General features: G+C 64.6%; 108 protein-coding genes, 4 tRNA genes and 2 riboswitches (1 of these 114 only partly in view). Of the genes, 53 read left to right on the top strand and 59 right to left on the bottom strand.

The features are described 5' to 3' along the window. Both V2I30_RS08810 and V2I30_RS08805 read right to left on the bottom strand, forming a co-directional pair. Nucleotides 1-454: the 5' portion of a DUF1109 domain-containing protein gene (locus V2I30_RS08810; RefSeq protein WP_330661765.1), read on the bottom strand. 227 nt of this gene lie to the left of the window's left edge; the window shows 454 of its 681 coding nt (coding positions 1-454); its start codon is at nt 452-454; its stop codon lies off the left edge, out of view. Then, nucleotides 451-981, bottom strand: a complete 531-nt coding sequence (locus V2I30_RS08805; RefSeq protein WP_330661764.1) for a sigma-70 family RNA polymerase sigma factor — start codon at nt 979-981, stop codon at nt 451-453. The genes V2I30_RS08810 and V2I30_RS08805 overlap by 4 nt, the downstream gene beginning before the upstream one ends. 227 nt (nt 982-1,208) lie before the next feature. Between V2I30_RS08805 and V2I30_RS08800 the strand changes: the two genes are divergently transcribed. Both V2I30_RS08800 and V2I30_RS08795 read left to right on the top strand, forming a co-directional pair. After that, nucleotides 1,209-2,147, top strand: a complete 939-nt coding sequence (locus V2I30_RS08800) for an alpha/beta hydrolase (protein WP_330661763.1) — start codon at nt 1,209-1,211, stop codon at nt 2,145-2,147. A 26-nt stretch (nt 2,148-2,173) separates the two neighbouring features. Continuing rightward, nucleotides 2,174-3,277, top strand: a complete 1,104-nt coding sequence (locus V2I30_RS08795) for an isoaspartyl peptidase/L-asparaginase family protein (protein WP_330661762.1) — start codon at nt 2,174-2,176, stop codon at nt 3,275-3,277. A gap of 115 nt (nt 3,278-3,392) precedes the next feature. On the opposite strand, the gene bla is transcribed toward V2I30_RS08795, so the two are convergent. Together bla and V2I30_RS08785 are read right to left on the bottom strand one after the other, a co-directional pair. Beyond that, complete coding sequence (gene bla / locus V2I30_RS08790; protein ID WP_330661761.1) at nt 3,393-4,367, bottom strand: class A beta-lactamase; 975 nt, start codon at nt 4,365-4,367, stop codon at nt 3,393-3,395. Then, nucleotides 4,360-5,265, bottom strand: a complete 906-nt coding sequence (locus V2I30_RS08785) for a prephenate dehydratase (RefSeq protein ID WP_330661760.1) — start codon at nt 5,263-5,265, stop codon at nt 4,360-4,362. Before V2I30_RS08785 ends, bla begins: the two co-directional genes overlap by 8 nt. A gap of 133 nt (nt 5,266-5,398) precedes the next feature. On the opposite strand from V2I30_RS08785, the gene V2I30_RS08780 reads away from it, so the two are divergent. Then, nucleotides 5,399-6,094: a c-type cytochrome gene (locus V2I30_RS08780; RefSeq protein WP_330661759.1), complete on the top strand. Its 696-nt coding sequence runs from the start codon at nt 5,399-5,401 to the stop codon at nt 6,092-6,094. Between the two features lie 22 nt (nt 6,095-6,116). Here the strand turns inward: V2I30_RS08780 and V2I30_RS08775 are convergent, their stop codons facing one another. After that, a complete protein-coding gene (locus V2I30_RS08775) occupies nt 6,117-6,782 on the bottom strand; it encodes an RlmE family RNA methyltransferase (protein ID WP_330661758.1) in 666 nt (221 codons plus the stop codon). Nucleotides 6,783-6,785: 3 nt separating this feature from the next. Next, nucleotides 6,786-8,126 (bottom strand): Ppx/GppA phosphatase family protein, encoded by a 1,341-nt coding sequence (locus tag V2I30_RS08770; protein ID WP_330661757.1) that lies wholly within the window; start codon nt 8,124-8,126, stop codon nt 6,786-6,788. 186 nt (nt 8,127-8,312) lie between these two features. On the opposite strand from V2I30_RS08770, the gene V2I30_RS08765 reads away from it, so the two are divergent. Next, nucleotides 8,313-8,386 (top strand) — tRNA-Gln (locus V2I30_RS08765). Nucleotides 8,387-8,413: 27 nt separating this feature from the next. On the opposite strand, the gene V2I30_RS08760 is transcribed toward V2I30_RS08765, so the two are convergent. Beyond that, on the bottom strand, nt 8,414-9,745 hold the full coding sequence (locus tag V2I30_RS08760) for an alkaline phosphatase PhoX (protein ID WP_330661926.1): 1,332 nt from the start codon (nt 9,743-9,745) through the stop codon (nt 8,414-8,416). A 297-nt stretch (nt 9,746-10,042) separates the two neighbouring features. Between V2I30_RS08760 and V2I30_RS08755 the strand changes: the two genes are divergently transcribed. Both V2I30_RS08755 and V2I30_RS08750 read left to right on the top strand, forming a co-directional pair. Continuing rightward, nucleotides 10,043-12,145 carry an HWE histidine kinase domain-containing protein gene (locus V2I30_RS08755; protein WP_330661756.1) on the top strand — a complete coding sequence of 701 codons (2,103 nt, stop codon included), beginning with the start codon at nt 10,043-10,045 and terminating at the stop codon, nt 12,143-12,145. 93 nt (nt 12,146-12,238) lie between these two features. Next, a complete protein-coding gene (locus tag V2I30_RS08750) occupies nt 12,239-13,123 on the top strand; it encodes an LOG family protein (protein WP_330661755.1) in 885 nt (294 codons plus the stop codon). Here the strand turns inward: V2I30_RS08750 and thiD are convergent. Both thiD and glmM read right to left on the bottom strand, forming a co-directional pair. Then, nucleotides 13,120-13,929, bottom strand: coding sequence for a bifunctional hydroxymethylpyrimidine kinase/phosphomethylpyrimidine kinase (gene thiD / locus V2I30_RS08745; RefSeq protein ID WP_330661754.1), 810 nt, complete (start codon nt 13,927-13,929; stop codon nt 13,120-13,122). The genes V2I30_RS08750 and thiD overlap by 4 nt on opposite strands. Nucleotides 13,930-13,937: 8 nt before the next feature. Next, on the bottom strand, nt 13,938-15,275 hold the full coding sequence (gene glmM, locus V2I30_RS08740) for a phosphoglucosamine mutase (RefSeq protein WP_330661753.1): 1,338 nt from the start codon (nt 15,273-15,275) through the stop codon (nt 13,938-13,940). Between the two features lie 143 nt (nt 15,276-15,418). Between glmM and V2I30_RS08735 the strand changes: the two genes are divergently transcribed. Further along, the gene (locus V2I30_RS08735) at nt 15,419-16,774 is read left to right on the top strand and encodes a dicarboxylate/amino acid:cation symporter (RefSeq protein ID WP_330661752.1); all 1,356 of its coding nucleotides are present in this window, start codon (nt 15,419-15,421) and stop codon (nt 16,772-16,774) included. Here V2I30_RS08735 and V2I30_RS08730 read toward each other — a convergent pair. The 6 genes from V2I30_RS08730 to V2I30_RS08705 all read right to left on the bottom strand — a co-directional run bounded on the left by V2I30_RS08730 (nt 16,762) and on the right by V2I30_RS08705 (nt 22,134). After that, nucleotides 16,762-17,997 (bottom strand): AI-2E family transporter, encoded by a 1,236-nt coding sequence (locus tag V2I30_RS08730; protein ID WP_330661751.1) that lies wholly within the window; start codon nt 17,995-17,997, stop codon nt 16,762-16,764. The two genes, V2I30_RS08735 and V2I30_RS08730, sit on opposite strands and share 13 nt — an antisense overlap. A gap of 86 nt (nt 17,998-18,083) precedes the next feature. Continuing rightward, on the bottom strand, nt 18,084-18,716 hold the full coding sequence (locus V2I30_RS08725) for a sigma-70 family RNA polymerase sigma factor (RefSeq protein WP_330661750.1): 633 nt from the start codon (nt 18,714-18,716) through the stop codon (nt 18,084-18,086). Further along, complete coding sequence (locus V2I30_RS08720; RefSeq protein ID WP_330661748.1) at nt 18,716-18,946, bottom strand: NepR family anti-sigma factor; 231 nt, start codon at nt 18,944-18,946, stop codon at nt 18,716-18,718. The genes V2I30_RS08725 and V2I30_RS08720 overlap by 1 nt, the downstream gene beginning before the upstream one ends. A 300-nt stretch (nt 18,947-19,246) precedes the next feature. Continuing rightward, nucleotides 19,247-20,038: a response regulator gene (locus V2I30_RS08715; protein ID WP_330661747.1), complete on the bottom strand. Its 792-nt coding sequence runs from the start codon at nt 20,036-20,038 to the stop codon at nt 19,247-19,249. A 442-nt stretch (nt 20,039-20,480) separates the two neighbouring features. Then, a complete protein-coding gene (locus tag V2I30_RS08710) occupies nt 20,481-20,912 on the bottom strand; it encodes a response regulator (RefSeq protein WP_330661746.1) in 432 nt (143 codons plus the stop codon). 25 nt (nt 20,913-20,937) lie between these two features. Beyond that, nucleotides 20,938-22,134 carry an N-acetyltransferase gene (locus V2I30_RS08705; RefSeq protein ID WP_330661745.1) on the bottom strand — a complete coding sequence of 399 codons (1,197 nt, stop codon included), beginning with the start codon at nt 22,132-22,134 and terminating at the stop codon, nt 20,938-20,940. A gap of 150 nt (nt 22,135-22,284) precedes the next feature. Here V2I30_RS08705 and V2I30_RS08700 point away from each other — a divergent pair, with 150 nt between their 5' ends. Continuing rightward, nucleotides 22,285-23,379 carry a fatty acid desaturase family protein gene (locus tag V2I30_RS08700; protein ID WP_330661744.1) on the top strand — a complete coding sequence of 365 codons (1,095 nt, stop codon included), beginning with the start codon at nt 22,285-22,287 and terminating at the stop codon, nt 23,377-23,379. Nucleotides 23,380-23,389: 10 nt separating this feature from the next. Here the strand turns inward: V2I30_RS08700 and V2I30_RS08695 are convergent, their stop codons facing one another. From V2I30_RS08695 to V2I30_RS08665, 7 genes are all read right to left on the bottom strand, one after another. Further along, nucleotides 23,390-23,908 carry a GNAT family N-acetyltransferase gene (locus V2I30_RS08695; RefSeq protein WP_330661743.1) on the bottom strand — a complete coding sequence of 173 codons (519 nt, stop codon included), beginning with the start codon at nt 23,906-23,908 and terminating at the stop codon, nt 23,390-23,392. Next, nucleotides 23,905-25,002 (bottom strand): LPS export ABC transporter permease LptG, encoded by a 1,098-nt coding sequence (lptG, locus tag V2I30_RS08690; RefSeq protein ID WP_330661742.1) that lies wholly within the window; start codon nt 25,000-25,002, stop codon nt 23,905-23,907. Before lptG ends, V2I30_RS08695 begins: the two co-directional genes overlap by 4 nt. A gap of 21 nt (nt 25,003-25,023) precedes the next feature. Further along, nucleotides 25,024-26,271: an LptF/LptG family permease gene (locus V2I30_RS08685; protein WP_330661925.1), complete on the bottom strand. Its 1,248-nt coding sequence runs from the start codon at nt 26,269-26,271 to the stop codon at nt 25,024-25,026. Between the two features lie 137 nt (nt 26,272-26,408). Further along, the gene (locus V2I30_RS08680; RefSeq protein WP_330661741.1) at nt 26,409-26,918 is read right to left on the bottom strand and encodes a DUF427 domain-containing protein; all 510 of its coding nucleotides are present in this window, start codon (nt 26,916-26,918) and stop codon (nt 26,409-26,411) included. After that, on the bottom strand, nt 26,915-27,331 hold the full coding sequence (gene clpS / locus V2I30_RS08675; protein WP_330661740.1) for an ATP-dependent Clp protease adapter ClpS: 417 nt from the start codon (nt 27,329-27,331) through the stop codon (nt 26,915-26,917). Before clpS ends, V2I30_RS08680 begins: the two co-directional genes overlap by 4 nt. Nucleotides 27,332-27,587: 256 nt before the next feature. After that, nucleotides 27,588-28,448 carry a phasin family protein gene (gene phaP, locus V2I30_RS08670; RefSeq protein WP_330661738.1) on the bottom strand — a complete coding sequence of 287 codons (861 nt, stop codon included), beginning with the start codon at nt 28,446-28,448 and terminating at the stop codon, nt 27,588-27,590. Nucleotides 28,449-28,601: 153 nt separating this feature from the next. Further along, a complete protein-coding gene (locus V2I30_RS08665; protein ID WP_330661736.1) occupies nt 28,602-30,569 on the bottom strand; it encodes a PHA/PHB synthase family protein in 1,968 nt (655 codons plus the stop codon). A 230-nt stretch (nt 30,570-30,799) separates the two neighbouring features. On the opposite strand from V2I30_RS08665, the gene V2I30_RS08660 reads away from it, so the two are divergent. From V2I30_RS08660 to V2I30_RS08630, 7 genes are all read left to right on the top strand, one after another. Then, nucleotides 30,800-31,999, top strand: coding sequence for an LL-diaminopimelate aminotransferase (locus tag V2I30_RS08660; protein WP_330661735.1), 1,200 nt, complete (start codon nt 30,800-30,802; stop codon nt 31,997-31,999). A 114-nt stretch (nt 32,000-32,113) separates the two neighbouring features. Continuing rightward, nucleotides 32,114-32,719 (top strand): hypothetical protein, encoded by a 606-nt coding sequence (locus V2I30_RS08655; protein ID WP_330661734.1) that lies wholly within the window; start codon nt 32,114-32,116, stop codon nt 32,717-32,719. A 28-nt stretch (nt 32,720-32,747) separates the two neighbouring features. Beyond that, nucleotides 32,748-33,095 carry a hypothetical protein gene (locus tag V2I30_RS08650; RefSeq protein WP_330661733.1) on the top strand — a complete coding sequence of 116 codons (348 nt, stop codon included), beginning with the start codon at nt 32,748-32,750 and terminating at the stop codon, nt 33,093-33,095. A 13-nt stretch (nt 33,096-33,108) separates the two neighbouring features. After that, on the top strand, nt 33,109-33,681 hold the full coding sequence (locus V2I30_RS08645) for a hypothetical protein (RefSeq protein WP_330661732.1): 573 nt from the start codon (nt 33,109-33,111) through the stop codon (nt 33,679-33,681). Beyond that, nucleotides 33,678-34,103 (top strand): JAB domain-containing protein, encoded by a 426-nt coding sequence (locus V2I30_RS08640; protein WP_330661731.1) that lies wholly within the window; start codon nt 33,678-33,680, stop codon nt 34,101-34,103. Before V2I30_RS08645 ends, V2I30_RS08640 begins: the two co-directional genes overlap by 4 nt. Then, a complete protein-coding gene (locus V2I30_RS08635; protein WP_330661730.1) occupies nt 34,100-34,486 on the top strand; it encodes a hypothetical protein in 387 nt (128 codons plus the stop codon). The genes V2I30_RS08640 and V2I30_RS08635 overlap by 4 nt, the downstream gene beginning before the upstream one ends. A gap of 239 nt (nt 34,487-34,725) precedes the next feature. Then, a complete protein-coding gene (locus V2I30_RS08630; RefSeq protein ID WP_442896921.1) occupies nt 34,726-35,463 on the top strand; it encodes a crotonase/enoyl-CoA hydratase family protein in 738 nt (245 codons plus the stop codon). Nucleotides 35,464-35,507: 44 nt separating this feature from the next. On the opposite strand, the gene V2I30_RS08625 is transcribed toward V2I30_RS08630, so the two are convergent. Beyond that, nucleotides 35,508-36,287, bottom strand: a complete 780-nt coding sequence (locus V2I30_RS08625) for an acyl-CoA thioesterase (RefSeq protein ID WP_330661728.1) — start codon at nt 36,285-36,287, stop codon at nt 35,508-35,510. Nucleotides 36,288-36,468: 181 nt separating this feature from the next. On the opposite strand from V2I30_RS08625, the gene V2I30_RS08620 reads away from it, so the two are divergent. Then, nucleotides 36,469-36,542, top strand: a tRNA-Cys gene (locus V2I30_RS08620). A gap of 36 nt (nt 36,543-36,578) precedes the next feature. Further along, nucleotides 36,579-36,654, top strand: a tRNA-Thr gene (locus V2I30_RS08615). On the opposite strand, the gene V2I30_RS08610 is transcribed toward V2I30_RS08615, so the two are convergent. Continuing rightward, nucleotides 36,638-36,856, bottom strand: a complete 219-nt coding sequence (locus V2I30_RS08610) for a hypothetical protein (RefSeq protein ID WP_330661727.1) — start codon at nt 36,854-36,856, stop codon at nt 36,638-36,640. The genes V2I30_RS08615 and V2I30_RS08610 overlap by 17 nt on opposite strands. A gap of 180 nt (nt 36,857-37,036) precedes the next feature. Between V2I30_RS08610 and V2I30_RS08605 the strand changes: the two genes are divergently transcribed. The 3 genes from V2I30_RS08605 (at nt 37,037) to V2I30_RS08595 (ending at nt 40,620) form a co-directional block, all read left to right on the top strand. Beyond that, nucleotides 37,037-38,797 carry an ABC transporter ATP-binding protein gene (locus tag V2I30_RS08605; protein WP_330661726.1) on the top strand — a complete coding sequence of 587 codons (1,761 nt, stop codon included), beginning with the start codon at nt 37,037-37,039 and terminating at the stop codon, nt 38,795-38,797. A gap of 106 nt (nt 38,798-38,903) precedes the next feature. After that, nucleotides 38,904-39,629, top strand: a complete 726-nt coding sequence (locus V2I30_RS08600) for a hypothetical protein (RefSeq protein ID WP_330661724.1) — start codon at nt 38,904-38,906, stop codon at nt 39,627-39,629. A gap of 31 nt (nt 39,630-39,660) precedes the next feature. Continuing rightward, nucleotides 39,661-40,620, top strand: a complete 960-nt coding sequence (locus V2I30_RS08595) for a glycosyltransferase family 2 protein (RefSeq protein ID WP_330661723.1) — start codon at nt 39,661-39,663, stop codon at nt 40,618-40,620. 86 nt (nt 40,621-40,706) lie between these two features. Here the strand turns inward: V2I30_RS08595 and V2I30_RS08590 are convergent, their stop codons facing one another. Next, entirely contained in the window at nt 40,707-41,663 is a 957-nt protein-coding gene (locus tag V2I30_RS08590; protein WP_330661722.1) for a glutathione S-transferase family protein, read from the bottom strand. A 142-nt stretch (nt 41,664-41,805) separates the two neighbouring features. On the opposite strand from V2I30_RS08590, the gene V2I30_RS08585 reads away from it, so the two are divergent. The 18 genes from V2I30_RS08585 to gcvPB all read left to right on the top strand — a co-directional run bounded on the left by V2I30_RS08585 (nt 41,806) and on the right by gcvPB (nt 65,333). Beyond that, the gene (locus V2I30_RS08585) at nt 41,806-42,756 is read left to right on the top strand and encodes an NAD(P)H-binding protein (protein WP_330661721.1); all 951 of its coding nucleotides are present in this window, start codon (nt 41,806-41,808) and stop codon (nt 42,754-42,756) included. A 123-nt stretch (nt 42,757-42,879) separates the two neighbouring features. Further along, nucleotides 42,880-43,875, top strand: coding sequence for an ArsR/SmtB family transcription factor (locus V2I30_RS08580; RefSeq protein WP_330661924.1), 996 nt, complete (start codon nt 42,880-42,882; stop codon nt 43,873-43,875). Then, on the top strand, nt 43,872-44,807 hold the full coding sequence (gene metF, locus V2I30_RS08575) for a methylenetetrahydrofolate reductase [NAD(P)H] (protein WP_330661720.1): 936 nt from the start codon (nt 43,872-43,874) through the stop codon (nt 44,805-44,807). The genes V2I30_RS08580 and metF overlap by 4 nt, the downstream gene beginning before the upstream one ends. Further along, nucleotides 44,804-45,850, top strand: a complete 1,047-nt coding sequence (locus V2I30_RS08570) for a homocysteine S-methyltransferase family protein (RefSeq protein WP_330661719.1) — start codon at nt 44,804-44,806, stop codon at nt 45,848-45,850. The genes metF and V2I30_RS08570 overlap by 4 nt, the downstream gene beginning before the upstream one ends. Before the next feature lie 46 nt (nt 45,851-45,896). Further along, a complete protein-coding gene (metH, locus tag V2I30_RS08565) occupies nt 45,897-48,539 on the top strand; it encodes a methionine synthase (RefSeq protein ID WP_330661718.1) in 2,643 nt (880 codons plus the stop codon). A 234-nt stretch (nt 48,540-48,773) separates the two neighbouring features. Beyond that, nucleotides 48,774-49,196 (top strand): curli assembly protein CsgF, encoded by a 423-nt coding sequence (locus tag V2I30_RS08560; RefSeq protein WP_330661717.1) that lies wholly within the window; start codon nt 48,774-48,776, stop codon nt 49,194-49,196. Next, entirely contained in the window at nt 49,196-50,164 is a 969-nt protein-coding gene (locus tag V2I30_RS08555) for a CsgG/HfaB family protein (protein WP_330661715.1), read from the top strand. Before V2I30_RS08560 ends, V2I30_RS08555 begins: the two co-directional genes overlap by 1 nt. A gap of 199 nt (nt 50,165-50,363) precedes the next feature. Beyond that, nucleotides 50,364-52,733, top strand: coding sequence for a hypothetical protein (locus V2I30_RS08550; RefSeq protein ID WP_330661713.1), 2,370 nt, complete (start codon nt 50,364-50,366; stop codon nt 52,731-52,733). A gap of 143 nt (nt 52,734-52,876) precedes the next feature. After that, entirely contained in the window at nt 52,877-54,007 is a 1,131-nt protein-coding gene (locus V2I30_RS08545; RefSeq protein ID WP_330661712.1) for a hypothetical protein, read from the top strand. Between the two features lie 127 nt (nt 54,008-54,134). Beyond that, nucleotides 54,135-55,781 (top strand): Curlin associated protein, encoded by a 1,647-nt coding sequence (locus V2I30_RS08540; protein ID WP_330661710.1) that lies wholly within the window; start codon nt 54,135-54,137, stop codon nt 55,779-55,781. A gap of 78 nt (nt 55,782-55,859) precedes the next feature. Further along, entirely contained in the window at nt 55,860-58,322 is a 2,463-nt protein-coding gene (locus V2I30_RS08535) for a beta strand repeat-containing protein (RefSeq protein WP_330661709.1), read from the top strand. Nucleotides 58,323-58,391: 69 nt separating this feature from the next. After that, entirely contained in the window at nt 58,392-59,204 is an 813-nt protein-coding gene (locus V2I30_RS08530; RefSeq protein ID WP_330661708.1) for a hypothetical protein, read from the top strand. Nucleotides 59,205-59,307: 103 nt separating this feature from the next. Next, entirely contained in the window at nt 59,308-60,036 is a 729-nt protein-coding gene (locus V2I30_RS08525) for a hypothetical protein (protein WP_330661707.1), read from the top strand. Further along, the gene (gene csgH, locus V2I30_RS08520) at nt 60,033-60,413 is read left to right on the top strand and encodes a curli-like amyloid fiber formation chaperone CsgH (RefSeq protein WP_330661705.1); all 381 of its coding nucleotides are present in this window, start codon (nt 60,033-60,035) and stop codon (nt 60,411-60,413) included. Before V2I30_RS08525 ends, csgH begins: the two co-directional genes overlap by 4 nt. A gap of 128 nt (nt 60,414-60,541) precedes the next feature. Next, a riboswitch (glycine riboswitch) is annotated at nt 60,542-60,651 on the top strand. Then, nucleotides 60,652-60,759, top strand: a riboswitch (glycine riboswitch). A 50-nt stretch (nt 60,760-60,809) separates the two neighbouring features. Next, nucleotides 60,810-61,985, top strand: a complete 1,176-nt coding sequence (gene gcvT, locus V2I30_RS08515; protein WP_330661704.1) for a glycine cleavage system aminomethyltransferase GcvT — start codon at nt 60,810-60,812, stop codon at nt 61,983-61,985. Nucleotides 61,986-61,988: 3 nt separating this feature from the next. Continuing rightward, entirely contained in the window at nt 61,989-62,360 is a 372-nt protein-coding gene (gene gcvH / locus V2I30_RS08510) for a glycine cleavage system protein GcvH (RefSeq protein ID WP_330661702.1), read from the top strand. A gap of 19 nt (nt 62,361-62,379) precedes the next feature. Then, nucleotides 62,380-63,756 (top strand): aminomethyl-transferring glycine dehydrogenase subunit GcvPA, encoded by a 1,377-nt coding sequence (gene gcvPA, locus V2I30_RS08505; RefSeq protein ID WP_330661701.1) that lies wholly within the window; start codon nt 62,380-62,382, stop codon nt 63,754-63,756. Continuing rightward, nucleotides 63,753-65,333 (top strand): aminomethyl-transferring glycine dehydrogenase subunit GcvPB, encoded by a 1,581-nt coding sequence (gene gcvPB, locus V2I30_RS08500; protein ID WP_330661700.1) that lies wholly within the window; start codon nt 63,753-63,755, stop codon nt 65,331-65,333. The genes gcvPA and gcvPB overlap by 4 nt, the downstream gene beginning before the upstream one ends. Here gcvPB and V2I30_RS08495 read toward each other — a convergent pair whose 3' ends face one another. Next, complete coding sequence (locus V2I30_RS08495; protein ID WP_330661698.1) at nt 65,334-66,659, bottom strand: lipopolysaccharide biosynthesis protein; 1,326 nt, start codon at nt 66,657-66,659, stop codon at nt 65,334-65,336. A 114-nt stretch (nt 66,660-66,773) separates the two neighbouring features. On the opposite strand from V2I30_RS08495, the gene V2I30_RS08490 reads away from it, so the two are divergent. Further along, entirely contained in the window at nt 66,774-67,499 is a 726-nt protein-coding gene (locus V2I30_RS08490) for a hypothetical protein (RefSeq protein ID WP_330661697.1), read from the top strand. On the opposite strand, the gene mmsB is transcribed toward V2I30_RS08490, so the two are convergent. The 5 genes from mmsB to V2I30_RS08465 form a co-directional block, all read right to left on the bottom strand. Next, nucleotides 67,486-68,355 (bottom strand): 3-hydroxyisobutyrate dehydrogenase, encoded by an 870-nt coding sequence (gene mmsB, locus V2I30_RS08485; RefSeq protein ID WP_330661696.1) that lies wholly within the window; start codon nt 68,353-68,355, stop codon nt 67,486-67,488. The genes V2I30_RS08490 and mmsB overlap by 14 nt on opposite strands. A 28-nt stretch (nt 68,356-68,383) precedes the next feature. Continuing rightward, the gene (locus V2I30_RS08480; RefSeq protein WP_330661695.1) at nt 68,384-69,178 is read right to left on the bottom strand and encodes an enoyl-CoA hydratase-related protein; all 795 of its coding nucleotides are present in this window, start codon (nt 69,176-69,178) and stop codon (nt 68,384-68,386) included. A 94-nt stretch (nt 69,179-69,272) separates the two neighbouring features. Beyond that, nucleotides 69,273-70,346, bottom strand: coding sequence for an enoyl-CoA hydratase/isomerase family protein (locus V2I30_RS08475; RefSeq protein ID WP_330661694.1), 1,074 nt, complete (start codon nt 70,344-70,346; stop codon nt 69,273-69,275). Then, nucleotides 70,343-70,786, bottom strand: a complete 444-nt coding sequence (locus tag V2I30_RS08470; protein WP_330661693.1) for a hypothetical protein — start codon at nt 70,784-70,786, stop codon at nt 70,343-70,345. Before V2I30_RS08470 ends, V2I30_RS08475 begins: the two co-directional genes overlap by 4 nt. Further along, on the bottom strand, nt 70,783-71,928 hold the full coding sequence (locus tag V2I30_RS08465) for an acyl-CoA dehydrogenase family protein (RefSeq protein WP_330661692.1): 1,146 nt from the start codon (nt 71,926-71,928) through the stop codon (nt 70,783-70,785). The genes V2I30_RS08470 and V2I30_RS08465 overlap by 4 nt, the downstream gene beginning before the upstream one ends. 136 nt (nt 71,929-72,064) lie before the next feature. Here V2I30_RS08465 and V2I30_RS08460 point away from each other — a divergent pair, with 136 nt between their 5' ends. Next, nucleotides 72,065-72,460: a hypothetical protein gene (locus tag V2I30_RS08460; protein ID WP_330661690.1), complete on the top strand. Its 396-nt coding sequence runs from the start codon at nt 72,065-72,067 to the stop codon at nt 72,458-72,460. Here V2I30_RS08460 and V2I30_RS08455 read toward each other — a convergent pair. The 15 genes from V2I30_RS08455 to V2I30_RS08385 form a co-directional block, all read right to left on the bottom strand. Continuing rightward, a complete protein-coding gene (locus V2I30_RS08455; protein ID WP_330661689.1) occupies nt 72,457-72,876 on the bottom strand; it encodes a RidA family protein in 420 nt (139 codons plus the stop codon). The genes V2I30_RS08460 and V2I30_RS08455 overlap by 4 nt on opposite strands. Beyond that, a complete protein-coding gene (locus V2I30_RS08450; protein WP_330661688.1) occupies nt 72,873-73,202 on the bottom strand; it encodes an I78 family peptidase inhibitor in 330 nt (109 codons plus the stop codon). Before V2I30_RS08450 ends, V2I30_RS08455 begins: the two co-directional genes overlap by 4 nt. After that, nucleotides 73,199-73,678 carry a hypothetical protein gene (locus V2I30_RS08445; RefSeq protein WP_330661687.1) on the bottom strand — a complete coding sequence of 160 codons (480 nt, stop codon included), beginning with the start codon at nt 73,676-73,678 and terminating at the stop codon, nt 73,199-73,201. Before V2I30_RS08445 ends, V2I30_RS08450 begins: the two co-directional genes overlap by 4 nt. A gap of 2 nt (nt 73,679-73,680) precedes the next feature. Then, complete coding sequence (locus V2I30_RS08440; protein WP_330661686.1) at nt 73,681-75,174, bottom strand: CoA-acylating methylmalonate-semialdehyde dehydrogenase; 1,494 nt, start codon at nt 75,172-75,174, stop codon at nt 73,681-73,683. Nucleotides 75,175-75,292: 118 nt separating this feature from the next. After that, on the bottom strand, nt 75,293-76,087 hold the full coding sequence (locus tag V2I30_RS08435; RefSeq protein ID WP_330661685.1) for an enoyl-CoA hydratase-related protein: 795 nt from the start codon (nt 76,085-76,087) through the stop codon (nt 75,293-75,295). 117 nt (nt 76,088-76,204) lie between these two features. Beyond that, on the bottom strand, nt 76,205-77,647 hold the full coding sequence (locus V2I30_RS08430) for a globin-coupled sensor protein (RefSeq protein WP_330661684.1): 1,443 nt from the start codon (nt 77,645-77,647) through the stop codon (nt 76,205-76,207). Nucleotides 77,648-77,703: 56 nt separating this feature from the next. Then, nucleotides 77,704-77,985, bottom strand: a complete 282-nt coding sequence (locus V2I30_RS08425) for a hypothetical protein (protein ID WP_330661683.1) — start codon at nt 77,983-77,985, stop codon at nt 77,704-77,706. After that, nucleotides 77,982-78,422, bottom strand: a complete 441-nt coding sequence (locus V2I30_RS08420; protein ID WP_330661682.1) for a chemotaxis protein CheW — start codon at nt 78,420-78,422, stop codon at nt 77,982-77,984. The genes V2I30_RS08425 and V2I30_RS08420 overlap by 4 nt, the downstream gene beginning before the upstream one ends. A gap of 60 nt (nt 78,423-78,482) precedes the next feature. Then, nucleotides 78,483-78,827 (bottom strand): response regulator, encoded by a 345-nt coding sequence (locus V2I30_RS08415; protein WP_330661681.1) that lies wholly within the window; start codon nt 78,825-78,827, stop codon nt 78,483-78,485. Between the two features lie 58 nt (nt 78,828-78,885). Next, nucleotides 78,886-79,431: a chemotaxis protein CheD gene (locus tag V2I30_RS08410; protein WP_330661680.1), complete on the bottom strand. Its 546-nt coding sequence runs from the start codon at nt 79,429-79,431 to the stop codon at nt 78,886-78,888. Then, a complete protein-coding gene (locus V2I30_RS08405) occupies nt 79,428-80,444 on the bottom strand; it encodes a protein-glutamate methylesterase/protein-glutamine glutaminase (protein ID WP_330661678.1) in 1,017 nt (338 codons plus the stop codon). Before V2I30_RS08405 ends, V2I30_RS08410 begins: the two co-directional genes overlap by 4 nt. Continuing rightward, a complete protein-coding gene (locus V2I30_RS08400; protein WP_330661677.1) occupies nt 80,441-81,349 on the bottom strand; it encodes a CheR family methyltransferase in 909 nt (302 codons plus the stop codon). The genes V2I30_RS08405 and V2I30_RS08400 overlap by 4 nt, the downstream gene beginning before the upstream one ends. After that, nucleotides 81,346-83,472, bottom strand: a complete 2,127-nt coding sequence (locus V2I30_RS08395; RefSeq protein WP_330661676.1) for a chemotaxis protein CheA — start codon at nt 83,470-83,472, stop codon at nt 81,346-81,348. Before V2I30_RS08395 ends, V2I30_RS08400 begins: the two co-directional genes overlap by 4 nt. After that, on the bottom strand, nt 83,469-83,738 hold the full coding sequence (locus tag V2I30_RS08390; RefSeq protein ID WP_330661675.1) for an STAS domain-containing protein: 270 nt from the start codon (nt 83,736-83,738) through the stop codon (nt 83,469-83,471). Before V2I30_RS08390 ends, V2I30_RS08395 begins: the two co-directional genes overlap by 4 nt. 3 nt (nt 83,739-83,741) lie before the next feature. Beyond that, complete coding sequence (locus tag V2I30_RS08385) at nt 83,742-85,175, bottom strand: methyl-accepting chemotaxis protein (RefSeq protein WP_330661674.1); 1,434 nt, start codon at nt 85,173-85,175, stop codon at nt 83,742-83,744. A gap of 238 nt (nt 85,176-85,413) precedes the next feature. On the opposite strand from V2I30_RS08385, the gene V2I30_RS08380 reads away from it, so the two are divergent. Both V2I30_RS08380 and V2I30_RS08375 read left to right on the top strand, forming a co-directional pair. Next, nucleotides 85,414-86,442, top strand: a complete 1,029-nt coding sequence (locus tag V2I30_RS08380) for a response regulator (protein ID WP_330661673.1) — start codon at nt 85,414-85,416, stop codon at nt 86,440-86,442. A gap of 76 nt (nt 86,443-86,518) precedes the next feature. Then, nucleotides 86,519-86,592 (top strand) — tRNA-Gly (locus V2I30_RS08375). A 326-nt stretch (nt 86,593-86,918) separates the two neighbouring features. On the opposite strand, the gene V2I30_RS08370 is transcribed toward V2I30_RS08375, so the two are convergent. Continuing rightward, nucleotides 86,919-87,713: an SDR family oxidoreductase gene (locus V2I30_RS08370; protein ID WP_330661672.1), complete on the bottom strand. Its 795-nt coding sequence runs from the start codon at nt 87,711-87,713 to the stop codon at nt 86,919-86,921. Between the two features lie 124 nt (nt 87,714-87,837). Here V2I30_RS08370 and V2I30_RS08365 point away from each other — a divergent pair, with 124 nt between their 5' ends. From V2I30_RS08365 to V2I30_RS08350, 4 genes are all read left to right on the top strand, one after another. Beyond that, complete coding sequence (locus tag V2I30_RS08365) at nt 87,838-88,401, top strand: hypothetical protein (protein ID WP_330661671.1); 564 nt, start codon at nt 87,838-87,840, stop codon at nt 88,399-88,401. Between the two features lie 125 nt (nt 88,402-88,526). Next, nucleotides 88,527-89,006 (top strand): Dps family protein, encoded by a 480-nt coding sequence (locus V2I30_RS08360; RefSeq protein WP_330661670.1) that lies wholly within the window; start codon nt 88,527-88,529, stop codon nt 89,004-89,006. A gap of 70 nt (nt 89,007-89,076) precedes the next feature. After that, nucleotides 89,077-89,694 (top strand): 6-phosphogluconolactonase, encoded by a 618-nt coding sequence (locus V2I30_RS08355; protein ID WP_330661669.1) that lies wholly within the window; start codon nt 89,077-89,079, stop codon nt 89,692-89,694. Beyond that, on the top strand, nt 89,682-90,173 hold the full coding sequence (locus V2I30_RS08350) for an NUDIX domain-containing protein (RefSeq protein ID WP_330661668.1): 492 nt from the start codon (nt 89,682-89,684) through the stop codon (nt 90,171-90,173). Before V2I30_RS08355 ends, V2I30_RS08350 begins: the two co-directional genes overlap by 13 nt. 100 nt (nt 90,174-90,273) lie before the next feature. On the opposite strand, the gene dinB is transcribed toward V2I30_RS08350, so the two are convergent. Continuing rightward, nucleotides 90,274-91,437 (bottom strand): DNA polymerase IV, encoded by a 1,164-nt coding sequence (dinB, locus tag V2I30_RS08345; RefSeq protein ID WP_330661667.1) that lies wholly within the window; start codon nt 91,435-91,437, stop codon nt 90,274-90,276. Nucleotides 91,438-91,591: 154 nt separating this feature from the next. Between dinB and V2I30_RS08340 the strand changes: the two genes are divergently transcribed. Beyond that, entirely contained in the window at nt 91,592-92,860 is a 1,269-nt protein-coding gene (locus tag V2I30_RS08340; RefSeq protein WP_330661666.1) for a multidrug effflux MFS transporter, read from the top strand. Nucleotides 92,861-92,880: 20 nt separating this feature from the next. Here V2I30_RS08340 and V2I30_RS08335 read toward each other — a convergent pair whose 3' ends face one another. From V2I30_RS08335 to crtY, 7 genes are all read right to left on the bottom strand, one after another. Then, nucleotides 92,881-94,428 carry an acyl-CoA carboxylase subunit beta gene (locus tag V2I30_RS08335; protein WP_330661665.1) on the bottom strand — a complete coding sequence of 516 codons (1,548 nt, stop codon included), beginning with the start codon at nt 94,426-94,428 and terminating at the stop codon, nt 92,881-92,883. Between the two features lie 133 nt (nt 94,429-94,561). After that, a complete protein-coding gene (locus V2I30_RS08330) occupies nt 94,562-96,448 on the bottom strand; it encodes an acetyl/propionyl/methylcrotonyl-CoA carboxylase subunit alpha (protein ID WP_330661664.1) in 1,887 nt (628 codons plus the stop codon). A gap of 269 nt (nt 96,449-96,717) precedes the next feature. Further along, the gene (locus V2I30_RS08325) at nt 96,718-97,722 is read right to left on the bottom strand and encodes a phytoene/squalene synthase family protein (RefSeq protein ID WP_330661663.1); all 1,005 of its coding nucleotides are present in this window, start codon (nt 97,720-97,722) and stop codon (nt 96,718-96,720) included. A gap of 25 nt (nt 97,723-97,747) precedes the next feature. Further along, nucleotides 97,748-98,329 (bottom strand): TIGR00730 family Rossman fold protein, encoded by a 582-nt coding sequence (locus V2I30_RS08320; protein ID WP_330661662.1) that lies wholly within the window; start codon nt 98,327-98,329, stop codon nt 97,748-97,750. A gap of 120 nt (nt 98,330-98,449) precedes the next feature. After that, on the bottom strand, nt 98,450-98,749 hold the full coding sequence (locus tag V2I30_RS08315) for an endonuclease domain-containing protein (protein WP_330661661.1): 300 nt from the start codon (nt 98,747-98,749) through the stop codon (nt 98,450-98,452). Nucleotides 98,750-98,804: 55 nt separating this feature from the next. Continuing rightward, entirely contained in the window at nt 98,805-100,394 is a 1,590-nt protein-coding gene (locus V2I30_RS08310) for a phytoene desaturase (RefSeq protein WP_330661660.1), read from the bottom strand. Between the two features lie 3 nt (nt 100,395-100,397). After that, complete coding sequence (gene crtY / locus V2I30_RS08305; protein WP_330661659.1) at nt 100,398-101,708, bottom strand: lycopene beta-cyclase CrtY; 1,311 nt, start codon at nt 101,706-101,708, stop codon at nt 100,398-100,400. Nucleotides 101,709-101,909: 201 nt separating this feature from the next. Between crtY and V2I30_RS08300 the strand changes: the two genes are divergently transcribed. Both V2I30_RS08300 and V2I30_RS08295 read left to right on the top strand, forming a co-directional pair. Further along, a complete protein-coding gene (locus V2I30_RS08300) occupies nt 101,910-102,761 on the top strand; it encodes a MipA/OmpV family protein (protein WP_330661658.1) in 852 nt (283 codons plus the stop codon). 101 nt (nt 102,762-102,862) lie between these two features. Continuing rightward, complete coding sequence (locus V2I30_RS08295; protein ID WP_330661657.1) at nt 102,863-103,789, top strand: MipA/OmpV family protein; 927 nt, start codon at nt 102,863-102,865, stop codon at nt 103,787-103,789. Between the two features lie 178 nt (nt 103,790-103,967). Here V2I30_RS08295 and V2I30_RS08290 read toward each other — a convergent pair whose 3' ends face one another. Continuing rightward, entirely contained in the window at nt 103,968-106,037 is a 2,070-nt protein-coding gene (locus tag V2I30_RS08290) for a S9 family peptidase (protein ID WP_330661656.1), read from the bottom strand. 176 nt (nt 106,038-106,213) lie between these two features. On the opposite strand from V2I30_RS08290, the gene V2I30_RS08285 reads away from it, so the two are divergent. Beyond that, nucleotides 106,214-107,557, top strand: coding sequence for an amidohydrolase family protein (locus V2I30_RS08285; protein ID WP_442896917.1), 1,344 nt, complete (start codon nt 106,214-106,216; stop codon nt 107,555-107,557). 76 nt (nt 107,558-107,633) lie between these two features. On the opposite strand, the gene V2I30_RS08280 is transcribed toward V2I30_RS08285, so the two are convergent. Beyond that, nucleotides 107,634-108,335, bottom strand: coding sequence for an SDR family NAD(P)-dependent oxidoreductase (locus V2I30_RS08280; RefSeq protein WP_330661922.1), 702 nt, complete (start codon nt 108,333-108,335; stop codon nt 107,634-107,636). A gap of 171 nt (nt 108,336-108,506) precedes the next feature. Between V2I30_RS08280 and V2I30_RS08275 the strand changes: the two genes are divergently transcribed. Next, a complete protein-coding gene (locus tag V2I30_RS08275) occupies nt 108,507-109,094 on the top strand; it encodes a TetR/AcrR family transcriptional regulator (protein WP_330661655.1) in 588 nt (195 codons plus the stop codon). A 475-nt stretch (nt 109,095-109,569) separates the two neighbouring features. On the opposite strand, the gene V2I30_RS08270 is transcribed toward V2I30_RS08275, so the two are convergent. Next, a complete protein-coding gene (locus tag V2I30_RS08270) occupies nt 109,570-111,201 on the bottom strand; it encodes a YadA-like family protein (protein ID WP_330661654.1) in 1,632 nt (543 codons plus the stop codon). 208 nt (nt 111,202-111,409) lie between these two features. Here V2I30_RS08270 and V2I30_RS08265 point away from each other — a divergent pair, with 208 nt between their 5' ends. Next, nucleotides 111,410-111,562 (top strand): hypothetical protein, encoded by a 153-nt coding sequence (locus V2I30_RS08265; protein ID WP_330661653.1) that lies wholly within the window; start codon nt 111,410-111,412, stop codon nt 111,560-111,562. 7 nt (nt 111,563-111,569) lie between these two features. On the opposite strand, the gene V2I30_RS08260 is transcribed toward V2I30_RS08265, so the two are convergent. Further along, a complete protein-coding gene (locus V2I30_RS08260) occupies nt 111,570-112,688 on the bottom strand; it encodes an NAD(P)H-dependent flavin oxidoreductase (protein ID WP_330661652.1) in 1,119 nt (372 codons plus the stop codon). 178 nt (nt 112,689-112,866) lie between these two features. Here V2I30_RS08260 and V2I30_RS08255 point away from each other — a divergent pair. Beyond that, a partial coding sequence (locus V2I30_RS08255; protein ID WP_330661651.1) for a thiamine biosynthesis protein ThiC occupies nt 112,867-113,388 on the top strand: 522 nt, incomplete at its 3' end.

The following is a 113,388-nucleotide window of genomic DNA, read 5'->3' as shown; positions in this document are numbered from 1 at the left end:
AACTGGCAGCCAGCCCGTAGGCCGCGCATTCCCAGTACAGCGCGCCCGCATCGCTCATGCTCGTGCCGTGATCGTGCCCCGCCTCGACCGAGATGAGCGTGATGATGGCCGCAATCGGCAGCACGGACAGCATGGCTGTGCTCCACGTGGTAGACGAATTGCGCGCGCCGACCCGCGGCACGGCACTCGCCACCAATGCCGTCGCGCTCGACGCTCCGACGATCGCCAGTAAGCCGTTGCTGATCCAGAAGAAGGGCGAGGCCGATCCGTCGATCATCCCGGTCCAGAACCCGAAGACGACGCTACACCCGATGGCTGCAACCACAGTCGCAAAAATAATCAGCGCCGCGCCGTCGCGTGGACGAATGCGCCTTACCGGCGTCAGCTCTTCGGTCATCGCCGCGATCAGATCTTCGCGGTTCATCGCGCCGGGCTTTACATTTTTCATAGTCATTCCGCTTCCTCGACCATCGCGGCCAGTTTCTTGATGCCGCGATGGATGTTGACCTTGATCAGGCTTTCGCTCTGCCCCGTCTTTTGCGAGGCCTCGCGGATCGACAATCCGCCGATCTTGACCAGCTCGATCGCCTTGGCCTGCTTTTCGGGGAGGTGGGTGAAGAGCCGGTCGAGGCTGACGCGCGCGGTGACGACGTCCTCTTCGCTGTCCTCGACCGCGTCGTCTTCCATCAGTTCCTTCGCCTCGTGCCGGTAATGTTTGCGCAGGTGATCGATCCAGCGATAGCGCGCGATCGCGGCGAGCCAGGGCAGGAAGGGGCGTTTGGGATCCCAGGTCGCGCGCTTGTTGTAAAAGGCGATCAGCACATCCTGAACCAGATCGTCGACGGCATCGGCGGCGATCCTGCGCCGGAAATAGCGTTCGAGCCACAGGCCGGCTTCCGAAAGCAGCACGTTGGTCGCCGGCTTGTCGCCGTCCTGTGCCGCTTTCATGAGGCGGGCGAATGTGGGTTCGTCGGCCAGCATGGCTCAGGCGGAGACGAGGCCAGCTTGGGTCTTTACGGGCACGGCGTTTCTCCAGACGACCGTGGGCGGCGAGACCGTCACCCGGAAGGCGGTAATCATCCTGCCATTCGCGGTAGCGCTGCGAAAGGTTACGGGTGAGCGGAAAAGATTTTTTCGGGGGGGGGGAGCGGCTTGCCTTGCCCGCGCCGGTCGCCCACTCTCCGCGACAGGAGAGGCGGAGGTATTTCATGCTGACCGATAGTGCGATCGAATTGCGCAGCGAGCGCGCGAGCCTGCTGATTCGGATCGTCAAATGGGTGATGGCGCGGCGCCAACCGGTGTTTCCGCACACGCCCGAGGCGTTCGAGGCGAAGATGGCGACGCGCAAATTGCCTGAAGATGCGCCGATGCCGGAGAAGTTTCGCCGTCGCTTCGCAGTCGAGAAGTGGGAGGCGGAGGGGCAAAGGTGTGTCACCCTGCACCCGAAAGCCGGGCCGGGCGAATGGCACATGCTCTATTTCCACGGCGGCGGCTTCGTCCTGCCGATGTTCGACGTGCATTGGCCGCTAGCCGCCGCGATGGTGGAGCGGCTGGGCATCTCGATCACCGTGCCGCTCTACGACGTCGTGCCCGAATTCTCCTACCAAGCACAGGATGCGCTCGCCGACGCGGCATTCGCGACCATCGCCGCGCGGCACGATCCGGCGAAGATCGTCCTCAATGGCGATAGCGCCGGCGGGCATATGGCGCTCTCGCTGGCGCTGAGGCTGGCCCGGGCGGGTGGGCCGCAGCCGGGCAAGCTCGCGCTGTTCGCGCCGTGGCTCGATGTGACAATGGCCGATCCCGAGATCGCCGAGGTCGAACCGCACGACATCATGCTCAAGATCGGCACATTGCGCTCCTGCGGCCGGATGTTCGCCGGCGACCGCGACCCGGCCAGCGCCGAATGCAGCCCGCTCTATGCCGACAAGCAGGACCTCGCCACGCTGCCGCCGACCCGCATCTGGACCGGGCGGCACGATCTCTTCATCGTCGATTCGCGCAGCTTCGTCGCCCGGCTGCGTGCGGCGGGGGTGGATGCGAAGCTCTACGAATACGAAGCCGCGCCGCACGTGTTCATGGCGATCGTCGCCACGCGCGAGGCGAAGGACGTGCTCGGGCTGTTGCGAGATTTTCTGGCGGAGTAACGGGGTTTGAGTTAGCACCCGCGCTTATGAAAAACGCCATGCTAGCCGTCGTCGCTACGGCCTTCCTCGCCCTTTCGTCGCACCCCGCCTTTGCTGAAGCGCATGAGGACACAGCGCCGGGCTGGTCGCTCGCAATCCATGGCGGGGCGGGCACGCTCGACCCCGACGCCATGACGCCCGAGCGCCGGGCGCAGTACGAGGCGGGCTTGCAGGAAGCGCTCGATGCGGGACGCGCCATCCTGGCTTCCGGAGGCAGCGCGATGGACGCGGTCAAAGCCGCGATCGTCCCGCTGGAGGACAATCCGCTGTTCAATGCCGGGCGCGGCGCGGTGTTCACCTGGGACGGCGTGAACGAGCTCGACGCCTCGATCATGGACGGACGCGATCGCAGCGCCGGGGCGGTGACGGGGGTGACGACGATCAAGAACCCGATCCTGCTGGCGGACGCGGTGCGCACGGAGAGCCCGCACGTCTTCCTGATGGGCGAAGGCGCCGAAGAATTCGCGCTCGAGCAGGGCTACGAAGTGACCCCGCCCGAATGGTTCGCGACCGAGACGCGGCGGCAATCGCTCGAGCGGATGAAGGCGGAAGAAATGTCCGCGCTCGACGTCGATACGAAGTTCGGCACAGTGGGCGCGGTGGCGCTCGATCAGGATGGCAACATGGCCGCCGGCACCTCGACCGGGGGGATGACGGGCAAGCGCTGGGGCCGGATCGGCGATGCGCCGGTGATCGGCGCGGGAACCTATGCCGACAATCGCAGCTGCGCGGTCTCGGCGACCGGCTGGGGCGAATATTTCATTCGCGTCGGCGTGGCGCAGGAGATCTGCACGCGGCTAAGGTTCACACACATGCTCGCGCCCCAAGTGGTGTTGGAGAAAGTGGCTTCAGAAGAAAAGCCTGTCGAAGTTCTTGTCCAAGAAATATCGCAGGGCATCGCCGACGCGGTGATGGCCGAAGTCAGAGAGCTGGGCGGCGATGGCGGCGTGATCGTCGTGACGCCCGAGGGCCACGCGCTCTACAGCTTTAACACCAGCGGCATGTATCGCGGCCGCGTGACCAGCGCCGGGGTAAACGAGGTCGCGATTTTCGGCGGAGATGTCTCAGCGAGCGACACGCCCGATCACTGATCGCTCATATCAAATCCGCTCGTCCTAAGCCTGTCGAAGGACGGTCCTTCACTTCGTTCGGCGGTGCGAAAAAGAAGAACGGTGCTTCGACAAGCTCAGCACGAGCGGATTCTTGTCAGAACGGCAGCCCGTCCTCCCCGGTCGCATAGTCGGCGAGTACCTCTCCGATTTCGGCAAGGACGGCTTCCGCGGCGGGGTCCATTCCATCGAGGGTTTCGGGCGCACGATAATAGGTTGCAAAGGTGATCGGTCCGCGCCCTTCCGCATCTTCGGCGGGCGGTTCGACGAAGCCGATATCGACGAACAGGCTGCGCATTCCGGGCCAGATCGACGTGCCGGTCTTGTCGCCCGCAAGCCAGCCTTCGGGCAGCCCCGCGCGCACCCGGCGCGCGCCCGTCGGCGTATCGATAGCCCATTGTCGCAAGGTCGCGCGGTCCTCCTCGCGCAGCACCTCGCCATAGGTCAGCTGCGCGACGCTACGCGCCATCGCGGCGGGCGTCGTCGTGTCGCGATATTCGGTGACGGGCACGTTGTTCAATTCGGGCTCGTAGCGATCGAGCCGGCTGACCTCGTCGCCGATCCCCGCCCAGAACGCGGTCAGCGCCTGCGGTCCGCCAAAAGTGCGCAGCAGGATGTTGGCGGCGGCGTTGTCGGAATATTTCTGCGTGAACTCGGCCAGCTCGCGCAAGGTGGCGCCTTCGTCGAGCCGGCGCGTGGTGAAGGGCGATACGAACATCAGATCGTCCCGCGTCCAGGTCACCCGCCGATCCGCATCGACGATGCCCAATGCATCGCTCGCCAACACCATCGCGGCGAGCGAGAACTTGAACGAGGAACAATGACCGAATCGCCTGTTCGTATTGATGCCGATCAACTCACCGGTAGTCGTGTCGAAGAAGGCGGCGCCGAGCGTGCCGCCCGCCTTGCCCTCGATCTGGCGCAGCATCGCTTCGTAGCGATTGTCCGGCCCGGTTTGCGGCGGTTCGAGCCGGAAGTCCTCCTCCGTACAGCCCGCGACCAGCAGCCCGCTGGCCAGCGCCCCGGTGACGAATTGCCTCCGGTCCAGCGTCACGCGCCTCGGCTCACCCACGCTTGCGCGCCTGTTCGTAGGTGCCCAGCACGCGCAATTCCTTCGAATGGAATGCGCATTCCTCGAGCGCGCGGTCGACCGCCGGGTCGCCGGGCACGCCGATGATGTCGGCATAGAAGCGCGTGGCGGAAAAGCTCGTGCCGATCTGGTAGCTTTCGAGCTTGGTCATGTTGACCCCGTTGGTCGCGAACCCGCCCAGCACCTTGTAAAGCGCGGCGGGGATGTTCTTTACCTCGAAGATGAAGGTGGTCATCGCCGGTCTCGCCGGATCGACATCGAGGAAGGTCGGCCTGTCGGCGAGGACGACGAAGCGGGTCATGTTGTCCTCGGAATCCTCGACATGCTCCTCGACGATTTCGAGGCCGTAGAGCTCGGCCGCGATGGCAGGCGAGATCGCACCCAGTTCCGGGTTGCCCATTTCGGCGACATGCGCGGCGGCGCCGGCGGTATCGATGAAGTTCAACGGAACGATGCCGCGCTTGCGCAAAAACGCGCGCGACTGGCCCAGCGCCTGCGGATGGCTGTAGGCGGCGGTGACGACGCTGTCCCTGGTGCGCGGGCCCGGGGCCATCAGCGCATGGTGGATCGGCATGAAATATTCGCCGACGATGGAGAGGCCGCTTTCGGGCAACAGAAAATGGATGTCGGCGACGCGCCCGTGCTGCGAATTCTCGATCGGAATGATCGCCTGGGCGGCGCGCCCGTCCTTCACCGCGTCGAGCGCATCCTCGAAGCCGAAACATGCGAGCGGCAGCATATCGGGCCGCGCTTCCATCGCCGCACGGTGCGAATTGGCGCCCGGCGATCCCTGGAAAGCGATCGCGCGCGCGGGATCGGCGGCGGCCGCCGCCCGCATTTCCTCGACGATGCCGAGAGCCGGTTTGGGGAAGCTCGCCATAGCGGCTTTGCCTGCTAGAGCGCGCGTGCGGGAGTGACAAGTGAAGGGGGCAATAGTCGGTGCAATTGCTGCATCCGATGGCGGTGCGTTTCGCCTTGCGGAAGGGGCGACCGGACATTAGATGCTCGCCGGGATGACACAAGAGACTTCGAAAAACACCGCTTCGGCCGCGACGAACACCAAGGCCGAATCGTCTTCTGGCGATCTGTTCAACACCGCTGCCGGCTGGGTCTTGTTCGCCGCCGGGCTCGGCCTCGGTCTGTCGATCGTGGCCGACAAGTATTTCCACGGCACCAGCCCCGAACGTCCCGAAACGCTGGGCTATGTCATCGAAGGCGTCGAGGAAGAAGGCGGCGTCAGCGAAGTCAGCTTCGAAGAAGCGCTCAACATGGACGGCGTCGATGCCGCGGCGGGGGAAAAGGTCTTTGCCAAGTGTCAGGCCTGCCACTCGATCGAGCAAGGCGGCGCCAATGGTGTCGGACCCAATCTCTACGGCGTCATGGGCGGCAATATCGCCAGCAAATCAGGCTACGGTTATTCAAGCGCGCTTACCGCACTGGACGGTGCCTGGGGCTGGGACGAAATGAACGCCTGGCTCGCCAATCCTCGCGGCTATGTCAGCGGCACGACGATGGGCTTTGCTGGCCTTTCGAGCATCGAGGACCGCGCCGCGGTTTCGCTCTACATGAACGAGATGGGAGGCGGCTTGCCCGTGCCCGAGTTCACCGCTGCCGCAGAACCGGCGGAGGAACCGGCTGAAGGCGAGGCGGCCGAGGGCGACGCGCAGGATGCCGAAGCCGAAGCGGGCGGCGAAACCGAAGCCGAGTAAGCGCAAGTCGAGGGGCGGCGGCCTAATTCCGTCCCTTGAACCCCTGCGCCACCACATACCATTCTGAGGATCCCTTGCGGCTTGCGGGCGGCTTGGCGTGTTTGACGCTGCGGAAATGCTGCTTGAGCAATTTGAGCAGTTCCGCATCCGTCCCGCCGGCCAGGACCTTGGCGACGAAGGCGCCGCCCTTCGCCAGCGTATCGACCGCGAACCATGCCCCCGCTTCGACCAGCGCCATCGTGCGCAGGTGATCGGTCTGTTTGTGCCCGACCGTGTTCGCGGCCATGTCCGACAGGACAAGATCGGGCGCGCCGCCAAGCGCCTCTTCCAGCCGCGTGGGTGCGCGATCGTCCATGAAATCCATCTCGAAGATGGTGACCCCGTCGATCGCCTCGGTCGGTAACAGGTCGATCCCGACGACCTGCGCATCCGGCGCCTTCGCGCGCACCACCTGGCTCCATCCCCCTGGCGCGATGCCGAGGTCGACGACCCGCTTCACCCCGCGCAGCAGTCCGAATTTCTCGTCCAGTTCGAGCAGCTTGTACGCCGCGCGGCTGCGATAGCCGTCGGCCTTAGCCTGCTTGACGTAGGGGTCGTTCAGCTGCCGCTGCAGCCAGCGGGTAGAGCTTCCGCTGCGCTTCTTCGCCGTCTTGACGCGGCGGTCCGGATTGCGGCCCGATCGCGACACGGGTCAGCCGCGCCCGCGCAGATCGTGCAGCGCCTGCATGCTGCGCTCGCCATCGCGTTCGGCGGCCATCAGGCTGCGCAGGATCCCTTCGCGGATGCCGCGGTCGGCCACTCCGAGCCGTTCGGCCGGCCACAGATCGAGGATCGATTCGAGGATCGCGCAACCCGCGACCACGAGGTCGGAGCGGTCTTCGCCGATACAAGGCAGCTGCGCCCGCTCGCTCGGTGACATGCCCGATAGCCGCGTGCTGATGTCGCGCATCGCCGCGGAGGGCACGATCAGCCCGTCGACCGCCTTGCGATCGTAATGCGGCAGTTCGAGATGCAGGCTCGCCAGCGTCGTCACGGTGCCGCTGGTGCCGAGAAGGCGGATCGTGTCGCGGCGCGAGGCCTCTGACACCCGCGCGGCAAAGGGCGCGAAACTCTCGCTCACCAGCCGGCGCATCTCGGCATAGCGCGTGCGGCGCGCAGGTTTGTCGCCCGCCGCCGCGGCCTCGTCTCGCCCGACCGTGTCGGTCAGCGAGACGACGCCCCACGGCACGCTCTGCCAGTCGATGATGCGCGGAATCTTCCCGCCCGGTTCGAGCAGGACGAGCTCGGTCGAGCCGCCGCCGATGTCGAAGATGACCGCCGGACCGTCGCCCGCCTCGAGCAGGATATGACAGCCGAGCACGGCCAGGCGCGCCTCCTCCTGCGCGGTGATGATGTCGAGCACGATGCCCGTCTCGCGCTTCACCCGCTCGATGAACTCCGCACCGTTGTGGGCACGGCGGCAGGCTTCGGTTGCGACCGAGCGGGCGAGGCGGACCTTGCGCCGTCGCAGCTTTTCCGCGCAGATCGAAAGCGCGCCCATCGTGCGCTCCATCGCATCGTCGGACAGCCGCCCGGTCATGGCGAGGTCCTCGCCCAGCTTCACCACCCGGCTGAAGGCGTCGATGACGGTAAAGTCCCGGCCCGAGGGGCGCGCGATCAGCAGGCGGCAATTGTTGGTGCCGAGATCCAGCGCGGCATAGGCCTCGCCGCCGCGACTTGCGCGTAAGGGGCGTTGATTTATGGAACCGGCGCCTGCGGTCGCGGGATCGGGCGCGGCGCCGTTTCCGCCCGACGGATCGGGCGGATCGCCTGTCTTGCCGGCGCGCTCGCGCAACGCATGCTCGCGCGGGACATCGTGCGACGCCCCCGCACCGTTTGGCGGCGGCGGTTCGGCCTCGCCGTTCGTGTATCCCCCGGGCGATCTGCCCTGCTGGCTGGAGCGCTTGTAGCGAAAATCGGCTACCTTGCCGGACTTGCCGCCCCGTTGTGTACCAGCACCATTGTGCTCGTCCGGCGGAAGCGTGTCCGCCATAAACCGTTCTTTCTCTTCACCTTCACGCCAAAAATGCGGAGGCACCTGACGCGATGCTAGAGCAAGCTCGGATCAAGGGCAAGCATGCGGGCTTGACCCGGGGAACGGGCGAAATTAGGGAGCGCAGCTCTCGAAAAGGAGCGGATCAGCGCGATTCTGCGCCGCAGCCGCTTCGCGAAGCGATGATGCCCCGTCGTCTAATGGTAAGACTACGGACTCTGACTCCGTCAATTGAGGTTCGAATCCTCACGGGGCATCCAGAGCTTCTCTCCGCAAAACACCGATAGTTACGCCGCCCACGGGCCGGTGATGGCGATGGTGCGGGTGGGGGAATAGGCGTTGACGAACAGCCATTGGCCATCGGGCGAGAAGCAACCGCCGGCAAGCTCGGTTTGCAGCCGGAGGCGGCCCAGAGCGTAGGGCTGGCCCAAGGGCGTAATCCCGCGCAGATGATTGTCGACGATGTCGGTATATTGATCTTCACACACGATCAGATGGCCTCTGGGCGCAACGGTGAGGTTATCGCCGTAATTGAACTGGTCTGCGCTTTCGCTTTCGAAGAACAGCTCGAACCGGTCCGGACCCGATCCGCGGGCCGGAACGAGGCGGAATATCTGGCCAAGGCCCTTCGCGCCGCCGCTGGTCGAGCAGATATAGAGCTCGCCCTTGCCCATATGGATGCCCTCGCCGCGCGCGATGAGGCTGGCACCCTTGGCTGCGGCACGTTTGCGCAGATCGTCGAGCGGTGCTTCGACATCGTCGAGATCGACCCAGCGGACCGGGTAGTGCGCGCCGGGCGGCATCGCCGCGCCGTCCCAGTTGCGCGTGTCGGGCAGCTGTTCGATCGCCATCGCCTGCAAACGTCCACCCTCGGCGAGCCGGCCCGGCACTCTCGGCAGGAAACGGTAAAGCACGCCGTCGTCGCGGTCTTCGGTCTGGTAGACATAGCCGGTTGCGGGATCGACGCAGGCCGCTTCGTGATTGAAGCGACCCATCGCGCGCAGCGGTACCGGATCGACGAGACCCTCGGCCGTTCCCGGAACCTCGAAAGTCCAGCCGTGATTGACGGTGAGCCCTTCGCCGTAGCGCTGTCCGGGTCCGGTGGGCGCTTCCTCGCAGGAGAGCCAGCTGCCCCACGGTGTCACCCCGCCCGAACAGTTGCGGATCGTCCCGCCAAGGGTGCGCAATTCGCGCTTCACCTCGAGTGTGGCGGCGTCGAGAACGACATTCGTCGTTCCGCCCGGCACGAACTCGCCATTGCGCGTGCCGAAACCTTTGGCGATCGGTCCGCCCGGATCCTGCCCCGGAACAAGCTCATGGTTGCGCACCAGCACGATTTCGCCGCCACCAAGATCGAGGCAACCCATACCGTCCGCATGATCTGGCACCCGCCCGCCATCGCTCATCTTGTCGCCGAGCTGCGAGAGGACGCGGTAGGAAAAGCCAAGTGGCAGATCCAGCAGCCCCTGGGGATCGGGGATAAGCGGTCCGTAGCCCGGCATCTCTGCCGCGGGTGCCGCCGCCGCGGCCCCGGACAGGCGGGCCATACAGCCACTTGCTACCAAGCCAGCGAAGGCGGTGGCGGTGGCGCCGAGAAAGCGGCGGCGATCGGGCATCATGGTAACCAAGGCTCGTCCAGTTCGAATTCGGTAGCATTATGACAGCGCGATTTGGCAGCGCGATGACACGGTGGAACGATGGACGATAGAGCGCGCGATGTCGCATCGCGAATGGATAAACCCTAAAAATGTTGGAAAGATCGTGATCCAGCCGGCACAAATTACTGTTTGCTGCATTAACGACCTCATGCGGGCACATCGATTCTGTAGCTTTGTGAGTGCGCTTCTAGCCGCGCGTCCATCGGGTCTCCGGCTGCGTAATCACGCGCTTGCGCCTTGGCGCGAGCACAATTTCGCGTGATCGACGACCCGCATCTCGATGTCGATTCGCACAAGGCGCTCGCACAGGCGCAACCGGTCGAGCGCGAGGTTCGTGACGGCGATGGACGAAAATATCTGCGCGAAGTTCGTCCGCTCGCTCGAAGTAATGGCGGCGCGCCGGGCGTGGTTGCGCGCTATATCGAGATCGCAAGCAATACCGGCGGGGCGCAATCGCGCGGCGGAAATGCCTGGCAGGCGCATCTCGTGGCGCAACTCGGCCAAATCGCGCTTGCGGCGCGCGACCTTAGCAAGTTCTTCGATGAAGCCTGCAACCTGCTGCACAAGACCTTCGCGTGCGATTACACCAAGATCCTGAAGCTCAATCACAGCGAAACCTCTTTTGGGCTGATTGCCGGATGCGGCTGGAAACCCGGCCTGGTAGGCGCGGCGGAAACCGGGGTCGGGCGGCGAAGCCAGGCGGGTTACACGCTGCTGGTCGAGAATACCGTGCTGGTCGAAGACCTCGATAACGACCATCGGCTGGACGGCCCGCAATTGCTCGTCGACCACGGCGTGCGCTCGGGCATCAGTGCGCTTATCAGCGTGGGCGGCAAGCCGTGGGGAGTGATCGGCCTGCACAGCCGCTCGCCGGGCGCCTTTTCGCAGGACGATCTGGCGGTGCTGAAATCGGTCGCGAACATCATCGCAATGACGATCATGCAGTCGACGCGCGAGGCTTTCCTGACCCGCGAGCGCATCATTCAGTCGCTTTCGATGGGCGTCGCCGAAATCGGAGTGTGGACGATGGACGTCGACACCCATGCGATCGTCTGGGATCAGCGTTTCCGCGCGATCACGGGGCTGACCGACACCAACGTTCAACCGGTGATGGACGAATTCACCTCGCGGATCGTCGACGAGCATCGCAGCGATTTCGAAGCCGCGTTCGCCGCTCTGCTACAGGGCGACGAGCCGCAGGAAATGGCACTGCGCTATGTCCGTCCCGATGGCGAGATGGTCTGGCTCGATGTGCGCAGCGAGCGCGTGGAGCAGAACGGCAAACCCCTGATTATCGGGATCGTCGCCGATATTTCCGAACGCAAGGAAAGCGAAGAGCGCAGCGAATTCATGATGCGCGAGCTCGATCACCGGGTGAAGAATTTGCTCGCGATCATCCTTTCGATCGCAGAGATTACCTCGCGCTCGACGGACGAGATCGACATCTACAAGCGCGACTTCCGCGGTCGGCTGGAATCGATGGCGCGCACGCACAGCCTGCTCGCCAAATCGCATTGGTCGGGGCTCGAGTTCGAAAAGCTGATCCAGGCCGAATTGCAGAGCTTCGCGTCGCCGACGGCGGTGGACGCGAATGGTCCCGCGATCGCCTTGTCGCCCGGGGCTGCCCAATCGCTAGCGATGTTCCTGCACGAACTCGCCGCCAATGCGAAGAAGCACGGTGCGCTATGTGCGGATGACGGCGTGGTCGAAGTTCGCTGGGACGTGATTGTCGGCGAGAAATGTGACCTTGAGTTCAGCTGGCGCGAAAAGGGCGGGCCGGCCGTGTCCGAGCCCGATCACGAAGGCTTCGGCTCGAAGGTCATCAATCGCATCGTCAAACGCCAGCTCGACGCCGACGTCAGCGCGAGCTGGGAGAAGGACGGTCTGTGCCTTGCCGCACGTTTTCCGCTGAGCAAGGTATTGCCGGCTTCCGCCGCCGATATCCGCGTCCAGAACGACCTTTCCGCCCCCGTTCCGCATCGCGAGCTAAAGGGGAAACGGATCTTGGTGGTCGACGACGAATGGCTGATCGCCGAGCAGCATGCCGAAGTTTTCGCGAGCCTTGGGGCGCGAATTGCCGGGCCCTATGTCAGCCTTGCCGAAGCCTCGCGCGAGGACTTGGCGGCGTTGGATTGCGCCGTGCTCGATTTCGCGCTCAGCACCGAAGGCGACATCCTCCCGCTCGCTCACCGACTGGCGGATCTGGAAGTGCCTATCCTGTTCGTGGTCGGTCACGATTCGCATATCGACCTGCCCGAGCGACTGGCCGATGCCCCCGTCCTGTTCAAACCCGCGACCGCCGATGCGCTGATCGCCAAGGCAGCGCGATTGATCGAGCAAGGACGCGGATCTGGCGACTGATTTTTAACGAGCAAGTCGGCTTAACCCCCCCGGTCCTGGCCGCCGTCAAATGCCGCCTTGCCGCCTCCCCGAGCCGCGCCTAGGGCACGGGCCATGAACGATACCACTTCCGAACATCCCCTAAGCGATCGCAAATTCTACCGTGCCGGTGAGGAAAGCCGGTTCGCCGACGAATCGCCGGAAATCACGCCGCAGACCGAGCATCCCGCCTACAAGCTCGCCTTTCGCGACACCGATTTCCTGCTGCGCGACGAACTGCGCCCGGTGCGCTTCCAGCTCGAATTGCTGAAGCCGGAAATGCTGCTCGACGAGGCGCGGGTGGGCTCGACCATGGTGATGTATGGTTCGGCGCGCATTCCCTCGCCTGAAACCGCGCAGGCGCGGCTCGAAGCGGCCAAGAATGGCGACGAATGGGACAAGAGGGTCGCGCAGCGACTGGCCGACAAGGCCAAATATTACGAGGAGGCGTTCAAGCTCGCCAAGCTCGTGTCCGAAAAGGCGATCATCGAAGACGGCAAGCGGCAATTCGTGGTGACGACCGGGGGCGGCCCCTCGATCATGGAAGCGGGCAATCGCGGGGCGAGCGAGGCGGGGAGCGAGTCCATCGGGCTCAACATCGTCCTGCCCCACGAGCAGGCGCCGAACCCCTACGTGACGCCTTATCTTTCGCTCAATTTCCATTACTTCGCGCTGCGGAAGATGCATTTCCTGCTGCGTGCGCGGGCGGTGGCGGTCTTTCCCGGCGGCTTCGGTACGTTCGACGAGTTTTTCGAGCTGCTGACCCTGATCCAGACCGGCAAGATGCGGCCCATCCCGATCCTGCTGTTCGGCAAGGATTTCTGGACCCGCGTCGTCGATTTCGAGGCGATCGCCGAAGAAGGAACCATCTCGAAGAGGGATCTGGACCTATTCCGCTGGTGCGAGACGGCGGACGAGGCCTGGACCCATATCTCCGCCTTTTACGAGCTCGACCGCTAGTCGAGTCTGCGCACCGCTTGATGGCCGAGCGGCCCGTTGCCTGCGCCGAAACCGGGTGCGGCGCGGATCGCGTTTACGACGAAATTGCGCCCCAGCCGCACAGCATGCTCCATCGGCTGACCATGCCCCAGCAGCGTCGCGATGGCCGAGGATAAAGTGCACCCCGTGCCATGCGTGTGCGGCGTGTCGATCCGGGCATGGTCGCACTGCACCGCCCGCGCCTCCGGCTGGTAGAGCACGTCGACGATCCGTGCATCGCCCGTATGTCCGCCCTTCGCCAGCACCGCCGCGCCGCTTGCCTGCGACAGCTCTTCGGCGGCAGCTACCATCTGCGCCGTGTCGGTGATTTCGCGGCCCAGCAGATGGCCCAGCTCGGGCAGGTTGGGGGTGATGAGCGCGGCCATCGGGAACAGCATCTCGCGCATGCTCGCGATCGCCGCCGGGTCGATCAGCGCCGCTCCGCTCGTCGCGATCATCACCGGATCGAGCACCACGGGCGCATCGATCCCGGTTAGCGCGCGCGCCACGTGGGCGATCACGTCGCTATCGTGCAGCATGCCGATCTTGATCGCGTCGACGCCTATATCTTCCACAGCCGAGGCGATCTGCTGCGCCACCACGCTGCCCGCCATCGGCGCTATCGCCTGAACCCCAACGCTGTTCTGCGCGGTGACGGTGGTGATCGCACTCATCGCATAGCCGCCGAGCATGGTGATCGTCTTGATATCGGCCTGAATGCCGGCCCCACCCGAGGAATCGGACCCGGCGATGGCGAGGATACGGGGTGGGGTCTTGGTGCCGGCCATAGGACTTCTCAGGCTGCCGAGCGCACCGCGTCGCACACCTGGTCGACCACTGCCTCGACGCGCGCGGCATCGTTGCCTTCCGCCATGACGCGGATGACGGGTTCGGTTCCCGAGGGGCGGATGACCAGGCGACCGCTGCCGGCAAGCTCGCGCTCCGCGTCGGCGATGGCGGACTTTACGCTCTCGGCCTCGAGCGGGCTGCCGCCATCGTAGCGGACGTTCTTGAGGAGCTGCGGCACGGGATCGAACAGGTGCAGGATCTCGCTCGCCGGCTTTTGCGAACGCACCAAGCTCGTCAGCACGCGCAGCGCCGCGACCGTGCCGTCGCCGGTCGTCGCATGGTCGAGCAGGATCATGTGCCCGGACTGCTCGCCGCCGACATTGAAGCCGCCCGCCTTCATACGCTCGAGCACGTAGCGGTCGCCGACCTTGGTCCGCTCGAGCGTCAGTCCGATCCCCTGCAGGTAGCGTTCGAGGCCGAGATTGCTCATCACCGTCGCGACCACGCCGCCACCGGTCAGCGCGCCCTTTTCGTGCATGCGGGTGGCGATCAGTGCCATGATCTGGTCGCCATCGACCTGCGCGCCCTTCTCGTCGACGACGATCAGCCGGTCGGCATCGCCGTCCAGCGCAATGCCGATATCCGCGCCTTCCTCGACGACCTTGGCCTGCAATGCCTCGATCGCGGTCGAGCCGACGCCGTCATTGATGTTGGTGCCGTTCGGCGTGACACCCAGCGTCACGATCTCCGCCCCCAATTCCCAGATAGCGCTCGGCGCCACCTGATAGGCGGCGCCATGCGCGCAATCGACCACGACCTTCAGTCCGTCGAAGCGCACCGCGCTCGCGACCGAGTTCTTGACCGCGTGGATGTAGCGCCCGCGCGCATCCTCGATCCGGCGGGCCCGGCCGATCTTGTCGGGGGCGGCGAGGGTCGGTTCCTCATCGAGCAGCGCCTCGATCCGTGCCTCGGTCTCGTCCGACAGTTTGAACCCGTCGGGTCCGAACAACTTGATGCCGTTATCGGGGAAAAGATTGTGGCTGGCCGAAATCATCACGCCGAGATCGGCGCGCATCTCTCGGGTGAGCAGCGCGATCGCCGGCGTCGGGAGCGGGCCCGTCATGATGACGTCCATGCCGACGCTGGTGAAACCGGCGACCAGCGCGCTCTCCATCATATAGCCCGACAGGCGCGTGTCCTTGCCGATCACGACCCGGTGGCGATGGGTGCCGCGCACGAAGTGATTGCCCGCCGCCTGGCCGACCCGCATCGCCGTCCTCGCGGTCATCACGTCGGCATTGGTCCGGCCCCTGATGCCGTCCGTGCCGAACAGTTTGCGTGCCATTGGCCCCCCTCGTCTTTTTCCTGTCGCGGAGGCTGCGGGCCGAGCCGGCAGCAGCCTTTCCCGCCTGGGTTTGTGTTGGGCTTCTGGCGCGGTTATCGCGCGAAGGGAAGGGCGAATAGCCAGCGGGCAGTGAGGGCACGGATTTGAGCGGAACGGTTAAAGACGGCGCGGACAAAGGGCGATCCGCGGCAGATGCCGACACGCCGGGCCCGCAGGGCGCGCCGCACACGGCGTTCAATCCGGGAGAGTTCGAGCTCGTCACCATTCGCCTGCCCGTTCTCGCGACCTTCGCGGCGCTAATCGCCGGGCTGGCGTCGGGCGTCGTTTTCGCCGGTGCCGGATTGGCGGATAGCGTGCTCGAGGCGATCGCGCTCGTCGGAAGCCTGTGGCTCCGCGCTTTGCAGATGACGATCATCCCGTTGGTCGCCGCGCTTCTCGTGCTCGGGCTGACACAAATGGCGCAGGCGGCGCGCGCGGGCGCGGCGGCGCGGCGCTTCCTCGTGCTCGTGTTTGGCGTGCTCGCTTTCGGCGGAATATTCACGGCGATTTTCGTGCCGATGCTGCTTGGCCTTTTCCCGATCCCGCCGAGCGCCAGCGGGTTCCTCGCGGCAGGGCCGGTCGAAGCGCTCGAAGTGCCTTCGATCCTCGACTTCGCCGCCTCGCTTATCGCGCCCAACATCATCGCCGCCGCCGCCGAGACCGCGATGCTGCCGCTGACCGTCTTCTTCGCGCTGTTCGCCATCGCGATCACCCGGCTTCCGGGTAGCCAGCAAGCCAGCCTGCTCAGCTTTTTCCACGCGCTCGCCAATGCGATGCTGGTGCTGATTGGCTGGGTCTTGTGGACCGCGCCCGCCGGGGTGTTCGCGTTGGCTTTCGGCGTCGGCATGCGCAGCGGGGGCGGGGCCTTCGCAGCGCTTGCGCACTACATCCTGATCGTCTCGGCGATGGGCGCGGCGATCCTTGTCCTCGCCTATCTCGTCGCCGGCCTGCTGGGCGGTGTTGGCCCCGTGCGCTTCGCCCGTGCCGTGATGCCAGCTCAGGCGGTGGCGATCTCGACCCAGAGCTCGCTCGCCAGCCTGCCCGCCATGCTCGACAGTTCCGAGCGTCTGGGCCTGCGCTCCTCGACCGCCGAATTCGTCCTGCCGCTCGCGGTAGCGATTTTCCGTGCGACCAGCCCGGCAATGAACCTCGCCGTCGCGCTCTATGTCGCTTCGCTGATGGGGATCGCGATCACACCGGCGCTGCTCGTCGCCGGGATTTTCGTGGCGCTCATCATCAGCGTGGGGACAGTCAGCCTCCCCGGCTCGATCAGCTTCGTCGTCTCGATCGGTCCGATCGCGCTCGCCATGGGCGTCCCGATCGAGCCGCTGGCGCTGCTGGTGGCGGTGGAGATGCTGCCCGACATCATGCGCACCCTCGCCAATGTGACCATGAATGTGGCGGTCGCGAGCGCGGTCGATCGCGGGCGCGCGGATGGCGAGGCGGGTCAGGCGCTCTGACGATCAGGCAGGCCGGCGGGCGCTGCCTGATCCTCGTCGACGCCGCCCTCCAGCAAGTTACTGCGGAACAGGGGTTCGCCGAAGATGAAACCGACTAGGTTGGGCCGCCCGATATGGTCAAACACCGCGGTCAGCGTCAGCAGAATCGGCACCGACAGCAGCGCGCCCGGAACGCCCCAGATCCAGGTGAAGTAGGACAGCGCAATCAGGATCATCACCGGGCTCATGGTGAAGCGCGCGCCCAGGATCGAGGGGGTGATGACGTTGCCCTCGAGCGCGTTCAGCCCGAGATAGGCGAGCGCGGGGATCATGCCGATCCACACCGTTTCCGCCGTGCCCACCCCGAACAGGGCGAGCAGCGCAATCATCGCCATCGGGCCGATATAGGGGATGAAATTGAGGATCATGGCGAGCCCGCCCCACATGATCGGCGCATCGACGCCCAGCGCCCACGCGCCAAGCGCCACCACCACGCCGACCCCTGCATTGATCAGGCCGACCGTGATTATGTAGGCGGCGACCCTATCCTGAACCTCGCGCATGGCCCGCGCCGCCTTGACGCTCGACCCGAAGCTCGCGCGGTCGAACAGCAGGTGCCGCCGCATCCGCACCCGCGCCTCGATCATGAAGAATGCGAGGAGAAAGGTGATGAGCACTTCGAGCAGGACACTTGGCGTGGCGAAGGCGATCTCTTCGAGCAGGCTGGGCGTCGCCAGCACCACTTCCGCCGTGCCCGCATTGCCCATCAGCGTTGCCAGTTCCTCGTTGGCCATCGCCAACCATGCAAACTCGTCGCGGAGCTCGGAAAGGCGCTCGCCCACCGTGTCGACGATCGCGGGGAGCTGCGCGAACAGATCCACCGCCGGCTGCAGGATCAGGGCGAGGCTCGCGAGCAAGATGGCGAGAAAGACGGCCAGCGCGCCGAGCGAGGCGACGATATTGGGCAAGCCGAGCTTGGAGAGATAGTCCGCCAGCGGCGAGAGCAGGATCGACAGCAGCAGCGCGGTGACCAGCGGCAGAAAAACCACCGAGCCGATCGAAAGAACGAAGGGCAGGGCGAGGAACAGGCCGAGCCCGATCAGCAGGACCAGCGCCGACATCAGCCGCAATTCCTGCTCGGCCAGCAGCATACGGCGCTGGTTGCGCCGCCGCCGCTCTTCGGACGCGGGGGTGCTGGCGCCCGGCCCCCTAACCGGCCTCGTTTCAGGTGCTTGGCTGTTCACGTATGGCCACCCCTATCGTGGCGGCGATTTTATGGCAGAAGAATGCGCGCGCCAAGGGTGGGCTCGCGGTCCTTGCGATTTACCGCTCAGGATGTGCTTTTCGCGCCGCCGGTTTCGTCGGCGCTGTTGACGACGTCCTGCAGCTCTTCGAGGATTGCGCGATGCGCGGTCTCGTCGTCGACCGAGCGGCCCGGAACGTTATCCTCGGACAGCATCGAGTTGAGCGCAGCACGTGCGCGGCCTACCCGGCTCTTGATCGTGCCGAGCGCGCAGCCGCAGATCTGCGCCGCTTCTTCGTAGGAAAAGCCGCCCGCGCCCACCAGCAACAGCGCCTCGCGGCGTTCGGGCGGCAGAGTCAGCAGAGCCCGGTGCATGTCGGAGAGGTGCAGCGGTTCTTCCTGCCCGGCGGGCTGGGTAAGAATGCGTTCGGCCACGCCCTCGTCGTATTCGCCGCGAAACCGGTTGCGGCGCATGTCGGTGAGATAGGCGTTGCGCAGGATGACGAAGGTCCAGGCGCGCATCGATGTGCCCGGCTCGAACCGTTCCTGTGCCGCCCAGGCCTTGAGCAGGGCTTCCTGAACGAGATCGTCGGCCATGTCGGGGCGACCGCACAGACCCCGCGCAAATGCGCGCAGATGCGGCACGACCTCGGTCAGTTCGCGCTTGAATTCGGCGCGCTCCTTGGCGGTGCGCTTGGGCCGGGGTTTCTTGTCGGCCACTAGGGCGTCTTTCCGTTCCCGGCGTCCTCGTCGGGCTCACCCTCGTCGTCGAACGCCTCGATCAGATCCTTGAAGCTGTCGGGCAGCGGTTCGTCGACTACCGAATCGTACAATTGCTTCAGGCCATGCGCCCAAGCAGGCGGCGCTTCGCCCGCACCATCGGCAGAGGGAGATTTCTGCTCCGGTACCTGCTCGATCTTCCCTTTTTCCGGTTTGCTCGGAGGGGTCATTGAATGATGTGTCCGTTCCCGTCTCATGCGGCGATACTCTTGAGGATTCGCCCCGACCCGGAAATGGATGCCCGGGTTAAAGTTACCTTCCAACCTGCAAATAAACGAATTGTTCCCCTGGAAGATGGCGTCGGACGCAATCATTTCCGGCCCGGTCAGCGTGCGTGCGGGCAATCCGTTGGACGGGCCGTTGGACGGGGGCAAGAGGAGGGTCGAGCGCAAAAGGGGCCTTGGTCTGGAAAGGGGGAAGAACCGGCAAGAGGCCGATACGCGGTACTGGCGTCGGGCCGGCATGGCGTCCTATTTGAAGAACAGCGCCTGGCTGATCGACGCCTTGACCGTCTGTTCGCGGAACGGCTTGGTCACGAGATAGGTCGGCTCCGCGCGGTCTCCTGTCAACAAGCGCTCCGGATAGGCGGTGATAAAGATGACAGGGACGCTACCGAGCGCGAGAATATCCGCGACCGCATCGAGACCGGAGGACCCGTCGGCGAGCTGGATATCAGCAAGGATCAGGCCGGGCCGGTTTTCGGTGACCGTGCGCACCGCTTCGGTCCTTGTGGTGGCGGTCCCGCAAATGTCATGGCCGAGCGAGGAAACGAGGTCTTCCAGCTGCATCAGTATCATCGGCTCGTCTTCGATGATCAGGACCGACGTGCTCTGTTCCTCGTCGATCTCGCGCACCGCTTCGGCAACGAGGCGCTCGACCTCGCCGGCCTCGATCCCCATGATCTTTGCCGCCTGATCGGGGGTGAAATCCTCGACTGTGGTCAGCAGCAGCGCCTGACGGTTGCGCGGCGCGATCGCTTCTAGCCGGCTGGCCGCCGCCGCCTCCTTCGTGCCCGTGGACCCGCCCTGCGCAGCCGCGGCGCCTGCAATCGCGCCGTCGGACGGATCCTCCATGGTTTGATGGAATGCCCTGTAAAGCGCGACCCGGCCTTCGCCGAGCGAGCGTTTCAATTCATCGTCGGCCAGAACCGCCTCGAGCGCGGCGCGCACCATTTCATCGCCGCGTTCCTGCGACCCCGTCAACGCGCGGGCGTAGCGGCGCAGGAAGGGCAGGTCTGCTGCAAGCTGCTGACTCATCGACATCCATGATCTCCCACCCGGCCAGGATGCCGGCGTTGATTCGAGGTCCGTTTAAAACCAACATTTGTTGTGCTGATCGCCCGCGACAAGCACGAGAATACAACGGCCTAGAGACCCACGGCAGATATATGACGCGGCCCTTTCGTCAAGCTATGCCAAGGAAAAAAGGCATCGCTCGAAAAAAAGTTCAAAAAATTTGTCCGGACGGGAACCACCCGTTTGGGCGCGCATTTAGAATGTGTTGCCGACCTGATCCCCCCTCCCGTCCATGTGGTTGGCAACAAGATCCCGAAAGGCCTTCACTCCCCGAAGTGGAGGCCTTTCTAGGTTTCGGGGTCCCGGGTTTGGAAAGGCATTTATCGGTTTCTAGATAGTCTGCTCGGACCGTATGCAGGCGCATAGGTCCAATCCCGCGAGCGGCGCGTCGCCTCGATTAGATGCGATATCAGCGGCGGCGGCTAAGCATGGCAAGCAGACCCGCGCTCTGCTTCTCGCGCAGAGCGCCGATCAACTGCCGCGGATCGTAAGGCTTGCCGAGCACCGGCCCCAGCTTGCGAACGTGATCGGGAATCTCTTCCGGGCTGCCGGTCTGAAAGACGATCCGCATCGCCCGCTCGCCCATCGCCTCGACCAGTTCGGCGATCTTCCAGCCCTCGTCACTATCGGCAAGGTGCGCATCCAGCACGATTGCGTCGAACTTTCCGTTGCGCAATCGCTCCAGCGTGCACGAGGCGCTCGGACAAATGGTCACGTCTTCGATGCCGTTCTCGTGCAGGGTCTGCTCGATATCAAGGCCGAGCAGCGCATCGTCTTCAACGACGATAACACTCCGTGGGAGCGAGGATTCTTCCGATCTCGAAAACGGCAGCGTGACCATAAGGCCCCAATGCGCGCGATTGATGTTAGGTTCCGGCCATTTGCTGCAATTCGCCCAAAGATTTCCGATAGATCGCATATTCGCGGTTGATCCGGCTGTCGATCGTGTCGGCGATTGCGACCATCCCCTTGTTGTCATCGAGGATCCAGCCGATTTCGCCGCGGGTCGAGCCGAAGATTTCGGTCGAATTGCGGCGGATCTCGCTGATCATCATGAAGGCGAGCTGGCTGGCCATGCGCGAATTCTGATATTCCTTGAGAACCCCCATCAGCGGCACGCGCATGTCGCTGCCGCGCGGTTTGCGCAGCCATCGCAGCATGTGGAACCAGCCGAGCGGGAACAGCTTCCCGCCGATACGCGCGAGCACGGAATTGATGTCCGGAAAAGTCAGCATGAACGCCACCGGCCGCCCGTCGACCTCGGCGATCATGTTGAGTTCTTCGTGGATCACCGGGCGCAGTTTCTTGCCGGCATAGGCGACCTCTTCCGAGGTGAAGGGGGTAAAGCCCCAATTGTCCGACCAGGCATCGTTGAGAATGCGCAGGATATGCGCGACCTCGCTGTCCCATTCGTCCTTCCTGACGGGGCGGACGTTGATGCGGGAATTGCGCTCGCCCGACTGGACGATGCGCTGGACGAGCGGGGGAAATTTCTTCGTGATGTCGAGCTCGTAGGTGTAGAGCGTCTTGACGAGCGCGTAGCCGGCATTCTCGATCCATCCGGCATAATGCGCTGGATGATGCCCCATCATGATGGTGGGGGCATGATCCTGACCGCGCACGAGCAGGCCCGGCTCCTCCCACATTACGAGTGAGATCGGCCCCAGCACCTTGGTCATCCCCTCGGCCCGTAGCCAGTCCTCCGCCGCGCCGAACAGCGCGTGGGCGACCGCCTCATCCTCGGCATCGAAATAGCCGAACATGCCCGTGCCCGGACCGAAGCCCTTTTCAGGCGGCATGGTGTGCGCGATCTCGTCGATCTGCGCCGAGATGCGCCCGACCGGCCCTCCGTTGCGGCTGGCGATGAACAGCTGGACCCGGCCATGACCGAAGAAGGGGTTCTTGTCCGGGTCGAGCAATTCGAGCTGTTCGGAACGCAGTTGCGGCACATGGTGTTCGAGCCGCGCGGCGAAGCTGCGCCCGAGATCGACGAAGCGCGCGCGGCCGGCCTTGCCCTCCACCCGCTCGATCACTATTTCGGCACTGGTATCATTTGCAACCATTGTGGGCCTGCTTATCGTATAAGAAATTGGGTTCGCCCGCGTCTGTGTCCTGCCAGGTCCGCGGGGGCAAGCGGGCGGACCATCGTTATCCGTCCTTGCGGGGTTTGCCCCGCGTGCCCTTCCTGAAGTAAGAACGACCAAGCCCTGCCCATGACAATGCATCAACCCCTCTCTCCCGCCGGCGAGACGTCCGCCCCGAAGCCGCGCGCGACGCGGGCCGATTTTCTGAGCGCGGACGACAAGGATATGCTGCGCGCGGCGCGCGACATGACGAAGGATCTGGGCGAGGCGCGGGCGCGCATCTACTGGCCGGACATGCTGGCCTCTGCCGCGATCGGATATGGCGGGATCGCATTGGCGATCATCGCGAGCGAGCTGTGGGTGGCGATTGCCGCCGGCCTTGTCGCCAGCCTGGCGCTCTATCGCGCGCTCATGTTCATTCACGAGCTCACCCATATCTCGAAAAGCGCACTGCCTGGCTTTCGCACGGGCTGGAACCTCCTGGTCGGCATTCCGCTGCTGACGCCGAGCTTCATGTATGAAGGCGTCCACGTCATTCATCACAAGCGCACGCAATACGGCACCGTCGAAGACCCCGAATATCTGCCGCTGGCGCTGATGAAACCGTGGAGCCTGCCGCTCTTCGTGATCGTTGCGCTGCTCGCCCCGGTCGCGCTCATCATCCGGGCGGCGGTGCTGGTGCCGCTGGGCGTGGTGTTCCCGGCGCTGCGGCGCTTTACCTGGGCGCGCTTTTCGGCACTGTCGATCAATCCCGAATTTCGCCGCAAAGCGCCCGCGGGCGATTTTGCGAAGCGGGTGCGCTGGCAGGAAGCGGGCGTGTTCGTCTGGTCCTGGATGCTGATCGGCAGCGTTGTCATGCTCGGCTGGACACCGCTGCTCACCGCGCTCGCCATCCTGTCCTTCACCGCGCTGCTCAATCAGTTGCGCACGCTGGTCGCGCATCTGTGGGAGAACGAGGGCGAAGCGATGACGGTTACCGCGCAGTTTCTCGACAGCGTCAACGTGCCGCCGCCCGGCATCGCGGCGGAGATCTGGGCGCCCGTGGGCCTGCGCTATCATGCGCTTCATCATCTGATGCCCTCGATGCCCTATCACGACCTGCCCGAAGCGCACCGCCGGCTGGCGCGCGCGCTCGGCACCGGCTCGACCTATGACGGCGCCAATCATCCCGGCATGGCCACCCTGGTAGGGCGCATCGCCAAGAGCACGATGGTGAAGCGCTGACGCGCCTGTCCTAATCCAGAAAGCAGATCATCGCGCAGCGGCGTTCGGCGGGCAGGCCGAACGCGATCGCATCTTTGAGCGACTGGGCGAGGTGATCGCGGCCTTCGAAATTCTCCACCTCGACGAAGCCGTGGCGCGCATAGAACGGGCCGTTCCATGCGATGTCGCGGTAGGTGTTGAGGGTGATGGCCCGCAGGCCGGAATTCGCGGCATCGATCTTCAGGGCGGTGAGAAGGGTCGCCCCGATCCGCTTGCCTTGATGCGCGCGTGCGACGCTCAGTTCGTGCAGATGCAGCTCGCGGCCCACGCGTCCGGCGGCGGCGAAACCCACCACGTCTTCGCTCACCGTGGCGGCCAGGCATTGCCCCCTTGCGATGGTCGTGCGGTATTCTTCGGCGCTGGTGGAAGGGGGAACTGGGATGCCGGCAAGGCTCGGCTCCTCGCGCAGCAGGCCGGCGGCGTCCTCTTCTACGGCGTGAAACGCCTCCGCGTCTTCCCGGCGCGCGAGGCGAATGGAAAAGTCGCTCATTCCTCGGTCCGCACCAGCACGGTCTCGCCGAGCAGCAGGAACAGGAAGAACGGCGCCCAGGCGGCGAGGAAGGGCGGATAGCCGCCGAAACTGCCCATAGCGAGCGCGGCGTTGTCGACCACGAAATAGGCAAAGCCCAACGCCATGCCGATCACCGCGCGCACGAACAGCTGGCCCGATCGCGCGAGGCCGAAGGCGGCGACCGAACCCAGTAGCGGCATCAGCAGCGCCGAAAGGGGCCCCGATATCCGGTGCCACCACTTGGCGCGCATTTCCGAGGTGCGGCGGCCGACCGCTTCGAACGCGTCGATGGTCTGCGACAATTCCCAGAAACTCTGTGCATCGGGATCAACCGATTGCAGGTCGATCTGCGCGGGCGTTAATGTCTCCCCGACCACCACCTCGCCCAGTTCGCGCAATTCCGCACTGCCGACATCGAAGCGCACCGCTTCCTCGAGCCGCCATCCCGGCCGCGCATAGGCGGCGCGGGGGCTGCGGATCTGTTTGCGGATGATGCCGCCGGGCGCGCGAGCGTACCAGGTGACGTTCGTAAGTGCGATCCGCTCGCCTTCACCGCTCAAGGCGGCGGCGGTCATGATATTCTCGCCATCGGTAAGGTAGATGTTCGAGCGCAGCCCGGTTTCCTCGGGGATCGGTCCGAAATCGGCGGCCTCCCAGGCCTTCAGCGTTGCATTGGCGCGGGTCACGATCCGCTCGTTGAAAGCGAAGCTGACAGCCGCGATTAGCGCCGCGGTGAGCAGCAGGGGCGCCAGCACCTGATGGGCCGAAAGCCCCGCGGCCTTCATCGCCACGACCTCGCTGTTCTGGTTCAGAGTCACCAGCGTGATCAGCGTCGCGAGCAGCACCGAATAGGGGAGGAACCGCGCGATCAGCTGGGGAATGCGCAGGCTCGCATATTTGAGGATTTCCGCCTGACCGTTGCCTTCGGGCGCGAGGATGTCGCCGGTAGAACCCAGCAGGTCGAGCGCCATCAGCACCAGCACCAGCATCACCAGCACCGCGAGAATGCGGACGACGAACATCTTCGCGAGGTAAAGCGTCAGCGTGCGCGAGGGGAAGAAATCGAGCTGCATGAGAAGTGGGTGAGCTGCGCGCTATTCCGCCGGCGCCAGTTGCGGATCGTCCGCGGGCATGGCCGCGCGCGCGACCCGGCGGCGGGGGCGGAACAGCTTGCCGAGCCGCTTCGACAGCTTGGCGAAGACCGCTTCGAGCGCGCCGATCGCCTGGCCGCCCGGAACATGGGCGACCCGGTAATACATCCACGCGATCAGCGCCGCGAAGACCAGGAACGGCCCCCACAGTGCGATGATCGGATCGATCCGCCCGAGCGTTGCGATGTCCTCTCCGTATTGGTTGATCTTGTGATAGGCGACCACCATCACGATCGAGACGAAGACGCCCAGCGCGCTGGTCGATCGCTTGGGCGGGATGGCGAGCGCGACTGCGAGCAGCGGCAGGAAGGCCATCATGACCACTTCGACCAGCCGGTAGTTGAAGGTCGCCTGCGTCGCATCGCGTTCGGCCTCGGTCGACGAGCGGTCGGCCCAGCCGATGCGCAGGAGTTCGGGCAGGATATATTCCTTGCTGCCTTCGCCGCGCGCGCGGAACGCCTCGATCGCGGGTAGATCGATCGGCAGATCGTGGCGGGAAAAGGAGAGCACGCGCGGGGTGGCGCTGCCCGTATCCTGGACGATGGTCCCCTCGGTCAGCCGTAGAATGATCGTATCGGGATCGTCGGTCGTCGCCATGAAGGTGCCTTCGCGCGCGCTGATCGAGAGGACCTGGTCCTCCTCGTTCGCGAGCCGGGCGAAGATGCCCTGCAGGCGCTGGCCGTCATCCTCGCTCGCCTCGATCCTAAGCGCCATGCGATCGGCCAGCGTGGTGAATTCGCCCACCTTGATCGACGCGCCGAGCGCGCCCGAACGCAGCTCGTATTCCATCTGTTCGTAATAATAGCGGCTGACCGGCTGAATGTAGAAGACGAGCGCGACATTCACCGCCATCAGCACGACAGTGATGGCGTAAGGGACGCGCAGCAGCCGCCAATAGGACAGGCCCACCGCGCGCATCGTATCGAGTTCGGAAGAGGTGGCGAGCTTGCGGAAAGCGAGGAGGATGCCGAGCATCAGGCCGAGCGGGATCGCAAGGCTCGCATATTCGGGGATCAGCGCGCCGAGCATCTTGAAGACGACGCCGATCGGCCCGCCCTCGACCGCGACGAAATCGAACAGGCGCAGCATCTTGTCGAGCAGCAATAACGAGGCGGCGAGCGCGAAGACGCCGAGCATCGGCACGATGACGAGCCGAAAGATATAGCGATCGATACTGGGCAGGAAGTTCAGCACGTTGCGTTCCGTGTGGTCGGGGCGGTCGATCGCGAAAGCGGGGGACTTCGGCGGACCTGTCGATCCCTAGCGCGCTTTTGCGGCCCCGTCATGCCCCCAGTCATTCGGAAGCACCACAACGGCGCGTCGCCGCCCTACCAGAATCGGCTGCCGGGAATGCCCTTGAACGGGCCGGCTTCGTATTGGCTGATCCAGCCGCCGTAAAAGCCGCCGGGCTGCGGAGCTATTTCCTCGCCATCGACGAGGCAGCGATCGAGCGGATCGGGATAGAAGGCGAGGTGATCGCGGATGCCTGCGAAGGCGGGGGTGGGGTCGGGATAGGACCAGGCCGCCGCCTCGATCCGCTCATCGCCCACGACGATATCGAAATAGCGCGCCTGTCCCTTCCATTCGCAGATCGTGCGGCGGCCATTTGGCTCCAGATGCTCCATCGCGATATCGGCTGGTGGAATGTAATAGGTCGGCGGGTGGCTCGTCTCGAGCGTGCGCCAGGCATTCGCGCTGTCGACGAGTTCGACGCCGCGATGCACGATCTGGATGCGCCGCTCGGTCGGTTCGCAGATTGCGGGGCGGGGATAGTCCCACACGCTTTCCTGCCCGGGACCGGGCGGATCGGGCTTGGGATGATGGGCCTGCCGGTTCACGCCTTTTCGAGCGTGCATTGCAGCGGGTGCTGGTTCTGCCGCGCGAAGTCCATGACCTGGTTCACCTTGGTCTCGGCAACCTCGTAGGGAAAGATGCCGCACACGCCCACGCCCTTCTGATGGACGTGAAGCATAACGCGGGTCGCCTGTTCGAGATTCATGCCGAAGAAGCGCTTGAGCACCATGACGACGAACTCCATCGGCGTGTAATCGTCGTTCAGCATTAACACTTTGTACTGGCTGGGCTTTTTGGGCTTGGTACGTGTCTTGGTGGCGACGCCGACCTGGCCGTCGCCCTCGTCGACATCGTCTCCGCCAGCATCGCCGTCTCCGGGCTTGCCGGGATCGCCCGCGGCTGCGCGCAGGCACGTGTCCGCGTAGGGGGCGCGAGTGGAGGTGGAGCGTGAAACCATTGAGGCACCATTATGGGGAAGGTTTGCCGCTTCGCAAGCGCCGAGCGCGCCGCAACATGGAGCGAACGCTGTGAGCAGTCCGTCGTGGACCACTCGTCGCCGGTGGCAAGGCGGGAGGACCATGTGAGAATAAAGAAGGCCGGACGAACCTCGTAAGGTTCATCCGGCCTTCGATGCGCGTGTCGCGCGCTTTCTTGAACCGGGTTTGAGGAGAGAGAGGAGAGACCCGGTCCAGAAAATCGGTATTGGGTCGCAGTTACGCGGCCTTCGAGACCTTCTCGGCGGCGACGCTCATGCGGTTCGAGATCGGCGCGAAGGCATCGTTGTAGAGCTTAAGGATGGTCTCGGTGCGCTGCGAGCCGAACGAGACGGCAGCGTCGAAATTGCGACGAGCCAGCTCGCCCTGCAGCTGGAACAGCTCGGTCGGCGACTTGACGGCGGCCATCTTCTTGGCGTCTTCGGTAACGGTTTCGACCATCGACTTGCCGGTTTCGACGTCCGACTTCACGATTTCCTGCGTGCCGGCGACGAGGATCTTGCCGCTCTCGACGAAGGCTTCGAGATTGGCCTTGTTGAATTCCCCGGCATCGGCCGCGAGTTCGCTCGCTTTCTCGTAAGCGCCCTTCATGCGCGTCTGCATGTCGGCGGCCATTTCCTTCGCCTGGGCGGGGATGTCGGTTGTCTTCGCATTTGCCATGATCGTTTCCTTGAGTTTGCTGATGGGGTTGGTCTTGGTTTCGGACTGCGCGGGGCGGGTGGCGGTGCCATTCGCGCCAGCCTTTTTCGCCGAAGTTGCGGTCTTGCGCTTCGCGGCGCCGGTCTTCTTCGGTGCCGTCTTGCGCGCGCTGCTGGTCCGCGCCGCGCGGGTCTTCGCGACAGTCTTGCGCGTGGACTTCTTGACGGGCGCCTTTTTCGCCGGAGCAGCTTTCTTTTCAGGGGCTGCAACAGCCTCGGCTACTTCCTTCACGTCCGGCGCGGGCGTCGCCTTGCCATCGTCGATCGCATCGGCAACGTTCTCGGCGACGTTACGCTCGCTGGCAGACTTCTTCGCGGCCGCTTCGGCATAGGCCTTTTCGGCGGCAGCATCGATCTTCGATTGGTTCGGGGCGTCAGCCATCTTTTCCTCGCAGTCCAACATACGTTTGTTGCACTGCACAAAATAGGCATTTAGTTCGCTGCGTCAAGCGGTTTTTGTGCAGCGCACAAATAAGCGCACGGCATTGAAAGGAGGTCGTCTTTCGGCCGTGCCGCTTTCTCCGAAGCGCGCGCCCTACCGCGTTTTCACATAACGCCCCGGAGCGTCTTCGATCACCTCGTCGCCGCGTCCGCCGGGCTTGCGCTTGCCGGTGGCCGGCACCTTTTCCGGCGCCTGTCCGCCAAGCCATTCGAGCCAGTGCGGCCACCAGCTGCCCGGGTGTTCGCGCGCGCCCGCGATAAACGCGTCGAGCGTCTCCGCCTCGGCATCGCCCAACCAGTACTGGTATTTCCCGGCATCGGGATGGTTGACCACGCCCGCAATATGGCCCGATCCGGCAAGAACGAATTCTATCGGTCCGGCGAAATGATCAGTGATCCGCCATACGCTCTGTGCCGGTGCGATATGGTCCTCGCGACCCGCCTGGACGTAGCTGGGCGTTGTAACCTTGGTGAGGTCGATCGGCGTCCCGTCCGCTTCGAGCGCGCCGGGTTCGACCAGCTTGTTGTCGCGGTAGAGATCGCGCAGATAATCGTTGTGCCACCGGGCGGGAAGGTTGGTCACGTCCCCGTTCCAATGCAGCAGGTCGAAGGCGGGATAGTCCTCGCCCAGCAGGTAGTTGTTGACGACGTAGTTCCAGATCAGGTCCTTGCCGCGCAGCGCGTTGAAGGTCGCGGCGAGATAGCGTCCATCGAGATAGCCCTGCGGCGACAGTTGCCCGATCAGATCGAGCGAATTGTCGTCGATGAAATGCTTGAGATCGCCGCTGCGTTCGAAATCGACCTGTGCGGTGAAGAAGGTCGCGCTCTTGACCTTGTCCGCTTCACCCCGCTCGGCGAGGATCGCGAGCGTTGCGGCGAGCGTCGTGCCGGCAACGCAATAGCCGATCGCGTGCACGTGATCGACGTCCAGCCGTTCGCGCACATGATCGACCGCCTCGATCTGCGCGCGGATATAGTCGTCCCAGACAATCTCGCCCATATCCTCGTCGGCCGATTTCCAGCTGACGACGAAGACGCTGATCCCCTGGTCGACCGCCCATTTGATGAAGCTCTTCTGCGGCGTCAGATCGAGGATGTAGAACCGGTTGATCCAGGGCGGGAAGATTACCAGCGGGACCTTGTAAACCTCCTTGGTCGAAGGAGTGTATTGCACGAGCTGATAGAGCGGCGTCTCGGCCACCACCTTGCCCGGCGTCGCCGCGAGGTTTTCGCCCAGAACGAAGGCATCGGGATCGGTGTGGGTCAGCTGCCCGCGCCCCAGATCCGCGATCAGGTGGCGCATGCCGTGCACGAGGTTCTGCCCCTTGGTCTCCATCGTCCGCTTGAGCACCACCGGATTGGTGAGCAGGAAATTGCCCGGGCTCATGGCCTCGCTGAGCGCATCGATGGCGAATTTGAGCTGTTTCTTCTTCTCGCCGTCGAGCCCGTCCATCGCGCCCACCGCATTGCGGAAATAGTCGGTCAGCATGAGATAGGTCTGATGCAACAGGGCGAAGGCGGGATATTGCCGCCAGGCGGGATCGGCGAAGCGACGATCCGACCGCGGCAGACTGTCGGCGGGCGCTTCGCCCTCGACCTTCATCCCGGTCGACTGCTCGGCGAACTGGGAAAAAACGCTTTGCCACAGTTGCATCGTGTCGCCTGCGAGCCGGGTTTGCGCCTCCATAAGGCCGCCGGGCATATTCTTCATCATGCTTTGCGAGAATAGCAGCCACTGCGCCGGATCGAGCGTGGCCGCGCCCTCCATCGCCTGAGTCGTCGTCTTTTCCGCCTGGCTGCCGAGGAAGGTCAGCCACATCTGCTGGAGCTCCTGCCCAGCCTTGGCCCATTGCGCCATGTCCGCCGCATTCATGCCCTGGGACAGCAGTGCTCCGAAGTCCGCGTTGGCGCCGCCGGGCATCGCCTCGCCCGCATTCGCGCTCGGAGTGCCGGCCATGCCCGAGGCGAACAGCGAGCGCATGACCTCGCCCTGCATGTCGAACATCGCGGTGAGTGCGGTCAGCGGGTTCGCGTCGCTCGCCTGGTTCTGCTTGTCGGCCATCGTGCTTCCTTCTCGCGTGACATGAACCGGCATCCCCTGCCCGGCGTTTCATGCCAGTCTACGCAGCGACATGGCGCTTTGCCAATCGCTTTGCGCGCCGACACACACGGCCGCGGCAAAGCCGCGCCTTCCCTAATCGGGCAACAACGCTACGATGGGCCTCGCGCGCATGGTAAAAGTCGCGAGAGGGGCCGCGCGCCGCTGTCCCCGCTTCGCCGGACGCAAGAGCTATGGACGAACCCTTCTACCGCATGAAGCGCCTGCCACCTTACGTGATCGCGGAGGTCAACGCGATGCGGCACGCGGCGCGCCAGTCGGGACAGGACATCATCGATCTGGGCATGGGCAATCCCGATCAGCCCCCGCCGCCGCATGTGATCGAGAAATTGTGCGAGGTCGCGGCCAAGCCCGACGCGCACGGTTATTCGCAATCACGCGGCATTCCCGGCCTCCGCCGAGCGCAGGCCGATTACTACGCGCGGCGCTTCGGCGTCGATCTCGATCCCGAAACCGAAGTCGTCGTGACCATGGGATCGAAGGAGGGACTCGGCAGCCTTGCCAACGCCATCACTGCGCCCGGCGACGTCGTGCTCGCGCCCAATCCGTCCTATCCGATCCATACGTTCGGCTTTATCATCGCCGGGGCGACCATCCGTTCGATCCCGACGACGCCCGACGAGGATTATTGGCGCTCGCTCGAAAGTGCAATGAACTTCACCGTGCCGCGACCCAGCGTGCTGGTGGTGAGCTATCCCAGCAATCCGACCGCCGAAACCGTCGATCTCGCCTTTTACGAGCGGCTCGTCGCCTGGGCGCGCGACAATAAGGTGTGGGTGCTGTCCGACCTTGCCTATTCCGAGCTCTATTACGGGGACGAACCGACGCCCTCGATCATGCAGGTCGAGGGTGCCAAGGAAATCGCGGTCGAGTTCACGAGCATGAGCAAGACTTATTCCATGGCCGGCTGGCGCATGGGCTTTGCGGTCGGCAACAGGCGGCTGATCGCGGCGCTGACGCGCGTCAAATCCTACCTCGATTATGGCGCCTTTACCCCGATCCAGGCGGCAGCCTGCGCCGCGCTCAACGGGCCGCAGGATATCGTTGCAAGCAACCGTGCGCTTTATCGCAAGCGGCGCGACGTGTTGGTCGAGGCATTCGGCCGCGCCGGCTGGGAAATCCCGTCGCCGCCCGCCTCGATGTTCGCCTGGGCGCCATTGCCGCCCGCGCTGCGATCGATGGGCAGCCTCGAATTTTCCAAACAATTGTTAACTCAAGCGCAGGTCGCGGTCGCGCCCGGAGTAGGCTATGGCGAAGAAGGCGAAGGATTTGTCCGCATCGCCATGGTGGAAAACGAGCAGAGGCTGCGCCAGGCCGCGCGCAATGTGAAGCGTTATCTTGCCACACTAGGCGTGCATACGGATGCGGCCTGAAAGTGTGAATCGGTGGGCAGGAAGGCACCGCGAAGCTGTCTTGCACCGCGGAACAATACATAGAATGTTAGATTGATTCGGGGTGAAGGACCGGGCGCCAAACAGGAGGAAATGATGTCAGCGCAGGCAGCGCGGCGCCTTACGGAGCGTCAGCGCGCAGTCATGGAACGGATAGATCGCCGCGCACCGATCAAAGTCATCGCGCAGGAACTCGGCGTGTCCGAAACGCGCATCAATCAGCATATCCGCGCGCTGAAGGACATCTACGAGGCGGAGAACCTGGCCGATCTGGTCGCCTGTTTCCGCAAGGACACGAAACAATCACAGCCAAACGTGCCGGCTGAGGAACTCGCGACACCCGAACACTCCTCGCCCGCCCGCCCGTCATCGGACTTTAGCGAACCTGCATACACAAAAACGCAGGTCGCCGCCGGAGCGGCATTCAGCGAGGAAAGCGGGGAAGACGACCCGGGCGAACTCGTGATGAGCGACGTTCTCTCGATGGAGCAACAGGCGCCCTGGCTGCGACCTGGAGAGCCCAGGGTCGTCCCCCGGGTGCTCGACGGCGAACACGCTGTCTGGTTCCGCCTCGCCGCGATCGTCGGGATCGCGTTCGGCTTTTTGGCCGCAGTCGTCCTTACGGTGACCGCGGCGATGACGATCAGCGAGGCGCTGGATGGACGCGCGACCGTCCCGGTTGACGAGAAAGGCTTCTCCTGACGGGCCGGGCGAAGCGTGGAGACTCTTCATGACCGATCGCATGCTTACCGACGCCCAAAACCTCAAGAAACTGATCCGCGAAGCCGAAGCGCTGGCCGACGAATCGCTGATCGCCTGTTCGCGCCTCAAGCAGGCCATGCTCGCCGCGCGCCAGAATCCCGGCGTCGAGGTCCATACCGGACAGGCCGCCATCATGCGTCTCACCCAGGCCGAGAGCCAGGCGGTGGCGATGTCGACCAACCTGCTGCGCGTCCACGACGAACTCAGCAAAATTGCGCGCGAGAAGATGGCGGGTGATCATATCCCAACCGAAATTCCGAAGCAGGCCATCAATTCAGAGGCCGAGCTTGGTGAGCGCGAGCAGATCGAAGTCTGACCTCGTCCGTAAGATGCTGGAAATTCTTGCCTCCGACCTTCGCCCGTTTGCACAAGATGTGCTGGTTGCGATCGTATGCATCTGCGCTCTTGTGTGGGGCGGAGGTCCGGAGCGTGCGGTTGCGCTCGTCTGGTTAACCATCTTCGAACTCGGCAACCTGATCTACCAAGGCATCGCGAGCCAAGGGTATCAGGTTTTTGAGGTCGACTTTTGGCTTGCGACAACTGATCTGATTGCCGGCGCCGCTTTCATCATCGTCGCTCTGTGGGCCAATCGCAATTACACGCTCTTCATCGCGGCGATGCAGCTTCTCGCCATGACTGCGCATCTCGCGCGTGGGCTGGTAGAAGCCATTCTGCCTATCGCCTACGCCTTCATGGTGGCGACACCTGGCTGGTTTCAACTGCTTTTCCTCGGTGGAGGTCTCGCGCGACACATCCTGCGCAAGCGTCGCCATGGGGACTACCGCGACTGGCGCGTGGGGCGTTGGAACCACCAGTGGCTCGATCCGCGTCTGACGCCGGCGACTCTTTTTCATTGGCCGGGCGCGAGCAAGGCGCTGTCCTCGCAGGACCGGATCGAATGATCGATACAGCCACTCGCAACCGGCAACCGATCGGCGATATTACGACGACGCGTTCGGATCGCGGGATCGTCGACTTCCTGCGGGCCATGGTGCTCACCCCGCCGCATGGGGCGGAGCGTTTCCATGTCCTCTTCCTCGACGATCAGCGCGGCTATCGCGGCGATGCCGCGATGGGGCAGGGCGGTCCGGGGCAGCTTTCGGTCCGCATGCGCGCGATCTTTCGCGGTGCCCTGTCGCTCGATGCGCGCGGCATCATCGTCGCGCACAACCACCCCTCGGGCTATTGCCGTCCAAGCGCTTTCGACATTGCCGCATCGCGCAGGCTCAAGGCGGTCGCCCGCTCGCTCGATATCGAACTTCTCGATCACCTGATATTTACCCACGACGCGGCCTATTCGATGCGCGCCGGAGGATCGCTGTGAACTCCGAAATGATCGATCGGCTGTTTCCCGGCACCGACGCGGTAGAGCCCCGCTTTCGGCAGGCAGGCGAGATCACGCTCGACCGTGCGGTGGGAGACGGCCGGGCGGACGACCATTGGTTCGGCTTCAAACCGGTCGAATTTGCGCTGCTGTGGTGTCTTTCGGGCGAACCAGGTCGGCGAATGGGCCGCCCGCAGCTCGCCGCCGCGCTCGCGCAGCGCGTTGGCGATGCGAAGGTCGCCGAGATGGATGCCCTCGCCGAGAACATCCGCGCGAAACTTGCCGCGCGCGAACTGTCCGGCGTGCTTGTCGACCTACGCGATGGCGGTTTCCGGCTGTACGTGCCCGCCGAGCCCGGTACGTACTTTCAGCGGGGCGATTGACGCTCGCGCGGCGCCGCTACCGCTTAGGCCGCGGCGGACAGCGCGCTGGACTTGCGGTGGAGGTTGCGTCACTTTCCCCGCAATCCGTCACCGACAGTCGCGCCTCGAGGACCCCTCCGATGACCCAAAGCCAAACCACCGCACCCTCCCGCGAAGCAGACGCCGCCACCGGTGAACGACGCTCGGACGAGCGTGTCGCCGTCTCGCTGGGCGATGATGGCGTCGCGCAGGTTCGCCTCATGCGCGGTGACAAGATGAACGCGCTCGATCCGGCCATGTTCGATGCGATCACCGAGGCCGGCGAGAAACTCGCCACTACCAAAGGCGTGCGCGCCGTCGTCCTGTCGGGCGAAGGGCGCGCCTTTTGCGCCGGGCTCGACACTGCGAGCTTTGCACAGGAGCCCGATCCCGATGCCCCCGGCCTGAGCCATCGCACGCATGGCAACGCCAACCGACCGCAGCAGGCGGCGATGGTCTGGCGCAAGCTGCCGGTGCCGGTGATCGCCGCGCTGCACGGCGTGTGTTTCGGCGGCGGCCTGCAAATCGCGAGCGGCGCGGATATCCGCATCGCCCACCCAGAGACGCGCATGGCGATCATGGAGCTGAAGTGGGGGCTGGTGCCGGACATGGGCGGCTACGCGCTGTGGCGCGGATTGGTGCGCGACGACCTCCTGCGCGAGCTTGTCTACACCAACCGCGAATTCACCGGCAGCGAGGCGGAGCGGTTCGGCCTGGTCACCCATTGCGACGCGGACCCGCATGCGCGTGCGACCGCGCTGGCCGCCGAGATCGCCAATCGCAATCCGCACGCGATCCGCGCGGCCAAGCGGCTTCATGCTTGCATGCAGGACGGCGACACCGACGCGATATTGCAGGAGGAAAGCGTCGAACAGGACGCCATCATGCGTACCCCGAACCAGATCGAGGCGGTCATGGCCGCAATGGCGAAACGCAAGCCCGATTTCGGCGACGTTTAAGATCCGCGCCGAACCGCCCGCCGGTCAGTCGCGGGCAGCCTCCATCAGCCGAATACCGCGACGCATTGCAAACCGTCGAGCACCTGCCGCCCGTCCGCGTCCCACATCCGCAGCCGCTCTGACGAATAGCCGCTATCTGCATGCTGGCTCGCATTCTCGGCGAGATACCATCCGTGTGCCGATTGCGACGCGGGATCGAGCAGGTTGAACGACCAGTTGATCGAGCTGATCGGCCCCATCCGCTGCATGATCCGCATCGCGCCGGGCGGCATGACGTCGCCCATCAGGATGAGCTTGCTGACCGGATCGAGCCCGTGGTCCTCGGTCAGCCGCGCCCAGCGCCGGATGGTCGCCCCATGATCGCCATCGCGCGTTTGTCCGTATCGGATTTCGAAATTGTTGCGGATGAAGGACGGCGCCTCCTCCTTCATGGCGACTTCGGCCTGGCTGGGCGGGCCGGGCCAATCATCGGGCCGCCGGGCCGGTTCGACACCATTGGGATCGCGCTCGTCCGCGAACAGCCATAAGGCTGTGAGAGCGGTGCCATTCTCGGTGTGGATTTCGCTGCGAACCTGCGTCACATTGCGCCCCTGCCGCACGATTTGCGCCGAAACTTCGATCTCCTCGCTCACCGGCGCGATGAAGCCGATCTGGGCCGCGCGTAGGACCGGCAGGTCCGGGAACGCGCGCCGCGCCGCGGTGTAGGCGACGAGCGCGGAGGCGCCGCCATAAAGCGTGCGACCCTGCATCCAGTCCTGCGCGCGTTCGAGGCGGACGGGGCCGGGCTTGCCGGTGATGGGCGCAAGTAGGCTGGCAATGGTCATGCGCGCCCTGTTGCCCGCTCCCGCCCCCGCGGTCCAGATTGACGTTGCGTTAGGTTGCCGGCTCGTCCCCTCGCGCGTTCGAAGCCGCGCTTGGAATGTTTGGGGCGACAAAGCCGGATTGCCTTTGCGTCGCCGAATCGCTAGTGCGCCGCTTCCGCTCCCCTCGTGAGGGGATCGGCTCGGCCCGATGGCGGAGTGGTTACGCAGAGGACTGCAAATCCTTGCACGCCGGTTCGATTCCGGCTCGGGCCTCCACCACCGGCATCACGCCGGGCGCAAAGGAACTGGTAGGCCGCTTTAGCTCAGTTGGTAGAGCACATCATTCGTAATGATGGGGTCACGTGTTCGAGTCACGTAAGCGGCACCAGAGCTTCTTCCAAAATCGTCGCGAAGCCGCCGCCTTTCTCTTCGCCAGTCAGCGGCGGATACAGCTTGAGGCGCGGCGTTCTCCTGCCGAGGGCAATGCCGATCGTGACGACCCAGGCCGTTCGGCTCCGACGATATCGGTAGACGATACTGGCTCGTAGCGTTAACTCGCGAACTACCCCCATGCCGAAGATCGCTTTCACGAACCGCTCCCCGAGCGACCGCGGAGAAAACGCGCGGCATGTGATCGGTTCGTCCTATTGGCCGCCAACAGAAGATCGGACGTGTTAGATCGATCTACAACGAAGACCGGCGACCTACCGAGGCAATCCAGGACGACAAGCCCTCAACCGCGCACAGTGATTGCGGTTTATCGTACGCTGTTGGAACTGATTCTACCGGCCCGGCGCATCAAGTTCTTTATCCTGATCTGTTTCCTGATCGTGGCCGTGGTGTTCGATCTGGTGGGCGTGGCCGCCATCCTCCCTTTCTTGAGTGTCCTGGTCGATCCCGCCAGCGCAACGAGCGGCCTTACGGGCGAGATCTACGATTTTTTCGGATTCACAAGCACCGGGTCGTTCGTCATTGCGTTGGGAGTGGCGGTGTTCGCGCTCGTTGCCGCAAGCGTAACTGCGCGCGCCGCCGTCTATTACATCACCACCCGGTTCGCTCGTTATACCCAGCAGCAATTGGCGCGGGATCTGCTCGCGCGCCACCTGGCGCAGGATTACGCCTTCTATCTCGATCGCAACTCCGCCGAGATCGGGAAGAGCTTGCTCGCCGAAGCATTTTACGTTGTCGAGAATGCAATCTCGCCCGCCCTTAGGCTGATCGCCAACGCGGCCGTCATGGTCGCGCTGTTCGCTCTGCTGCTCGTGATAGAGCCGCTGGCGGTGCTGGTCGGCATCGGCTTCATGGGCCTGTCGGTCGCCCTTATCTACGGTGCGATCGGACCGTTTCTCGACCGTGCGGGGGCGGCCCGGCTGGAGGCTTCCGAAGAGCGATTTCAGGTCACCGCCGAGACGCTGGGCGGGATCAAGGAAATCAAGCTGCGTGGCTTGGAACATGCCGCGCTCGAGCGGTTTCGCGTACCCTCGAACCGGCTCGTAGACCATCAGGCGCGTGTCAGCATGCTGTCGAACCTTCCGCATTATCTGATCGAGGGCCTGTGCTTTGGCAGCATGATTGCATTCGTGCTCTACCTTCTCGTCGTTCGCGGCGACGGCGCAATCGAAGCGGCATTGCCGACGATCGGGCTGTTCGCTTTTGCCGGGATCAAACTCATCCCGGTCGCGAAGGAGGTTTATACAGACGCCTCGCTGCTGCGCGCGAATACGCCGGTATTGGAGAGCTTGCGGCGCGAGCTTGCGGGGCGCGAATATCCGGTGCCGAACCGCGTCAAGCCCCTCGGTCTTGCGCAAGCGATCGAATTGGAGGGCATTACCTACCAGTATGGCGGTGCTCCCGGCAATCTGTTCGATGACCTCTCGCTGCGTATCGAAGCGGGCTCGCGGATCGGCATCGTCGGGACGACAGGGGCGGGCAAGACAACGCTGATCGACATCATTCTGGGCCTGCTGCTCCCCGATAACGGTCGCATCGTCGTCGATGGCGTGCCGATCACGACGGCCAACCGGCGCGCATGGCAGCGCTCGATCGGTTACGTTCCGCAATCGACCTACTTGTCCGACAACACCATCGCGGCAAATATTGCGTTCGGCAGCCCGCCGAGCGAGATCGACCGAGTTGCCGTGGAGAAAGCGTCGCGGATCGCCGGGCTGCACGACTTCGTGATGAGCTTGGAGCATGGCTATGACAGTCCAATCGGGGAGGCCGGCGTGCGCTTGTCCGGCGGGCAGCGCCAACGCATCGGTATCGCCCGCGCCCTGTATCCCGATCCCGACCTTATCGTGCTCGACGAAGCTACCAATGCGCTCGATACCGTTACCGAACGCGCGGTGATCGATGCGATCGAACAGATGGGAGACAGCAAGACGCTGCTTATCGTCACTCACCGTCTCAGCACGGTGGAACGCTGCGATAGGATCTTCGTGCTCCGCAATGGTCAGATCGAGGCTTCTGGCACCTATGCGGCGCTGCAGCGGGAAAGCGAGACGTTCGATCGGCTGGTTCGGGCCGGATAGTGCAGCGGCGAGCGATTTATCCGCGCATCGGTAAGCGCCGTGAGTGTGTTGCGTACAGCGCAGATCCTACGCCGCCAGGATGCGCCACCTTTGGGCATCCAGAGCCGTGACCGGCAATGCCTCGATCAATGCCGCGCGATCATATGCATCGTTCGCGGTGAGTCAGGGGCGCCTCGGGTTCACCCGCCGCGTGGTTACCACCATTGCCGTGCTCCTCGCGCTCGATGCCGGCTTCCTGCTCATTCATTGTCTCGGCGTGCTGATGCATCATGGCGCGATCGGCCCGTCGCAGCCGCAGGCCCTTTCGAGCTGGCGCATCGATCGCGACGGCAGCTGGTCGGAATATTACGAATACGCCAAGACGGCGCTGATCGCGGCACTGGCGCTCGTCTGCGCACATTATCGCGGCCTTCGTTCGTTCGGGCCGATCGCCCTTACCGCGATCCTTCTCCTGCTCGATAACAGCCTCGAGATGCACGAGCGCTCCAAAGCGATCATCATGCCGGCGACCGGCCTTTCGAAGGGCCTGGCCGAATTCGCCTATATTGCGATTGTGGGCTTCGTGGTCGTCGCGTGGCTCGGCTTTGCGGCACTCAGGGCGGCTCCCGGCGATCGCGTAGTGGTGGCGCTTTTCATCGCGATGTTGGCGATCCTGGGCGGGTTCGGGGGCGGTGTCGACCTGTTGCATACTGCACTCGGCTCGACGTCACGCAAACTCGATCTCATACTCGCATTCGTCGAGGATGGCGGGGAACTGGTTACGTTGTCGCTGGGCTGCGCGCTGTTGGCCGCTGCGGCTGCCGGTCGCGCGGCGCAAGGTCGCGAATGCTGATATCGGTTTTGTCATCCGGGTTCGACCCGGCATGAGCTGTCGCCTCAGCATCATTCTCGCTGCGCAGAACGAGGAGGCTTACATCGCCGAGGCGCTGGGGTCGGTCCTTGCGCAGGCTCACACAGGAACAGAGATCGTGTTCGTCGATGACGGATCGAAGGACGATACCTGGGGGATCGTAGATGGACTTGCAGGCGATCTCCCTGAGGGGGTAAAGCTGCGCCGCGTGCGGCACGATGCGAACCGGGGTCTGGCCCGCGCGCGAAACAGGGCCATTGCCATGGCGCAAGGCGAGCACGTCATGTTCATGGACGCCGACGATGCGTTCGAGCCCGGGACTCTTGCCAGCTTGCTCGCCCAGCTCGATCGCGGTGACGACGTTCGCCTCGTCTTTCCGCGATACCGCTGGGTGGGAGGCGACGGATCGTCCCTTTCGAAGATGAGCCCGGTCCCGAGCGGCGCAATCACCGCCGAGCAGCTTTTGTTCGACAACCCGATACATTCCGACAGCGGTGTGACGATGCGCCGTCAGGATTTTCTTTCCATCGGCGGCTTCGACGAAGAAATGACCGGCTATATCGGCGGGGATGCTTGGTTACGCTTCGCATTGCATTACGGTTCGGGTGCAATCGCTTCGACGCCGGAGGCCATAGTGCGATACCGCCGCCATGATCGGCAAACCACAGCGAACTGGCAGCGGATGGACCAAAATTGGGGCATCCTTGCGGGCAAACTCGAACGCGATCATCCTGAATTCTATGCAACTTTCGGTCCACGAGCAAAGGCGCGGCATCGCCTGTTCTGTGCGCACCTTGCCTATGGCGGAGGCGAGGATCGCATCGCCCGCCGTTTTTTGTGGCAGGCGCTGCGCGGCGATCCCGCTATGCTGGTGTCGCGCAAGGACGCTCGCCTCCTCGCAGCGTCGTGCCTCGCGGCGTTCCTGCCGGCGAGCCTGCTGGCTTACCTGCGATCGCACCCCGGTCCGCGATAGGCAGGACCGCGTCGATCAAACCAATTCGCACGGCCCTCTAACTCGCTGGGACATAATCACTACAATCCGCCAGTCTTCCTGCCCGATCAGGCGAACTGCAAGTCCGGCCCGACAGGAACGATCTGTGTCGGATTGATGCTCGTGTGGCTTTGATAATAATGCCGTTTGGCGTGATCCATGTGGATCGTATCCGCGATTTCGTCGCGCGCGGCGAGGTCCAGCATGTAGCGATGCAGGTTCGGCAGGTCCGCGATACGTTTGCGGTTGCATTTGAAATGGCCGTAATAGACCGCATCGAACCGCAGCAGAGTGGTGAGCAGGCGGACATCCGCTTCGGTCAGCTGTTTGCCGACGAGATAATCCTTCCCCTCCAGCCGCGCTTCGAGCCAGTGCAGCGTATCGAATAGCGGTTCGACCGCATCCTCGTATGCTTCCTGCGTGGTGGCGAAGCCGCTTTTGTAGACGCCGTTGTTGACGTTCTCGTAGACGCGCTCGTTCACCTCGTCGATTTCGTCTCGAAGCGTTTCGGGATACAGATCGATATCCCTCGCGCCGAGATCGGTGAAGGCCGTGTTGAAAATGCGGATGATTTCCGAGCTTTCGTTGTTCACGATCCGGCGTTCTTTCTTGTCCCACAGAACGGGGACCGTGGCCTTGCCAGACACGTCGGGATCCGCAATCTGGTAGAGTTCGTGGATCGTGCTCGCATTCTCGTTTGGGTCGGACACGACCCCGGGCCCTTCGTCGAACGTCCATCCTCTCTCGCGCATGAGCCAATGGGTGACCGATACCGGAACGAACGCCTCAATGCCCTTCAGCCGCCTTGTGATGAGCGTGCGATGAGCCCAGGGACAGGCATAGGAAACGTAAAGGTGGAACCGGTCCTTTTGCGCCTTCGCCGCGTCCTGTCCGCTGGGACCGGGCGAACCGTCCGGCGTGATCCAGTCGCGGAATTCGGATGTGGTGCGGTGGAACGAACCGTCTTCGTCGGCGAAGCCATCGTCGCCCGCGAGCCACTCACCATTCTTCAGATAACCGCCCATCTAGACGTCCTTCGTTCGAGCGAAAAACATGGGGATGGAGTGCGAGAGCCTGCTCTTTGTTCCCAATCCGAGGTCGCTGCGGTCCTCCAGTGCAGCACAAGCTGAGATTGACGGCCGGGGCCGGGGCGCTAGGCTTTCGGGTGTGAGTGGAGGTGGGCGGATCGAAGGCGAGGCGGTAGCGATCGCCGGGGCGAGCGGGACGATCGGCCGCGCGCTGGTGGCCGAGCTTGGCGCCTCGGGACGCGACGTGCTCGCCCTTGGCCGGCGACCTGTCGAAGGGTTCGAACAATGGCCGTCCGTCGCGACCGCAACCGTCGATTTCACCGAACCTGATGCGCTGGCCCGGACTTTGAGCAGAGCGGGCGCCGACACGGTCGTCTCATGCATGGCCTCGCGCAGCGGTTCGCCGCTCGATGCGCAGCTGGTCGATTACGCCGCCAACAGCGCCCTGCTTCGCGCCGCGATTGCCGCCGGGGCGCGCCGGTTCGTCCTCCTTTCGGCGATCTGCGTTCAGCGTCCGCTGCTCGCCTTCCAGCATGCCAAACTCGCTTTCGAAGCGGAACTGATTGCCGCACCGATCGAGCATACGATCGTGCGACCGACTGCCTATTTCAAATCGCTTGCAGGGCAGGCCGGGCGCGTGGCGAAGGGCAAACCGTTTCTGCTGTTCGGCGACGGCGAACTGACCCGGTGCAAACCGATCAGCGACCGCGATCTGGCGCGGTTTCTGGCGCAGTGCATCGATAGCGAGGAGGCGCATGGCGCGATCCTTCCGATCGGCGGAGCGGGGCCGGCGGTGTCGCTGCGCGATTGCGGCACGATGCTGTTCGAGGAGGCGGGGCGCGAACCGCGCTTTCGCTCGGTTCCGCCGGGGATGTTCGTGCTGGCGGCGCGGGTGCTTGGCTGTGGCGCGCCGGTCTCGCCCTGGCTCGCCGCCAAGAGCGAATATGCCCGGATCGCGCATTATTACGCGACGCAGTCGATGCTCGTGCTCGATCCGGGAACCGGTCGCTACGATGCCGACGCGACGCCCGAATTCGGCGCCGACAGCCTTCGCGCGCATTACCGCTCCTTGCTGCAAGCCACGCAGTAACGCGATTTCAGACCTGCGCGAAGACTGCCAGCTGCCTCGTTTTGCTCGCCGCGCGCAGCTTACGGCGAATTGCGATGCCCGAATTTACACATATAAAAATATCTTTATATGATGCGGGTCACGATGCTGATAGATGCCCTCTTCAAGGCGCTGGCCGACCCGACACGGCTGCGCATCGCGCGGCTGCTTTCGGCGATGGAGCTGGCGGTGGGCGAGCTTGCGCAGGTGCTCGGCCAAAGCCAGCCGCGCGTATCGCGCCATATCGGCATTTTGTGCGACGCAGGACTTGCCGAGCGGCGGCGCGAGGGCAGCTGGGTGTTCCTGCGCGCGCCTTCTGGAGAAGAGGGCGGACCGGTGCTCGCCGCGCTCGACCGGTTGCTGGCGATCGCCGAACGCGAGAATGAGGATTTCGGCCGGCTCTGCGCGCAGGACCGCGACAAGCTCGCCGCGATCCGGCGCGCGCGCGAGAGCAATGCCGAGGACTATTTCGCACGCCATGCCGGCGAGTGGGACGAATTGCGCGCGCTCCACACCGGTGAGGCACAGGTCGAGCGCGCGCTGGTCGAAGCGCTCGCAAACACGCCGCTGGGCGCAGTGCTCGATATCGGCACCGGCACCGGACGCATGGCCGAATTGTTCGCGGACAAAGCGGAGCGGATCGTCGCGCTCGACAAGAACCTCGAGATGCTGCGGGTCGCGCGCGCCAAACTTCAGCATCTGCCCATCGCGCAGATCGAACTCGTCCAGGGCGACTTCGCCGATCTTCCCTTTTCAGCGGCGAGTTTCGACACCGTGCTGCTCCACCAGGTGCTGCATTTTGCACAAGAACCAGCGCAGGCGCTCGCCGAAGCGGCGCGGGTCACGCGCGGCGGCGGCCGGATCGCGATCGTCGATTTCGCTGCGCATGATCGCGAGGAATTGCGCGGCCGGCACCAGCATGCGCGCCTCGGCTTCACCGATCGGCAGATGCAGGACCTGCTGGGCCAAGCGGGGTTTGCCGCGATGCGCCCGATCGCGCTCGAAGGCGGCGAGCTGGTGGTCAAGATCTGGCTCGGCAATCGCAGCGAAAGCGCAGGACCCACATACGTCGCGGCATCCTCGGCGAGGAAGCGGGCATGAACCCGACGCTCGACCAGCTGCAGGAAGCGCGCATGGCGCTGGACAGTCCGCTCTTCTCCGGCCTGCCCGGCGATATCGAGGTGAGCTTCGAATTCTTCCCGCCCAAAAGCGCGAAGATGGAAGCGCAATTGTGGGACGCGGTGCAGGAACTCAAACCACTATCGCCCAGCTTCGTCTCGGTCACCTATGGCGCCGGCGGATCGACGCGCGAGCGCACCCATGCGACCGTCGCGCGGATCATCGCCGAAGCGCAGTTGCCCGCCGCCGCGCATCTCACCTGCGTCGCTGCGAGCAAGGATGAAATCCGCGAAGTGGCCGAACATTATTGGGAGGCCGGCGTGCGTCATATCGTCGCCTTGCGCGGCGATGCGGGAAAGCCCGGCGCGCCGTTTACCCCGCACCCTCAAGGCTACACCAACGCCGCCGAGCTGGTCGCCGGGCTGAAGGAGATCGCCGATTTCGAGATTTCGGTCGCCGCCTATCCCGAAACGCACCCCGAGGCCGCCTGCGAGCAGGACGATCTCGATCATTTGAAGCGCAAGCTCGATGCCGGCGCGTCGCGCGCGATCAGCCAGTTCTTCTTCTCACCCGAGACCTTCTTCCGTTTCCGCGACAAGCTGGCGGCGAGTGGGATCGAGCAGAAGGTGCTGCCCGGCATCCTCCCGGTTTCCAACGTCGCGCGCGCCCGCTCCATTGCCGAGGCTTGCGGAACCGCGATTCCCGACTGGATGGACGGTCTGTTCGAAGGGCTCGACGATCGCCCCGCCGCGCGCCAGCTGGTCGCCGCGACCGTGGCGGCCGAGTTGTGCCGCCGGCTTTATGCGGGCGGAGAGCGCGATTTCCATTTCTATACGCTGAACCGCGCCGAGCTCAGCTACGCGATCTGTCACATGCTCGGCAAACGACCGCGCGGCGAAGGAGAGCAGGTATGACGGTTCGCGAACAGCTGATCGAAGCGGCGAGCAAGCGTATCCTCGTCAAGGACGGGCCCTATGGAACCGCGATCCAGAATGCGAAGCTGGCGAGCGCGGATTATGCCGGCGACACCGGGCTCGCGGACGATCAGAAGGGCAATAACGATCTCGTCAATCTGACCCGGCCCGATCTCATCCGCAAAATCTGCGAGGACTATATCGCGGCGGGCGCAAGCGTGTTGGCGACCAACACCTTCAACGCCAACCGCATCAGCCAGGCCGATTACGGCGCGCAAGCGTTGGTGCATGACATCAACCTCGCCGCCGCGAAGGTCATTCGCGAGGCATGCGATGCGGCGAGCGCGAAAGACGGTGTGCCCCGCTTCGTATGCGGCGCGATCGGGCCGACCAACAAGACGCTGTCGCTTTCGCCCGACGTCGAGGATCCGGGCTTTCGCGAGGTGACGTTCGACGAGATCGTCGATGTTTATACGGAGCAGTGCCGCGCGCTGATCGAGGGCGGGGTCGACACGATCCTGATCGAGACGGTGTTCGACACGCTCAACTGCAAGGCGGCGATCATGGCGGTGAAACAGCTCGAACGGGAGCTTGCGCGCGACATCCCGATCATGATCTCCATGACGCTGACCGACCTTTCGGGCCGCAACCTTTCGGGCCATACGGTCGAGGCGTTCTGGTATGCGGTACGGCATGCACGACCGGTCACCGTCGGCCTCAATTGCAGCTTCGGCGCCGATCAGCTGCGCCCGCACGTCAAGGCGCTCTCCGCTATCGCCGACACGTTGCTGATGGCCTATCCCAATGCCGGGCTCCCCAACGAGCTGGGCGAATATGACGAATTGCCCGAGACCACCGCCGGGCTTGTCAAGCAATGGGCGCTTGGTGGGCAGGCCAACATCATCGGCGGCTGCTGCGGCTCGAGCCCGCAGCACATCGCCGCCATGGCCGAAGCGGTCGAAGGGCTGGAGCCGCGCGCCGTGCCGGAACCTGCGCCCGCCATGCGGCTGGCCGGTCTCGAAGCGTTCACCGTCGCGGCCTGATCTCAGTCCCACTCGCTCAGTACGAACAGATAGAAAAGTTTCGCCAGTGAACGCGCCCAATTCCTCTTCCACCTTCATCAATATCGGCGAGCGCACCAATGTCACCGGCTCGGCCCGGTTCAAGAAACTCGTCATGGCCGGCGACTACTCGGCCGCTGTCGAAGTCGCGCGGCAGCAGGTCGAGAACGGCGCGCAGGTGATCGACGTCAACATGGACGAAGGGTTACTCGACGCCGAAGCGGCGATGACCACCTTCCTCAAACTGATCGCCGCTGAACCTGATATTGCGCGCGTGCCTGTGATGATCGACAGCTCCAAGTGGGAGGTGATCGAGGCTGGGCTGAAATGCGTCAGCGGCAAGCCGATCGTCAATTCGATCAGCATGAAGGAAGGCGAGGCGCCGTTCCTCGAGCAGGCGCGCAAATGCATGGCCTATGGCGCCGCGATGGTGGTCATGGCCTTCGACGAGGTCGGCCAGGCCGACACGAAGGCGCGGAAGGTCGAGATCTGCAAGCGCGCCTACGACCTGCTCGTCGCCGAGGGCTTTCCGCCAGAAGACATCATCTTCGATCCCAATATCTTCGCCGTGGCGACGGGAATAGAGGAGCACGACCGCTACGCGCTCGACTTCATCGAGGCGGTCGCGGAGATTAAGGCGCAATGCCCGCACGCCAAGACCAGCGGCGGCCTGTCGAACCTCTCCTTCAGCTTTCGCGGCAACGAGACGGTGCGCCGCGCGATGCATTCGGTGTTCCTCTATCACGCGATCCCCGCCGGGCTCGATATGGCGATCGTCAACGCCGGCCAGCTCGATGTCTACGACACGATCGACCCGGAGCTGCGCGAAGCGTGCGAGGACGTAATCCTGATGCGCCGCCCCCCCGCGGGCAGCGCGCACGGTTCCGCGACCGAGCGGCTGATCGCGCTCGCCGAAAGTTACAAGGGCAAGGGCGCAAAGGATGAGAAAGAGGCCGCCGAATGGCGCGGTTGGGACGTCACGCGCCGCCTCGAACATGCGCTGGTGAAGGGTATCGACGCGCATGTCGTTGCCGATACGGAGGAGGCGCGCGCGGCGCTGGCCGAGGCGGGAGGACGCCCGATCGAAGTGATCGAAGGGCCGCTTATGGACGGGATGAACGTTGTCGGCGACCTGTTCGGCTCAGGCAAGATGTTCCTGCCGCAGGTCGTTAAATCGGCGCGCGTCATGAAGAAGGCGGTCGCCCACCTCATCCCCTATATCGAGGCGGAGAAGGAGGAGGGCGCGCGCGCCAAGGGTACGATCGTGATGGCGACGGTCAAGGGCGACGTGCACGATATCGGCAAGAACATCGTCGGCGTCGTGCTGCAATGCAACGGCTATAAAGTCGTGGATCTTGGCGTCATGGTACCCTGGCAGAACATTCTCCAAGCCGCGAACGAGAACGATGCCGACATGATCGGCCTGTCGGGCCTCATCACTCCCTCGCTCGACGAGATGGTGACGGTCGCCGAGGAAATGACCCGGGCGGAAATGCGCTTGCCGCTGCTGATCGGCGGCGCGACCACCAGCAAGGTGCACACCGCGCTGAGGATCGATCCCGCCTATGATGGCCCGGTGATCCATGTGCTCGACGCAAGCCGGGCGGTGGGCGTCGCGTCCAAGCTGCTCTCCGAAACCCAGGCAGAAGGCTTCGTCGCGGATACGGCGCAGGAATATGTCCGGGTGCGCGATGCGCGATCGGGCAAGGCGCCCAAGCAGCTGCTCTCCCTGGAGGAAGCGCGCGCGAACTATTACGACGCCTATCTCTCAGACAAACCCGCCCCGCCGCTGAAGCCCGGCCTTCATGTGTTCGACGACTGGCCGCTCGAGGAGCTGCGCGACTATATCGACTGGACGCCGTTCTTCCGCGCCTGGGAATTGCACGGCACCTATCCCGCCATTCTCGAAGACGATGTGGTCGGCGAAAGCGCGCGCGCCCTCAAGGCGGATGCGGACGCCATGCTTGAGACGATCATCGCCGAGAATTGGCTGACCGCGCGCGGCGTATGCGGGTTCTGGCCGTGCGCACGGGACGGCGACGATATCACGCTGCACGATCCCGAGGCGGAAGCGCATGTCGTCCTGCCCATGCTGCGTCAGCAGGTGAAGAAGTCGCGCGACCGGGCGAATATGTGCCTGGCCGATTTCATCGATCCGGACGGGGACTGGATCGGCGCGTTCGCGGTCGGGATACACGGGATCGAGCCGCATCTCGCGCGCTTCCGGGCGGAGAAGGACGATTATTCGGACATTCTCCTGAAAGCGCTCGCGGACCGGTTCGCCGAAGCCTTCGCCGAGGCGTTGCACCAGCATGTGCGAAAGGATCTGTGGGGCTATGCGTCGACCGAAGCGTTGGACAATGCGGCGCTGATCCGGGAGGAATATCGCGGCATTCGCCCGGCGCCCGGCTATCCCGCCTGCCCCGATCATTCCCTGAAGCCGCTTCTGTTCGACTTGCTCGATGCGCCGCGCCATGCCGGGCTCACTCTGACGGAGAATTTTGCCATGCTGCCGAGCGCTGCGGTAAGCGGCTTTTATTTCGCCCATCCCGAAGCGCAATATTTCGGAGTGGCGACGATCGGCGGCGATCAACTGGAAGAATATGCCGCGCGCCGCGGCGTCGACGTCGCCACGACCGAACGCTGGCTGCGGCCGAACCTCGAGGCGTAAGCCCGCGGTTAGTCGCGAGCGCCCAGCCGATAATTTCAATAGATTAGAGATTGGGGAACAAGCTGTTCCGGATCGGGACCGCGGAGCTAACTAACGCGTTAATCGGCCATCTCGCCTTTCCAAATCGCGTTTTGATGCTATTTACCTTTTCGCAACGGTGCAGATGATTCGGCAGCCAAAGCCTTAATTTGGTGTCGAATTTTTTTACAACTGCCTTGTGGGCAGGGGGATGGGATGCTTCACAAAACGGGTGTTTTGCTCGCGCTTGCCGCGTTGGGTTTTGCTACGCCGCTTAGTGCGCAGGATCTGGTGCATGAACCCATCAGCCCGACTTTCGGCGGCAACCCGTTCAACTCCAATCACATCCTGGGCATCGCGAACGCGCAGAACGATACCAGCGACCCCGATGCGGTCGACCGGTCGAGTCAATCGAGCATCTTCGCTAGGCAGCTCGAATCCCGCCTGCTCTCCGCACTGTCCTCGCAAGTGGTGGATGCGATTTTCGGCGACAATCCGCAGGACCAGGGCACGATCAGCTTCGGCGGGCAGACGATCGAGTTCTTCCGCTCGCTCGATGAGGTGACGCTCATCATCCGCAACGACGATACGGGCGAAGAAACTCGCATCGTCATTCCGCTGTTCATCGAGGTGAACTGATGCGGCGAGCGGTCAAGCCTCTGCTCGGTGCGGCACTCGCCATGATGGCGACGGGCTGCATGACGGTCGGCAATGACGGGCGCGATCTGTTGCCCGAAGACACCAGCTTCGCTTATTTCCCGAAAAAGACTCAGACGCAGGGTCTGCTTGAACAGCTTCCCGCGCCGCAACGCCAGGTGGCGATCGCGGTTTATGGGTTCACCGATCAGACCGGCCAGTTCAAGCCGACCAATGCCGGGCAGACATTATCGCGCGCGGTCACGCAGGGCGCGAGCTCGATCCTCGTCAAGGCGCTGCAGGATGCAGGCTTGCGTCAATGGTTTACGGTGGTCGAGCGCGAGCGGCTCGATAATCTGCTGAAGGAACGCCAGATCATCGGCGAGATGCGGCGGCGCTATCTGGGCGAGGAGGAAGTCGATCCCAACGCTCTTCCCGCGCTGCTCTTTGCCGGCGTGTTGCTCGAGGGCGGTATCATCGGCTACGATACGAATACGGTGACCGGCGGCGCGGGCGCGGCTTTCCTCGGGATCGGCGGGCGCACCGAATATCGCCAGGACACGGTGACGGTCTATCTGCGCGCCGTCTCGGTGCGCACGGGCGAAGTGCTCACGAACGTCCAGGCATCCAAAACCATTGCCAGCCAGGCGATCGGCGCCAATGCCTATCGCTTCGTGGCTTTCCGCGAATTGCTCGAAGCCGAATGGGGCATCACCGCGAACGAACCCGATCAGGTCGCCTTGCAGCAGGCGATCGAGAAGGCCGTTTACGGACTGGTGCTCGAGGGTGTGGAGCTTGATCTGTGGCGGTTCGCCGACATGGACCGGGCCCAGGGTCTTCTCGCGACATACCGCGCCGAGCGCGACGGAATATACGATGCCGCCGACGTTCAAAACGCGGTGCGCAAAGCAGGTTCTCTGACGGCGCTTACGATCGTCGAGGATGATAACGAAGCGAATGAGGGGTCTTGACCTGATCTTCGCTCACCGACCGGACCGGTTCGACCGATAGATATCGGCGCGGCGAGGTCCAGGGCCGCAAAAAGTAGCGCGCAAAGGAGCTGCAACTCCAATGCGCGCGAGGGATGGTAACGGGTGATGCTACGGTACGTCCCGCGTCTCAGGGCGCGGGTTCCTTCGTGGTATCGCCCAAAAACAGGGGTGATGCAATATGAAGAACTATCTATACCTTGCCGCGTCCACGGTTGCGCTTGCAACCGCCACGCCGGCTTTCGCACAGAACAACACGAGCGACGTCGATCAGTCGGGCAACGCCCACGAGGCTGAAGTCGTTCAGTCGGGCGAAAACTCCAACTCCGACATCGACCAGGAAAACAAGGACAATGTTGCTTACGTTGAGCAGCAGGAAAACACTGACGGTGCGTCGAGCATTATCGAGCAGACCGGTAAGGACGAGCGCGCCAGCGTCATTCAGGTTTCCGGCGCGGCGAACTCGACCATCGACCAGGAGGGCGGCGCGCAGAACGCCAGCGTCCTTCAGGACGGTTCGAGCACCTCGATCATCGAGCAAAGCGAACGTTTCAACGAAGCCAGCGTCAATCAGTTCGGCGACGACAACCTCAGCACCGTGAACCAGAGCGGAGTCAACGGCGCAGCTGGCGATCCCGACAATGATTACGATGTCGCCGATGATCCCAACCGCGTGGGTGTCAGCCAGGACGGCGATCGCAACTCCAGCATGATCAACCAAACCGGCGACAACACCGTGGCCGACGTCAACACGATCGGCGACGACAACATCGTCACGATCAATCAGCAGGGCGATTTCTCGAACGCTCTCGTCAATCAGCTCGGCGATGGCAACACCGCAACGGTCATACGCCAGAGCGGCGACGGCACGGGCAACAGCAGTCCGGCGACCCAGCCAGTGACCCCGTCGGTCTTTGCCGACGCCCTCATCGATCAGCAGGGCGACGATAACAATGCGTCGATCTCGCAAGAAGACGTACCGGTCAATGCCTCGATCTTCCAGAACGGCAGTGGCAACGATTCGACCATCACGCAGACGTCGACTTCGAGCGGGTCTTCGGCGACCTCGATGCAGAACAGCGACGACAACTTCTCCGACATCAACCAGTCGGGCTCCTCGAGCGTTTCCGTCACGCAGGGCGGCGGGGATAACGGCTTTAATTCACGCTCCTTCGATGGCACCGCCACCGCCGAGAGCACCGGCACGTCCTACGACAACAATGTCTCGCTGGTCGACCAGTCGGGCGACGATTCGAGCATCACGATCGGCCAGGATGGCGTGATCAACCGCTCGAACGTCGATCAGAGTGCGAACGACGCGACGATCAGCGTCTCGCAGACCGGGATCTACAACACCTCCGCCATCGATCAGTCGGGCGATGGTTCGGAAGCCAGCGTCACCCAGGGCGGCTCGCATGGACGCAACGTCTCGGGTATTACCCAGTCGGGCGCGAACGGGTCTGCCACCGTAATCCAGACCGCATCCGATCTTCGTCCGCCGGAACGTTCGCCGACCCAGGAAAGCTTCATCACTCAATCGGGCGACGATGCCGAGGCATTCGTCGTGCAAACGGGTGACGAGAACCTTTCCGAAGTCGATCAGACGGGAACCACCAACATCGCGGATGTCAGCCAGAGCGGGGTCGGCCTCACCTCCGACATCGACCAGAGCGGTACGGGAACACTGGCCGAAGTCGATCAGGACGGAGCGGACAACAGCTCGACCATCACGCAGACCGGCCTTCTGAACGGCGCGCGGGTGACGCAATCGGGCGAGCGTAACAATTCGACGATCACTCAGTCCGCGACGGTGCTTTCGGGTGCGATCGTCGAACAGTCCGGCGACGACAACAGTTCGACGATCACGCAGAGCCCCATCGGCGGCCATCAGGCCAACGTCCTGCAATCCGGCGATCGCAACACGTCGAGCGTGTCGCAGAGCGGCCTTGCGCAGGATGCCGGTCAGTATCTGGATGATACCGATGTCGGCGTGATCCAGGCTGGCGATGACGGCCAGTCCACGATCACCCAGTCGGGTGGTTTCCAGACCGCTTTCGTCGAACAGCTCTCCGACAGCGTCCGTGCGACCTCGACGATCGATCAGGGCACGAATGGCGGGTTCCTCGGCATTGGGGCCGGATCGGGCCAGCTGGCCACGGTCGAGCAGGGCGGGACGGACAACCGTTCGGCCATCACGCAGCGTGGGACCGATCAGGAAGCCGACGTCTCGCAATCAGGGACCAACAACCAGTCCACGATCAATCAGGGCGATGTGCTGACCGGTTTCTTCACGAACGGGATCAATACCGGTTCGGACAACCTTGCGACCGTGACCCAGACGGGCACCGATGGAACCTCGCTGATCGACCAGCTTGGCGGGGACAACGAGGCTATCCTCACTCAGAGCGGCTTGGACAATGACTCGACCATTTTCCAGAATGGCGACCTGAATACGGCCGACGTCATGCAGACCGGTTCGGGCGGCATGTCCGAGGTTAGCCAGATCGGCAATAGCAACACGGCAACGGTCAACCAGCACGGCGCGCCGTAAGGGATTGACCTCGGGGGCGTGTCACACCGGCACGTCCCCGACGCAACTATGGCGGGAAACCGCCATTTCGATACAAGCTGGGCACAGACCTCGCATCTTCACAATACGTCGCATTTCTTAACAACCAGTTGAAGGAAGCTACGATGAAAAAGACAATTCTCACGACCGCCTCGATCCTCGCTTTTGCGATCGCCGCCCCTGCCAGCGCCCAGTCGCTGATCACGCCTGACGGCGTCTCGGGCAACCAGTCCGACATCGATCAGAACGGCAACAACAACGACGCGTCGGTCTCGCAGGGGCCGGGTGTCGAAAACCTTGCCGAGATCGATCAGGACGGCAATCGCAACGAAGCGGTGATCGATCAGCAGAACGCCAATCCGGCGGGCATGGTCGGCTTCTCGAACGCAGCCAACGAAGCGCTGATCATCCAGGACGGCGACGATGCTTTCGCGTCGATCGAGCAGGACAGCCAGGGCCCGTCCACGAACGACAACAACGATGCCTCCGTCACGCAATACAGCGCGGGCGGTGCGGGCTTCGACGTGGACAGCCGGCTTTCCTCGCTCAGCGTCTCGCCGGCCACGAATACCGGTGCCGTCGCCGACAATGCCGCGGTGGTGCGTCAGACCAGCGGCCGCAATAACAACGCCGACATCGATCAGGGTGTCGATGGCGGCGCGGTCACCGGCAACCTCGCCTATGTCGAGCAGATCGGCAGCGGCCACGATGCGACGATCCTCCAGACCGGCAACGACAACGCCGCGCTGGTCGATGAATCGGGCTTCACGCTCGCGGATTCGAACAATGATGTCGACATCGTTCAGACCGGCAACGGCAACCTGGCCGATATCGATCAGGATGGCAGCGACCTTACCACCATGGTGACCCAGAGCGGCTTGGACAACCAAGCTTACGTGATGGATCAGCAGGGTATGAATAACGAGATCACGATCACCCAGACGGGGAACGAAAACCTCGCGACGATCGACGATCAGAACGGCTCGGGCAACGCCATCACCGTCGACCAGTTCGGCTTCGCCGATGAGGTGTTGATCAGCCAGGACGGCACCGGCAACACCAGCAACACGACGCAGACCGGCACGGGTGCAGGCGGCAATTACGCCAAGGTCAGCCAGACCGGCAACGACAACCTGTCGAACATCACGCAGGACGGCGAGAGCAACACCGCAACCGTCACGCAGACGAGCGACAACAATGTGTCGAACATCAACCAGAACGGCACCGGCAACACCGCCACCGTCACCCAAGGCTAACTTGGAGAACTCGAACCGGGCGGGCTCCTAGATGGCGTCCGCCCGGCTCACCCCCTTTGGGTCAGCGCGAATCCAAATCGATCGCAGAACAGTCGCGTGGATAAACAGAGTTGAAAAGGAACTCAGCATGACAAAGACTATTCTTACCGGTGCGTCGATCTTGGCGCTCGCCGCGGCCGCTCCCGCCTTTGCGCAGAGCACGTCCGATGTCGATCAGAACGGCGACAGCAATGCCGCTGTCGTGGTGCAGAGCGGCAGCAGCACCTCCGATATCGATCAGGATGGCGACGGCAACTTCGCCGGCAACGATCAGAGCGGTGATCTGAACATCTCCATCATCGATCAGGACGCTTTCCAGGCCTATGCCGACGTCACTCAGGACGGCGATCGCAACAGCTCGACCGTGACGCAGGACGACCCGTTCAATCCGCCCGACGAAGACGGCACGATCGGCGAGCCCGGCTTCGATCCGGATGCGACCGTCGATCAGCAGGGCAACGACAACACGTCGACCATCACCCAGACTATCGCCGCGAACGGCGGGTACAACCAGTCCGCCAACGTCACACAGAACAACGATAATAACACCTCGACCATCGATCAGAACTCCAATGGTTCGGGCTACACCGGCGGTCACATCGCGACGGTCGAGCAGAACGGAAGCGCCACTTCCGACATCGTGCAGACCGGCACCGATGGCGGCAAGGATCTGCGTGCCAGAGTGACGCAAACCGACTCGAACTCGATCGTTACCCAGATCGCGACTGCCGGTCGGGGCCCGAACCCGGCTGCCCTAGCCGTCGTCGACCAGCTTGGCGGTTCGAACTCGGACATCCAGCAGACCCTGAACGGAAGCCTGACTGGCGATCTGTTTGCGTCGGTGACCCAGAATAACGGGGCGACTTCCAACATCGTTCAGACGGCGAATGGCGACCAGTCTACTGATATGGACGCAATCGTTACGCAGAACGGTGCTTCGACTTCGAATATCACCCAAACCTATGGTCAGCCCGGCTCGCGGAACTTCTCGGCAACGGTCGTTCAGAACGGAGACGGGCACGAATCGAACATCACGCAGCGCGACCGGTCTCCCGGTTCGGTTTCCAACCCAGATCAGGACGTTATCGCCGAGGTGAACCAGAGCGGCGGCGGCAACCTTTCTAACCTGACGCAGGACAATAAGGGCCTTTTTGCGGATATCGATCAGACCGGCTTCGACAATATTTCGAACGCCAGGCAGGTCGATGCCGGCAACACCCTCGAGGTCCTGCAATCGGGCGATGAAAACAACTCGTTCATCGATCAGCGCGCCCTCAACAATCTCGCAGCGGTGACCCAGGCGGGTATCGGCGCAAGTTCGGAAATTCGTCAACGCGGCCGCAAGGACCAAGCATTCGTCGACCAGCTGACTGGTTCGGACGAGTCCACCGTCAACATTCTCCAGCGTGGAGCCGGCGGCCTTCAGTCGCGCGCTGTCGCAGACGTTTCGCAGAGCGGTGCCGACAACCTCGCCAACGTCCTTCAGGACGGGTTCGACACGCAGGCGACGGTCAACCAATCGGGAGCGAGCAATGAGAGCCGTATCACCCAGAACGGCCTGGTCGACGGGGTGCTCACCACTGCGAGCGTCACCCAGTCGGGCAGCGACAACCTGTCGGACATCTTCCAGAAAGGTTCGGGCAACTCGGTGAATGTCCTCCAGGCGAGCGACAACAACATTTCGCGCATCGACCAGAACGGGAATGGCAACAGCGCTTCGGTGACGCAGAACTGACATCGTACGGGGCGGGCCGAGAGGTTCGCCCCGTCGGCTAACTGAATAACAATTTGAAGACGAAGAAGGGGAAAATTGATGAAGAACACTATCCTTACCACGGCGTCGATCCTGGCGCTCGCGACCGCGGCTCCGGCCTTTGCGCAAAGCAACTCGGAGATCGATCAGCAGGGCGATGGCAATTCCGTAATCGTCGCGCAGACCGGCGACAACACCTCGACGATCAATCAGGTCGCAGACCAAGCTCTTGCTGATGTGAACCAGTCGGGTTCGGGGAACGTTTCGGACATCGATCAGAACGACGATGCCAACAACGGGAATGACGGCGGATCGACCGGCGTCGCTGATTTCGACCCAGAGGCGATCGTCGTACAAGAGGGTACGGACAATGCGTCTACGATCACGCAGGACATTGCTGCGGGAAGTTTCAATCAGGTCGCCGAGATCGATCAGAGCGGCGCCGACAACATATCGATCATCGACCAGAACTCGAATGGGCCGGGTTACACTGGTGGCCTTCGTGCTACCGTCAGTCAGAACGGCAATTCGAGCTCGAACATCGCGCAGACCGGCACCAATAGCGGCAAAAATATGCGTGCCAGTGTGACGCAGTTAGACTCGACCTCAACCGTGACGCAGATCGCGAGCGATACCAGCGGGTTCAACCCGTCGGCCAGCGCGACGCTAAATCAGAGGGGCGGTTCCGACGCCAATGTCTTACAGACCGTTTCGGGCGAGCAATCCGGCGACGTCATCACTACCATCGACCAGGATGGCGGAGCGTCGGCGAATGTCACGCAGACCGCTGCGGGCGATCCCACCGGTTTCAATACTACGGCGGGCGCCAAAGGTTCGAACAATCTCAACGTCGATATCGATCAGAACGGCGCTTCGACGGCCAATGTCACGCAGCTTGCGACCGGCGCCAGCTCGCGCGACCTCAACGCGAGGATCGACCAGACCGGTGCGAACGAGTCGACCATCAACCAGTCCGCATCGGGCTTCAACGCACGCGGCCTGAATGCGACCAACATTCAGACCGGCGGTTCGACTTCGAATATCGATCAGACCGCCAGCGGCCGCGCCAGTTCGCGCATCTTCGCCGTGGTGAACCAGGACGATTCGACCGCGGACGTCGATCAGGTGATCGACGGCGACGGATCGCGACAGGTCCGCGCTGAAGTGGACCAGTTCGCGGGCTCGGATGCGACCGTGTTGCAGACCATTTCGGGCGATAACGCGAGCAATGTGTTCGCCAATATCGACCAGGACAATGGTGCCGACGCTACCGTGAACCAGACCATCAACGGCGATGGCGGGGCGAACCTCACCGCAGTCGTCGATCAGGAGGGTGCGAGCACGGCGTTGATCAACCAGACGTTCAACAACCAGCAGTCGAACGATGCCGACGCGTCGATCACGCAGACCGGCGACCTCAACACCGGTACTATCAACCAGCAGGATCAGGGTGGCGCCAACGTTAATAACGGCGTCGGCGATGGCCGGCTCGAGGCTACCATCGTGCAGGAAGGCTTCAGCAACAGCTCGACGATCAACCAGTTCAACCGCGAACAGACCGCGTCGAGCACGCAGCTTGGCAACGACGGCGACTCGCTGATCAACCAGAACGGCATCGGACAGGACGCGACCCTTCTACAGACCGCCACTTCGGATGGTGAAGTGTCGAACATCGATCAGGGCGGCTTCGGCCAGACGGCGAACGTCACCCAGTCGGGTGTCGGCAACGAGTCGGATGTCGACCAGTTCGGCGAAGGCAACAACACTGCCAATGTCAGCCAGGCCGGCACCAGCGGCTTCGCCACGGTCAGTCAGGAAGGCAATGCTCGCGGCGAAACCGCGAATATCACGCAGACCGCTACCGCGGTCTTCAACGATGCGGTGATCACCCAGACCGGGGACGATGATGCCGGTTCGCCTGCCAATAACAGCACGGCTTCGATCACCCAGGGCGGTGGGGAAGACAATTTCTCCAACATCGATCAGAGCGGTTTCAGCAACGAAGCGACCAACACGCAGGAAGGCGATCGTCTGTTCTCGGACATCGTGCAGGCTGGCACGAACAACTCGGTTTTCGTCGCACAGATTGGCGAAGAGAACTCCAGCACGGTCGAGCAGTTCGCCCCAGGCGAAGATAATGAGCTGAGTGTCGATCAGTCCGGATCGTTCAACAGTTCGGTCGCCTTCCAAGGGCCGGGCAACGGGAATGTCGGATCGGTAACCCAGGCGTCCACCGGAAACTCCAGTTTCCTGGATCAGGGTGCGTTCGGCGACAACAACGAAGCCGAGGTCTCGCAAACCGGCGCAGATAACTCCAGTGAGGTTCTGCAGAACTTCTTTGGTGCAGGCGGCGACAACTTCGCCAGTGTCGACCAGTCCGGCGACCTCAACCTGAGCGTCATCGAACAGGATGGGTCGTCCAACAGCGCGACTGTCAGCCAGACTTCGGACAGCAACTTCTCGAACGTCTTCCAGGACGGCACCGGCAACAGCGCCGTGGTCACGCAGGGAGCGTCGAACTAAGCGAGGGTTCCGGGCGGGGCGATATGTGCCTCGCCCGGACCACATTCTTCTCCTATAAGAGTTTTCGCCATGAGCCACCTGACCCTTCGATCCACCGCTTGTGCCCTGTTCGGGCTGATCGCGGCCGGCGCGCTCGGCGCTGCGCCGCTTTACGCACAGGGCAACGGGAACGGCGGCAACGGCAATACACCGCCGGGCAATCCGTGCGGCAACGGGCCGGGTGTCGGCACCGGCAATCCGTGCGGCGGCAATAACGGCAATAACGGCGCGCAAGGCAATTCAGGCAATGGCGCGAATGATGATGGCGAAGTTGTCGAGATCGAGGAGGGCGGCTTTCGCACCGTCAGCCGACCTGCGCGCAACGACACCGGCGTCTTCATCAGCCAGGTCGGCTCGGGTAATGTGGCCGGGGTCGAACAGCAGAACGCCGCAAGCTACGCGCTGGTCGCACAGAGCGGCTCGAACAATACCGCCACGCTCGATCAGAGAGATAACGGCAATCACTATGCGGAGGTGGCTCAGGACGGCAACGATAACGTGCTGACCGCTGCCCAGGTCGCCGATGGCGATACCGTCCTGCTGTTTGCCCAGCGCGGCGATCGCAATACGGCCGCAGTCGTCCAAGGCGAGGCGGGCACCGGCTACAGCGCCGCCGAGATAATGCAGGACGGCCTCAACAACGAGCTGAGCCTGATACAGAACGGCTCGGACAATCAGGCGCGGCTGACCCAGTCGGGCGACGGTAATGCGATGAGCGCGACCCAGCTGTCGAGCGGCAATCGGTTGGAATGGAGTCAGATCGGGAACGACCTGTCCGACCTCAACATCACGCAGGGAGGGGGTCAGACCATGGTGATCACCCAGACCAACGGCGGTGGCTGACCGCTTCCTCGCCGCGTTTCGGATGCCGCGTCCTTTGCGGGGCGCAGATTTTCTTGCACCTGCCTGTCTGGCGCTCATCGCCGTCCCGCTATCGGCGCAGGACATGGAAGCCCAGACTGAGCAGGTCGAAGAGGACGCGGCTACGAGCGCGGCCTATATCGGCCCCGCGCCCGGTCCGCAGGCTCGGCCCGACGATGCGGATGCCCCCGCCCCATCCAAGGTCTATCATCCCGATCCGATCACAGCGCGCGATGTCGCCGCGGCGCGCTCTCGCAACACCGCCACTCAGCAGCTGAACCGCAACGTCGACGACGCGCGCGATGTCGCGCAGGTGAATGCGACGACCACGCGATCCGCCGAGCTCGATCAGCTCGCCGCGCGCGATGCGGCGCGCGCGCTGGCGCAGCTCACCAGCGAGGAGCGACAGGTGCTGCTCGAGGCGGTCGAAGGCACCGATATCTGCGACCAGAATCCGGACATCCCGGCCCTGCGCGCGCTGTGCGCCGAGCGGATCGAGACCCGCAGCGCCGATTTCGCGACGTCTCCCGCCAACACGCTTTCGGCCGAGGAGCGATTGCTTGGCGAAGGTCTGGACGCCGACCGGGTTTCGACCCTCGAAACCGCGATCCGGCGGCTGGCGGGCAGCAACGCCCAGGCCGACGATTTTGCGAACCAGGCGATCGCTTCGGTGGCGCTGGGAACCAGCGTTCTCGCGCCGCCCGAGGCCACAACCGGCGAACCCGCTGAGGGCGAGGCCGAGCTTTCCGCCGAAACGCAGGCTCTGATCGATGCCATCGTCAACCAGTTCGGCGTCAATGGAGGAGGCCGATGAGCCATGGTCATACGAACAAGCGCAGCCAATGGCTCGCGGCAATCGCGGCGGGGGCGGTGATGTCCGGCCCGGCAGGTGCGCATGGCGCGCAGGATGGCGAGCGCGCAGTGTCGCTCGGCGTCGAGGAGATGGACGGCAGGGTGGCGATCGAGCTGATCGCGCATTCGCCGGTGGCACAGGCGCTCGAATACGAGATCGAGCTGATCGGCGCGTCGCGATCGCGCCACAAGGGCGCGACCAGCGTCGCCGCTGGCGAGCGGCACGTGCTTTCGACGATGAAGACCAACGTGTCGGGCACGTGGTGCGCGCTGGTCTCGGTTAACGAGGAAAGCGGCCAGAGCTACACGCTCAGCGCCGGCGACTGCGAAAGCGACTGACGCCGGCATTGGCGCTGGCATAGGCACACACGTTCTTCGCTCCGGAAAAATCGCCTCGCGCCGATCAAGGCGATTGACGCATCTCTTCGCATCCGCAACACAAGTCGTGCCTGCCGGAAGCGATTCCGGCGTCTCTCGCGGGAGAGACCGGCTCCGCTTCACCGCCTATGGTGAGGGGGTCGGCGCCGAAGGAGCAACCGCCCCGGAAACTCTCAGGCAAACGGACCGCAAGCGATCGGGTACTCTGGAAAGCGCCGCCGGCATTTGTCGAGCGGCCACCGAAGGGGAAAGTCGCGCCTCTAACGAGCGCGGCTAAGCTCTCAGGTTTCCCGACAGAGGGGGCAGGAACCCAGCTCGCCCGCGAGGCGTTGGACTGCCTGTTCGGGGACGAGAGATTTGAGCGACGACAGCACCACTCAATCGGCAGGCGAGCAAGGCTCGGAAGGCGATGCGTCGCCCGAACGGCTTGCGCTCAACGACTGGCACCGCGCGCATGGCGCCCGCATGGTCCCCTTCGCGGGCTACGAAATGCCGATCCAGTATGAAGGTATCGTCGCCGAGCACGATTGGACGCGGGAAAGCGCCAGCCTGTTCGATGTGAGCCATATGGGCCAGCTTGGGGTGAGCGGCCCCGACGACGATATGGATGCGGCTGCCAAGGCATTGGAGGCGCTGCTTCCCGGCGCGATCGGCTCGCTCAAACCCGGGCGTATGCGCTATTCCTTCCTGCTCGACGAGGATGGCGGGATTATCGACGATCTGATGGTCACCAATGCCGGCGAGCGGTTCGGCCTTGTCGTCAACGGAGCGTGCAAGTGGGACGACATCGCACATCTTCGCGAGCATCTGCCGGACGAAATCACGCTCACCCATTATGACGAAAACGCGCTGCTCGCGCTGCAGGGCCCCAAAGCCGCCGAGGTGCTGGGCGCGCTGGTGCCCGAGGCTGCGGATCTCAACTTCATGTCGGCGATGTATCACGACTGGGACGGCGTCCCGCTGTGGATCGCGCGCGCGGGCTATACCGGCGAGGATGGGTACGAGATCGCGGTTCCCAGTGAACACGCGGAAAAGCTCGCCGAAGCGCTGGTGGCCGACAACCGGGTGAAGCCCGCCGGGCTCGGCGCGCGCGACAGCTTGCGGCTCGAGGCGGGACTGCCGCTACACGGGCACGACATCTCAACCGAAACCGATCCGGTCAGCGCCGATCTCACCTTCGCCCTTTCGAAAAAGCGCCGCGAGACCGGCGGATATGCGGGGCACAAGGCGATCGCTGCGCGCTTGGCCGAGGCGGAGGGCAATACGCTCGCCCGCAAACGCGTCGGCCTTCTCCTCGATGGGCGCATGCCCGCGCGCGAAGGCGCCGAGGTCTTCGTTGGCACCGCCCGTGTCGGACGCGTCACCAGCGGCGGTTTTTCGCCCACGCTCGGGCGTCCGATCGCCATGGCCTATGTCGAACCCGCCCACGCCGCGATTGGCACCGCGCTCGAATGCGAAGTGCGCGGCCGCCGCCTGCCGGCCACCGTATCATCCATGCCGTTCGTTCCGCACCGCTATTACAGGGGAAAGTGATCCATGCCGCGCTACTTCACCGATGAACATGAATGGATCGACGTCGAAGGCGACAGCGCGACCGTCGGGATCACAGACTACGCGCAGGAGCAGCTGGGCGACATCGTCTTCGTCGAACTCCCGCAAGTCGGCGCAATGCTCGACAAGGGCGGCGATGCGGCAGTGGTCGAAAGCGTCAAGGCGGCGAGCGACGTCTATTCGCCGATCTCGGGCGAGGTGACCGAGGCGAACGGCGCGCTCGAGGACGATCCGGCGCTGGTCAATTCGAGCCCCGAGGAGGAAGGCTGGTTCTTCCGCATGACGATCGGCGATGCGGGCGAGCTCGACGGGCTGATGGACGACAAGGGCTACAAGGCGTTCGTAGACAACCTTTGAGCCGCAACGGGAAAATACCATGCGATACCTTCCCCTGACCGATACCGACCGCGGCGATATGCTGGAGCGTATCGGGGCCGATAGCATCGACGACCTGTTCGTCGACGTGCCAGAGATCGCGCGGCTTGATGGGCCGATCCACGACCTGCCGATGCATGCCAGCGAAATGGCGGTGGAGCGGCAAATGAAGGCGCTGGCGGCGAAGAACCTCTCCGCCGACGGCACGCCGTTTTTCCTGGGCGCCGGCGCCTATCGCCATCACATCCCCGCCAGCGTCGACACGGTGATCCAGCGCGGCGAATTCCTGACCGCATACACGCCCTATCAGCCCGAAATCGCGCAGGGCACGCTGCAGATGCTGTTCGAGTTCCAGACCCAGGTCGCGCGGCTCTATGGCTGCGCGGTGGCGAATGCCTCGCTCTATGATGGCTCGACCGCGTGCTGGGAGGCGGTGGCGATGTCGACCCGCATTACCAAGCGCAAGCGCGCGGTGCTGTCGGGCGCGCTTCACCCGCATTACGCGCAGGTGGTCAAGACCATGGCGCATTTCACCGGCTACGAGATCGCGGACAGTGCGCCTGCGATCCAGCCCGAGCCCGACCTGAATGGCCTCACCGCGCGGATCGACGAGAACACCGCTTGCGTCGTCGTCCAATATCCCGACATTCTGGGCCGCATCAGCGATCTTTCCACCCTTGCCGAGGCCGCGCACGACAAGGGCGCGCTGCTGGTGGTGGTCAATACCGAGCCGGTCGCGCTTGGCGCGATCCGCGCGCCGGGCGATATGGGTGCGGATATCGTCGTGGGCGAGGGCCAATCGATCGGCGTCGGCCTCCAGTTCGGCGGGCCTTATCTCGGCCTTTTCGCCGTGCGCGATCCCAAGCATGTGCGCCAGATGCCAGGCCGGCTGTGCGGAGAGACCGAGGATGCGGAAGGCAAGCGCGGCTTCGTCCTCACCCTCTCCACCCGCGAACAGCATATCCGCCGCGAGAAGGCGACCTCAAACATCTGCACCAATAGCGGGCTGTGCGCGCTCGCCTTCAGCGTCCACATGACCCTGCTTGGCGAGAAGGGGCTGCGGCGGCTGGCGGCGGAGAACCACCGGCTCGCTTACATGGCCGCCGACCGGCTGGCGCAGGTGCCGGGCATTCGCCTCTTGAACGAGAGCTTCTTTAACGAATTCACCGTGATGCTCGAGGGCAGGCCGGCGCGGGAGGCGGTGCGCGCGCTTGCGAAGCGCGGCGTGCTCGGCGGCGTGTCGCTCGGGCGGCTCTATCCCGGCGTCGAAGCGCTGGAACAGGCGCTCCTCGTCGCGGTCACCGAAACCACCACGCCCGAAGATATCGAGGCGCTCGCCTCCGAACTCGAAACCTTCGTCAAGGAGCCCGCACGATGAATGCTCCCAACAAGTCCGGCTGGAAGCCCGAAATGCAGCCGGACGATGGCATGCAAGAAGGGCCTGCAACCACCACTGGTAACCGCGCGCTGATGCTCGAGGAACCGCTGCTTTTCGAGATCGGCCATGAGGAGACGACCGGCATCGATCTTTCCGCGATCGAAGAGGGCGCACCGACGCGGCTGGGCGGGCTCGAACGCGCTGAGGCGATCGGTCTCGTCGGGCTGACCGAGCCGGAGACCGTGCGGCATTACACGCGCCTCAGCCGCCAGAATTACGGCATCGATCTGGGCTTCTTCCCGCTCGGCTCGTGCACGATGAAGCATAATCCGCGCCTCAACGAAAAGCTCGCACGTCTGCCCGGATTTGCGGACATCCACCCGCTCGCGCCGCAGAACAGCGTGCAGGGCGCGCTCGAAGTCATTCATCAGCTGGGCGACTGGCTCTGCAAGCTCACTGGCATGCCGGCAGTCGCGATGAGCCCCAAGGCCGGCGCGCATGGCGAGCTGTGCGGGATCCTCGCCATCCGCGCCGCGCACGAGGCGCGCGGGCGCGCGCGCGAAGTCGTGCTTGTGCCCGAAAGCGCGCATGGCACCAACCCTGCCACCGCCGCCTTTGCCGGATACCGGGTCGAGGATATTCCCGCCAACAGCGAGGGCCGGGTCGACACCGCCAAGCTCAAGGAACGGCTGGCGCAGACATCGCCCGAAGATTGCGACGTCGCCGCGGTGATGATTACCAATCCCAACACCTGCGGCCTGTTCGAACGCGACTTTCGCGAGATCGCCGACGCGGTTCACGAGGCGGGCGGCTACGTCTATTGCGACGGCGCGAATTTCAACGCCATCGTCGGGCGGGTGCGCCCGGGCGATCTCGGCGTCGATGCGATGCATATCAACCTCCACAAAACCTTCTCCACTCCGCATGGCGGCGGCGGTCCGGGCTCGGGCCCGGTGGTCCTGTCCGAAAGTCTCGCGCCCTTTGCTCCGCTGCCTTTCGTCGAGCGCCAACAGGACGGCACTTATCGCATCGTCGAGGAGGAACATCGCGACGCGGAGCATCAGAGCTTCGGCCGTATGACCGCATTTCATGGGCAGATGGGCATGTTCACCCGCGCGCTCGCCTACATGCTCAGCCACGGCGCCGACGGCCTCAAGCAGGTCGCCGAGGACGCGGTGCTCAACGCGAACTACATCCTCAGGAGCATGGAAGACGTGCTCTATGCGCCCTTCGCCGAGAGCGGGCCGTGCATGCACGAAGTGCTGTTCGGCGACCGGGATTTCGGCGGCGACCTTTCGACGCTCGATCTCGCCAAAGGGCTGATCGACGAGGGCTATCACCCGATGACGGTCTATTTCCCGCTGGTGGTGCACGGCGCGATGCTGGTCGAGCCGACCGAGACCGAGAGCAAGGCGACGATCGACCAGTTCATCACCGCCTTTCGTAGCCTCGTGGAACGCGCAGTTGCGGGCGACGAACGGCTCAAACAGGCACCCTATTACGCGCCGCGCCGGCGGCTCGACGAAACCGCGGCGGCGCGCAAGCCCCGGCTCGCCTGGCAGCCGCCGCTCGCCTGATTAGCGGCGATTCGTCGGAGCGTTCGCTTTTTCGTCCGGCTCCTCGCTCGCCGCGGCGGCGGGGTCGAGCGTGATCCGGATCTGCTGCAGGTTGAGGATCGCGACGTAGAAGCCGATGACGGCAAAGGCGCTCGATCCCAGCACGGTGAAGGCCGCGCCGATCGCCCCGTTCCAGCCGATCGCCGCATCCAGCATCACGAGCGCGAGCAGTGTCGGCACCGCGCGCACGAGAAAAGCGGTGCCCGCGCGGCCCGCCGAAACCAGCAGCGATTCAAGGCTCGCCCCGACCAGCTCAAGCGCGCCCGCGATCGCGAGGATCACCATCGCCCAGTAGAATCCGCGCCCGCGAAATTCGCTGCCGGCGATGAGATCCAGCGCCTCGCGCCCGAACAGGACCGCTGCAAGCACCGCGATAACCCCGCCGATCAGCGCCACATTGGCCATGCGCCGCGCGATCACCAGCGCGTCTTCTCTGGCATGCACGAGTTCGGGCAGGATCGCCTTGGAAATGGTCTGGGCGAGCGCGACCAGCGCCTGTCCGAGCTGGCTTGCGACCCGAAAGCCTCCGAGCAGCGCGGCACCGCCGAAGGTGCCGACCAGCAGCACCACCACCTGTTTGCCCGCGATGGTCAGGCTGCCCGACATGTTGGTCGACCATACGAAGCGCCATGCATCGGCGTGCAGGGCGGGAATGCGCTTCAGGCTGAGCGCGGTGAGGTCGATCCGCTCGGTCCGCGCAGCCGCGATCCACAAGGCCGTCGCCACCGCGATCTCGGACGCCGCATAGGCGAGGATGAAGCCGGTCACATTCGGCATGAAGAAAAAGGCGAGCAGCGCGCCGCCCGCGCGGATGAACGGCTGCACCGCCTCGGCGGCGGTGGCCTGCGCATATTTGAAATTGAGGCGCAGCAGGCCGGTCGGCGTGGTGCGGATCGCGAGCAGCGAGATCACGCAATAGGCGAAGGTGAGTGGGAGCAAGTCGTCCGGGAGAGGCAGCCAGTAGGGTGCGCTCCAGACCAGCAACGCGGCGATCACAGTCCCCATCGCCATCGACATCAGGTCGAGCGCGATCGCGAAACCGGTCGCTTCGCGCAGTTGCGTCGCGCCCTCGCTGTCCCCATTCGCCCCCCAGCGCACGATGAATTGCCAGGTCTGGAAGTTGGCGATGCCGGTCACCGCCGATCCCAGCGCGACGATCGCGGCGAAATGGCCGAACATCTCGAGGCCGAGCGTGCGCGTGGCGAGCGCGAGATAGACCAGGCTGAGCACGGCGTTGATCCCGCGCCCGCCCAGCAGCCAGCCGATATTGGTGAAAAGGCGCTTCATGCGCGTCGCGTCGGTCCGAATTGTCCTGTGAGCGAGAGCGCATAGCAAGGAATGCGCGAAATTCGACAATTAAATGTCGCGCGGGGTTGGCCTGCACGACTAGGAGCGGAACGAATGCGTATCGTCTTTTCGCGAAAAGGGTTCGACAGCAGCGCGGGCGGCGGTCCCTCGCCGATTACAGGTGGCCGTCCGGTCAGCCTGCCGATCCCGGCGGGCGCGGCGAGCACCACGACTTACGGCGATCTCGGCCTCGGCGAAGCGGCGGCGAAGGCGAGCCGGGGCAGGCTCGGCGCGCGTGACCTATGCCACCATGATCCGATGTTCCTCGCGGACGGCACCTGCGTATTCGGCCAATGCGGCGCGGCGCAGACGCATCTAGAGCGGCAGGGCGTCGGCCTCGGCGACGTCTTCGTGTTCTTCGGCCTGTTTGCCGAAGAGGAAACGGGTGAGCCGCACCATCGTATCTTCGGTTACCTCAAGGTGGAGGAGACCGTCCCGCTTGCAGCAGGTGCGCCTGACGAATTGAAAGCTATCGCCCATCCCCATGCGCTCGCCATGCATTCCCGCAACGACTGCCTCTGGCTGGGCGAGGGCAGGGAGGCGCGCCATGCGGGCGATGCCCTGCGGCTAACGGTGCCGGGCGGTCCGCCGAGCTTATGGCAAAAACCCGGTTGGCTGCGGCGCGGCGGGCTATCCTATCACGACCGCGCGGAACGCTGGCTTGCGGGCGGACGTTTGCAGAGTGTGGCGCGAGGACAGGAATTCGTCGCCGACATTGGCCAGCGCCAGGCGCCGCGCGCATGGCTGGCGAATGTGATCGAAGAGATCAATACGTCTTGATGATTGCCGAGAAATCGAGGCCGTCATTGCCCGCCCCGGCAAAGTCCTCATAGAGCGCCGCGGCGCGCGAGCTTAAGGGAACGGCAGCATCGGCGTTGTCCGCGGCTTCCATTGCGAGACGCAGATCCTTGAGCATCAACGCGGTCGCGAAACCGCCCTGGTAGTCCTTGTCCGCGGGGCTATCGACCCCGACGCCGGGCATCGGCGTGTAGGCGTTCAGCGACCAGTTGTAGCCCGAACTTTGCGAACTGATTTCGTAGAATTTCTGCGGATCGAGCCCGAGCTTCTCGGCCATCTTCATCGCCTCGGCAGTGCCGATCATGTGAACCGCGAGCAGCATGTTGTTGCAGATCTTCGCGGTCTGCCCCGCGCCCGCATCGCCGGCATGGATCACCGCCTTGCCCATAGCCTCGAGGATCGGTTTGGCGGCTTCGAAGGCGTGACGCTCGCCGCCAACCATGAAAGTCAGCGTGCCGCCTGCCGCCGCCGCGATTCCCCCGGAAACCGGCGCATCGACCATCTTGTAGCCTTCGCCATGCGCCGCCTCGGCGACCGCGCGCGCCGTGGCGACGTCGATGGTCGAGCAATCGATGAGGGTTGCGGCATGAGGTGCATGCCCAATCACGTCGTCGATGTAGACTTGGCGAACGATCCTGCCATTGGGCAGCATCGAGACCACCGCCTCCACGCCCTCGACCGCCTCGCGCACCGCCGAAAAGGTCGCGCACCCGACCTCCTTCGCGCGGGCGAGGGCGTCCTCGGACAGGTCGAAGGCCCGGACATTATGGCCCGCCTTCACAAGGTTCGCGGCCATCCCGCCGCCCATGTTACCGAGGCCGATAAAGGCAATTTTCATGGCTTTACTCCCGATCTAAGCACAGAGATCAACGGCCCTTCCACGCGCCCTCGCGCTTCTCGATGAACGCGGCCATGCCCTCTTGCTTGTCCTCGCTGGCGGTGAGGATCTGGAAGATGCGGCGTTCCATAACGAGGCCCTGATCGAGCGTGGTCTCGAAGGCGGCGTTCACCATTTCCTTGTTCGCGATCGCGGCCATCGGCGGCATCGAGGCGATCGTTCCGGCGGCCTTCAAGGCTTCGGCGATCAGCTCGCCATGCGGGACAGTGCGCGCGACCAGGTTGCTGCGTTCGGCTTCCTCGGCTTCCATCATCCGGCCTGTGAGGCACATTTCCATCGCCTTCGCCTTGCCCACCGCGCGGGTCAGGCGCTGCGATCCGCCCATGCCGGGCGCAACGCCGAGCTTGATCTCGGGCTGGCCGAACTTGGCGTTTTCGCTGGCGATGATGAAGTCCGCCATCATGGCGAGCTCGCATCCGCCGCCTAGCGCGAAGCCATTCACTGCTGCGATCCAGGGTTTGCGCGTCTTCTTGACGATCTCGCTGGTCCAGGGGGAAAAGAAATCGTCGAGATAGAAATCGGCCGCCGGCTTGTCCGACATTTCCTTGATGTCCGCGCCCGCGGCGAACGCCTTGTCTCCCGATCCTGTGAGCACCGCGCAAAGCTGGCTCGTATTGGCCTGGTAAGCCGCAAAGGCGTCGATCAATTCGTCGAGCACCTTAGAATTGAGCGCGTTCAGAGCCTTGGGGCGGTTGAGAGTCATGAGAGTGACACCCTTGGTCCCCTGCGCGTCGGTTTCGACGGTGATGGTTTCGTACGTCATTTCATTCTCCGTCATCCCGGACCTGATCCGGGATCTTGAGCAAGAAGGGTTGGCGCCAGCGGCCAGAGATCCCGGCTTTCACCGGGATGACGATCTAACTCAAGGGCACCCACTCCTCCCCCTCGGGCAGAGGCGCGAAGATGCTGTCCAGCAAGTCCTGCGTGACCCCATCGGGCCGCGGCGGATCCCACTTGGGATCGCCGGTCTTGTCGACGATCACCGCGCGCACCCCTTCGGCGAAATCGGGCCGCGTCAGCACGCGGCTGGCGATGCGATATTCCATGCGCATGTTGTCGGCGAAGTCGGTCAGCTCGGCGCTCGTCGCCAGCTGGCGCAGCGCGACCTTGCAGGTCTGCGGGCTCTTGGTGCCGAGCGTGTCACGCTCCTTTTGCGCCCAGTCGGCCGCGCCGTTCTCGTCGTCGGCGATCTCCTTTTCGAGGCTGGCGAGAATGTCCTCGAAGCGGTCGGAGGCGAAATGTTTGGCGATGCGCAGTGCATTGGCCTCGATCCGCGCTTCGGGCGGCGTGCCGACCGGCTCGGAAAGAATGCCCGCGATCCGCCCCGGCCGCTCGGCGATGCGCGCCTTGATGTCGGGCAGCATCTCGCTCGGCACGTAATGTGTCGCCAGCCCCGTCCACAGCGCCTCCGCCCCGTCGAGCCGCGCGCCGGTCAACGCCAGAAACTGGCCCAGCCGTCCGCCGAGCCGCGACAGATACCAGCCGCCGCCGACATCGGGAAACAGGCCGATCCCGGTCTCGGGCATTGCGAAACGGGTGTTCTCCGTCGCTACGCGAAACTTGGCCGGCATGGAGATGCCGACACCGCCGCCCATCGTGACGCCGTCCATGAAGGCGACGATCGGCTTGGCGTAGGTGAAGAGCTGGTGGTTAAGCTGATATTCATCGTGAAAGAAGCGGCGCCCCGTCTCGCCGCCGTCGTTCAGCGCGCTGTCGCGCAGCATGGCGATATCGCCGCCCGCGCAAAAGCCGCGGGTGCCCTCGGCATGATCGATGATGATCGCCTCGACGCTGTCGTCGCCCGCCCATTCGGCGAGCGCCGCCGACATGGCGTGGCACATTTCGAGGGTGAGGGCGTGGAGCGCTTTGGGGCGGTTGAGGGTGATATGCCCGATCGGGCCATTGGTGCGGGTAAGGACGTCGGTGGTCATGAATTACTCTGTTTCGGTTCCTGTCTGCCATGCGGGGGAAAGAGCCGCCATGCAACCAGCCAAAAGGTTAGGGAAGCCGAAATGCAGGCCGCGCCAGCGACCACGATGTCGCGCACGATCCGCGGCTCGCCTGCCGCTACGGTAGTCCATCCGTAATCGCTGAGAAGCAAGATGAGCAGGATCGCGGTGGCCAAACCCGCGGCGGCGAATAGCCAGGCGGGCCCGCGGCGACGATGCTCGCTCCAGACAATCGCGGGAAGGGCGGCAGGAAGCGACAGGACCACGCCGACCAGCGCGCCGCCGAACAGAACCGGCAAGGGCGGGAGGTTCGCCCCCGCCGGCGCGCTTCCCGTCCGAACCCAGTCCGCAAGCAGCAGCACGATCATTCCCACGACCGCCGACGCGATATAGCCCAGCAGCAGGACGGCAAGCCGCGTCACTGGCGCAGGAGGTCCCGCCCCACGATCATGCGCATCACCTGGTTGGTGCCTTCGAGGATCGAGTGGACGCGCAGATCGCGCCAGAAGCGTTCGATGGGGTAGTCCTTGAGATAGCCGTAGCCGCCGAACAGCTGAAGCGCGTCGTTCACCACCTTCGAGCCGTTGTCGGTCGCCAGCCGCTTCGCCATTGCCGAGAAGCGCGATTTGTCCGGAGCGTTGTCCGTCACCTTGGCGGCGGCGAGATAGAGGAGGGCGCGCGCGGCTTCGAGATCGGTCGCCATGTCGGCGAGCATGAACTGCGTATTCTGGAAATCGGCCACGGCCTGGTCGAACTGCTTGCGGTCCTTGGTGTAGGCCACCGCCTCGTCGAGACAGCGCTGTGCCCCGCCGAGCGAGCAGGCGCCGATATTGAGCCGCCCGCCATCGAGCCCCATCATGGCGATGCGAAATCCTTCGCCCTCGGCCCCGACACGGTTGGCGGCGGGCACGCGCGCATCCTCGAAGATGACCTGCGCGGTCGGGCTGGCGTTCCAGCCAAGCTTCTTCTCGGGTGCACCGAAGCTGACGCCGGGCGTGTCCTTGTCGACGACGAGGCAGGTGATGCCCTTGGTCTTGTGCTCGCCGGTGCGCACCATCGTCACATAGACATCGTTGACGCCGCCGCCGGAAATGAACTGTTTGGTGCCGTTGAGGACGTAGGTGTCGTCCGAAAGCACTGCGCTCGTCTTGAGGCCAGCGGCGTCCGATCCGCTGCCCGGTTCGGTCAGGCAATAGCTCGCGATCCTGTCCATCGTGACGAGGTCGGGGAGATAGCGCTCCTTGATTTCCTCGCCGCCGAAGCGATCGATCATCCAGGCGGCCATGTTGTGGATCGAAATGAACGCGCTGGTGGTCGGGCAGCCATAGGCCATAGCCTCCATGATCAGCGCGGCTTCAAGCCGGCCAAGGCCGATCCCGCCTGATTCTTCCGAGACATAGATCGCGCCGAAGCCGAGCTCGGCGGTCTGCTTGATGACATCCTTCGGGAAGATCGATTTCGCGTCCCATTCGCCCGCCTCGGGCGTGATGTTGTCGGCGGTGAAACGCTGTGCCATCTCCTGGATCGCCAGCTGGTCTTCGGTCAGTTGAAATTGTCCCTGCATGGAGCGGGCGTTTAGCCGCTTGGCTGCCTTGAGGGAAGGGCAAGCGCGAGGGAGGAAAAGGCGAAATGACGGGTGGTCGATGGAGCGGCGCGGGCCTCGCGCCGACAGGGCGGTTCGAGCACGCGGTAGCGTCTACGTGAACGACGCTCGCCGCACCCTGTATTACATCTACAATGCCGATCGCGGGCTGCTGAATGCGGTCCGCGACAGCTTCCACAAGACCTTCGCGCCGGACAGTTACCCTTGCGCCCTGTGCGCGCTGGCCTTCGGATTTTTCACCATGAAACCCGGCTGGCGAAAATTGCGCGGGCAGATCGCCATCGAGCAGAAAGAGCTTCACCGCGACGATTATCGCAGGCCCTTCCACGATCTCGAAGAGCGATTGCCGGTCATCGTCCTGCGCGGCGAGGATGGGGCGACCGAGGTGCTGGTGCGCGCCGAAGAGATGGAAGCGGCGCGCAATCTCGAAGAACTGGTGGCAACGACACGCAAGGCGCTGGCCCGCGCGGGCGTGCCGATGCGCGAGGGCTAGCCGTCGCCGATCACGGCTTCGGCTTCGATCTCGACCTTCCAGTCCGCATCGCACAGCCAGGCGGCGCCGACCATCGTCGCGACGGGGCGCGCCTCGCCGAACCAGCGGGCGTGGACCGCGCCGACGGCGTCCTGATCCGCCGGGTCGGTGAGAAACATGCGGGTGCGGACGACGCCGCGCCGCTCGCCGCCCAGTTCGGCGATGGCGGCAGCAATCAGCGTGCAGCATCGTTCGGCCTGGGCCGCAGCGTCGCCCGAAACCGTCTTGCCATCGACACCGATCGGCCCGGTGCCGGCGACGAGGATGCGATCGCCGACCCGTATCGCGCGGCAGAAACCGAAGCGCTCCTCGTAGGGGGAGCTCGAAAAAGCGCGCTGGCGTTCGGCGTCTTTGCGTTCTTCGACCGGCGCGGTCATCCGCAGGTGATCGCGAGGATCACACCGTCGCCGTCATAGCGCACATTCACCCGGTCGGGCAGGTAGTCCATCGTCCAGGCGCTGCCCGGCGGGCCCCAACGCAGCTGCTGAGCTCCGCTCTCCGCGAGAATCCGCGCGCCGATGTTTTCCGATACACGCTGCCCTACATAGGCGCGCACGTCGTCGGCCTGGCATGCTTCGCCATCCTCGCCCGCTCCACGCTCTTTGAAAGGGCCGAAACCTTCGTCAAGACCGATCGCCGCACAGGCCGGCAGCGTCAGCAGCGCGGCGACGAGAGCGGCAATTCGGGAAGCAGCGTAGGTCATGAGGGGCACCTCTTGCTGGGATATGGGTCGACCCCGTCCGCGTCATTCTCGTCCAGAGTGATGAGCCGTTCGTCATCACCGCTGCCTTCAACCACGAAGCGCGTGCGCTGGTCCCAGCTTTCGCCTTCGCCCTCCATCGCCAGCTCGACGAGGATGCCCTCGCCTGCGCGCTCGACCGAGGTGACCCGGCCCATGGATTCGTAGAACATGATCTCGTCGCTGCCGATCTCCATGCGCAGATCGGAGAACGGGTTGCAATCGCCCGCCACGTCGTCCCACGCCCCGTGATAACGTGCGGGGATGCGGTCGTCGGCGATGGCCTTGGTCGCGGGCGCGGCTGCTTGCGAAGTGTCGGAGGCGGCGGGCGCGTCGGCTTCTGCGATGGCGGGGGCCGCTTGTGTTTCGTCCGCAGGTTCGCTACCGCAGGCGATCACGGTCAAGGCGGCAACGAGCGGGAGAGTGCTGCGAATGGGCATCGTCACCCCATCGTTGGTATGACGAAGGCGTTCGATCCGTCTCCGCCCCCATCGGGCCAGCGCTGCGTCACCTTCTTCTTCTTGGTCCAGAAGGCGAGGCCTTCGGTTCCGTACTGGTCGATATCGCCGAAGCCCGAGCGCTTCCAGCCGCCGAATGTGTGGTAGCTGACCGGCACCGGGATCGGCACGTTGATGCCGACCATGCCGACATTCACGCGGTTGGCGAATTCGCGCGCGGCGTGGCCGTTGCGGGTGAAGATCGCGACGCCGTTGCCATACTGGTGCTCGGACGGCAGGCGCACCGCGTCCTCGAAATCCTTCGCGCGCACGATCTGCAGGACGGGGCCGAAGATTTCCTCGTGGTAGCTCTTCATCTCGGGCGTGACATGATCGATCAGCGTCGGACCGATGAAGAATCCGTCCTCATGCCCCTGCAGCGTGAAGCCACGCCCGTCGACCACGATCTCGCCGCCTTCGTCTTCGGCGGTGGTGATCCATTCCTCGATCCGCGCCTTGTGCTCGGGCGTAACGACCGGGCCGTAATGCGCATCTGGATCGGTGCTGACCCCGACGCGCAGGGCATTTATCGCGGGGATCAGCTTTTCGCGCAGCCGCTCCGCCGTGTCCTCGCCCACCGGCACCACCACCGGCAGCGCCATGCAGCGCTCGCCCGCCGAGCCGAAGGCGGCACCCGAAAGATCGTTCACCACTTGGTCGAGATCGGCATCGGGCATGACGATGCCGTGATTCTTCGCCCCACCGAACGCCTGCACGCGCTTCCCGTTCTCCGCGCCTCGGCGATAGATGTAATGCGCGATGTCAGAGGAGCCGACGAAGCTTATCGCGGGGATGTCCGCATGGTCGAGGATCGCATCGACCATCTCCTTGTCGCCATGGACGACCTGGAGCAGGCCCTCGGGCGCGCCGGCCTCGACGAAGAGCTCGGCAAGGCGCACGGGCACGCTAGGATCGCGTTCGCTGGGTTTCAGAATGAAGGCGTTGCCGGCGGCGCAGGCCATGCCGAACATCCACATCGGGATCATCGCGGGGAAGTTGAACGGGGTGATCCCTGCACCGATACCGAGCGGCTGTCGCATCGAATAGACGTCGATCCCGGGCCCAGCCCCTTGGGTATATTCGCCCTTCAGCACCTGCGGAATGCCGCAGGCGAATTCGATCACTTCGAGCCCGCGCTGCACATCGCCCTTGGCATCTTCGATCACCTTGCCGTGTTCGCTAGAAAGCAACTCGGCGAGGCTTTGCATGTTGGCTTCGATCAACTCCTTGAAGCGGAACATGACCCGCGCGCGCTTCTGCGGATTGGTTGCCGCCCAGCCGGGCTGCACTTCCTTCGCGGCGGCGACGGCCGTGTCGAGGAGCGCGCGATCGCCGAGCGCGACTTCGGCCTGAACCTCGCCGGTCGAGGGGTTCCAGATATTGTGGGTGCGCGAGCGCGGGGGGTTCGGCGTCGCGAGGAAGTGATCGACCTGGCGCATGGGGGTCTCCTGAGCGCGGGAAAAGGGACTGCAGACCCAGCCATGACAAGGGCTCGCCGTACGCGCAAGGGGCGCCGGGGGTGCGGGGCAGGGTCGGCGGGGGTTTGGCCGAGGCGCGCTACTTCCCTCCGAAGTTCGCCGTGCGCTTCTGGAGGAAGGCGACCGCGCCTTCGCGGGCATCGTCGGACGAGCCGGCGATCCGCTGGCCCTCTGCCTCCATCTGCAAAACCGTGTTGAGATCGCTTTGCAGACCCTTGCGCAGATTGGCCTTCATCCCGCCGAGCGCGACTGTCGGTCCGCCCGCCAGCTTTTCGGCAAGCGCCGTCGCCTCGTCCATCAGCGCATCGTCTTCGACGCATTTGTAGATGAGGCCGATGCGCTCGGCCTCCTCGGCGTGAATGCGCTCGCCCAGCATCATCATCCGTGTCGCCTGAGCGAGGCCGACCAGCCGCGGCAGCATCCAGCTAGACCCACCGTCGGGCACCAGACCGATATTGACGAAGGCCTGCAGGAAATAGCCGCTCTTGCCCGCGATGACGAAATCGGCGGCCAGCGCGATCGAACAGCCGACACCCGCCGCCGGGCCGGTCACCGCGCTAACCACTGGGACCGGGCAGTTCCACAGCGCGGCGATCATCGGGTTGTAGCTTTGCTGAAGCGAGGAATAGGAGCGCGCCCCGCCGCTGAGCGAGGAGGAACCCCCCGCCGCCAGATCCGCGCCCGAGCAGAATGCCCGCCCGCTGCCGCTCAGCAGGACGGCGCGCGTATCGTCCAGATCGCGGATGGCTGCGAAGAGCTCTTCCGCCATTTGCGGCGGGCAGGCATTGAGCCTGTCGGGCCGGTTGAGCGTAATATGCGCCACCGCGCCCTTGCGCTCGAGCGTGATAGTTTCGAAATCGGCGTGGTCCGACATGATGGGCGTTCTCCCTCAAACTTTGCGAGGCGAGCAGGCTTTCGCCAATTCATGGCGGATTGCAACTGATCACTTGGAGAGTTCCGGGAAGGCCGCGACCGGAGTGAGTACAGCGCGTCAGGCCGCGAGGCGGGTCTGGCGCTGCTCCCCTTCGTGATCGGCGTTGTCGTCGGTGGTAAAACCGCTGACTGCGTCGCCCAGCGTCTCAGCTTCCTGCGACAGCGAGGTCGCCGCCGCGGTGCATTCCTCGGACATCGCCGCGTTCTGCTGTGTCGAGCGGTCGAGATCGCCGACCACGGTGTTGATCTGGGTCAGGCTTTCCGCCTGCGCCTGGGTCGCATCGGCGATGGTCTCGATCGACTGCGCCAATTCGTTCACGCCTTGCGTGATCGCGCTGAACGCCTCGCCGCTGCGTTTGACGAGATCGACGCCCGAACCCACCTGCTCGCTTGACGCGGTGATCAGCGACTTGACCTCCTCCGCCGCTTCCGAACAGCGCTGGGCGAGTGCGCGCACTTCGCTGGCGACGACCGCGAAACCCTTGCCGGTTTCGCCCGCGCGCGCGGCCTCGACCCCAGCGTTGAGCGCCAGCAGATTGGTCTGGAACGCAATCGATTCGATCACCGAGATGATATTGTTGATCTCCTCGGAGGACTTCTCGATCTGGTCCATCGCTGAAACCGCCTCGGCGACGATCTTGCTGCCGTCCTCGGCTTTGCGCGTCGCATCGCCGATCGTGTCGCGCGCCGTGCTTGTCGTACCGACGGTCTGCTGGATGCGCTCGGTCGCATCGGCGATCGCGGCGGCGGTTTCCTCTAAGCTGGCGGCCTGTTCCTCGGTCCGGCGCGCGAGATCGTCGGAGGCGGAGCGAATTTCGCCCGAGCCGGTACGCAGCGCATCGACCCCGTTGATGACCGCGCTCATCGAGCTGTTGAGTTCCGCGGTGGCCGAGTTGAAATCCGATTCGAGCCCACGAAATTCCTCGGGAACGCCGCTCAGACGCACCGTCAGGTCTCCGCGCGCGACTTGCGACAACACCTCGCCGACCATCCGGTTCATCGTCTCCGCCTTTTCCGCCGAGTCGACGAAATAGGTCGAAAGCGCGAGGTCGATGTCGAGCAGCGAGACCTTGACCAGCGTCACGACTTCTTTCGCTTTTGTGCGGCGCCAGGGCAAAGCGCGGGTCCAGCCGGGCGCGACCAGCTCGGTGATGATGTCTTCGAGCACCAGCGCATAGCCGCCGACATACCAGGCCGGTTCGAGCCCGATCCGTGCATGGACGGCGCCGATACGCTGGGCGCGCTTGTGGAACTCCTCGTCGACCCCGTCGCGAAAGACCGCCTGCCAATGTTCGGCCTGCAGCCGCTTTGCGCGGTCCATCTTGCCGCCATTGTCAAAAAAGGCGGCGAGCTTGGGGCGGCCGCCGACGACCTTGTAGAACCGCTGCAAGGCCGGGTTGATCGCGCGATCGAGCGCGCGGCTGACCGCCTTGAAGGCGGATTTGTCGTTCTGGTCGAGGCGATAATGGTCGATGCGTTCGCTCAATTGGGTGTTCGACATGCGGAGACTCTCTCTTCGTTTTCTTGATGGCGGATGAGTGGCGGTGGGGATCGTGGTTAGGGGTCCGCAACGAGCAGCGCGCTCAAACGTTCGCCGAGCTCGTCGAAACCGTTGCTTTGCGCGCAGAGCACCGGGTCGGGCGCTTCGATTGTCGCCGCGAGGCCGCCGAGCAGCTGCGCAATGCGGTCGAGCCCCTGAAGCTGATTGATATGCGCTTCGGCCACATGCGAATCGCAGCACAGCGACGCGCCCAGCCGTTCGACCTCGTGCGCCGTATCGCGCAGCATCGTGGCGAGCGCGGTGTCGATCCTGTCGCGCGGAGGGGTCATCGCGTTCACGCCGCCATCTCCAGCACGTCCGCGGTCATCAGCGTGCCGAGATCGAGGATCATCACCATCTTGTCCTCGATCGGCGCGACGCCGGTGAGGAAGGCGGTGACGTCGTTCTGCGAGATCATGTCGGGTTTCTGGACGGTTTCGGGATCGACCGAGACGATGTCGGAGACGTCGTGGACGATGAAGCCGCGCGACTGGTCCTCATGTTCGACGACGATGATCGGATTACGCGGCGTCGTCTCGGTCTCGCCCCAGCCCAGCCGCATCGACAGGTCGATGACGGGCAGCACCGCGCCGCGCAGATTGACGACGCCCGCGACATAATCGGGCACATGCGGCAACCGCGTGACCGGCGCCCAGGCGCGGATTTCGCGGATCGCCATGATGTCGAGCCCGAACAGCTGGCCCGACAGTCCGAAAGTGATGAGTTCCTGGCGCATAGCCTTAATCCTTGTCTTTGCGTGAGCGCGGGTGCCCGCCGCCTGCTGTCTCAGCGCCGATCAATGGGTTACCCGGCGGATGGCCGTGGTCAGCTTGTCGGCATCGAAGGGTTTGACGATCCAGCCGGTTGCCCCGGCGGCTCTCGCGCGGGCCTTCTTGCTGTCCGAGCTTTCGGTGGTCAGGACGAGGATCGGGCGGCCTTCGTGGACCCGCCCTTCGCGCAGGCGTTCGATCAGGCCAAAGCCGTCAAGGCGCGGCATGTTGATATCAGTGATCACCAGATCGACCTGGTTCTCGCGCAGCCATTCGAGCGCCTCGGCGCCGTCCTCGGCCTGTTCCACCTCGAAGCCGCGCGACTTCAGCGTCGCATGCAGCAGGGCCCGCATGCTTGCGCTGTCGTCCACGGTCAGGACGCGAATCTCTCGGTTTGTATTGCCAGACAAGTTCGTGCTCCGTTTCGCGCTAGAATAGCTCGACACCGCCAACCAAATCGCTTGGGCGGGCCTGGGGTTTTTGCGTAGGTGCGGCGGTCTCCGCGATCCGGCGGCAGCGCACCTGGCCCGTCGCCGGGCGGAAATCGACGCGCCGTGCATGGGTGCCTTCCAGATCCTCGAAGGCTTTTTCGATCCCCTCCTTGCGCAGGAATTCGCGCGCGAATCGGGCGTTGGCCGAGCCGATAGCTCCGAGATCGGGGTTGAGATTGCCGCCGCCGTAAAGCCGGGCGCGCAGGCGCTGTTTGAGCGCGCCCTGCGCCAGCATGTCGTTGATTAGCACTTCCATGAGATAGAGGCCGTAATCGCCATCGACGCGCGCACTGGCACTGCCGCCGGAAGGTTCGCCGAGAAGGAAGTGGTTCATCCCGCCGACCTTGGCGAGAGGATCGTAGAGGCAGGTCGCAACGCAGCTGCCGAGGATGGTGGTCATCTCGACAGCCGGATCGGCGCTTGCTTTTGCCTCGCCCTGAAGGATGGTGAGGCGCACGGGCGAAGAGGGCGGGGCGGCGTTCATGCGGGGGCCGCCTGGCGGGCGAACAGCCGCGCCCCGATCTGCGACAGCGGCAGCACCTCGCTGACCGCGCCACGCTGGATTGCGGCGCGAGGCATACCGAAAACGACGCTGCTCGCCTCGTCCTGCGCGAGAGTAAAGGCGCCGCGCTCGCGCATCTCGAGAAGGCCGCGCGCGCCATCTTCGCCCATGCCGGTGAGCAGCACGCCGCACGCCACGCCGCCAGCGACCTCGGCGACCGAGGAGAACAGCCGGTCGACGCTAGGGCGGTGTCCGCTGACCGGATCGCCATCGCGCAGAACGCAGCGCAGGCCGGTGCGGCCCGCCGATGCGAGCAGCAGGTGCTTGTCTCCGCCCGGCGCCACGTAGACATGGCCGGCGGCGAGCGGTTCGTCGCTTCGCGCAAGGGAAACTTTCGGCTTGGCGAGACCGTCGAGGGCGACGACGATCGAGGCGGAGAATGGCGCCTTGATGTGCTGGACGACGAGGGTCGGGGGGCAGTCTTCGGGGAAGTGGCCGAGCACATCCTGCAAGGCCTCGATGCCGCCGGTCGAGGAACCGATGGCGATGACGCGCGGACGCAGCGGAGGCTCGCGGCGCTGCGACATTCGTGCCCGCTGCGAACGCACCTGCGGACCCTGCCGCGCCGCTGCGCGAACCAGTCGGGCGAGCTCGGCCCGGTCCCAGCAGCCGTCGCTCGGCTTGGCATAGACCCCGGCGGCGCCGATCGCGAGCGCGCGGGTGGCGAGGTCGTCATGCGCCGCGGTGCGCGAGGTCACCATGATGACCGGCGTCGGGCGCAGCTCCATCACCTTTTCGAGAAAACTGAGCCCGTCCATCCCCGGCATTTCGATATCGAGGGTGACGACGTCGGGATCGAGTTCCTTTATCATACGGCGCGCCTCGATCGCGTCCTTGGCCGCGCCCACGATCCGGACGTCGCCCAGCGCCTCGAGCTCGCGGGTGAGGAGGCCGCGCGCGGTCGCGGAATCGTCGACGATCAGTGCGCGGATCATGGAGCCCGCCTGCGATAAATCGTCGGTCCTGCCTGTTCGAGCAGCGCGCTGCCATTGCCCGAAACGCGCTCGGAATGGCCGATGTAAAGATGGCCGCCGGAGGCGAGCTGACCGGCAAGGCGCTCGACCAGGCGCTCCTTCGTTTCCTGGTCGAAGTAGATCATCACATTGCGGCAGAAGATGATGTCGAAACGGCTCGAGAAGGGCCACTCGCCGAGCAGGTTGAGCCGGCGGAAGCGGACCATCCGGCGTGCTTCGGGACCGATCGCAATCCGGCCGTCCGCCTGCTTTTCGCACCAATTGGCGATCAGGCGTCCGTCGAGATCGCGCAGGGCATCGCCGGGATAGGTCGCAGCCTTGGCGCTTTCGAGCGCGCCGTCCGAAATGTCGCTGGCCAAGGCGACGATATTGAGCTTGCCGATCGCGCGTCCGGTCGACCGGTCGGGACCGAGCAGGGTGAGCAGCAGGGTCCAGATCTCCTCCCCGCTCGAACAGCCCGCCGACCACAGGCGGATCGTCGCGCCGCTCTGCGCGCGCTCGATCAGTCCGCCGCGCAGGGTCTCAGCGAAATGTTCGAAATGATGCGGCTCGCGGTTGAAATAGGTGTGGTTGGTAGTGAGCGCGTCGAGCACCTGGCGTTTCAACGCGTCGTCGCCGCGCGCCACGTCCAGGAACTCGGCGAAGCTCTTCTGACCGCCCGCCCGCATCAGCGGGACGATCCGCGAATAGGCAAGCATGCGCTTGCGTTCGCCCAGCACGATGCCGGTTTCGCTGTGGACCATGGCGGCGATCGCGGCGAAGTCCTTGCAGGAATAGACCTGCGGGCTGACGCCGGGAACCGCCGCCTCGCGCGCGGCGCCGGCGGGGGGATCGCCCGAGGGGGGACGGGTCAGCGAGAGCGTCATGCCGCCTCGGCCATCGCCGCCTTCTGCGCGGCGTTCTGCACGAGGTGATCGATATCGACGATCAGCGCGACCCGGCCATTGCCGAGGATGGTCGCGCCCGCGACGCCTTCGACGGCGCGATAATGATTGTCGAGGTTCTTGATGACGAATTGCCGCTGATCGGTGATCGCGTCGACCAGCAGCGCGGCGCGGCCCTGCCCTTCGCATTCGACCAGGACGAGCACACCCGAGCATGGATCGCGCTGATATTCGCGCGCATCGAGCATCTGTCCGAGCGAGACGACCGGAACGAATTGCCCGCGCACGTTGAGCATCCGCCCTTCCTGCCCGATGCCGCTCAATTCGCCCGGCTGCGGACGGGTGCTTTCGATGACGTGCGAGAGGGGAATGACCAGCGTCTGGTCGCCGACCTGCACGATCATGCCGTCGGCAATCGCCATCGTCAGCGGCAGCGCGAGAATGAAGCTCGTGCCGCTGCCCGGGGTCGATTCGATAGCGATCCGTCCGCCCAGATCCTTCACGTTCTGCTTGACGACGTCCATCCCGACGCCGCGGCCGGAAATGTTCGAGACCTCCGCCGCGGTCGAGAAACCAGGGGCGAAGACGAGCTCGTCGATCTCCTCGTCGGTGAGATTGGCGTCTTCGGAAATGAGCTTGTTGGCAACCGCCTTGGCAAAGACTTTTTCCCGGTCGATGCCGCCGCCATCGTCTCTGATCGTGATGAGCACGCGGCCCGCGGTCTGCTCGGCCTTGAGGACCAGGCGGCCTTCGGCGGGCTTACCGGCGGCCTCGCGCTTCTCGGGCGATTCTATTCCGTGATCGACAGCGTTGCGGATCAGGTGGGTGAGCGGTTCGCTCAACCGCTCGATCACCGTCTTGTCGAGCTCGGTGGTTTCGCCGATGACTTCGAGTTCGACCTTCTTGCCGGTCGTCCCGGCCAGCTCGCGCAGCAGGCGCGGAACGCGTCCGAAAACCGATCCGATCGGCTGCGCGCGAAACGCCATGGCGCGTTCCTGAATGTCGCGCACCAGCGTATCGAGCATGGTCAGTTCTTCGACATGGGGGAAGTTTTCGTCCGCTAGTCGCTGGCTGAGCATCGATTGCGCGATGACGAGCTCGCCCACACCGTTGATGAGCTTGTCGAGCTTGGCAAGATCGACGCGCACCGATTGCGAGACCTGGACTTGGCGCGGGGCAGGGGACTTGGCCGCGTCGCCGTCGGGTTTCGCTTCCTTGGCCTTGTCGTCCGCGGCGGCGTCCTCTTCGGGCCGATCGGACTTGGGCGTTGGCTCCGGAGCGCCGGGAGTCGACTCGACCCGCGCCGGCGGGATGTCGGCGTTCTCGCCCACGGCAATGTCGCAATCATCATCGACGAATTCGAAGATCTCGCGGACCGCTTCCTCCGCGACCCCATCGGGCATGCGGAAGGTCCAGGCGAAATAGCCCGCATCGGGCTCGAGCGTGCCGAGTTCCGGGATATCATCGGTGTGGCATGCCGTGCATTCGCCGCCGAGCAGGCTCAACTCGCGCAGCAAGAGAAGCGGCTCGCCGCCATTGTCCATCGCGCCGGCATGGGGCCGGATATGGACGATAAGGCCTGTATCCGAACTCTCCGGCTCGGGCGTTTGATCGGCGGACGACGCATCGCCGCCTCCATCGAGCTCGGCAAGCAGCGCGTCGAGATCGTCATCGCCGCCGCCATTGCTCCCGCCGCCGGCAGGATCGCCGGACGCATCGTCCTTGTCGCCCCCGCCTCGCGCCGCTTCGAGTTGTTCAAGCATCGCGGCATCGTCCGGCTGGTCGCGGCGGCCCTGCGCGTGATCGATATGATCGCGCAGGATGTCGAGCGCGCCGAGCATCAGTTCGACCAGTTCTCCGCTCAGCTCGATCTTGCCTTCGCGCACGTCGCCCAGAAGGTTCTCGAAGACATGGGTGAAGCCCTGCGTCGGGATATAGCCGAAGGCCCCGGCGCCGCCCTTGACCGAATGGACCGCGCGAAAGATCGCGTTGATCGTCTCACCGTCATGCGTGCCTTGCTGACAGGCGAGCAGCCCGTCTTCGGCAGCGATCAGCGCCTCTTCGCTTTCGGCAAAGAAAATCTTGCGGATATCGTCGTCGTTCACGCGGCATCCTCCTCGATCAGGGGTTCGCAAAGTCCGGCGAGACGCACGGTCTTGATGAAGGCGTCGCTGGGTTGCCGGACGATGATGCCCGCCCCGGTTCGCGCGGCGCTGAGCAGCACCTGGAGCATGGCCTGACCGATGGCTTCGACCGCGCTCGCGTCGATGGCGAGCGGATCGTCCTGGCCCTCGACCCCGATGGCCTTGTTAAGTGTTTCGTGCATTTCGCGCGCGGCGGCGCGGTCACAGGTGGCGGGTAGAGTGGTCATGGCTTAGAACTCGCTCCAGTCCTGGTCGTCGATGGCGGCCGGTTGTTCCTTGAGCGCGAGATTGCCACGCGTGGGCGGGGGCGCCGAAGCCCGCTCGCGCCTGACGGGAGCGGGTTTGCGTTGCGGCGCGGGCCGCTTCTCGACCTGGCGCCGCGCTGCGCTAGGCGCGGCTTCTCTCGCCGAAATGCTGAATTGCGACACGAGCTTGCGAAGCTGACCGGCTTCTTCCGACAAGCTTCGCGCCGCCGCGGTCGATTGTTCGACCATCGCCGCGTTCTGCTGCGTCATCGTATCCATCGAACCGACGCTCTCGTTGATCTGCTCGATATTGCTCGCCTGCGAGGTCGTCATCTCGGCGATATTGTCGACTTCCTGCGTAACCGTGCCGATACGGGCGACGATCTTTTCGAGCAGCGCGCCGGTTTCGCCGACGAGATCGACTCCGTCGCCGACATGCTGGGTCGAGGTCGCGATCAATTGCTTGATGTCGCTCGCCGCCTCGGCGCTGCGCTGAGCCAGCGCACGCACCTCGTTCGCGACTACGGCGAAACCTTTGCCCGCCTCGCCCGCGCGCGCGGCTTCGACCCCGGCGTTGAGGGCGAGCAGATTGGTCTGGAAGGCGATGCCGTCGATCACGTCGATGATCTGCGTGATCTCCTGCGCCGACTTCTCGATCGAGGCCATTGCATCGGTCGCCCTTGCAACCACCTCGCCGCCCTCGCTCGCCTGGCGATGGGTGTCGCTCATCGCACCGCGCGCATTCTCGGCCTTCTGCGCGGTCTGCTTCACGAGATCGGTGACCTCATTCATGGCGGAGGCGGTCTCGGCGAGGCTCTCAACCTGTTTCTGGTTGCGCTCGGCAAGGTCTTCGGACGAGGCGCGGATTTCGCTCGAACCACGGTCGACATGTTCGGCGGTCGAATGAACTTTGCCGATCGTCGCGGCGAGGCGCGAGGCGGCGGAATTGAAAGCGTCGCGCAGCCGGGCCTGTTCGCCGTCCATGCTGTCGTCGATGCGATAGGTGAGATCGCCCTCGGCAAGCTTGCCCAGCGCTTCGGACAGGCCGTCGATCACGTGCTGCACGCGCTTGTCGGCCTCGGTCTTTTCGTTGCGCAGCGATTCCCGCAGGACGTCTAGTGAGCGAGCCATCGACCCGATCTCGTCGTCGCCATGCATGCTGCGCTCGCCTGCATCGAGATCGCCGGCGGACATCCGCTCCATCCGCTGCGTGACATGGGCAAGCGGTGCGAGCACCCTGCGACGCAGCGCGCTCAGCCCGGCGATGACGGCGCCGATAACGAGCAGCGCGCACACGATCGGCAGCGCCGTAACCAGCCAGGACGCCCGATCGATCGCGAAGCCGCCGAAAAGGCCGAGCACGGCGATCAGGGCAATCAAGGCGGCGCCGCCGATTGTGAACAGGCGTTCGATGGTCATGTCGGTGCTCCGGAGGGCTTGGTGCGTTGCGCCTTCTGCCAAGGCGGTCCCCATCCCTAGGAGCGCGTCTTTAAGTCCGCCTTCGAGGGCACCTATGCGCAAACCCTAAGCCGCACCGAAAGACCGCATTCGCAACCGAGGGGCTAGGGCGGATCGACGAGGCGCAAAATCGCAAGCGAACGACGCTCGCGATCGCCGCCGCTCGACAGGCGGGCGCGCGACCAGAAAGGATCAGTGAATGCCCGATGTGAAAGTGATGGTGGTCGACGATTCGGCGGCGATGCGCGCGCTGTTCTGCGACATTCTCGAAAATGCGAAAGGCATCGATGTCTGCGCCACCGCGGCCAATGCCGACGAAGCGCGCGAAAAGCTGGAAAGCGCCAAGCCCGACGTCCTGACGCTCGATGTCGAAATGCCGGGGACGAGCGGGATGGAACTGCTCGAGGAGATCATGGCCGAGCGGCCGATGCCGGTCGTCATGCTTTCCAGCATCACCCAGGAAGGTACCGGCACCGCCCAGCGCGCGCTCGACCTTGGCGCCGCGCACTGCTTTCCCAAACCGCTCAATACCTCGCAGGACGTCTTCAGCGAGACGGTGGCCAAACTCGGGGATATCGTGCGCAAGGCGGCGGCGGGCGAATTGCCGGCCAAGGGCGCGGACAACGATGACGGCGGCGATGGCGGTGGAGCGGGCGGCGGCGGGGTCGTTGCGCTCGCTTGCGGCGAGGCGGGTCTCGACTACGCCAAGCACATGGTCGCCGGGCTCACCTCCGAATGCCCGCCCACAGTGCTCCTGATCGATGCGGATGCGGACGCGGTCGAAGCCTGCTTTGCGTCCGCTAAGGGCGCGGTGGCATGCGAAATCGTCGAGGGGTCGGACGGGGTCGCACTCAAACCGGGCCGGGTGGTGCTGGTCCACCGCAAGTCGCATCATGCAACGATCGAGGGCGGCGAGGTGCCGCGGCTGAAGGAGGTCGAGCGCGACCCGGTGAACGGCGCGCGGCCCTCGGCCGATCTCCTGTTCGGATCGCTCGCCAAGGCGGGCGGTGCGGGCGTTGCCGGCTTGTTCGTCGGCACCGGCAGCGACGGCGCGCGCGGACTGAAGATGCTGGGCGATGCGGGCGCGCGCATCTTCGTCCAGCAGCCTGCCGACTTCGAACCCTCCGACCGGCTCGACGCAGTCAAGACGCAAGAGGTCGACGCGGAGGTGATCGACAAGGGCGCCATCCTCGAATGGATCGACGGACGCGCTGCGGTCGCGGCTTGATCGCAGGCCCGAATGGGATTGACTGCGTCTGCGAAGATCGACACATGTCGTGCCTCGCAGCGGGCTCCGGGCACGCGCGGGTGTAGCTCAATGGTAGAGCAGAAGCTTCCCAAGCTTAAGACGAGGGTTCGATTCCCTTCACCCGCTCCAAACCTGCTGGAAGCCGGTTTGGGCTCTTTGCCTTTCGCTCGCCCATCCGGGCGAGCGTCCTCGGGGCGGCTCCTCCCCCCGGAACAAGTCCGGTGTCCAGGCCAGTAGTTTATCCTGAGCGGCTGGCTTGCCAGCCAGCCGAAAGGGACGCGCGGTCGCGCTTGCGGACCCCGCGGGTCCGATCTGCGCGGTTCGATTGCTCGAATATGCTGCGACGGCGCCGCAGGCGACGAAAGGGCGACCGCCCGCCCGCAGCGGGTGCAGCTTGCTGCACGCTGAGCGAGGACGCACCGACGAATGACGGTGCGCGAACAAGAAACTGAGCGTCAGCGAGGAGGCATGCGGATCGCGCCGTCGAGGCGGAACTGGTGGCCGTTGATGTAGGAATTGCGCGCGATCTCGAGGATCAGCGAGGCGAATTCTTCCGGTTCGCCCAGCCGCTTGGGGAAGGGGACCGACGCGTTCAGCTGGTCCCACATCTGCGGATTGCGATCCTTCATGCCGAGCATCAGCGGCGTCGCGAAGATACCCGGCATCACCGAATTGACCCTGACCCCCACATCCATCAGGTCGCGCGCCATCGGCAGGACGAGACCGTTCACCCCGGCCTTGCACGAGCCGTAGATCACCTGACCGATCTGGCCGTCCTGCGCCGCCACGCTGGCGGTCAGCATGATCGCGCCGCGCTCGCCGTCCTCGTTCAAGGGCTCGCTGTTCGCCATGCCGAGCGCCGAGATGCTCGCGGTCCGGTAGCTGGCGACGAGAATGCCTTCGGCGCCGAAGGCATAATCTTCGGTCGGCAGCCGCGTGTAGCCACCTTTTTCCTTGTCCCAGCCCAGCGTCTTGCCGCGTTTCGAGGTCATCGCGCAATGGACCGTTACGCGCTCCTGACCATGCGCGGCGCGCGCCGCTTCGAAGCCGGCTTCCACGCTCGCTTCGTCGGTGATGTCGACCCGGTGGAAACTGCCGCCGATCGCCCCGGCATGTTCTTCGCCAGCCTCCTCGTTGATGTCGAAGATCGCGACCTTGAGTCCCGCCTGCGCCAACGCCGCCGCGCTCGCTCTGCCGAGCCCCGAAGCGCCCCCCGTGACGACGGCGGCCATGCCTTTTGTCAGCTTCATCCGTTTCTTCCCTTCTCGTTTCGCCTTCACGCTGTCTAGGCGGCTTTCACGCGGCGGGCCAGCGCGCCGCCGCCCACACACGCTGGTCAGAAGCGGCAGACGTGGTAGAGCGCGCAGCCACGAAATGGCCGCCTTCCTCCTCGCCCTGATCCTGACCTTCGCCATCGCGCTCGGCGGGCGCGAACAGCGGATCGTCGCAGGGTTCGCCGACAGTCTCGCGCGCACCGGTCCGCTGCTGGTCACGGCGTGCGTCGCCGCGCTGCTGACGACTTGCGCGATGGCCTATTTCGGGGCGCAGATCGCGGCGTTGCTGCCCCGGCGCGCTGCGGAAATGCTGGTCGCCTTCGCGCTTGCCATCGCCGCGGCGGAGCTTGCCTGGAAGGTGAAGTTGAAGCCTATGCGCGAGCCGACCCGCTCCTATATCGCGATCAGCATTGTGCTCGCCGCGCGCCAGCTGGGCGACGGCGCGCGCTTCGTCGTTTTCGCACTGGCCGCCTGGGCGCTTTTTCCGGCCACCGCGATGATCGGTGGGGCACTGGGCGCGATGGCGGCCAGCACGCTCGGCTGGACGCTGGGACTTGCGCGGCTCGAAAAGCTGCCCTTGCGCGCCATCCGGCTGACGATGGCGACAGGATTGCTGGTTGCTGCCGTGGTGATCGGTCTGAACGCGCGGGATGCAAGCCTTTGATCGGCCAGGGCGATCACAGCGCGCGGGACTTTCGCGAAACAAATTGGCGGCGGCATCGTTATATTGGTGAAACAAACGGAAAGTGAAACTTTGCGAATAAGTCGCAAAATCAGGAAGGAAAAATCATGGCCGACAGCAAGGACAATTCGAAAAACGCGCTCATCACCGAGCTCAATGGGCTGCTCGCCGATCACTTCGCACTCTACACCAAGTCGAAGAACTTTCACTGGCACATCAAGGGGCCGCGTTTCCGCGACCTTCATCTGCTCTTCGACGAACAGGCGATCGAGATCCGCGACCAGATCGACGATATCGGTGAGCGGGTGCGCAAGATCGGCGGCGACACGCTGACCTCGATCGGATCGATCACCAAGCACACTAATATCAAGGATCAGGACAGCGCCTCGCTCGATCCCGACGCGATGGTCAAGGAACTGCGCGACGACAACCGCAAGATGGTGAAGCGCCTCAAGGGCATGAAGCCGCTGGCCGAAGATGCCGGCGACAACGCGACCGACGGGCTGATCGACGACTGGACCGACATGGCTGAAGAGCGCGTCTGGTTCCTGAGCTCGATCCTCGGCGAGGAACCCACCGCCGCGTAAACCGACACGACACGTTACAGAAGGGCCGTTCCCGCTAGCCGGGAGCGGCCCTTTTGCTATGGGTGTCAGCGTGAGCGACGTGACCATCATCGAGAATACCGATGCCGTGACCATCGCGGATTGGATCGCCGCGCGCCTTGCAGTTGCGCTTGCGAAACCGGGTCAGGTCGCGATCAGCGTGCCCGGCGGTTCGACACCGTTCCCCATCTTCGAGGCGCTTGTTCGCCACGAGCTTGCATGGGACCGGATCGCGGTGTGGCCCGGCGACGATCGGATCGTGCCCGAAGATCATCCCGCGTCCAACACCGGCAAGATCCGCGCGATTTTCGAGCCCGTCGGCGCTCGTGTAACAGCCCTCGAAGAGAACGCTGAGCCGCCCCGCTTCGCGCTGGTCTGGCTCGGCATGGGCACGGACGGACATATCGCCTCGCTATTCCGCAATACCGACCCGCGCATCGACGATCCCCGCAAGATACGCCGCCTCACCCCCGATCCGCTGCCGCCCGAAGCGCCGTTCGACCGGGTGACGCTGACCATGCCCGCCCTGCTCGACAGCGAGGCGCTGATGTTCGTCATCGGCGGCGCGGAAAAACGCGCCGTCTTCGAGGCGGCGCGCGCGGGCGAGAACGATCTGCCGGTCGCGCGCCTGCTTGCCGCCGCTTCGCAGCCGGTCACATGCTTCGCCTGATCGAGGCTCTGGCCGAGCGGATCCTCCCGGCCCCGATCCACCGCGCGCTGATGCCGCTCGCGCACCGCATCCGCCATCGCTGGCGGCGCTTTTCAGGACAACCGATCGCAGGCGTCAGCGTGCTGCTCACCAACGATGCGGGCGAGGTGCTGCTGCTGCGCCATTCTTATGGCCCTAATGTGTGGGGCCTGCCGGGCGGGGGCCTGAAGCGCGCAGAAAGTCCCGAGGATTGCGCCCGCCGCGAAGTGCGCGAAGAGCTCGGCATCGTGCTTTGCGAGGTGAAAGCGATCGGAACGCTTGAAGAAGAGCTTTCCGGCGCGCCGCACACCGCACATCTGATCGCGGCAACCACCCGAGAGACGCCGCGGCCCGACGGGCGCGAGGTAGTGGAGGCGCGGTTCTTCGCGCCCGGCGCGCTGCCCTATGCCTTGGGAGATGTGACGCAGCGGCGGATCGAGGCGTGGCGGACGCGGGCGTAACGCTCCCCTCCCCGTAGGGAGGGGCTGGCGGTGGGGGCTCCGCGTCGTAGACTGTCGCAGTGCACCCATCCCTCGACCATTTCCCTCAAGGGAAGGGAAGTCACAGCAGAGATAGCTGCGCCTCGTCGCGTTTGCGCTCGGTAGCATCGCCGCGGTCTAAGTTCGACAGGGTCAGCCCCATCAGCCGGATCGGCATCGGCAGCGGCATTGCCTCTTCCAGCAGGATGCGCGCGAGGCGGGCAAACTCTTCCTTGTCCTCGACCCAGTGCGCGACCGACTTCGCGCGGGTGTTGATCTGGAAATCGGTGTATTTCAGCTTGAGCGTCACCGTCCGCCCGCGCACCGGCGGCTGGTCTTCGCTGCGCTTCGCGGCGGCGTTTTCCACGCGCGTCCACACGATATCCACGATGTTTTCCAGCGTCGCGCGCAGCTGAGATCCGCTCGATATATCCTCGCTGAAGGTGCGCTCTCCACCGATCGACTTGCGGATGCGGCTGGTGCGCACGGGCCTTAGATCGATGCCGCGCGCGGCGCGATAGAGATAGTCGGCGAAGGAGCCGAAATTCGCGCGGAGGAATACCATGTCCTTTGCCGCCAGATCGGCGCCTGTCTCGATCCCCAGCCGCTTCATCTTGGCTTCCGCTTTGGGTCCGACCCCGTGGAACCGCCGGATCGGCAGCGACTGGACGAATGCCGCGCCTTCGCCCGGGCGGATGACGCATAGCCCGTCGGGCTTGTTCTGATCGCTCGCGAGCTTGGCCAGGAACTTGTTGTAGGAGACGCCCGCGCTCGCGGTCAGCTGTGTCTTGGCCTTGATCTCCTGCCGGATCATCTGCGCGATCCGCGTTGCCGAACCAACGCCCAGCCGATCCTCGGTAACGTCGAGATAGGCTTCGTCGAGGCTGAGCGGTTCGACATGGGGCGTATGGTGGTGAAACACGGCGCGGATCTGCTCGCTCGCCTCGCGATAGGCCTCGAAGCGGCTTTTCACGAAGACGAGATCGGGGCACAGCCGCCGCGCCGTCACGCTCGGCATGGCGCTCTTCACTCCGAACCGACGCGCCTCGTAGCTGGCGGCGGCGACCACACCGCGCCCGCTCGACCCGCCGACCGCGACGGGCCGCCCGCGCAGGTTCGGATCGTCGCGCTGTTCGACGCTGGCGAAGAAGGCGTCCATGTCGACGTGGATAATCTTGCGAAGCCCCGCGCCCTCGGTCGCGTTGTCGGGGTCGTTCGGTCCCGGAAGGGGGGCAGGCTCGGCCATCGTCACGCCCGACAATAGGAATTTGCGTACCCCAAAGAAAGGATGCGGCCTATGCATGTCCGGCCTCGGTGGAACATTCGGCCCGCCCGCCCATTTTGTGCAGATGCGAAATGAAGTGTGGTCAACCGGCGAGCCGCAAGGCAAGGGAGCGCCCATGCGCGCGTCCGGTGCCTCTCCTGCGACCATGCCCGAAGCCGCCCGCAATCTGGGCGAGCGCGAGCTTATCTGGATGATGGCGCTCCTCATGGCGCTGCAAGCCTTCGGCATCGACGCGATCCTGCCCGCTCTTGACGAGGTCGCCGCTGCGCTCGCCATCGAAGGGAACGACCGGCAGTTCATCGTCGGCGTCTACCTGCTCACCGCGGGGCTGGGCGCGCTCGTTCCCGGCGCGCTGGCCGACCGTTTCGGCAGGCGGCCGGTCCTGCTGGCCTCGATCGGGGTCTATATCGCGCTTTCCATCGCCAGCGCGCTCGCCACCACTTTCGAGGGGTTGATCGCCATCCGCGCGGCGCAGGGCTTTTTCGGTGCAGGCATCGTCGCATTGCCCCCGGCGATCATCCGCGACCGGGTGGGCGGGGACAAGATGGCGCGGATGATGAGTTTGATCTTCGTCATCTTCCTGATGGTCCCGGCGATCGCGCCGAGCATTGGCGAGCTCATACTGCTGGTCGCCGACTGGCGCGCGATCTTTCTCGCCATGGCGGTGCAGGGCGTCATCATCGGCACCTGGGTCTATTTCCGCCTGCCCGAGAGCCTCACCGAAGAGAACCGGCAGGAAATTCGCCCGCGCGTGATCGCGGGCAATATGGCGCGCGCACTGAGCCTGCCGAGCATCATCGGCTATGTCTTCGGCGGCGCGATCGTGTTCGGCGCGCTGTTCGGCTTCATCAATTCCTCGCAGCAGCTGATCAGCGAGAGTTTCGGCGCGCCCGACCTGTTTCCCATCGTCTTTGGTATCTGCGCCGGGTCCATGGCGCTCGCCAGCTGGTCCAATTCGCGCATCGTCGAACGCTTCGGCGCGCGGCGGGTGAGCCACACCGCGCTTTTCGCCTTCATCGCGGTCGCCTCGGTCCAGGTCTGGTTCGCGTTCCAACCCGAGGAGACCTTGTGGCAATTCGTGCCGCTCATGGCGGTGAACATGATGCTGCTCGGCTTCATCGGCAGCAATTTCGGTTCGATCGCGATGAATCCCTTCTTCGCCATCGCCGGCGCGGCGAGTTCGGTGCAGTCGGCGGTGCGGATTTCGCTCGCGGCGGTGTTGGGCGCTGCGATCGGCTACGCCTATGACGGCACGCCGCGCCCGCTCGCGCTGTCCTTGCTGGCCTCGGGCCTCGTCTGCCTCGGCCTCGTCCTGTTCAGCGAGAGGGGTCGCCTGTTCGGCCCACCCGAAGCGGAGATGGGGCTGGGGGTGGAAAGCAACTGATGCTTCCCCAGAGGGAAGGATCACTCGGCGCCCAACCGTCGCCATGCCAGCCCCGCAAACTCGCACAGCAAGGGCCGGGTGTCGCGCGGATCGATGATGTCCTCGACATTGAAGCGCTCGGCGCTGCGGAAGGGCGAGGTGACCTTGCCGAGCCGCTCCTTGATCGCCTCAAGTTCCTCCTGCGGGTCGTCCGCCGCCTCGAGCTCGGCCTTGTAGGCCACTTCGAGCCCGCCGGCGATCGGCAGGCTGCCCCAATCACCGCTCGGCCAGCAATAGCGATATTGAAACGCCTCGGCATTGCTCATGGCGCTGCCCGCAATGCCATAGGCGCGTCTCAGCACCACGCTCGCAAGTGGAACGGTCGCGCGGTAGATCGCATTCATCGCGTCGACGCCGTATCGGATCGTGCCCGCCATCTCCGCCTCGCGCCCGATCATGAAGCCAGGATTGTCGACCAGATGGACTACGGGCAAGCGAAACTGGTCGGCGAGCTTCACGAAACGCTCGACCTTCTCAGCTGTCTTCGCCTCCCACGATCCGCCGAGATAGGACGGATCGCTCGCCACCACCGCGACCGGCCAGCCATCGAGCCGCGCAAGAGCCGTGATCGCAGCGCGGCCCCAGCCTGCGCCGATCTCGAATACGGTGCCCCTGTCGACAATCATTTCGAGCGCGCGGCGCATCGAATAGACCGCCTTGGGATCGCGCGGGACCAAGCTGAGCAGCGCGTCCTCGCGCCGGCCCGCCGGATCGTCGCAGGCGGTGCGCCGCGCGTGCTGACCGACATGTTCGGGCATAAAGGATAGAAAATAGCGCGCGCGGGCGAAGGCTTCGGCTTCGCTGTCGCAGCAATCGTCGACCACGCCGTTCCGGGTATGGATGTCCGCGCCGCCGAGCTCTTCCTTGGCCTGCGCGCGATCGCTCGCCTGCGCATAGCCCGCGCCCATCGCATCGACCACGGCGGGTCCGGCGGCGAAGATCTGGCTGAGCCCGCGCACCATGATCGAATAATGGCTGGCGACCGTGCGCGCCGCGCCAAGCCCGGCGGTCGGTCCGAGCGCGAGGGCGACCACCGGCACCGTGTCGAGATTGGCGACGACATCGCCCCAGCCGGGCACCGCGGGGATGTAGGTCGCGCCGATCTGTTCCAGCGTCTTGACGCTGCCGCCGCCGCCGGTCCCGTCGATCATGCGAATGATCGGCAGCCGGTATTCATGCGCCATGCGCTCGGCCTGCACCATCTTGCGCGCGATCCCCGCATCCGCCGCGCCGCCGCGAATGGTGAAATCGTCCGCCGTGGCGACGACTGGACGGCCGTTGATCGTGGCCTTGCCGAACAGGAATGGGGCGGGGGTAACGCCGGTCAGATCGCCATTATCGTCGTAATGCCCCTTGCCGGCGATCTTGCCGATTTCGCGGAAAGAACCGGGATCGCAGATCGCGTCGAGCCGCGCGCGGGCGTCCATCTTGCCGCGCGAATGCTGACGCGCGACCTTGTCCGGCCCGCCCATTTCCTCGGCGAGCGCTTCGCGGCGGCGCAGTTCCTCGAGTTCCTTTTGCCAGGTCATGCTTACCGGTCTCGGCTTCGCTCGACCTTATCCCTCGACTTCGCTCGGGACGAACGGGTGGTAGCCGTAAACCCGAAATCCGTTCGCCCTGAGCCTGTCGAAGGGCCGGTTCGAGCGGAGCCGAGAACCTGGATCACTCCGCAGGCTCCACCATGCACAGCACCGCCTCCACCTGCACCTGCGCGCCTGTCGCCGCGGAAAGCTCGGTCACGGTCCCGTCGAAGGGCGCGGTGAGCGCGTGCTCCATCTTCATCGCCTCGAGCACCATCAGCCGTTGGCCTACCGTGACCGCGTCGCCCTCGGCCACGTCTACCGCGATGACCTTGCCCGGCATCGGAGCGAGGATGGCGCCATCGGCGGCGGAGGCGACTCCGCCATCATAGCGTGGCAGGCCGATGACGAAACTTTGGCCCTTCTTTGTTACGAGAGCACCGGTCGGCGACGCACCGGAAGAATAGGTGCGGCCGCTAAAATCAGGCACGTTCGCGACCTCTATGTTGCGACCGTCCGCCTGAACTAGGAGACTTCGCTTAGGGGCTGAATTAATACGAAAACCCTCAAGCAGTTCGTTATCGCGGCTATGCAACCCGTCGTTGCTAAAGGCTTCGATCAGGTGGCGTGCGCCCTGGCCCAGAACCTCGGCATCGGGCTCGCCATCGGGGATCAGGGCGTTGCCTTGTTCGGCAATAAAGCCGGTCGTGAACTCGCCTGACCTGAAAACATCCGACGTTGCCGAGAGATACAGGAAACCTGCGTTGGATTTGACGGGCCAGACAGCCGTTCCCTCCAAAGCCTCAAGCAATGAGGTGATCGCATTCTCTCGAGTGTCTTCGTGCACGATGATCTTGGCAATCATCGGGTCGTAGAAAGGCGATATGACGGAATTTTCTTCGACACCCGAATCCACCCGATACTCATCGTCCGGTAAACAATATCTGTCGAGCCGTCCCGTGCTAGGCAAAAAACCCTTCGCCGGGTCCTCCGCATAAAGCCGCGCCTCGATGGCATGGCCGTTGATCGAAAGCTCTTCCTGCTTCAGCGGGATCGGCTCGCCGCTGGCCACGCGAAGTTGCCACCCCACCAAATCGACCCCGGTGATTTCCTCCGTCACCGGGTGCTCGACCTGAAGCCGGGTGTTCATTTCCATGAAGAAGATGCGGTCGGCGCGCAGGCCTTCGCTGGCGTCGGCGATGAATTCGATCGTGCCCGCGCCCTCGTAATCGACCTCCTTGGCGGCGCGCACGGCGGCGGCGCAGATTTCTTCGCGGGTGGCCTCGTCCATGCCGGGGGCGGGGGCTTCCTCGATCACCTTCTGGTGGCGGCGTTGCAGCGAGCAGTCGCGTTCGAACAAATGGACGACATTGCCATGGCTGTCGCCGAAAACCTGCACCTCGATATGGCGGGGCGAGGTGATCCACTTCTCCAGCAGCACTTCGTCGTTGGAAAAGCTGGCCTTGGCCTCGCGCCGACAGCTTTCGAGCGCAGCTTCGAAGTCCGCTGCAGCATCGACCTTGCGCATCCCCTTGCCGCCGCCGCCGGCGACCGCCTTGATCAGCACGGGATAGCCGATGGCGTCTGCTTCCTTCTTCAGGCGCTCGACCGACTGGTTGTCGCCCTCGTATCCGGGAGTGACCGGCACGCCCGCCTCGCGCATAAGCTTCTTGGCGGCGTCCTTCAGACCCATCGCTTCGATGCTGGAAGGCTTGGGCCCGACCCAGATCAGCCCGGCATCGATCACCGCCTGCGCGAAGCCAGCATTCTCCGACAGGAAGCCGTAACCCGGATGAATCGCCTCCGCGCCGGTTTCCTTGGCAGCGGCGATGATCTTCTCGCCCACGAGATAGCTTTCGGCCGCGGGGGAGGGACCGATATGCATCGCCTCGTCGGCCAAGCGCACATGCAGCGCCTTGGCATCGGCATCGGAATACACCGCCACGGTGGCGATACCCATGGCGTGCGCGGTGCGGATGATGCGGCAGGCGATCTCGCCCCGGTTGGCGATGAGGAGTTTGGCGATCATGGGAGCGGGTTAGCTTGCGCGTTTTCGCGTGTCGAGCGAGGGATTGGTTTCTCGCAGAGACGCAGAGGGAGGCGCATTTCAGCAGCCACCCGCCGCGAAGCGGCCCTTCAAACGATTTCACGCGGAGGCGCGGAGAGGGTGTGCTCGGTATCGGCCCTTTTGTTCCCTCTTTGCGCCTTTGTGCCTTCGTGTGATGAATGTTGCGGCCTCGCCGCGAGGACTACCTCCGCCGTATCGCCGAACCCTCCTCGTCTCTGCGCGAACCCCCTCTAGTCAGACGCCGCCGGCACAGCCGCCGCGGGCCGATAATCCGCGATCCCCCAAGCGATCGGCTCTTCGGGTTCGTGCGGGCGATTGATCAGCGCGGAGGCGAAGCCGCGTATGCCATACCAGGCCTTTTCCCAGCGCGGCACGTAGACCCGCTCGTTCCAGGCATCGACCCCGCGTTCGCGCACCTTGCGGCCGATCGCGCCGTAGATGCGCGCGGCGGAGAGCACTGCCCAGCGGCTGCGGAAGGGCAGGCGCGCGGCGCCGACGCGCGCGGCAGCCTCGTGCTTTTCGACCAGATCGACGAGGCGTGCGGCCAGTTCGGCCAGTTCCTCGCGGTGATGCGGCTTGGTGTGCTGGCCGGGCTCGATATCCTGCTCGACCAGCCATTCTTCTGGCAGGTAACAGCGCCCCGCCGCATCGTCCTCGACGATGTCGCGCGCGATGTTGGAGAGCTGGAAGGCGAGGCCAAGGTCGTTCGCTCGGTCGAGCGTTTCGCGGTCCTTCGGATCGACCCCCATGACAACCGCCATCATCACGCCGACAGCGCCCGCGACGTGGTAGCAATAGCGCATCATGTCCGCCTCGGTGCGCGGGCGCCAGTCTTTCGCGTCGAGCGCGAAACCTTCGATCACCGCTTCGGCCATGTCGCCGGTCAGCCGGCATTCCTTTGCGACCAGTCCGAAGGCGTCGAAGGCCGGATCGGCGGTCGGCAGCCCTTCGAGCGCGCGGCGGGTGAGCAGGCGGATCGATTTAAGCCGCGCTTCGGCATCGACCTGGTCGCCAAGCTCCCCGCCCATATGCTGGTTGTCGGCGATATCGTCGCAGCGGCGGCACCAGAAATACAGCAGCCAGGCGCGCTCGCGCGTGCGTTGATCGAACAGGCGGGCGGCGGCGTGGAAGCTGTGCGACCCCTCGCGGATCGCTGCGCGCGCCTTCTGGACAAGCGCCGCGCGGTCGCGCCCGCCACCGGCGACGCTCGGCGTCGCGCGCAAATCCTTGAGCACCAGGGGCCGCGCGCGCTTCACCGCCTCAAAGATCCTCGGCTTTCATGCGAAAGATCGGCATGTGCGGCTCGTAGGCGGCCATCTTGTCGAGCAGGTTCGGTAGCGTTTCGGCGTGGATCAGGATGTTCTGATGAGCAGGTCGCACGAAGCCGACCTCGGCCATGCGCGCGTTGAAGGCGATGAGATCGTCGTAGAAGCCGAAGGCGTTGAGCAGACCTACCGGATCGGAATGATAGCCCAGCTGCGCCCAGCTCATCGCCTCCCACAATTCGTCCATCGTACCCACGCCGCCCGGCAGGGTGACGAAGCCGTCGGAGAGGTCGGTGAAGCGCTGTTTGCGCTCGTGCATGCCACTGACCGCGATCAGCTCGTCGCAATCGTAATTGGCGACTTCGGAACGCGCGAGCGCCTCCGGGATGACGCCGATCACCTCGCCGCCAGCAGCCTTCGCGCCATTCGCCACCGCGCCCATCAGGCCCAGCCGGCCACCGCCATAAACCACGCCGATCCCCCGCTGCGCGAGGGCCGCGCCGACATCTTCGGCAACCTCGATATAACGCGGATCGGCAGGCGTGGCCGAACCGCAATAGACGGCGAGGCGTTTCACGCGCGCTTCTCCCCGGCACGGGGAGGGGGACCAGCCGCAGGCTGGTGGAGGGGCGAGCCTTGTGTCATCATTTTCTCATCGCAGATCTGGACGATCCGCCTAACGGCTAGCTCCAATTCCTCAAATACAAGTTTCGCGGGAATGCGTGGTCGCAATGGCTCGCCTACGCAACCAGCGCGAGCGGATTGCACCGTGGTTGACAGCTTGGCCGCTGTCGTGGGCCTTGCCATCGACCTCAATCGCGAGCGCCGCCTTCGCACAATAAATGTCGATAACGTACTCGCCCGCAGGATGCTGGCGGCGGAATTTGTGACCGCCGGGGCGCTTGCGGAGTTCCTGCCATAGAAGTGTCTCCGGCAGGCTCATTTCGCTGCGCAACTTGCGCGCTACTTTTACGGTGCTCTCTCTTCCTCGGATCATGGCTCGCCCCTCCACCATGCCGCGCATGGTCCCCCTCCCCAAAAAGGGGGAGGATTTATGCCGTCGCCCTTACCGCCAAATCCTCGAGCACCAGCCCCGCCGTCGCCTTCGCGCTGCCGACCACGCCCGGAATGCCCGCGCCTGGATGCGTGCCGGCGCCGACGAGGTAGAAATTCTCGATCACGTCATCACGGTTGTGGCCGCGCATATAAGCGCTTTGCCACAGCACCGGTTCGAGGCTGAAAGCGCTGCCCATATGAGCGTTCAGATCATGCGCGAAATCCTTGGGCGCATAGCTGAATTTGGTGACGATCCGGTCGTGGATGTCGGGGATCAGGCGGCGGCCGATCTCGTCCAATATCGCCTTTTCGAGCCGCGGGCCGACATCGTCCCAGTCGACCGCCAGCTTGCCCATGTGGGCGACCGGCACGAGCGCATAGAACGTGCTCTTGCCCTCGGGCGCCATGCTCGGATCGGTGACGGTCGGATGGTGCAGGTAGATCGAGAAATCCTGCGGCAGTACGCCATGCTTGTAGATGTCCTCGACCAGCCCTTTGTAGCGCGGGCCGAACAGGATCATGTGGTGCGGAATGCCCGGCCAGGTGCCTTCGAGACCGAAATGCACGACGAAGAGCGAGGGTGAAAAGCTCTTGCGCGACAAGGACTTCGCGTATTTCTTGCCGCGATCCGACGCCCCGAGCAGATCCTTGTAGGAGTGCATGATATCGGCATTGGAGGCGACCGCGTCGAAGCGGGTCCGCCAGCCGCTCTTGGTCTCAACCTCGGTGGCGCGGGTGCCCATCGTGTGCACCTGCACCACCGGATCGCCCACGCGCATGGTCCCTCCCAGCCGCTCGAAATGGCGCACCATTCCCGCGATCAGCCGGTTGGTCCCGCCGCGCGCCCACCACACGCCGCCATCCTTCTCCAGCTTGTGGATCAGCGCGTAGATCGAGGAGGTCTTCATCGGGCTGCCGCCGACCAGCAATGTGTGGAACGAGAGCGCCTCGCGCAGCTTCTCGCTTTCGATGAAGCTCGCCACCATATCGTAGACGCTGCGCCAGGCCTGTTTCTTGACCAGTGCGGGCGCGGCCTTCAGCATCGACTTGAAATCGAGGAACGGGACGGTGCCGAGCTTGACATAGCCTTCCTCGTAAACTTCGGCGGAATATTGCAGGAAGCGCTGATAGCCGACGACGTCGTTGGGATTGAGCTTGGCGATCTCGGCGTTCAGTTGCTCCTCGTCGTTCGAATAGTCGAAATTGGTGCCGTCGGGCCAGTTGAGGCGATAGAACGGCATGACCTTCATCAGCTCGACATCTTCGGCGATGTCATGGCCGGTGAGCTGCCACAATTCCTCCAGGCAGGGCGGATCGGTGATGACGGTCGGGCCGGCATCGAAGGTGAAGCCTTCCTTTTCCCAGAAATAGGCGCGCCCGCCCGGTCGATCGCGGCCCTCGACCACGGTGGTCGAAATGCCCGCCGATTGCAGCCTGATGGCGAGCGCCATGCCGCCGAAACCGGCACCGATGACGCAGGCGCTTTTACCCTCGTACTTTTCGGCGCTCGCCGGATCGATGCCGCGCGGGCGGGCGGCGCCGGGGGTCAGATCGAGCCCGGGGGCGATATTGGGATCGGCGTTCATGGCTCAATTCTCCGTCGGAAATTCCGTCTGCGGCTCCGGCCCGCCGCGCGCCTTTAGCGGCGGACCGCGCCGGAACATGGCGCGTAGCGCGCTGACGATAGATACGGGCGGCTCGCCCCACAAGACGCGCAGTTGGTCGAGAGGATGCGACCGCGCGGCGTAGAAGCGCTCGATCAGTCCTTCGCGAAGGGTGTAGAAGCGCTGGAACACGCGCACGCGCTTGTCCGCCTCGGCGGCGAAGAACAGGAAACGAGCGAGCAGGCGATAATAGGCGGTGCGGCGCCAGTGCGTGCTCGCGCGGCGTTCGAAGACCTGAGCGAGCTCGCGGCCGGACAAGTCGGCATGGCGCGCGGCATAAAGCGCATTTTCGACCGCGACGCACATCGTGTAGCTGGTGAGCGGATGGGTGAAGCCGCCGCGCGCGCCGACAACGGCGACGCCGGGGATGCGGATCTCATCCTGATAACGCGAGAAATCGCCCCCGGTCAGCACCGGCAGCACCCCCGCCTCGTGATGGACGGGCTCGCCATCCTGCCAGCCATGCGCGCGGGCATATTGCTCGATCCGGCCCGACAGCGCCGCCCGGTCGAGCGCCGGGTCGTCGGCATAATAGGTGTCCTCGATGAACACGTCGCGTTCGCCCAGCGGCAGGACGTAGACGAAGCGATAGGCGCCGCCATTGCCGTGTGGGGCGAGCTGATCGACTGTCGCATCCATGATGACCGGGCGATCCTGTCCGTGCGGGCCCGGGAGCTTCAGGTGCCGACCGAGAAAGACCTGCCACCCGCCGCTCAGATGCGGGGAGGGGCGGAACGAGCGCGCATCGATCACCCGGCGCGCGCTGATGCGCTCGGGCAGGCCATCCGCGCCGTTGCCCGCCGGCGCCAGGTCCACCCCATGCGCGTCGAGCGCCGTCGCCTTGCGCGACAGCATCACCGAGCCTTGCGGCAAGGCGCCCATCAGCGCTTCGTGAAAATCTTCGGACGCCATCGAGCGATAGGCGGTCCCCAGCCTGCGCTCATATTTCGGGAAGCGCACCTCGTAGCCTTCCGCCCATTCGGTCTGGCGAAAGCCGGCGAGCAGCGCGCGCCCCTCGTCCGAAAGGTCGCTGTCGAACCAGCTCCAACGGTGATTGCCCCCAATCTTGCGACCGGCTTCGATAAGCGCGATTTCCCAATCGGGCCGCGCCCGATGCATCGCGAGCGCGATCAACCCCCCGGCAAGCCCGCCGCCGACGATCACGAGGTCTTTTGTCGGAGCGCCGGGTGTTGGATGTTCGCCGGGAGGGGCGCTGGCAGGCTTTGAATCGCTCATCGGTTCGAGCGCCCTAGGCGAGGCGGGTCCAAGGGGCAACGATGGTGAGGGAGGTTCACCGGGTTCGCATGGAAATGCGCTGGACTTAACAGTTGCAAGCTTTATCGTTGCATGTGCAATAGGCGCATGGTTCATTTTCTTCGTGCCCGCCGTCCCTCCCGCCGCGGCCCTCGGCTCCTCGCCGCTATCACCCTCGCTACAATGGCCCAAGCCGCGTTCCCCGTCGCCGTCCACGCCCGAAGCGCCCAGAGCGCCGATGTGCCGCCGCCGGAAACCGAATTGCCGAGCCTGGAGGGCAGCGCGCTCGACGGCGACTTCCTGTCGGTCGGCATCGGAATCGGCATCGGCCCCGACTATATCGGCTCGGACGATTACACCCTCGTCCCCCTGCCGCTCGTTCAGGGCAGCATCGGGGGCATTGACGTCAATCCGCGCCCCGCAGGCTTCGCGCTCGATTTCGTCGACGACAACGACAAGCGGGTCTCGTTCCAGTTCGGGCCGGAACTCAAGCTGAATTTCAACCGTGCGATCAAGGTCGACGACGAACTGGTCGAGGCCTTTCCCGAGCTCGACATCGCGGTCGAAGTCGGGCCGACCATCGGCGTGAATATCGACCGCGTGATCACCCCGGTCGACAGCGTCAATCTCAACGTCGACATCCTGTTCGATGTCGCCGGCGCGCATAGCGGCATGTCGGTGCGCCCGACATTGACCTATTTCACGCCCCTGTCGCGCAGCACCGCGGTCACTCTTTCCGGTCATGCGACCTGGGCGGATGACGATTTCGCCGATTATTACTTCACCGTCGATCCCACGCTCGCGCCCGGTACCCCGCTGCCCGCCTTCACGGCCGATAGCGGATTTATCGACACCGGAGTGACCTTGCTCGGCGCGCTCGATCTCAATGGCGACCTGCTCGATGGCGGCTTCGCGATCTTCGGCATCGCCAATTATACGAGGGTGCTGGGCGATGCGGCGGATACGCCTTTCACCGATATCACTGGCAGCGCGGACCAGTTTTTCGGCGGGGTCGGCATCGGCTACACATTCTGATGCGAGCAATACGCCAGATCGGCCGCGCGGGCCGTTGCAGCCGGGCTTCGCACGCGACTCTGTCCGTTACAGCCTTCGCCGCCCTGTTCGCGAGCCCGGCGATGGCCGTGGACGAGCCGGCGCTAAGCGAATTCGACCTATCGGCAGCCTCTGCAGAGGAGGGCATTGCGGCAGGCGCCGGGCAAGCGGCGCCCGTGCAAACGGGCCGGCCCCCGGTCGCCGCAAGCGGAGCGCCGGGACGTCCGCCGCTCGACTTCAAGCCGGTCTTCGATGAGACCTGGGCGACGATCGGCATCGGCGCGGGACTTGTGCCGAGCTATTCGGGTTCGGACGACTACATCTTCTTTCCCCTGCCGCTCATCGTCGGACGCGTCGGCGGGGTTGGGATCAGCCCCAACGGCCCGGGTTTCAATCTCGATCTCCTCTCGCAAGGACCTTCGCGCGGGGCACCCGAGACGACCTTCTCCTTCGGCCCGTCCTTCCGCTTTCGCAACGATCGCGCCGACCAGATCGAAGACGAGGTAGTCGAGCTAGCCGAAGAGCTCGACGTGGCGATTGAAGTGGGCGTCAATGGCGGGGTGAGCATCCCGGGCGTCTTGTCCGCGTACGACCGGCTGGGCATCAACGCGCAGGTGCGTTGGGACGTGCTGGGCGCACATGACGGCATGCTGTTCGAACCGGGCGTCACCTATCTAACCCCGGTGAATCCGGGTATCGCCGTCCAACTGGCGGTCAACGCCCAGTTCGTCGACGACGATTTCGCCGACTATTACTACACCGTCACCTTTGCCGACGCGGCGGCAACCGGCCTTGCCGAATTCACCGCCGATGGCGGGCTCAACAGCCTCGGCACACTCGCCATCGTAACCGTCGATCTGGACGGGAACATCCTGAACGGCGGCTTCAACGTTTACGCCCTCGGCGGCTATTCCCGGCTTATCGGCGATGCGGCGGACACGCCTTTCACCGCGGACCGGGGCAGCGCGAACCAGTTCATCGGCGGCTTGGGCGTCGGATATACGTTTTAGGTTTCCGCACCCGCATCCGCGGGCGCGTCCTCGCTAGACGCCCTCCCCCGGATCAAGTCCGAGGTCCGGGCCCGCTGCGGGCGGGCGGTCGCCCTTGCGGCCTTTCAGGCCGATTTTTGGAGAGTTGAAACGAAGGGGGCCGCCTGTTCGGGCGACCCTTTTCTTTAGTCGAAGCGCCTCAATCCTCGCTGTCATCCTCTTCCAGGACCGCGCCCTTTGCACCCTCGGCGAGCTGCGGGCGCGGGGCGGGCAGTGCCGCATCGCGGTCGCCGGTTTTGAGGTAGGTGTCGAACCACCGCATCATCCTGAGGTTGTAGTCGTAGCGGCTGGCGGCCTTGCGGTTGCCGTGCCCTTCGCCCGGATAGAGCACGAGCCGCAGCGGCGTTTCGGGTTTTCGCACCTTAATGAAGCGATAGAGCTCCATCGATTGCGAGGGATCGACCCGTGTGTCGTCCTCGCCATGCATGATGAGGAGCGGCGTTTCCGCGCGGTCGGTGTAGTAGATCGGCGAGACCTCGAGCATCTTCTGCCAGTCGTCCCACGGCCAGGCGCGCGAATGCACGTTGTACATCTCATACGGAATGTCGGTCGTGCCGAACTTGCTGATCTGGTCCGAGATGCCGACGAACATGACGCTGGCTGCGAATTCGTTCGAATAGTACGTCGCACCCCAGGCGCTGGCATAGCCGCCATAGGAGCCGCCGGTGATGCCGGTGCGCGCCGGGTCGGTGATGCCGTCCGCGGCCAGCGCGTTCTTCGCATCCACGATGTCGCGGAATTCGGGGTCGGTGTAATTGCCCTGGTGTTGCTTGGAAAAGTCGGTCCCATAGGCGGTCGAGCCGCGGTAATTGGGCAGGAACACCGCATAGCCGTCGCCCGCCGCGACGTGGCCCGGCGAGCCATAGCCCGTGACCCAGCCATTGCTCTCATGCGCTTCGGGACCGCCATGAACGTCCATGATAGTCGGCGCGCCGCCCGCGGGAACGCCGCCCACCGGCAGGACCAGCACGCCTTCGACTTCCTGACCGTCGGTCGCGTTGTAGGTATAAGCCCGCTGTTCGCCAAAGGTGATTTCGGACAGCCAGTCATTGTGCATGGTCCAGCGGTCGAAATTGCCGTCGCGCCATACGAACAGCTCGCTCGGGTGTTGCGGGGCGTTGGCGGTGAAGGCGACGCGGCCTCCGGCGGCCTCGACGCGGGTCACGATCAGCTCGCCCGGATCGACGATCTCGGCGAGGGAACCGTCGCTTTCATGAAAGTGCAGCTCGGACTGGACGCCGCGATGGACCACCGTCAGCAGGCGCCCGTCGGGCAGCCATTCGGCATCGACCGCGGCGAATGGTTCGCCTTCGCCGATCGCGCGATATTCGCCCGAGGAGACATCGACCAGATGCAGCGTGGTCGCCGCCGGATCGTTCATGTCGATCCCGGCGATCAGCGACAATTGCGTGCCGTCGGGCGAGATCTCGACATCGCCGATCTTGCCCGGCGTTTCGATCTCGGTCACCGTGCCGGTGGACAGGTCGATGAGGTTCACGCGCTTCTTGGTGTAGCTGTCGTCGACCAGCGGGGTCGGCGCGGTCTCGACCAGGACGAAGCGGCCCTCGGTGTCCATGTCGAACGCGGTGACGAAGCCCGGGATGTCTATTTCGGCGGGCTCTTCGTCCATCGTGCCGTCCATCATCAGGTTCGCACGGAACAGGCGCGCGCTGCGGTTCTCCTCCTCGTAGACCTTTGCCGTGAAGCCGCCCTCGGATTGTGCCTCGCGCTGACTATCGGCCTCGGGCGCGACCAGCATCAGGATCGAGCGACCATCGGCGGCAACGCGATAGTCGCGCACGGCTGCATCTTCGACATGCGCAAGCTTCATATAAGTGCCGCCATCGACCGGGATGCCCCAGACCGCGGCCTCTTCCTCGTCTTCGGCCCAGGTGAAGGTGATCATCCGGCCATCGGGCGAAAAGGCGACGTCGCCGGCGGACACGTCCTCGGGCAGGAAGGCGCGGGTCACGTCCGGCCCGGTCGCGACATGGAGGCGCGAGCGCGACGTACCGTCTTCCTCACCTTCGGTCACATCGGGCAGGCTGACGCTGGTATAGGCGATGCGCGCCCCATCGGGCGAAACCGCGATCGCGCCTACACTTTCGAGCTTCGCCACATCCTCGGGCGTCATCGGGCGCGCCTGGGCGCCTGCGGCGAGCGAGGCGAAGGCGAGGAGGGCGGCGCTGGCAAGTGCGATACGGGTCATAAAAAGGGCGTTACCTGTCGTGGCTGAAAACAAGCGCGCAGTCATAGCGGGGGCGGGCAAAATGGCAAACCGTCGCAGCAGGAACACGGTTGGCACCGCCCTTTCCTAGGGCTTGTCAGTGCAGAGCATCCCGGCCAAGACAAGAGCACGGATCACGAGACATACGGGAGAGAAACATGAAGGCGATCGAAGCTCTGGGGCGCGCGGCGGCAAGGATCGGGCCGAGAATGCCGGTGCGGGGATTGGCTCCGATAGCCGGCGCGCTCGCTCTCGCTTGCGGCGCGCCCGCGGCGGCGCAGACCTTGATCGATGCGGGCAGCGTCATCGTCGATGCCGACAGCGAGCCGACCGGCGCGAAGACCATCCTGGTGGTGGATGGCAAAGTGCAGGGCGTTTACGATCCGGGCGACGCCGCGCTCGCCGCCTACGACACGCCGCAGGCCGAGCGGATCGACCTTTCCGACAAGACCGTCTTGCCCGGTCTGATCGACCTTCATACACATATATCCGGCGATCCTTCGGGCGAATTCTGGCGCGGGGCGACCACGCCGCCCGAATATTTCACGCTGATCGCGGCGAAGAATGCGCGGATCACTGCCCTTGCCGGGTTCACCACCATACGCGACCTCGGCTCGCGCACCGATCAGGTGATGCAGTCGCTGCGCCGCGCCACCGCTGAGGGCCTGGTTCCCGGACCGCGCATCGTCACCTCGGGGCGGACAATCTCGATCGTCGGCGGGCACGGCGATGTCAGCGGCTTCACGCAGCATGTGAACGACGTGCTCGATTCAGGGTTCACCTGCACCGGGCCTGTGGAATGTTCGGAAAAGGTGCGGCTCGCCTCGCAATATGGCGCCGACCTGATCAAGATCACCGCGACCGGCGGCGTGCTCTCGCAGCAGGGCAGGGGTCTCGAAGCGCATTTCACTAATGACGAGATGGAGGCGATCGTCGCGACCGCGAACAGCCTCGGCCTCAAGGTTGCCGCCCATGCGCACGGCGCGCGCGGGATCGAAGCGGCCGCCCGCGCGGGCGTGCACACGATCGAGCACGGCACCTACATCGACGAAGCCGCCGCGCGCGCGATGAACGAGGCGGGGACGACGCTGGTGCCGACGCTGATGGCCTTCGAGGGCATTCGCGGGCAGGTCGGCACCGGCTTCTACACCCCTGTGGTCGACGGCAAGATCCGCGCGGTTGCCGAGGTCGCCGACACGATCATCGCCCGCGCCCGTGCGAACGGGGTCGCAATTGGCTTCGGCACCGATGCCGGCGTTTTCCCGCATGGAGAGAATGCCGGCGAGTTCCGGCTGCTGATGGCGGGCGGCCTCACCAGCCGCGTAGCGCTGGCGAGCGCGACCACGGTGGCTGCGCGGTTGATCGGGATGGAAGATGAGATCGGGCGGCTCGCGCCCGGTTTTTCCGCCGACCTTATCGCAGTCGAGGGCAATCCGCTCGACGACGCGACGGTGCTGGAAGAGGTCGATTGGGTCATGGTGCGCGGACGCGTGATCGAATAGCGCGCGCAGGTAGACAGGAAGGGCCGCAAGCGGATCGACGCTTGCGGCCCTTTTCCGTTTGGCGACGGGCCTGGATCTACACGTTCATCCAGCCACCGTCGGCGACGTAATCGGCGGCGGTGACGAAGCTGGCCTCGTCCGAGGCGAGAAACACCGCGACTTCGGCGATTTCGACCGGTTTGCCCGCGCGGCCCAGCGGAGCGCCTGTACCCGCCATCGCTTCGAAATCGTCGTAGAGCTCGGCGGGCGCATTGGAGTTCTCGAAGAAATTGGTCGGCACGAGGCCGGGCGACAGCGTGTTCACCCGCACGCCCCGGCCGCCCAGTTCCACCGCCATCGTGCGCGCGAAGCTGCGCACCGCGGCCTTGCTCGCGAAATAGAGCGTGCCGCCCGGCGCGCCCTTGGCGTGGACGGCGGAGGAGGTGAGGATGACCGAACTGTTTTCCGAGAGCAGCGGCAGGAAAGCCTGTACGGTGAAGAAGACGCCTTTCACATTTAGGTCGAACTGACGCGCATAGAGCGCTTCGTCGACACCGCCGATGGGCGCGAACATGCCGTTGTCTGCATTGGCGAAGAGGATGTCGACGGTGCCGAACGTGTCCTTCGCAAAAGCGGCGAGCTTCTGGAGGTCTTCGAGCGAGGTAGTGTCCGCGACGACCCCTTGCGCGCCTTCGCCCAGCTTCTCGAGCGCTGCGTCGATGCCTTCCTGGCCACGACCGGTGATGATGATGATGTGCGCGCCCTCTTCCGGATAGCGTTTCGCGGTGGCGAGGCCGATGCCGCTGGTTCCCCCTGTGATGACGGCGGTCTTCCCGGAAAGACGGACGGGGCGGGCGAATTATGCGGTGGTGTTCATGACACTTACTCCTATTTTTGACTGATCGGTAAAATGTAGCTTGGTTTGCTTTACCGATCAGTCAAAAACGAAGTTGAACGAAAGGTCAAAAATATGCGCAGCGCCGGTTTCGACCGCGAACAAACCCTCGAAAAAATCACCGATGCGTTCTGGGAGCATGGCTATGAAGCGACCTCCATAGGCGTGCTGGAGGCGGCGACGGGGCTCAAGCGCCAGTCGCTTTACAATGCCTTCGGCAACAAGGATGCGATGTTCGGGCTGGCCGTCGACCATTACGAGCGTACGGTCTCCGCGCAGCTTATGCGGCATCTCGACAATGACGATCCGCTCACCGCTTTGACAGGTTTGTTCAATGCGCAGGCCGACATGCTGCTCGATCCTGACAGGCCTTCGGGCTGTCTGGTCGCGGGCGGTCAGCAGGAGCTGGGCAATCGCCGCGCGGCGCTGGGCAAGCGGATGGACTGGCTGATCCTTGAGCAGCATCAGGCGCTGCTGGTGGCGTTCGAGCTTTGGAAGGAGAGTGGGAGGCTGTGGGACGACGCCGATCCTGCGATGCTGGCAAGCGTGGTCATGTCGCAGATCCGTGGCGCTTCCATCGTCGCGCGCACGTCCAAGGGGCGCACTTTGACGCGGCAGGCTACGCAGGGGATTACGGCACTGTTCGAGAGCTATTTGAGGTGACGGTATCGTCCTGGCTAAGGGGCACCGGGCGCAAAGCGGCGGTTGAAGGGTGGCCAGCTCGGAACAGCGGAAGGAAGCCGGCGGGCGCGGGAGTGGCGGGCATGGGGGAAACGGGCGCGTGGGCAGATCATGGAACCGCCGAGTAGGAGCAGTGGACGCAGGGTCAGAGCGCAGAAGCGATGCGCGCACGAACAGCGGGCGCGGGAACGGTGGACGCGGCTGGCGGACGGAAGAGCGGTGCATCCAGGGAACCCGCACGCGGGGCACCGGGCTTGGGGCAGCAGGCGAAGCGCAGCGGACAAAAGCCTCAAAATACGGTGCTGCGAACGAATTAGAGCGGGTCAAGGGACGGCCCTGTAGGAACACGGGGCGAGAGGGCGCAAAAGCGGCGCGTGTGTGGATTGCGGGTGTAGGAGCGGCCGGCGCGGGTTAGCAAACGCGGGAAGCGCGCGCGGACACCGGACGCCAACCGCGTCTAAAACCCGAAGGCCACGCCCACCCGCCCGCCGGTGCTGTCGCTCGTACTGGCGCCGGCGATGGCGGCGGAGAGGTAGAGCCGCTCACCCACCCGCGCGGCGATGGTGCCGGCGAAGCCCTGTTCGCCGCGCCAGGTCGAAAGGTTGGCGCTCACCGAAAAGCGCGTGTCGGGGACGATCATCGTACCCCCCATCGCCATCGCTGCGGCGACCCCGCCGCGGGCGCGTTCGTCGAGTTCGGAAAGCTCGAATTCGAGCGACCCCAATCGCGCATCGAGCGCCGTAACGTTGCGCGCAAGGCCATCGAATTGCGCGTCGCTGATCGCGGCAAGGCTGCCCACCGCCACGCGGACATTGTCGACCGCCGCCGCGGTGGCGACTGTCTGTCGCCCGAGCACACCGTTGCCATCGACAGTGACCGCGTCGACCGGGCCGACCTGCGCCAGCGTGCTCGCATCGATATCGCCCAGCCGCACCGAGGTTCCGTCCGCGCCCAGCACCACCTCGTTCTCGGCTGCTGTTGCGGCGCCGGCGCGCAGCGCGGTCGATCCGGCATGGTTTGCCTGCGCGTTCTGGCCCAGCGCGGTTGCGCCATCGGCACCGGCGCCGGCGCGCATGCCGAGGGCGGTGGCGTCGTCGCCGGTAGCCATTGCGAGCACGCCATAGGCGACGCTCGATCCGCCCGAAGCGACCGAGGCCGTTCCGGTGGTGGTCGCGAAGGTGCCGGTCGCGCGCGATTCCTGACCGAATGCGCTCGAGGATGTGCCCGCGGCGAGCGCTCGGTTGCCGAAGGCGGTGGAATTCAGCGCGGTCGCCCGCGCCCGCGTGCCGATCGCGACATTGTTGAAGTCGAAGGCGAACGCACCCGTACCGATCGCCAGCGCTTCTTCGCGCACCGCCGAAGCGCCCGCGCCGATGGCTAGCGTGCTAAGCCCGGCCGCGCTGGCGAATTCGCCTAGCGCCACGCTTCCGATCCCTTGCGCCGAAGCCTCCGCGCCAACCGCGATGCTCGCCCGCCCCGCGGCAAGAACGCTGCTGCCGATCGCAATCGCGTCCACCCCGCCCGCATCGGATGAGGCCCCGATCGCCAGCGCATCGTCGCCAGTTGCGCCTGCAAGCTTGCCCAGCGCAATGGCCCCGGACGCTCTGCCATAGGCTAGCCGCCCGATACCGATCGCATCGGCGCTGTCGGCGAGCGAGAGGAGGCCGACAGCGATTGAGTTATCACCTGTTGCGTCCGAGGCTGCGCCAAGCGCGGTTGCGCCGAGCCCGCTCGCCTGCGCCGACTGACCAAAGGCGCTCGCATTGTTGCCCGCACCGTCCTTCCCCGCCTGAGCGAACTGGCCCACCGCGGTGCCACGAGTGGCGCTCGCAACAGCTCCATCGCCCACCGCGAGGCTGAGATCGCCGCCCGCTTCCGCCGCATTGCCGAGCGCGGTCGCATTGGCTCCGGCAGCGCTCGCATCCGCACCGCATTCGAGGCTGTCATCCAGCGTGCCCAGAAGATTATCGACGGCACTCGCCGCGTTGCAGGGCGCCAAAGCATCCGCCCGCGCGGCGTCCGCGTCGAAAAGCGCAAGAACGGCCAGCGCCATTGCGCTGGATCGGCGAAGAAGGGAGGCGATCATCATGGGAAGGCCTTTCTGGATTGGAATGGCATTCGGAGCGGAGCTGGCACCCTTATTTTGCAGCCGCCTTCGCGTCGCGGCGAGATTGCGCCGATCCGGTGTGACCTGCGATGATTGGACGCCGTAAACTCGGCCTGTAGGTCCACGATAAGGCAGGTTTTTTCGGGGATCGCGGGTGCGCGCAGAGTTCCGATCGGTTTTCACGGCAATTGTGGGTTTGCTTCTCGCCGGATGCGAAGCGAGCGAGGGTGCGGCTATCCGTGATGCCGCGCCGGAAACGCCATCCGTCACCCCCGCAAATAGCGATCGCCCCTATTTCAGCGACGTCGGCCAGATGCTCGAGATAGCGCCGACGCCGGAATAGCTATCCGCTACTCGAAGGAGGCGGCGAGTGCCTCGAAGCCGGCGGCGAAATCTTGCTTGAAGTCTTGGACGATGGTGCCCACCGCGCGCTGATCCTTGACGAGGCCGAGGCCCTGTCCGACCCAGTAGCTCGAAAGCGCCTGAGCGCGGGCATTGCCGCCCACCGCCGCCTGATCGAGCGCGCGCAGCACCGGCTCGGCTAGGAGGCTCATCAGCGGCATCGGCAGCGCCGGGAGCCCCGCGCTCTCCCAGCGCTCGTGCCACTCGCTTTTCAACTGGCGACTGTATTTCCCCGTGCGATGCTTGGAGCGCACCGTATCGCGCGATCCGGCCGCGACCATTTTCTCGCGGAAGACGGGCGTGGTCTCGGCTTCCGGCGAGGCGAGCCAGACGCTGCCGCACCAGGCGCCTGCCGCGCCCATCGCCATCATGCCGGCCATCTGCCTGCCATTCATGATCCCGCCGGCGGCCAGCACGGGAATGTCGGCGCCCGCTTCCTCGATCGCGCCGATGACTTCGGGGACCAGCACCACGGTCGATACATCGCCGCAATGCCCGCCGCCTTCGCCGCCTTGGGCAACGATCACGTCGACGCCCGCCTCGACCTGTTTGAGCGCATGCTCCTTCGCGCCGACCAAAGCTGCGACCGGAATGCCGTGTGTCTTGCCCGCCGCGATCATTTCCGGCGGCGCGGTGCCCAGCGCGTTGGCGATCAGGCGCACGGGATGGTTGAAGCTCACCTCGAGCAATTCCTGCCCAAGCGAAGTGTTGGGCGCCTGGCTACCGCCCTGCGGCGCGCCCACATCCTCGGCGATACCGCATTCGCGCAGCAGCGTGCGTGTGAAATCGCGATATTCGCTCGGGATCTGCGCGATGATCGCATCGGCGCTGACCGAGTGGTCGACCGCCTGTACCTCGGGGATCAGCACATCGACGCCGTACGGCTTGCCCTCGACATGATCGTCGATCCAGCCAAGCTCGTGCTCCAGCTGTTCGGGCGTGTAGCTGACCGCGCCAAGCACGCCGAAGCCGCCGGCGCGGCTGGCAGCGGCGACGACGTCGCGGCAATGCGAAAAAGCGAAGAGCGGGAATTCGCATCCCACCATCTCGGTCATGCGGAAGGGCATCGTCGGGTTCCTCTTATATGGCTTTTGCCGCTTCTGGTGGCGCGCCCGTCCGCCGCTGTCCATCCCTCGGCAGCGATTGCATGCAAGGGGCTGGCAATTTTCGTTCATCCCGGAGTAACTTTTGGCGCGAGTGCACCGAACCGGGAGCAAACCGACACTTTTTCAGGGGGACACATCCATGGACTTTTCACCGCGCCAATCGGCGACCATTGTCGCATTCCTGCTCATATCCGCAGCGGTTTCGCAGTCGCTTTACACCGCGCTTTACCTGAATGCGCCCGAGGTCAATCGCCTGCCGATCTGGAGCGTCGAGGCGATGATCTTCGTCGCGATCGCGGCCTTTGCGAGCGTGCCGATGGTGCATTCGAAGGCCTTCACCGCCGCTTGGGGTGCGCTGTTTGCCAGCGCGATCCTCAATGTCGGGCAGGTGGGCGTGGGCCTCTTCATGTTCGGTCCCTTCTTCGATGCCGCCGAAGCGGTGCCGGGCATGCAGCCGGCGGCGGGCGCGGTCGTCGCCTATTCCTTCTTCGTCTATAACGCCGCCAAGGTCCTGATCGCCTTTGCCGCGCTCATCTTCGGGCTGGCGCACATGAAAGCGGGCGGTGGGCTCGCCAAGGCGATCGGCGGACTGGCCGCGCTTGTGGGCGTCATCGCGATAATCGCCAACGCTGCCTCCATGGCGGCAGGCCGCGATGTCTTT

The organism is Erythrobacter sp. (assembly GCF_036351135.1).
Lineage (GTDB): Bacteria > Pseudomonadota > Alphaproteobacteria > Sphingomonadales > Sphingomonadaceae > Erythrobacter.
This window is presented reverse-complemented; position numbering and strand designations above follow the sequence as displayed.

Bases quoted from the DNA above. Each gene is read 5' to 3' on its own strand.
- glmM (WP_330661753.1), bottom strand. From the start codon at position 15,275: ATGGCACGCAAACTGTTCGGCACGGACGGCATCAGGGGCCGGACCAAT.
- V2I30_RS08665 (WP_330661736.1), bottom strand. From the start codon at position 30,569: ATGGCCGACAAGCAGAACCAGGCGAGCGACGCGAACCCGCTGACCGCA.
- V2I30_RS08335 (WP_330661665.1), bottom strand. From the start codon at position 94,428: ATGACCTGGCAAAAGGAACTCGAGGAACTGCGCCGCCGCGAAGCGCTC.
- V2I30_RS08475 (WP_330661694.1), bottom strand. From the start codon at position 70,346: ATGACCACCGACGTCCTTACCCGCACCAATGGCCCGATCGGGCATATC.
- V2I30_RS08465 (WP_330661692.1), bottom strand. From the start codon at position 71,928: ATGCAGGGACAATTTCAACTGACCGAAGACCAGCTGGCGATCCAGGAG.
- V2I30_RS08370 (WP_330661672.1), bottom strand. From the start codon at position 87,713: ATGAAGCTGACAAAAGGCATGGCCGCCGTCGTCACGGGGGGCGCTTCG.
- V2I30_RS08420 (WP_330661682.1), bottom strand. From the start codon at position 78,422: ATGCGCCAGGAACTCATCACTTTCGGACTGTCGGGCCAGCTGTTCGGG.
- V2I30_RS08530 (WP_330661708.1), top strand. From the start codon at position 58,392: ATGAGCCACCTGACCCTTCGATCCACCGCTTGTGCCCTGTTCGGGCTG.
- V2I30_RS08435 (WP_330661685.1), bottom strand. From the start codon at position 76,087: ATGTCGGACCACGCCGATTTCGAAACTATCACGCTCGAGCGCAAGGGC.
- V2I30_RS08695 (WP_330661743.1), bottom strand. From the start codon at position 23,908: ATGAGCGACTTTTCCATTCGCCTCGCGCGCCGGGAAGACGCGGAGGCG.
- V2I30_RS08640 (WP_330661731.1), top strand. From the start codon at position 33,678: ATGATCGATACAGCCACTCGCAACCGGCAACCGATCGGCGATATTACG.
- V2I30_RS08780 (WP_330661759.1), top strand. From the start codon at position 5,399: ATGACACAAGAGACTTCGAAAAACACCGCTTCGGCCGCGACGAACACC.
- thiD (WP_330661754.1), bottom strand. From the start codon at position 13,929: ATGGCCGGCACCAAGACCCCACCCCGTATCCTCGCCATCGCCGGGTCC.
- V2I30_RS08390 (WP_330661675.1), bottom strand. From the start codon at position 83,738: ATGACCACTCTACCCGCCACCTGTGACCGCGCCGCCGCGCGCGAAATG.
- V2I30_RS08300 (WP_330661658.1), top strand. From the start codon at position 101,910: ATGGCCCAAGCCGCGTTCCCCGTCGCCGTCCACGCCCGAAGCGCCCAG.
- V2I30_RS08285 (WP_442896917.1), top strand. From the start codon at position 106,214: ATGAAGGCGATCGAAGCTCTGGGGCGCGCGGCGGCAAGGATCGGGCCG.
- V2I30_RS08660 (WP_330661735.1), top strand. From the start codon at position 30,800: ATGGACGAACCCTTCTACCGCATGAAGCGCCTGCCACCTTACGTGATC.
- V2I30_RS08720 (WP_330661748.1), bottom strand. From the start codon at position 18,946: ATGACCCCTCCGAGCAAACCGGAAAAAGGGAAGATCGAGCAGGTACCG.
- V2I30_RS08440 (WP_330661686.1), bottom strand. From the start codon at position 75,174: ATGCGCCAGGTCGATCACTTCCTCGCGACGCCGAACCCCCCGCGCTCG.
- V2I30_RS08365 (WP_330661671.1), top strand. From the start codon at position 87,838: ATGGCCGCCTTCCTCCTCGCCCTGATCCTGACCTTCGCCATCGCGCTC.
- V2I30_RS08570 (WP_330661719.1), top strand. From the start codon at position 44,804: ATGACGGTTCGCGAACAGCTGATCGAAGCGGCGAGCAAGCGTATCCTC.
- V2I30_RS08290 (WP_330661656.1), bottom strand. From the start codon at position 106,037: ATGACCCGTATCGCACTTGCCAGCGCCGCCCTCCTCGCCTTCGCCTCG.
- V2I30_RS08315 (WP_330661661.1), bottom strand. From the start codon at position 98,749: ATGATCCGAGGAAGAGAGAGCACCGTAAAAGTAGCGCGCAAGTTGCGC.
- V2I30_RS08625 (WP_330661728.1), bottom strand. From the start codon at position 36,287: ATGACCATTGCCAGCCTACTTGCGCCCATCACCGGCAAGCCCGGCCCC.
- V2I30_RS08410 (WP_330661680.1), bottom strand. From the start codon at position 79,431: ATGAACGCCGCCCCGCCCTCTTCGCCCGTGCGCCTCACCATCCTTCAG.
- V2I30_RS08580 (WP_330661924.1), top strand. From the start codon at position 42,880: ATGCTGATAGATGCCCTCTTCAAGGCGCTGGCCGACCCGACACGGCTG.
- V2I30_RS08360 (WP_330661670.1), top strand. From the start codon at position 88,527: ATGGCCGACAGCAAGGACAATTCGAAAAACGCGCTCATCACCGAGCTC.
- V2I30_RS08590 (WP_330661722.1), bottom strand. From the start codon at position 41,663: ATGGGCGGTTATCTGAAGAATGGTGAGTGGCTCGCGGGCGACGATGGC.
- V2I30_RS08760 (WP_330661926.1), bottom strand. From the start codon at position 9,745: ATGATGCCCGATCGCCGCCGCTTTCTCGGCGCCACCGCCACCGCCTTC.
- V2I30_RS08700 (WP_330661744.1), top strand. From the start codon at position 22,285: ATGACAATGCATCAACCCCTCTCTCCCGCCGGCGAGACGTCCGCCCCG.
- V2I30_RS08805 (WP_330661764.1), bottom strand. From the start codon at position 981: ATGCTGGCCGACGAACCCACATTCGCCCGCCTCATGAAAGCGGCACAG.
- V2I30_RS08800 (WP_330661763.1), top strand. From the start codon at position 1,209: ATGCTGACCGATAGTGCGATCGAATTGCGCAGCGAGCGCGCGAGCCTG.
- gcvPB (WP_330661700.1), top strand. From the start codon at position 63,753: ATGAATGCTCCCAACAAGTCCGGCTGGAAGCCCGAAATGCAGCCGGAC.
- V2I30_RS08705 (WP_330661745.1), bottom strand. From the start codon at position 22,134: ATGGTTGCAAATGATACCAGTGCCGAAATAGTGATCGAGCGGGTGGAG.
- V2I30_RS08330 (WP_330661664.1), bottom strand. From the start codon at position 96,448: ATGATCGCCAAACTCCTCATCGCCAACCGGGGCGAGATCGCCTGCCGC.
- V2I30_RS08545 (WP_330661712.1), top strand. From the start codon at position 52,877: ATGAAAAAGACAATTCTCACGACCGCCTCGATCCTCGCTTTTGCGATC.
- V2I30_RS08275 (WP_330661655.1), top strand. From the start codon at position 108,507: ATGCGCAGCGCCGGTTTCGACCGCGAACAAACCCTCGAAAAAATCACC.
- V2I30_RS08560 (WP_330661717.1), top strand. From the start codon at position 48,774: ATGCTTCACAAAACGGGTGTTTTGCTCGCGCTTGCCGCGTTGGGTTTT.
- V2I30_RS08535 (WP_330661709.1), top strand. From the start codon at position 55,860: ATGAAGAACACTATCCTTACCACGGCGTCGATCCTGGCGCTCGCGACC.
- metF (WP_330661720.1), top strand. From the start codon at position 43,872: ATGAACCCGACGCTCGACCAGCTGCAGGAAGCGCGCATGGCGCTGGAC.
- V2I30_RS08480 (WP_330661695.1), bottom strand. From the start codon at position 69,178: ATGACGTACGAAACCATCACCGTCGAAACCGACGCGCAGGGGACCAAG.
- V2I30_RS08550 (WP_330661713.1), top strand. From the start codon at position 50,364: ATGAAGAACTATCTATACCTTGCCGCGTCCACGGTTGCGCTTGCAACC.
- V2I30_RS08430 (WP_330661684.1), bottom strand. From the start codon at position 77,647: ATGTCGAACACCCAATTGAGCGAACGCATCGACCATTATCGCCTCGAC.
- lptG (WP_330661742.1), bottom strand. From the start codon at position 25,002: ATGCAGCTCGATTTCTTCCCCTCGCGCACGCTGACGCTTTACCTCGCG.
- crtY (WP_330661659.1), bottom strand. From the start codon at position 101,708: ATGAGCGATTCAAAGCCTGCCAGCGCCCCTCCCGGCGAACATCCAACA.
- csgH (WP_330661705.1), top strand. From the start codon at position 60,033: ATGAGCCATGGTCATACGAACAAGCGCAGCCAATGGCTCGCGGCAATC.
- phaP (WP_330661738.1), bottom strand. From the start codon at position 28,448: ATGGCTGACGCCCCGAACCAATCGAAGATCGATGCTGCCGCCGAAAAG.
- V2I30_RS08270 (WP_330661654.1), bottom strand. From the start codon at position 111,201: ATGATGATCGCCTCCCTTCTTCGCCGATCCAGCGCAATGGCGCTGGCC.
- V2I30_RS08380 (WP_330661673.1), top strand. From the start codon at position 85,414: ATGCCCGATGTGAAAGTGATGGTGGTCGACGATTCGGCGGCGATGCGC.
- V2I30_RS08295 (WP_330661657.1), top strand. From the start codon at position 102,863: ATGGCCGTGGACGAGCCGGCGCTAAGCGAATTCGACCTATCGGCAGCC.
- V2I30_RS08795 (WP_330661762.1), top strand. From the start codon at position 2,174: ATGAAAAACGCCATGCTAGCCGTCGTCGCTACGGCCTTCCTCGCCCTT.
- V2I30_RS08385 (WP_330661674.1), bottom strand. From the start codon at position 85,175: ATGACCATCGAACGCCTGTTCACAATCGGCGGCGCCGCCTTGATTGCC.
- V2I30_RS08490 (WP_330661697.1), top strand. From the start codon at position 66,774: ATGCGTATCGTCTTTTCGCGAAAAGGGTTCGACAGCAGCGCGGGCGGC.
- V2I30_RS08525 (WP_330661707.1), top strand. From the start codon at position 59,308: ATGGAAGCCCAGACTGAGCAGGTCGAAGAGGACGCGGCTACGAGCGCG.
- V2I30_RS08540 (WP_330661710.1), top strand. From the start codon at position 54,135: ATGACAAAGACTATTCTTACCGGTGCGTCGATCTTGGCGCTCGCCGCG.
- clpS (WP_330661740.1), bottom strand. From the start codon at position 27,331: ATGGTTTCACGCTCCACCTCCACTCGCGCCCCCTACGCGGACACGTGC.
- V2I30_RS08400 (WP_330661677.1), bottom strand. From the start codon at position 81,349: ATGACGCTCTCGCTGACCCGTCCCCCCTCGGGCGATCCCCCCGCCGGC.
- mmsB (WP_330661696.1), bottom strand. From the start codon at position 68,355: ATGAAAATTGCCTTTATCGGCCTCGGTAACATGGGCGGCGGGATGGCC.
- dinB (WP_330661667.1), bottom strand. From the start codon at position 91,437: ATGGCCGAGCCTGCCCCCCTTCCGGGACCGAACGACCCCGACAACGCG.
- V2I30_RS08260 (WP_330661652.1), bottom strand. From the start codon at position 112,688: ATGCCCTTCCGCATGACCGAGATGGTGGGATGCGAATTCCCGCTCTTC.
- V2I30_RS08405 (WP_330661678.1), bottom strand. From the start codon at position 80,444: ATGATCCGCGCACTGATCGTCGACGATTCCGCGACCGCGCGCGGCCTC.
- V2I30_RS08495 (WP_330661698.1), bottom strand. From the start codon at position 66,659: ATGAAGCGCCTTTTCACCAATATCGGCTGGCTGCTGGGCGGGCGCGGG.
- V2I30_RS08340 (WP_330661666.1), top strand. From the start codon at position 91,592: ATGCGCGCGTCCGGTGCCTCTCCTGCGACCATGCCCGAAGCCGCCCGC.
- V2I30_RS08595 (WP_330661723.1), top strand. From the start codon at position 39,661: ATGAGCTGTCGCCTCAGCATCATTCTCGCTGCGCAGAACGAGGAGGCT.
- V2I30_RS08630 (WP_442896921.1), top strand. From the start codon at position 34,726: ATGCGCGGTGACAAGATGAACGCGCTCGATCCGGCCATGTTCGATGCG.
- V2I30_RS08785 (WP_330661760.1), bottom strand. From the start codon at position 5,265: ATGGCGAGCTTCCCCAAACCGGCTCTCGGCATCGTCGAGGAAATGCGG.
- V2I30_RS08750 (WP_330661755.1), top strand. From the start codon at position 12,239: ATGAACGATACCACTTCCGAACATCCCCTAAGCGATCGCAAATTCTAC.
- V2I30_RS08455 (WP_330661689.1), bottom strand. From the start codon at position 72,876: ATGACCGCGCCGGTCGAAGAACGCAAAGACGCCGAACGCCAGCGCGCT.
- V2I30_RS08555 (WP_330661715.1), top strand. From the start codon at position 49,196: ATGCGGCGAGCGGTCAAGCCTCTGCTCGGTGCGGCACTCGCCATGATG.
- V2I30_RS08310 (WP_330661660.1), bottom strand. From the start codon at position 100,394: ATGAACGCCGATCCCAATATCGCCCCCGGGCTCGATCTGACCCCCGGC.
- V2I30_RS08650 (WP_330661733.1), top strand. From the start codon at position 32,748: ATGACCGATCGCATGCTTACCGACGCCCAAAACCTCAAGAAACTGATC.
- V2I30_RS08770 (WP_330661757.1), bottom strand. From the start codon at position 8,126: ATGGCGGACACGCTTCCGCCGGACGAGCACAATGGTGCTGGTACACAA.
- gcvPA (WP_330661701.1), top strand. From the start codon at position 62,380: ATGCGATACCTTCCCCTGACCGATACCGACCGCGGCGATATGCTGGAG.
- V2I30_RS08450 (WP_330661688.1), bottom strand. From the start codon at position 73,202: ATGACCTACGCTGCTTCCCGAATTGCCGCTCTCGTCGCCGCGCTGCTG.
- V2I30_RS08645 (WP_330661732.1), top strand. From the start codon at position 33,109: ATGCTGGAAATTCTTGCCTCCGACCTTCGCCCGTTTGCACAAGATGTG.
- V2I30_RS08710 (WP_330661746.1), bottom strand. From the start codon at position 20,912: ATGGTCACGCTGCCGTTTTCGAGATCGGAAGAATCCTCGCTCCCACGG.
- gcvH (WP_330661702.1), top strand. From the start codon at position 61,989: ATGCCGCGCTACTTCACCGATGAACATGAATGGATCGACGTCGAAGGC.
- V2I30_RS08350 (WP_330661668.1), top strand. From the start codon at position 89,682: ATGCTTCGCCTGATCGAGGCTCTGGCCGAGCGGATCCTCCCGGCCCCG.
- V2I30_RS08655 (WP_330661734.1), top strand. From the start codon at position 32,114: ATGTCAGCGCAGGCAGCGCGGCGCCTTACGGAGCGTCAGCGCGCAGTC.
- V2I30_RS08445 (WP_330661687.1), bottom strand. From the start codon at position 73,678: ATGCCCATTCGCAGCACTCTCCCGCTCGTTGCCGCCTTGACCGTGATC.
- V2I30_RS08715 (WP_330661747.1), bottom strand. From the start codon at position 20,038: ATGTCGATGAGTCAGCAGCTTGCAGCAGACCTGCCCTTCCTGCGCCGC.